The 115,343-nt window shown below is 72.6% G+C and carries 97 protein-coding genes (1 of these 97 running past the window's edge); 59 read left to right on the plus strand and 38 right to left on the minus strand.

Annotation, left to right across the window (positions count from 1 at the left end; genetic code table 11):
* Window positions 1-528: 528 nt before the first annotated feature.
* Window positions 529-810 (minus strand): HPr family phosphocarrier protein, encoded by a 282-nt coding sequence (locus JYK04_RS31100; RefSeq protein WP_030012489.1) that lies wholly within the window; start codon window positions 808-810, stop codon window positions 529-531.
* A 183-nt stretch (window positions 811-993) separates the two neighbouring features.
* Between JYK04_RS31100 and JYK04_RS31105 the strand changes: the two genes are divergently transcribed.
* The 8 genes from JYK04_RS31105 to JYK04_RS31140 all read left to right on the plus strand — a co-directional run bounded on the left by JYK04_RS31105 (window position 994) and on the right by JYK04_RS31140 (window position 9,690).
* Entirely contained in the window at window positions 994-3,783 is a 2,790-nt protein-coding gene (locus tag JYK04_RS31105; protein WP_189738918.1) for a bifunctional acetate--CoA ligase family protein/GNAT family N-acetyltransferase, read from the plus strand.
* Window positions 3,784-3,833: 50 nt separating this feature from the next.
* Window positions 3,834-4,433 carry a DUF5998 family protein gene (locus JYK04_RS31110; RefSeq protein ID WP_069924106.1) on the plus strand — a complete coding sequence of 200 codons (600 nt, stop codon included), beginning with the start codon at window positions 3,834-3,836 and terminating at the stop codon, window positions 4,431-4,433.
* Complete coding sequence (locus JYK04_RS31115) at window positions 4,433-5,635, plus strand: alkaline phosphatase family protein (protein ID WP_189738921.1); 1,203 nt, start codon at window positions 4,433-4,435, stop codon at window positions 5,633-5,635. The genes JYK04_RS31110 and JYK04_RS31115 overlap by 1 nt, the downstream gene beginning before the upstream one ends.
* A 77-nt stretch (window positions 5,636-5,712) precedes the next feature.
* Window positions 5,713-6,363: a thymidine kinase gene (locus tag JYK04_RS31120; RefSeq protein WP_189738924.1), complete on the plus strand. Its 651-nt coding sequence runs from the start codon at window positions 5,713-5,715 to the stop codon at window positions 6,361-6,363.
* An 85-nt stretch (window positions 6,364-6,448) separates the two neighbouring features.
* A complete protein-coding gene (locus JYK04_RS31125) occupies window positions 6,449-6,628 on the plus strand; it encodes a hypothetical protein (protein ID WP_189738927.1) in 180 nt (59 codons plus the stop codon).
* A 130-nt stretch (window positions 6,629-6,758) separates the two neighbouring features.
* A complete protein-coding gene (locus tag JYK04_RS31130; RefSeq protein WP_189738930.1) occupies window positions 6,759-6,911 on the plus strand; it encodes a hypothetical protein in 153 nt (50 codons plus the stop codon).
* A gap of 119 nt (window positions 6,912-7,030) precedes the next feature.
* The gene (locus JYK04_RS31135) at window positions 7,031-8,515 is read left to right on the plus strand and encodes a UDP-N-acetylmuramoyl-L-alanyl-D-glutamate--2,6-diaminopimelate ligase (protein ID WP_189738933.1); all 1,485 of its coding nucleotides are present in this window, start codon (window positions 7,031-7,033) and stop codon (window positions 8,513-8,515) included.
* Between the two features lie 65 nt (window positions 8,516-8,580).
* Complete coding sequence (locus JYK04_RS31140) at window positions 8,581-9,690, plus strand: M20 family metallopeptidase (RefSeq protein ID WP_189738937.1); 1,110 nt, start codon at window positions 8,581-8,583, stop codon at window positions 9,688-9,690.
* Window positions 9,691-9,717: 27 nt separating this feature from the next.
* Here the strand turns inward: JYK04_RS31140 and JYK04_RS31145 are convergent, their stop codons facing one another.
* Both JYK04_RS31145 and JYK04_RS31150 read right to left on the minus strand, forming a co-directional pair.
* Window positions 9,718-9,993: a DUF3817 domain-containing protein gene (locus JYK04_RS31145; protein ID WP_189738941.1), complete on the minus strand. Its 276-nt coding sequence runs from the start codon at window positions 9,991-9,993 to the stop codon at window positions 9,718-9,720.
* A 1-nt stretch (window position 9,994) separates the two neighbouring features.
* Window positions 9,995-10,474, minus strand: a complete 480-nt coding sequence (locus JYK04_RS31150; protein ID WP_189738943.1) for a DUF2269 family protein — start codon at window positions 10,472-10,474, stop codon at window positions 9,995-9,997.
* 243 nt (window positions 10,475-10,717) lie between these two features.
* Here JYK04_RS31150 and JYK04_RS31155 point away from each other — a divergent pair, with 243 nt between their 5' ends.
* Entirely contained in the window at window positions 10,718-11,659 is a 942-nt protein-coding gene (locus JYK04_RS31155) for a GlxA family transcriptional regulator (RefSeq protein WP_189738946.1), read from the plus strand.
* Here JYK04_RS31155 and JYK04_RS31160 read toward each other — a convergent pair.
* The 6 genes from JYK04_RS31160 to JYK04_RS31185 are packed head-to-tail and all read right to left on the minus strand — an operon-like array spanning window position 11,650 to window position 17,417.
* The gene (locus JYK04_RS31160) at window positions 11,650-12,660 is read right to left on the minus strand and encodes a pyridoxal-phosphate dependent enzyme (protein WP_189738948.1); all 1,011 of its coding nucleotides are present in this window, start codon (window positions 12,658-12,660) and stop codon (window positions 11,650-11,652) included. The two genes, JYK04_RS31155 and JYK04_RS31160, sit on opposite strands and share 10 nt — an antisense overlap.
* The gene (locus JYK04_RS31165; protein ID WP_189738951.1) at window positions 12,581-13,606 is read right to left on the minus strand and encodes a GHMP family kinase ATP-binding protein; all 1,026 of its coding nucleotides are present in this window, start codon (window positions 13,604-13,606) and stop codon (window positions 12,581-12,583) included. Before JYK04_RS31165 ends, JYK04_RS31160 begins: the two co-directional genes overlap by 80 nt.
* Entirely contained in the window at window positions 13,603-14,448 is an 846-nt protein-coding gene (locus JYK04_RS31170) for a Rossmann-like domain-containing protein (protein WP_189738955.1), read from the minus strand. The genes JYK04_RS31165 and JYK04_RS31170 overlap by 4 nt, the downstream gene beginning before the upstream one ends.
* A complete protein-coding gene (locus JYK04_RS31175) occupies window positions 14,445-15,281 on the minus strand; it encodes an ABC transporter ATP-binding protein (RefSeq protein WP_189738958.1) in 837 nt (278 codons plus the stop codon). Before JYK04_RS31175 ends, JYK04_RS31170 begins: the two co-directional genes overlap by 4 nt.
* Entirely contained in the window at window positions 15,278-16,399 is a 1,122-nt protein-coding gene (locus tag JYK04_RS31180) for a FecCD family ABC transporter permease (protein ID WP_189738962.1), read from the minus strand. The genes JYK04_RS31175 and JYK04_RS31180 overlap by 4 nt, the downstream gene beginning before the upstream one ends.
* A complete protein-coding gene (locus JYK04_RS31185) occupies window positions 16,389-17,417 on the minus strand; it encodes an ABC transporter substrate-binding protein (protein ID WP_189738965.1) in 1,029 nt (342 codons plus the stop codon). Before JYK04_RS31185 ends, JYK04_RS31180 begins: the two co-directional genes overlap by 11 nt.
* Window positions 17,418-17,588: 171 nt before the next feature.
* Here JYK04_RS31185 and JYK04_RS31190 point away from each other — a divergent pair, with 171 nt between their 5' ends.
* Window positions 17,589-18,848, plus strand: coding sequence for an MFS transporter (locus JYK04_RS31190; RefSeq protein ID WP_189738967.1), 1,260 nt, complete (start codon window positions 17,589-17,591; stop codon window positions 18,846-18,848).
* Between the two features lie 2 nt (window positions 18,849-18,850).
* Here the strand turns inward: JYK04_RS31190 and JYK04_RS31195 are convergent, their stop codons facing one another.
* Window positions 18,851-19,636, minus strand: a complete 786-nt coding sequence (locus tag JYK04_RS31195; RefSeq protein ID WP_189738970.1) for a VOC family protein — start codon at window positions 19,634-19,636, stop codon at window positions 18,851-18,853.
* Between the two features lie 176 nt (window positions 19,637-19,812).
* Here JYK04_RS31195 and JYK04_RS31200 point away from each other — a divergent pair, with 176 nt between their 5' ends.
* Window positions 19,813-20,658: a sulfurtransferase gene (locus JYK04_RS31200; protein ID WP_189738973.1), complete on the plus strand. Its 846-nt coding sequence runs from the start codon at window positions 19,813-19,815 to the stop codon at window positions 20,656-20,658.
* 58 nt (window positions 20,659-20,716) lie between these two features.
* Here JYK04_RS31200 and sepH read toward each other — a convergent pair whose 3' ends face one another.
* Window positions 20,717-21,745 (minus strand): septation protein SepH, encoded by a 1,029-nt coding sequence (sepH, locus tag JYK04_RS31205; RefSeq protein ID WP_229875476.1) that lies wholly within the window; start codon window positions 21,743-21,745, stop codon window positions 20,717-20,719.
* 522 nt (window positions 21,746-22,267) lie between these two features.
* Between sepH and JYK04_RS31210 the strand changes: the two genes are divergently transcribed.
* Window positions 22,268-22,852, plus strand: a complete 585-nt coding sequence (locus tag JYK04_RS31210) for a hypothetical protein (RefSeq protein ID WP_229875477.1) — start codon at window positions 22,268-22,270, stop codon at window positions 22,850-22,852.
* 12 nt (window positions 22,853-22,864) lie between these two features.
* On the opposite strand, the gene JYK04_RS31215 is transcribed toward JYK04_RS31210, so the two are convergent.
* Together JYK04_RS31215 and JYK04_RS31220 are read right to left on the minus strand one after the other, a co-directional pair.
* Window positions 22,865-24,196 (minus strand): D-arabinono-1,4-lactone oxidase, encoded by a 1,332-nt coding sequence (locus JYK04_RS31215; RefSeq protein ID WP_189738979.1) that lies wholly within the window; start codon window positions 24,194-24,196, stop codon window positions 22,865-22,867.
* Entirely contained in the window at window positions 24,144-25,400 is a 1,257-nt protein-coding gene (locus tag JYK04_RS31220; protein WP_189738982.1) for an MFS transporter, read from the minus strand. Before JYK04_RS31220 ends, JYK04_RS31215 begins: the two co-directional genes overlap by 53 nt.
* A 175-nt stretch (window positions 25,401-25,575) precedes the next feature.
* Between JYK04_RS31220 and JYK04_RS31225 the strand changes: the two genes are divergently transcribed.
* Both JYK04_RS31225 and JYK04_RS31230 read left to right on the plus strand, forming a co-directional pair.
* The gene (locus JYK04_RS31225; protein WP_189738985.1) at window positions 25,576-26,730 is read left to right on the plus strand and encodes a ferrochelatase; all 1,155 of its coding nucleotides are present in this window, start codon (window positions 25,576-25,578) and stop codon (window positions 26,728-26,730) included.
* A gap of 11 nt (window positions 26,731-26,741) precedes the next feature.
* Window positions 26,742-27,545 carry an inositol monophosphatase family protein gene (locus JYK04_RS31230; RefSeq protein ID WP_373297447.1) on the plus strand — a complete coding sequence of 268 codons (804 nt, stop codon included), beginning with the start codon at window positions 26,742-26,744 and terminating at the stop codon, window positions 27,543-27,545.
* A gap of 161 nt (window positions 27,546-27,706) precedes the next feature.
* Here the strand turns inward: JYK04_RS31230 and JYK04_RS31235 are convergent, their stop codons facing one another.
* Window positions 27,707-27,886, minus strand: coding sequence for a hypothetical protein (locus tag JYK04_RS31235; RefSeq protein WP_030008766.1), 180 nt, complete (start codon window positions 27,884-27,886; stop codon window positions 27,707-27,709).
* A 245-nt stretch (window positions 27,887-28,131) separates the two neighbouring features.
* Here JYK04_RS31235 and JYK04_RS31240 point away from each other — a divergent pair, with 245 nt between their 5' ends.
* The 4 genes from JYK04_RS31240 to JYK04_RS31255 all read left to right on the plus strand — a co-directional run bounded on the left by JYK04_RS31240 (window position 28,132) and on the right by JYK04_RS31255 (window position 31,661).
* A complete protein-coding gene (locus JYK04_RS31240) occupies window positions 28,132-28,785 on the plus strand; it encodes a response regulator transcription factor (protein ID WP_030036265.1) in 654 nt (217 codons plus the stop codon).
* A 5-nt stretch (window positions 28,786-28,790) separates the two neighbouring features.
* Window positions 28,791-30,038, plus strand: a complete 1,248-nt coding sequence (locus JYK04_RS31245) for a sensor histidine kinase (RefSeq protein ID WP_189738989.1) — start codon at window positions 28,791-28,793, stop codon at window positions 30,036-30,038.
* Between the two features lie 381 nt (window positions 30,039-30,419).
* Window positions 30,420-30,716, plus strand: a complete 297-nt coding sequence (locus JYK04_RS31250; RefSeq protein ID WP_030008769.1) for a DUF4193 domain-containing protein — start codon at window positions 30,420-30,422, stop codon at window positions 30,714-30,716.
* A gap of 12 nt (window positions 30,717-30,728) precedes the next feature.
* Window positions 30,729-31,661 carry a hypothetical protein gene (locus tag JYK04_RS31255; protein WP_189738992.1) on the plus strand — a complete coding sequence of 311 codons (933 nt, stop codon included), beginning with the start codon at window positions 30,729-30,731 and terminating at the stop codon, window positions 31,659-31,661.
* 53 nt (window positions 31,662-31,714) lie between these two features.
* Here JYK04_RS31255 and JYK04_RS31260 read toward each other — a convergent pair whose 3' ends face one another.
* Window positions 31,715-32,179, minus strand: a complete 465-nt coding sequence (locus JYK04_RS31260; RefSeq protein WP_189738994.1) for a DUF3093 domain-containing protein — start codon at window positions 32,177-32,179, stop codon at window positions 31,715-31,717.
* A 58-nt stretch (window positions 32,180-32,237) separates the two neighbouring features.
* Between JYK04_RS31260 and JYK04_RS31265 the strand changes: the two genes are divergently transcribed.
* The 7 genes from JYK04_RS31265 (at window position 32,238) to JYK04_RS31295 (ending at window position 38,870) form a co-directional block, all read left to right on the plus strand.
* A complete protein-coding gene (locus JYK04_RS31265; protein ID WP_189738997.1) occupies window positions 32,238-32,822 on the plus strand; it encodes a PaaI family thioesterase in 585 nt (194 codons plus the stop codon).
* The gene (gene dut, locus JYK04_RS31270; RefSeq protein WP_189739001.1) at window positions 32,822-33,367 is read left to right on the plus strand and encodes a dUTP diphosphatase; all 546 of its coding nucleotides are present in this window, start codon (window positions 32,822-32,824) and stop codon (window positions 33,365-33,367) included. The genes JYK04_RS31265 and dut overlap by 1 nt, the downstream gene beginning before the upstream one ends.
* Window position 33,368: 1 nt before the next feature.
* On the plus strand, window positions 33,369-34,142 hold the full coding sequence (locus tag JYK04_RS31275) for a DUF3710 domain-containing protein (protein ID WP_189739004.1): 774 nt from the start codon (window positions 33,369-33,371) through the stop codon (window positions 34,140-34,142).
* Window positions 34,143-34,347: 205 nt separating this feature from the next.
* Window positions 34,348-36,999: a sensor histidine kinase gene (locus JYK04_RS31280; protein WP_229875489.1), complete on the plus strand. Its 2,652-nt coding sequence runs from the start codon at window positions 34,348-34,350 to the stop codon at window positions 36,997-36,999.
* Window positions 36,996-37,682: a response regulator gene (locus JYK04_RS31285; RefSeq protein WP_189739007.1), complete on the plus strand. Its 687-nt coding sequence runs from the start codon at window positions 36,996-36,998 to the stop codon at window positions 37,680-37,682. Before JYK04_RS31280 ends, JYK04_RS31285 begins: the two co-directional genes overlap by 4 nt.
* A gap of 24 nt (window positions 37,683-37,706) precedes the next feature.
* Window positions 37,707-38,126 carry an OB-fold nucleic acid binding domain-containing protein gene (locus tag JYK04_RS31290; RefSeq protein WP_094744607.1) on the plus strand — a complete coding sequence of 140 codons (420 nt, stop codon included), beginning with the start codon at window positions 37,707-37,709 and terminating at the stop codon, window positions 38,124-38,126.
* A 3-nt stretch (window positions 38,127-38,129) separates the two neighbouring features.
* Entirely contained in the window at window positions 38,130-38,870 is a 741-nt protein-coding gene (locus JYK04_RS31295; RefSeq protein WP_189739011.1) for a DUF3159 domain-containing protein, read from the plus strand.
* Between the two features lie 681 nt (window positions 38,871-39,551).
* Here JYK04_RS31295 and JYK04_RS31300 read toward each other — a convergent pair.
* Window positions 39,552-40,214, minus strand: coding sequence for a potassium channel family protein (locus tag JYK04_RS31300; protein WP_189739014.1), 663 nt, complete (start codon window positions 40,212-40,214; stop codon window positions 39,552-39,554).
* Window positions 40,211-40,879, minus strand: coding sequence for a potassium channel family protein (locus JYK04_RS31305; RefSeq protein ID WP_030016272.1), 669 nt, complete (start codon window positions 40,877-40,879; stop codon window positions 40,211-40,213). Before JYK04_RS31305 ends, JYK04_RS31300 begins: the two co-directional genes overlap by 4 nt.
* A gap of 220 nt (window positions 40,880-41,099) precedes the next feature.
* Here JYK04_RS31305 and JYK04_RS31310 point away from each other — a divergent pair, with 220 nt between their 5' ends.
* The 6 genes from JYK04_RS31310 to JYK04_RS31335 all read left to right on the plus strand — a co-directional run bounded on the left by JYK04_RS31310 (window position 41,100) and on the right by JYK04_RS31335 (window position 52,110).
* Window positions 41,100-43,154: an APC family permease gene (locus JYK04_RS31310; RefSeq protein WP_189739016.1), complete on the plus strand. Its 2,055-nt coding sequence runs from the start codon at window positions 41,100-41,102 to the stop codon at window positions 43,152-43,154.
* A 93-nt stretch (window positions 43,155-43,247) separates the two neighbouring features.
* Entirely contained in the window at window positions 43,248-44,585 is a 1,338-nt protein-coding gene (locus tag JYK04_RS31315; protein WP_189739021.1) for a class I SAM-dependent RNA methyltransferase, read from the plus strand.
* A gap of 421 nt (window positions 44,586-45,006) precedes the next feature.
* Entirely contained in the window at window positions 45,007-46,500 is a 1,494-nt protein-coding gene (locus JYK04_RS31320; protein WP_189739024.1) for a type I restriction-modification system subunit M, read from the plus strand.
* A complete protein-coding gene (locus JYK04_RS31325; RefSeq protein ID WP_189739027.1) occupies window positions 46,497-48,002 on the plus strand; it encodes a type I restriction-modification system subunit M in 1,506 nt (501 codons plus the stop codon). Before JYK04_RS31320 ends, JYK04_RS31325 begins: the two co-directional genes overlap by 4 nt.
* Window positions 47,999-49,174: a restriction endonuclease subunit S gene (locus tag JYK04_RS31330; RefSeq protein WP_189739030.1), complete on the plus strand. Its 1,176-nt coding sequence runs from the start codon at window positions 47,999-48,001 to the stop codon at window positions 49,172-49,174. Before JYK04_RS31325 ends, JYK04_RS31330 begins: the two co-directional genes overlap by 4 nt.
* Window positions 49,171-52,110 carry a type I restriction endonuclease subunit R gene (locus JYK04_RS31335; RefSeq protein WP_189739033.1) on the plus strand — a complete coding sequence of 980 codons (2,940 nt, stop codon included), beginning with the start codon at window positions 49,171-49,173 and terminating at the stop codon, window positions 52,108-52,110. The genes JYK04_RS31330 and JYK04_RS31335 overlap by 4 nt, the downstream gene beginning before the upstream one ends.
* Window positions 52,111-52,548: 438 nt before the next feature.
* Here the strand turns inward: JYK04_RS31335 and JYK04_RS31340 are convergent, their stop codons facing one another.
* The 4 genes from JYK04_RS31340 to JYK04_RS31355 all read right to left on the minus strand — a co-directional run bounded on the left by JYK04_RS31340 (window position 52,549) and on the right by JYK04_RS31355 (window position 56,130).
* The gene (locus JYK04_RS31340; RefSeq protein WP_189739036.1) at window positions 52,549-53,739 is read right to left on the minus strand and encodes a cytochrome P450 family protein; all 1,191 of its coding nucleotides are present in this window, start codon (window positions 53,737-53,739) and stop codon (window positions 52,549-52,551) included.
* Window positions 53,736-54,926 (minus strand): MAB_1171c family putative transporter, encoded by a 1,191-nt coding sequence (locus JYK04_RS31345; protein WP_189739040.1) that lies wholly within the window; start codon window positions 54,924-54,926, stop codon window positions 53,736-53,738. Before JYK04_RS31345 ends, JYK04_RS31340 begins: the two co-directional genes overlap by 4 nt.
* Entirely contained in the window at window positions 54,923-55,450 is a 528-nt protein-coding gene (locus tag JYK04_RS31350) for a M48 family metalloprotease (RefSeq protein WP_189739043.1), read from the minus strand. The genes JYK04_RS31345 and JYK04_RS31350 overlap by 4 nt, the downstream gene beginning before the upstream one ends.
* A 224-nt stretch (window positions 55,451-55,674) precedes the next feature.
* On the minus strand, window positions 55,675-56,130 hold the full coding sequence (locus tag JYK04_RS31355; protein WP_189739046.1) for a helix-turn-helix domain-containing protein: 456 nt from the start codon (window positions 56,128-56,130) through the stop codon (window positions 55,675-55,677).
* A 427-nt stretch (window positions 56,131-56,557) separates the two neighbouring features.
* On the opposite strand from JYK04_RS31355, the gene JYK04_RS31360 reads away from it, so the two are divergent.
* Genes JYK04_RS31360 through JYK04_RS41500 form a run of 4 tightly spaced genes read left to right on the plus strand, consistent with a single transcriptional unit; the run spans window position 56,558 to window position 64,762 of the window.
* Entirely contained in the window at window positions 56,558-58,129 is a 1,572-nt protein-coding gene (locus tag JYK04_RS31360) for a TIGR02677 family protein (RefSeq protein ID WP_229875504.1), read from the plus strand.
* Complete coding sequence (locus tag JYK04_RS31365) at window positions 58,126-59,373, plus strand: TIGR02678 family protein (RefSeq protein ID WP_189739049.1); 1,248 nt, start codon at window positions 58,126-58,128, stop codon at window positions 59,371-59,373. The genes JYK04_RS31360 and JYK04_RS31365 overlap by 4 nt, the downstream gene beginning before the upstream one ends.
* Entirely contained in the window at window positions 59,370-63,533 is a 4,164-nt protein-coding gene (locus JYK04_RS41495; protein ID WP_229875513.1) for a TIGR02680 family protein, read from the plus strand. Before JYK04_RS31365 ends, JYK04_RS41495 begins: the two co-directional genes overlap by 4 nt.
* A complete protein-coding gene (locus JYK04_RS41500) occupies window positions 63,530-64,762 on the plus strand; it encodes a TIGR02679 family protein (protein WP_229875523.1) in 1,233 nt (410 codons plus the stop codon). The genes JYK04_RS41495 and JYK04_RS41500 overlap by 4 nt, the downstream gene beginning before the upstream one ends.
* 72 nt (window positions 64,763-64,834) lie before the next feature.
* On the opposite strand, the gene JYK04_RS31375 is transcribed toward JYK04_RS41500, so the two are convergent.
* From JYK04_RS31375 to JYK04_RS31390, 4 genes are all read right to left on the minus strand, one after another.
* A complete protein-coding gene (locus tag JYK04_RS31375) occupies window positions 64,835-66,643 on the minus strand; it encodes a peptidoglycan recognition protein family protein (protein ID WP_189739051.1) in 1,809 nt (602 codons plus the stop codon).
* Window positions 66,644-66,719: 76 nt separating this feature from the next.
* Window positions 66,720-68,651 (minus strand): PhoX family protein, encoded by a 1,932-nt coding sequence (locus JYK04_RS31380; protein ID WP_189739054.1) that lies wholly within the window; start codon window positions 68,649-68,651, stop codon window positions 66,720-66,722.
* A gap of 272 nt (window positions 68,652-68,923) precedes the next feature.
* Complete coding sequence (locus JYK04_RS31385) at window positions 68,924-70,261, minus strand: peptidoglycan-binding protein (RefSeq protein ID WP_189739056.1); 1,338 nt, start codon at window positions 70,259-70,261, stop codon at window positions 68,924-68,926.
* A 153-nt stretch (window positions 70,262-70,414) separates the two neighbouring features.
* Complete coding sequence (locus tag JYK04_RS31390) at window positions 70,415-71,419, minus strand: helix-turn-helix domain-containing protein (RefSeq protein WP_308431044.1); 1,005 nt, start codon at window positions 71,417-71,419, stop codon at window positions 70,415-70,417.
* 340 nt (window positions 71,420-71,759) lie between these two features.
* Here JYK04_RS31390 and JYK04_RS31395 point away from each other — a divergent pair, with 340 nt between their 5' ends.
* A complete protein-coding gene (locus JYK04_RS31395; protein WP_189739061.1) occupies window positions 71,760-72,155 on the plus strand; it encodes a peptidoglycan-binding domain-containing protein in 396 nt (131 codons plus the stop codon).
* A 348-nt stretch (window positions 72,156-72,503) separates the two neighbouring features.
* Here JYK04_RS31395 and JYK04_RS31400 read toward each other — a convergent pair whose 3' ends face one another.
* The 5 genes from JYK04_RS31400 to JYK04_RS31420 all read right to left on the minus strand — a co-directional run bounded on the left by JYK04_RS31400 (window position 72,504) and on the right by JYK04_RS31420 (window position 78,711).
* Window positions 72,504-72,740, minus strand: coding sequence for an MbtH family protein (locus JYK04_RS31400; protein WP_189739064.1), 237 nt, complete (start codon window positions 72,738-72,740; stop codon window positions 72,504-72,506).
* A 159-nt stretch (window positions 72,741-72,899) separates the two neighbouring features.
* Window positions 72,900-75,080, minus strand: a complete 2,181-nt coding sequence (locus JYK04_RS31405) for a protein kinase domain-containing protein (protein ID WP_189739067.1) — start codon at window positions 75,078-75,080, stop codon at window positions 72,900-72,902.
* Window positions 75,081-75,084: 4 nt separating this feature from the next.
* A complete protein-coding gene (locus JYK04_RS31410; protein ID WP_189739070.1) occupies window positions 75,085-76,020 on the minus strand; it encodes a protein kinase family protein in 936 nt (311 codons plus the stop codon).
* A 106-nt stretch (window positions 76,021-76,126) separates the two neighbouring features.
* Complete coding sequence (locus JYK04_RS31415) at window positions 76,127-78,247, minus strand: protein kinase domain-containing protein (RefSeq protein WP_308431045.1); 2,121 nt, start codon at window positions 78,245-78,247, stop codon at window positions 76,127-76,129.
* 5 nt (window positions 78,248-78,252) lie between these two features.
* Window positions 78,253-78,711: an Lrp/AsnC family transcriptional regulator gene (locus JYK04_RS31420; protein ID WP_189739073.1), complete on the minus strand. Its 459-nt coding sequence runs from the start codon at window positions 78,709-78,711 to the stop codon at window positions 78,253-78,255.
* Window positions 78,712-78,862: 151 nt separating this feature from the next.
* On the opposite strand from JYK04_RS31420, the gene JYK04_RS31425 reads away from it, so the two are divergent.
* Complete coding sequence (locus tag JYK04_RS31425) at window positions 78,863-79,864, plus strand: asparaginase (RefSeq protein WP_189739076.1); 1,002 nt, start codon at window positions 78,863-78,865, stop codon at window positions 79,862-79,864.
* A gap of 65 nt (window positions 79,865-79,929) precedes the next feature.
* Window positions 79,930-83,220, plus strand: coding sequence for an NACHT domain-containing protein (locus JYK04_RS31430; RefSeq protein WP_189739079.1), 3,291 nt, complete (start codon window positions 79,930-79,932; stop codon window positions 83,218-83,220).
* Window positions 83,221-83,252: 32 nt separating this feature from the next.
* Here JYK04_RS31430 and meaB read toward each other — a convergent pair whose 3' ends face one another.
* The 4 genes from meaB to JYK04_RS31450 are packed head-to-tail and all read right to left on the minus strand — an operon-like array spanning window position 83,253 to window position 89,526.
* Window positions 83,253-84,242: a methylmalonyl Co-A mutase-associated GTPase MeaB gene (meaB, locus tag JYK04_RS31435; RefSeq protein WP_189739081.1), complete on the minus strand. Its 990-nt coding sequence runs from the start codon at window positions 84,240-84,242 to the stop codon at window positions 83,253-83,255.
* Window positions 84,243-84,252: 10 nt separating this feature from the next.
* A complete protein-coding gene (gene scpA, locus JYK04_RS31440) occupies window positions 84,253-86,439 on the minus strand; it encodes a methylmalonyl-CoA mutase (RefSeq protein ID WP_189739084.1) in 2,187 nt (728 codons plus the stop codon).
* Window positions 86,436-88,301 (minus strand): methylmalonyl-CoA mutase family protein, encoded by a 1,866-nt coding sequence (locus tag JYK04_RS31445; protein WP_189739087.1) that lies wholly within the window; start codon window positions 88,299-88,301, stop codon window positions 86,436-86,438. Before JYK04_RS31445 ends, scpA begins: the two co-directional genes overlap by 4 nt.
* Entirely contained in the window at window positions 88,285-89,526 is a 1,242-nt protein-coding gene (locus JYK04_RS31450; protein ID WP_189739570.1) for an ROK family protein, read from the minus strand. The genes JYK04_RS31445 and JYK04_RS31450 overlap by 17 nt, the downstream gene beginning before the upstream one ends.
* A gap of 1,145 nt (window positions 89,527-90,671) precedes the next feature.
* Between JYK04_RS31450 and JYK04_RS31455 the strand changes: the two genes are divergently transcribed.
* From JYK04_RS31455 to JYK04_RS31490, 8 genes are read left to right on the plus strand one after another with little or no spacing between them, the layout of a single operon-like run.
* Entirely contained in the window at window positions 90,672-91,643 is a 972-nt protein-coding gene (locus JYK04_RS31455; protein WP_189739090.1) for a TauD/TfdA dioxygenase family protein, read from the plus strand.
* A 20-nt stretch (window positions 91,644-91,663) separates the two neighbouring features.
* Window positions 91,664-92,236: an NADPH-dependent FMN reductase gene (ssuE, locus tag JYK04_RS31460; protein ID WP_189739092.1), complete on the plus strand. Its 573-nt coding sequence runs from the start codon at window positions 91,664-91,666 to the stop codon at window positions 92,234-92,236.
* 41 nt (window positions 92,237-92,277) lie between these two features.
* Window positions 92,278-93,312, plus strand: a complete 1,035-nt coding sequence (locus JYK04_RS31465) for an ABC transporter substrate-binding protein (RefSeq protein WP_189739095.1) — start codon at window positions 92,278-92,280, stop codon at window positions 93,310-93,312.
* Window positions 93,313-93,318: 6 nt separating this feature from the next.
* Entirely contained in the window at window positions 93,319-94,140 is an 822-nt protein-coding gene (locus JYK04_RS31470) for an ABC transporter ATP-binding protein (RefSeq protein WP_189739099.1), read from the plus strand.
* The gene (locus tag JYK04_RS41505) at window positions 94,137-95,534 is read left to right on the plus strand and encodes an ABC transporter permease (RefSeq protein ID WP_229875536.1); all 1,398 of its coding nucleotides are present in this window, start codon (window positions 94,137-94,139) and stop codon (window positions 95,532-95,534) included. Before JYK04_RS31470 ends, JYK04_RS41505 begins: the two co-directional genes overlap by 4 nt.
* Window positions 95,535-95,583: 49 nt before the next feature.
* Entirely contained in the window at window positions 95,584-96,915 is a 1,332-nt protein-coding gene (locus tag JYK04_RS31480) for an LLM class flavin-dependent oxidoreductase (protein WP_189739101.1), read from the plus strand.
* Window positions 96,912-98,495, plus strand: coding sequence for an FAD-dependent oxidoreductase (locus tag JYK04_RS31485; RefSeq protein WP_189739104.1), 1,584 nt, complete (start codon window positions 96,912-96,914; stop codon window positions 98,493-98,495). The genes JYK04_RS31480 and JYK04_RS31485 overlap by 4 nt, the downstream gene beginning before the upstream one ends.
* Entirely contained in the window at window positions 98,492-98,845 is a 354-nt protein-coding gene (locus tag JYK04_RS31490) for a 4Fe-4S dicluster domain-containing protein (protein WP_189739106.1), read from the plus strand. The genes JYK04_RS31485 and JYK04_RS31490 overlap by 4 nt, the downstream gene beginning before the upstream one ends.
* A gap of 104 nt (window positions 98,846-98,949) precedes the next feature.
* Here the strand turns inward: JYK04_RS31490 and JYK04_RS31495 are convergent, their stop codons facing one another.
* Together JYK04_RS31495 and JYK04_RS31500 are read right to left on the minus strand one after the other, a co-directional pair.
* Window positions 98,950-99,870, minus strand: a complete 921-nt coding sequence (locus tag JYK04_RS31495) for an NADP-dependent oxidoreductase (protein WP_189739109.1) — start codon at window positions 99,868-99,870, stop codon at window positions 98,950-98,952.
* Window positions 99,871-99,920: 50 nt separating this feature from the next.
* A complete protein-coding gene (locus tag JYK04_RS31500) occupies window positions 99,921-100,640 on the minus strand; it encodes a DUF2470 domain-containing protein (protein WP_189739112.1) in 720 nt (239 codons plus the stop codon).
* A gap of 155 nt (window positions 100,641-100,795) precedes the next feature.
* Between JYK04_RS31500 and JYK04_RS31505 the strand changes: the two genes are divergently transcribed.
* The 4 genes from JYK04_RS31505 (at window position 100,796) to JYK04_RS31520 (ending at window position 103,534) form a co-directional block, all read left to right on the plus strand.
* Window positions 100,796-101,191, plus strand: a complete 396-nt coding sequence (locus JYK04_RS31505; protein WP_189739116.1) for a cell division protein SepF — start codon at window positions 100,796-100,798, stop codon at window positions 101,189-101,191.
* A gap of 67 nt (window positions 101,192-101,258) precedes the next feature.
* On the plus strand, window positions 101,259-102,509 hold the full coding sequence (locus tag JYK04_RS31510) for an AAA family ATPase (protein ID WP_229875539.1): 1,251 nt from the start codon (window positions 101,259-101,261) through the stop codon (window positions 102,507-102,509).
* A complete protein-coding gene (locus JYK04_RS31515; RefSeq protein ID WP_189739119.1) occupies window positions 102,506-102,925 on the plus strand; it encodes a nucleotide pyrophosphohydrolase in 420 nt (139 codons plus the stop codon). Before JYK04_RS31510 ends, JYK04_RS31515 begins: the two co-directional genes overlap by 4 nt.
* A gap of 123 nt (window positions 102,926-103,048) precedes the next feature.
* A complete protein-coding gene (locus JYK04_RS31520; RefSeq protein ID WP_030009162.1) occupies window positions 103,049-103,534 on the plus strand; it encodes a DUF6099 family protein in 486 nt (161 codons plus the stop codon).
* Window positions 103,535-103,592: 58 nt separating this feature from the next.
* Here the strand turns inward: JYK04_RS31520 and JYK04_RS31525 are convergent, their stop codons facing one another.
* On the minus strand, window positions 103,593-103,847 hold the full coding sequence (locus tag JYK04_RS31525; protein WP_189739619.1) for a hypothetical protein: 255 nt from the start codon (window positions 103,845-103,847) through the stop codon (window positions 103,593-103,595).
* A gap of 200 nt (window positions 103,848-104,047) precedes the next feature.
* On the opposite strand from JYK04_RS31525, the gene JYK04_RS31530 reads away from it, so the two are divergent.
* From JYK04_RS31530 to argF, 7 genes are all read left to right on the plus strand, one after another.
* On the plus strand, window positions 104,048-104,974 hold the full coding sequence (locus tag JYK04_RS31530; RefSeq protein ID WP_189739122.1) for an LLM class F420-dependent oxidoreductase: 927 nt from the start codon (window positions 104,048-104,050) through the stop codon (window positions 104,972-104,974).
* A gap of 12 nt (window positions 104,975-104,986) precedes the next feature.
* A complete protein-coding gene (gene mmuM / locus JYK04_RS31535; RefSeq protein WP_189739126.1) occupies window positions 104,987-105,901 on the plus strand; it encodes a homocysteine S-methyltransferase in 915 nt (304 codons plus the stop codon).
* Window positions 105,902-105,960: 59 nt separating this feature from the next.
* Complete coding sequence (locus JYK04_RS31540) at window positions 105,961-107,481, plus strand: 3' terminal RNA ribose 2'-O-methyltransferase Hen1 (RefSeq protein WP_189739128.1); 1,521 nt, start codon at window positions 105,961-105,963, stop codon at window positions 107,479-107,481.
* Window positions 107,478-110,033 carry a polynucleotide kinase-phosphatase gene (locus JYK04_RS31545; RefSeq protein ID WP_189739131.1) on the plus strand — a complete coding sequence of 852 codons (2,556 nt, stop codon included), beginning with the start codon at window positions 107,478-107,480 and terminating at the stop codon, window positions 110,031-110,033. Before JYK04_RS31540 ends, JYK04_RS31545 begins: the two co-directional genes overlap by 4 nt.
* A 185-nt stretch (window positions 110,034-110,218) precedes the next feature.
* A complete protein-coding gene (locus JYK04_RS31550) occupies window positions 110,219-110,725 on the plus strand; it encodes a hypothetical protein (RefSeq protein ID WP_229875542.1) in 507 nt (168 codons plus the stop codon).
* Between the two features lie 46 nt (window positions 110,726-110,771).
* On the plus strand, window positions 110,772-111,998 hold the full coding sequence (locus tag JYK04_RS31555) for an arginine deiminase (protein ID WP_030009169.1): 1,227 nt from the start codon (window positions 110,772-110,774) through the stop codon (window positions 111,996-111,998).
* Window positions 111,999-112,141: 143 nt separating this feature from the next.
* On the plus strand, window positions 112,142-113,161 hold the full coding sequence (argF, locus tag JYK04_RS31560; protein WP_189739137.1) for an ornithine carbamoyltransferase: 1,020 nt from the start codon (window positions 112,142-112,144) through the stop codon (window positions 113,159-113,161).
* A 12-nt stretch (window positions 113,162-113,173) separates the two neighbouring features.
* Here the strand turns inward: argF and JYK04_RS31565 are convergent, their stop codons facing one another.
* The gene (locus tag JYK04_RS31565; RefSeq protein WP_189739139.1) at window positions 113,174-113,701 is read right to left on the minus strand and encodes an ATP-binding protein; all 528 of its coding nucleotides are present in this window, start codon (window positions 113,699-113,701) and stop codon (window positions 113,174-113,176) included.
* Window positions 113,702-113,779: 78 nt separating this feature from the next.
* Between JYK04_RS31565 and JYK04_RS31570 the strand changes: the two genes are divergently transcribed.
* On the plus strand, window positions 113,780-114,607 hold the full coding sequence (locus JYK04_RS31570; protein WP_189739142.1) for an enoyl-CoA hydratase family protein: 828 nt from the start codon (window positions 113,780-113,782) through the stop codon (window positions 114,605-114,607).
* Window positions 114,608-114,611: 4 nt separating this feature from the next.
* Window positions 114,612-115,343, plus strand: partial view of a bifunctional salicylyl-CoA 5-hydroxylase/oxidoreductase gene (locus JYK04_RS31575; protein ID WP_189739145.1) — the beginning only. The gene runs 1,518 nt beyond the window's last position; only the first 732 of its 2,250 coding nucleotides appear in the window; it begins with the start codon at window positions 114,612-114,614; its stop codon lies off the right edge, out of view.

The following is a 115,343-nucleotide window of genomic DNA, read 5'->3' on the forward strand; positions in this document are numbered from 1 at the left end:
TCCGCGTTGCCCGCGGGGTGAGCACATCGGACGGGCCCGGGTCGCGCCGGAGCCCGGCCCGGCCTCCCGGCTCCCGAGCACGACCCCCGGGCAGGCCACCGGTCCCGAGCCGGAGACCGCCCCCGGGCCGGCCCCAGGCTCCCGAGTCGGCCCTGGCCCCGAGCCGGAGGCCGGCGCCCGACCGGCCCCGGCTCCCGAGCGTGGCCACTGGCCCCCGAGCCGGAGAACGCCCCCGGAGAGGCCCCGGCTCCCGAGCGTGGCCACTGGCCCCCGAGCCGGAGGCCGCCCCCGGGCCGGCCCCGGCTCCCGAGCGTGGTCACTGGCCCCCGAGCCGCAGGCCGGCCACTGAACCGGAGAGCGCGCATGGCCAGCCGCCGGCCCCCGAGTCGGCCGCCGGCCCCCGAGTCGGAGGCCCGGCCCCGGGGCGGAACCTGGTTCCGGGCCCAGGGCCTCGGTCCGGGGAACGACGAAGCCGCGGTCCCCCGGAGCGGGGGCCGCGGCTTCGCGCGTGGAGCCGAACCCGAAGGGTCAGACGGTCTCGGGGAGCTCCTCGAGACCCTCGGCGACCAGCTTCGCGAGGCGGTCGAGCGCGGCGTCCGCACCCTCGGCCTCGGAGGCGAGGACGATCTCCTCGCCGCCTTGGGCGCCCAGGCCCAGGACCGCCAGCATGGAGGCGGCGTTGACGGGGTCGCCGCCGGACTTCGCGATGGTCACCGGGACGCCGGAAGCGGTCGTCGCACGGACGAAGATCGAGGCGGGACGAGCGTGCAGGCCCTCGGCCCAACCAACGTTGACGCGGCGCTCTGCCATGGTGATGCCCTTCAGGTTCTTACGGTTGTCTAGACCAGTCTCTCACGACGCCCGGAATGCTCGGGCCTACCTCCGGCCAGAATTTTCCGCCGTTCGACCCTCCCCAGCTTGCCCTGATACGTCCCGTCCCGCCTCGGCGCCGCGCGAGGGCTCCACGGCCTGATCCGGCCGTAAGGTAGGCCCATGACCATCGAGTCGGACCCCTCGTACCCGGCCCACTGGGAAGCCGATGTCGTCCTGCGCGACGGCGGCACCGCCCGGATCAGGCCCATCACCACCGAGGACGCGGGCCGGCTCGTCAGCTTCTACGAGCAGGTCTCGGACGAGTCGAAGTACTACCGGTTCTTCGCCCCCTACCCCCGGCTCTCCGACCGCGACGTTCACCGCTTCACGCACCACGACTACGTGGACCGGGTCGGGCTCGCCGCGACCATCGGCGGCGAGTTCATCGGCACCGTCCGCTACGACCGCATCAGCGCCGACGGCCGGCCCGCCTCCGCACCCGCCGACGAGGCCGAGGTCGCCTTCCTCGTCCAGGACGCCCACCAGGGCCGCGGGGTCGCCTCCACCCTCCTCGAACACATCGGCGCGGTGGCCCGCGAGCGCGGCATCCGGCGGTTCGCCGCCGAGGTGCTGCCCGCCAACACCAAGATGATCAAAGTCTTCACGGACGCCGGCTACCAGCAGAAGCGCAGCTTCGAGGACGGCTCCGTCCACCTCACCCTCGACCTCGAACCCACCGCCGAGTCCCTCGCCGTGCAGCGCGCCCGCGAGCAGCGCGCCGAGGCCCACTCGGTGCAGCGGCTGCTGGCCCCCGGATCGGTGGCCGTCGTCGGAGTCAGCCGCTCCGGCGCCGGCGTGGGTGCGGCCGCACTGCGCAACCTGCGCGACAGCGGCTTCCGCGGCCACCTCTACGCCGTCAACGAGGCCATCACCCGTGACCTGCTCGACGGCGTACGGGCCTACCCCGCCGTCGGGGCCATCGGCGCCCCGGTCGACCTCGCGGTGATCGCGGTCCCGGCCGACCGGGTCCCCGAAGCGGTGGCCGCCTGCGGCGAGCACGGGGTGCAGGGGCTCGTCGTCCTGTCCGCCGGCTACGGGGAGAGCGGCCCGGCCGGACTCGCCCGCCAGCGCGAACTGGTGCGGCAGGTGCGCTCGTACGGGATGCGGCTGATCGGGCCGAACGCCTACGGCGTGATCAACACCGCGCCCGAGGTGGAACTCAACGCCTCCCTGACCCCCGCGCCGATGCCGACGCGCGGCCGGATCGGCCTGTTCACGCAGTCCGGGGCGATCGGGATCGCCCTGCTCTCGGCCCTGCTCCGGCGCGGCGAGGGCCTGTCCTCCTTCGTCTCCGCCGGCAACCGCGCCGACGTGTCCGGGAACGACATCCTCCAGTACTGGTACGACGACGAGGCGACCGACGTCGCCCTGCTCTACCTCGAAACCCTGGGCAACCCGCGGAAGTTCACCCGGCTCGCCCGCCGGACGGCGGCCGTCAAGCCGGTGGTCGTCGCCAAGGGCGGCCGGCACAGCCCGGCCGGGCACGTCGTCCCCGACACCCGGCTGCCGGAGGCCACCGTCTCCGCCCTGCTGCGCCAGGCCGGTGTCATCCGCGTCGACACGGTCACCGAGCTGGTGGACGTCGGCCTCCTGCTGGCGGCGCAGCCGCTGCCGGCCGGGCCGCGGATCGCGATCCTCGGCAACTCCGAGTCCCTCGGCATCCTCACCTACGACGCGTGCCTCACCCAGGGCCTGCGGCCGCTGCCGCCGCTGGACCTGACGACGGCGGCCGCGCCGGCCGACTTCCGCGCCGCCCTGACCGACGCGCTGCGCTCCGAGGACTGTGACGCGGTGGTGGTCACGGCCATCCCGTGGGTGAGCGAGGACGCTCCGGCGGACGACCTGGCCGGCGCCCTGCGCGCAGCCGTGGCCGAGCACCCGGGCAAGCCGGTCGCCGTGGTCCACGTCGAGCTCGGCGCGCTCGTCGAGGCCCTGTCCGCCGTGCGCGGCGCCCCGCACCCCGCCCCGTCCCGGAGCTGGGGCCCCGTCGCGGACCCGGCGCCGCACGCACCGGCCGGTCCGCTGTCCGCCGCCGGCGACAGCATCCCCAGCTACCCCGCCGCCGAGCGGGCGGTCAAGGCCGTCGCCGAAGCCGTCCGGTACGGGCAGTGGCGCCGGGCCACCGCCGACGACGACGGGCGGGTCCCCGAGTACGAGGACATCGACGAGGCCGGCACCGCGGACCGGCTGGCCGGGCTGCTGGCGGAGGTCGACCCCGGCGCCGTGCTGACCCTCACCGACCAGGACGCCCGCGAGCTGCTCGCCGGCTACGGGATCCGCGTCCTGCCCACGCTGCCCGCGCCGAGCGCCGACGCGGCGGTCCGCGCCGCCGGGGTGTTGGGCTACCCGGTGGCGCTCAAGACCACCGCGCCGCACCTGCGCCACCGCGCGGACCTGGGCGGCGTACGCCTCGACCTCACGAACGAGGCCGAGCTGAGGCGCTCGTACGAGGAGCTCACCGACGCGCTGGGCAAGCCGGCCGAGCTCCAGCCCGTGGTGCAGGCCATGGTGGCGCGCGGGGTCGACACCGTCGTCCGCTCCGTCATCGACCCCGCGGCGGGCGCCGTCCTCTCCTTCGGGCTCGCCGGCGTCGCCTCCGAGCTGCTCGGCGACACCGCGCACCGGCTCGTCCCGGCCACCGACCGGGACGCCGCCGGACTGATCCGGTCCATCCGGACCGCACCCCTCCTGTTCGGCTGGCGCGGCAGCGATCCCGTCGACACCCCCGCCCTGGAAGAGCTGCTCCTGCGGCTGTCCCGCCTCGTGGACGACCACCCCGAGGTGATCGGCGTCTCACTGGAGCCCGTCGTGGTCGCCGCCGAAGGCGTCTCCGTGCTCAGCGCCACCGTCCGCGTCGCCCACCCGCCGGCCCGCGGCGATCTCGGCCCGCGGACCCTCCCCAGTTACTGACCGGGTACGGCGCGGCCTGAGGGCCCCGTACGGGCCTTAGGATGGACCTCATGGCGAAATCCGGTACGACGACCCAGGGGCTGCGCACGGCGATCGAGCGCAGCGGCTACTACCCGGCCCTCGTGGCCGAGGCCGTGGAGGCCGCGGTGGGCGGCGAGCCGATCTCGTCGTACCTGGTCCACCAGGAGACGACCTTCGACTCCAACGAGGTGCGCCGTCACGTCACCGTGCTGGTCCTGACCGGCAACCGCTTCATCGTCAGCCACACCGACGAGCAGGCCGCCGACGCCGGGTCCCCCTCCCCGTACGCGACCACCTCCACCGAGTCCGTCAAGCTGTCCAGCATCTCCTCCGTGGTGCTCAGCCGCGTCGTCGCCAACCCGGAGTCCTACACCCCCGGCACCCTGCCCCGCGAGGTCGTCCTGACCATCGGCTGGGGCGCGGTCTCCCGGATCGACCTGGAGCCGGCCGCCTGCGGCGACCCGAACTGCGACTCCGACCACGGCTACACCGGAAACTCCACCGCCGACGACCTCAGCCTGCGGGTCAGCGAGGCCGGCGACGGGCCGGAGGCGGTGCGCCAGACCCTGGTCTTCGCGCAGGCGCTCAGCGAGGCGACAGCGGCGACTTCCTCCCCCTCCGCCCGCTGATGGCGTACTCCGCGGCACAGGAGTGGCCCGAGCCGGAGCTGCTGGACCTGGCGGGCGCCCCCGTCCCGGAGTACGGCGCCGGGTCGCTCGCCGATCTGCTGCCCACGCTCGTGGCGGGCCAGGGTGTCCCCGGTTTCACCGCCGCCATCACCGAGCTGACCCCGGCCGACCGGAACTGCGTGTTCCTGGTCGACGGCATGGGCTGGGAGCAGATCAAGGCCCACCCGGACGAGGCCCCGTACCTCACCTCCCTGCTCGGCAGCTCGCGCGGCGGCACCGGCCGCCCGATCACCGCGGGCTTCCCGGCGACCACCGCCACCTCGCTCGCCTCCGTGGGAACCGGCCTGCCGCCGGCCCGCCACGGCCTGCCCGGCTACGCCGTCCGCAACCCCGCCACCGGCGAACTCATGAACCAGCTCCGCTGGTACCCGTGGACCGCGCCGAAGCCCTGGCAGCCGTACCCGACCGTCTTCCAGCAGGCCGACAAGGCCGGGGTGGCGACCGCCCAGGTGTCCTCGCCCGCTTTCCAGACCACCCCGCTCACCAAGATCGCGCTGAGCGGCGGCACCTTCCTCGGCCGGATGACCGGCGAGGAGCGGATGGACCTGGCGGCCGAGCGCCTCGCGGCCGGTGACCGCTCGCTCGTCTACACCTACTTCAGCGAGCTCGACGGGGCCGGCCACCGGCACGGTGTGGACTCCGACGCGTGGCGCGGCCAGCTCATGTACGTGGACCGGCTCGTCCAGCGGCTCGCCGAGCAGCTGCCGCCGCGCACCGCCCTGTACGTGACCGCGGACCACGGCATGGTCGACGTCCCCTTCGACGAGGACTCCCGGATCGACTTCGACGAGGACTGGGAGCTGAGCGCCGGCGTCGCCCTGCTGGGTGGCGAGGGCCGGGCCCGGCACGTGTACGCGGTGCCGGGCGCCGAGGCCGACGTCCTGACCGTGTGGCGCGAGGTGCTCGGCGACCGGTTCTGGGTCGCGAGCCGCGAAGAGGCCCTGGAACTGGGCTGGTTCGGCGCGCCGGGGGAGTGCGACGAGCGCGTGCTCGGGCGCATCGGCGACGTGGTGGCGGCCGCCCAGGCCGATGTCGCGATCACCGCCTCGCGCAACGAGCCGAACGAATCCGCCCTCACCGGAATGCACGGCTCCATGACCGCGGCGGAGCAGCTCGTCCCGCTGCTCGAAATCCGCACCTGACCCTCGTCGCCCGGCCGTCCGGCTGCCCGACCCACCGCCCACCACCTGCCCACGACCCGAAAGGTCCCGTACTTCCCATGCCCGAGCTGGTGTTCTTCTCCGGAACGATGGACTGCGGAAAGAGCACTCTGGCGCTCCAGATCGCCCACAACCGTGACGCGCGGGGACTCCAGGGCGTGATCTTCACCCGTGACGACCGGGCGGGTGAGGGCAAGTTGTCCTCCCGCCTCGGGTTGGTGACGGAGGCGGTGGAGGCGCCGGAGGGCATGGACCTGTACGCGTACCTGGTCGCGCAGATCTCCAAGGGCGGCAAGGCGGACTACGTGATCGTGGACGAGGCCCAGTTCCTGGCGCCCGTCCAGATCGACCAGCTGGCGCGCATCGTGGACGACTTGGACATGGACGTCTTCGCGTTCGGCATCACGACGGACTTCCGGACGAAGCTGTTCCCGGGGTCGCAGCGGCTGATCGAGTTGGCGGACCGCCTGGAGCAGCTGCAGGTGGAGGCCCTGTGCTGGTGCGGTGCCCGTGCCACGCACAACGCCCGTACGGTGGGCGGGGAGATGGTGGTCGAGGGCGCCCAGGTCGTGGTCGGCGACGTGAACCGCCCGGCGGGGGAGATCGGCTACGAGGTCCTCTGCCGCCGCCACCACCGCAAGCGGATGACCTCGGCCGCGGCCCACGCCGGCGCCCTCTCCCCGGACGTCCTCCCCGTCAACCACGCCTGACGGGCGGGTCCGTGGCCGCCCCGCCCCCGGGCCGAGGGCCGGCAGCCGCCCGTCCAGCAGATCCGGTGGAGCGGCCACAGCCACGGTGAACGAGGAAGCGTACCGCCGAGAGCTCGAGTATCCGATCCAGTACGCGCACGACGACCGGCTCGGGCTCTTCGCCGTCAGCGGGGCGGTGGGCCGTCTGCTCGGACGCGGCGCCTCGGTCGAGCCGCATTCCCGATTGCCCGACTCCGGTGATGTCTGCTGGTTCGCGGTGCCCTGAGCCGGAGAGGGGTCTCCGGCGGCACGGCACGGATCACCAGGAGCGGATACCGGGTCCGGGTGCGCCGCACCGCGCTCGGCCGCCCTCGTACCCGGCCGGCGGGCCGTCGGGTGGGCCGTACACTCGGCCCATGGGTCGCACACGTTCCTCGAGGCAGTGCCTGCAGCAGGCCGCCTTCGGGATGCGCCCGGCGGCCGGGGTCGCGACCGCCGCCGACCCGGCCGGCGAGGCCCTCGCCGTAGCGCCCAAGACGCGCCGTACGGCCCTGCACGGCCACGGCTAGCGCTTCGCGCCTCCGGCTCCTCCGCTCCACATCACCACAGCAGCTTCCCGGCATGCCGCCGGCGCTGCCGCCTGGCTACGGCCGCACGCCCGGGCCCGAGCCCCCTCGAAGGGATCATTGTGAAGCTGAGCGAATTGCTGGCCGGGCAGGAGCACCACGTCCTCCAGGGTGATCCGGACACGACGCTGATCACCGCGGGAACCACCTTCGACGCCGACCGGGTGATGCCGGGCTCGCTCTTCATCGCCGTACCCGGACACCGGGAGGGCGGCCCCGCCTCCGTCCCGCCGGCGCTGGCCCGGGGCGCCGCCGCCGTACTCGTCGACGGCAGTGAGCCCGCGCTGCCGGCCGCGGTATGGCCCCCGGGCACCTGCGCCGTCCGGGTCCCCGATACGCGGACGGCCGCCGCGGTGGTGACCTCCCGCTACTTCGGCGAGCCCGGCAGGCAGATGGAGATGGTGGCGGTCACCGGCACCAACGGGAAGACCTCCGTCTCGTACATGGTCGAGTCCGTCCTGCGGATCGCCGAGGGCTCCAGGGTGGGGGTGATCGGAACCGCCGGCAGCAGGATCGGCGATGAGCCGATCCCCATGCCGCCCTCGGTGCTGACCACGCCGGAATCCCCCGACCTGCAGTACCTGTTGGGGTACATGCGCGACCGCGGGGCCGCCGGCGTGGTGCTGGAGGCCACCTCGATGGCGCTGCTGACGCACCGCGTGGACCGTACGTTCATCGACGTCGGCGTCTTCACCAACCTCACGCAGGACCATCTGGACGACCACGGGACGATGGCGGACTACCGGGACGCCAAGCTGCGGCTCTTCCAGGGCCTGTGCCGGCGTGCGGTGGTCAACGCCGACGATCCGGTGGGCGCGTCCATCGTGTCGATGATGCCGGGTGGTTCGGTGACCACGTACGCCCTGGACCGCGCGGCCGACTACCGGGCCACCGACCTCGTGGTGAGTGCCTTGGGTACGCGGTTCACCCTCCACCACGCCGGACGCGCCTACCCGGCCTCGATCCCCGTCCCGGGCCGGTTCTCGGTGGCCAACGCGCTGGCCACCGTGGCGGCCTGCCACGTGCTGGGGCACGAGCTGGGCCCCCTGGTCGACGCGCTCGACCGGATGCCGCCGGTCCCGGGCCGGCTGGAACGCTTCCGGACCCCGCTGGGCACCTCCGTGATCGTGGACTACGCCCACTCGCCGGACTCCCTGGAGAAGGTCCTGACCACCATCCGGGGCTTCGCCCGCGGCCGGGTGATCACGGTCTTCGGCTGCGGTGGGGACCGCGACACCACCAAACGGGCCGAGATGGGCCGGATCGCCGGCACCCATTCCGACCTCTGTGTCCTGACCTCGGACAACCCCCGCAACGAGGACCCCGAGGCCATCCTGGACCAGGTCTCCCACGGACTCACTGCGAGTGGCACCCCCTTCCGGCGTTACGCCGACCGCCGCCGGGCGATCGACTTCGCCCTGTCCGAGGCGGGCCCTGACGACACGGTCCTGATCGCCGGCAAGGGCAGCGAACCGCACCAGATCGTCGGCGAGGAGCTGCTCCCCTTCAGCGACATGGCCACCGTGCGCGAACTGGCCACGCCCTAGACCGCGCGCAGCACCGGGCTTCTGCGCCTCCGGGGCCCGCCGGGTGTGCCCCGTATCGTGAGGACATGAGGATGTACCAGAGCACTGCCGTGAGCGTTGACGCGATGCTCGATGACCTGCGCACGCTCGTCGAGGTCGAGTCCCCGTCGCGTGACCTCGATGCCCTGAACGCTTCGGCCCGCGCCGTGGCGGCGGTCGTCGAGAGCCGGCTGGGCGGTCGGGCCGTTCTGGTGGAGAGCGAGGCCGGGCCGCACGTGCACTGGTCGGGCGGGGGTGAGCCCCGGGTGCTGATCCTCGGTCACCACGACACGGTCTTCCCGCTGGGCACCCTGGGGCGCCGCCCCTTCCGGGTCGAGGGCGGGCACGCGACGGGCCCCGGGGTCTTCGACATGCTCGGTGGGCTGGTGCAGGCCGTTCACGGCCTGGCGGCGCTGGACGACCTGTCGGGTGTGGAGGTCCTGGTGACCGCCGATGAGGAGGTCGGTTCCGCTTCCTCCCGGGCCCTGATCGAGGAGCGGGCGCGCGCTTGCGGCGCGGTGCTCGTGTTCGAGGGTGCGGCCGACGGCGGGGGCCTGAAGACGGGGCGCAAGGGGTGCGGCACGTTCGAGGTGCTCGTCAAGGGGCGGGCGGCGCACGCCGGGCTGGAACCGGAGGCCGGGGTGAACGCGCTGGTCGAGGCGGCGCACCAGGTACTGGAGATCGCGGCGCTGAGCAGGCCGGAGATCGGGACGACGGTGACGCCGACCGTGGCCTCGGCGGGAACCTCGGACAACGTCGTTCCGGCGGAGGCGAGGGTGCTGGTCGACGTCCGGGTGGAGTCGGCCCGGGAGAAGGACCGCGTCGAGTCGGCGCTGGCGGCCCTGGCTCCGCGTCTGGACGGGGCGGAGATCGTGGTCCGGGGGGCGGTGGGCCGGCCCCCGATGCCGGAGTCGGCGTCGGCGGAGCTGTTCGAGACGGCGCGCAGGCTGCTGCCGGGCATCGAGGGCAAGGCGGTCGGCGGCGGCAGCGACGGCAACTTCACGGGCGCGTTGGGGGTGCCTACGCTCGACGGCCTGGGAGCGGTCGGCGGCGGCGCCCATGCCGACCACGAGTACCTGGTCGTCGGCGCGATGGCGGAGCGGGCGGATCTGGTCACCGGACTGGTGAACGCGATCCGCGACGGCGCGATCCGCTGATCCTGCCGACGGGTACGAGATGCCCCGTCATCTCCGGCCGGCCGCCGGGCGGGGCGCGCTCAGGCGGCGCCGGGCGAGGAGGCCTCCGATGCCGGGGACGGCCGACAGAGCGACGGCCGACCGGTCCGAGTGCGGCTCGCGGGCGGTGGCGATGATGACGATCAGGTAGGCGCAGCCGTGCAGGGGGCCGACGGCCGAGGAGACCGCTTGCAGGTGGAGCGCGCCGAGGTTGCCCAACAGAACGGCCAGGCTGCCGAGTTCCAGGAGTGCGGCGGCCCGCAGGAGCCGGCTCGGGTGGTGCACGTCAGGCTCCTGTGGTGGATCCGGGGCGGACGATCATCAAGACGGTCACCGTCGCCCACAGCAGGTTGAACAGTCCGGTGTGCATGCCCAGTCGGCCCACCGCCTGCAGGGCGGCATCGGCCTTCCCCGGGGCGGCGGTGCCGTCGAGGACGGCCACCGCCGCGGACTGGCGCGGGAGTACCAGGATGCCGAGCACGGCAGCGGCCGCCGCGGTCAGTGCGATCGACGTGAGGAGCCAGGGGCTGCCCAGCACGTGGAGGCTGTGGGCGGTCGCCAGGCCGAACACCGGTACCACGACCGCGATCACGGCGTAGACCCGGCAGATGCGGTGCAGCGTACGGACCTCGGCGCGGGGCGCCGGGCTCCCGGGCTCGGCCAGGGCGCGGCGGGCCGTCGAGGGGAACATGCTGGCGGCGACGGTGACCGGGCCGATGGTGATGACCGCCGCCAGGACGTGGACGGCGAGCAGGAATTTCGTCACGTGGGTGATCCAGGTGGTCAGGAGCGGGCGGGTGTCGAAAGGCCGCGGGAACGGGGCCGGCGGCGCGCGGACACCGACGCTAGTCGCGGTTCACGGATGCCGGAAGCGGCTGGAATGCCGTCGACCAACGGATTGTGGCCAACCGCGACCCGGGCCGGCCAGACGGCTGTGACCTGGGGGAACCGGCCCTTGTGACGACATCCCGGGGGAGAGGCCGATGCCGCGCCCAGCTATCGTCGGGCCATGCATACCGTGGTCGTGCTCGCCCTGGACGGTGTGATCCCGTTCGACCTGTCCACCCCGATCGAGGTGTTCGCGCGGACCCGGCTTCCCGACGGCCGTCCGGCCTACCGGGTCCGTGTCTGCGCACCCGCCGAGGAGGTCGACGCCGGGGCGTTCGTGCTGCGCGCGCCGTGGCCGCTGACGGAGCTGGCCGAGGCGGACACGATCATCGTGCCGGGTGTGGCCGACCCCGCGGCGCCCGTGCCCGAGGAGGTCCTCGACGCGCTGCGGCAGGCCGCCGCACGGGGAACCAGGCTCGCCTCCATCTGTGTGGGCGCCTTCGTCCTGGCCGCCACCGGACTCCTGGACGGTCTGCGCGTCACCACCCACTGGTCGGCCGCCGGGCTGCTCGCCGAGCTCCACCCCGCCGTCGAGGTGGACCCGGGTGTGCTCTACGTGGACAACGGACAGCTGCTCACCTCGGCCGGCGCCGCCGCCGGGCTGGACCTGTGCCTGCACATGATCCGGCGCGACCTCGGCTCGGCGGTGGCCGCGGACGCCGCCCGGCTGTCCGTCATGCCACTGGAACGCGACGGCGGGCAGGCCCAGTTCATCGTCCACGACCAGCCGCCGGCCCCGCGCGGATCGGTACTGGAGCCGCTCCTGCGCTGGATGGAGGACAACGCCCGGCGCGACCTCACCCTTGATGACATCGCCGCACAGGGCGGCATGAGCGTCCGGACCCTCAACCGGCGCTTTCGCGAACAGACCGGCACCTCGCCGTTGCAGTGGCTGCACCGGGCCCGGATCCGGCAGGCGCAGTATCTGCTGGAAACCACCGCGCACCCCGTCGAACGGATCGCCGCGCAGGTCGGCTTCGGTTCTCCCACCGCGTTCCGGGAGCGCTTCAAGCGCCTCACAGGAACCAGTCCGCACGCCTACCGGCGCACCTTTCAGGCATAGGGCGAGACTTCGCCGAGGGCCCGGTTCCAGTCCATCCGGGACCAGGGGAGCGCGAGTTCGGCCCGGTCCTTAACTTGCCGCGGGGTCAGGGAGTCGACGGCGGCCGCCTCGTGGTGGCGGGCGTACACGCTGTCCACGTACCGGTGGCCGGTGTCGGCGGCGATGAAGAGGACCGTACGCTCCGGGGCCCGGGACCGTTCCCAGCGGGCGGCGAGGTAGCCGGCCCCGGTGGACAGGCCGGCGAAGACCGCGTGCCGCCGCAACAGGTCGACGCTGCCGGCCAGCGCGGCGTCGAAGGAGATCCAGTGGAGCGTGTCGTAGGACGCGTGGCTGACGTTCCCGAAGGGGATGGAGCTGCCGATCCCGGCGATGATGATCTCGGGGTCGGCCACGTGCCCGGCGCCGAAGGTGACACTGCCGAAGGGCTGCACGCCGACGAGTTCGACGTCGGGGGAGTCCTCCCTGAGGTAGCGGGCGAGGGCCCCGGTGGAGGCGCCCGAGCCGACCCCGCCGACCAGGGTCAGGGCCTTCCCGCCCGTCGAGTGCCGGATCCGCTCGGCCACCGCCCGGTAGCCCAGGTAGTGGATGTCGTCGTGGTACTGCCGCATCCAGTGGTATTCGGGGTGCTCCGCGAGGATCTCGTGGATGCGCTCGACCCGCCGCTTCTGGTCCAGTTTCAGGTCCTCGCAGGGCTCCATCCGCTCCAGCGTCGCCCCGAGCACGGCCAGTTGGGTGCACAGGGTGGCGTCGACGGTCGTCGAGCCGACGATGTGACAGCGCATCCCGTGGCGGTGGCAGGCGAGCGCGAGGGCGTACGCGTAGATCCCGCTGGAGCTGTCCAGCAGGGTGTCCCCGCGCCGCACCACCCCCGTGTCGAGCAGGTGGCGGACCGCGGCGAGGGCGGAGACGACCTTCATGGTCTCAAAGCGCAGGCAGACGAGCCGGTCGTCGAGGCGTATCAGGTCGGGCCGGCCGATGGCCTCCGCGATGTGCTGGTCCACTCGGGAACTCCTTGGTCGTCGGGAGGGGCGGGAAGGTCGTGAAGACGCGGGTGGCGGCGATGCCGTTGCTGTCCAGCGCCCGCACGCAGCCGCGGATGCGGTGGCGCAGGCGCGGGGCCGCCGGGTCGAGGAGCAGACCGGCCACCGCACCGCTGTGCGCGATCTGGACCCCCAGGGCCCCGAGCCGCCGGCCGATGCCGGTGAGCGTGTCGAACTCCGGGTGGCGAAGCCGCTGTTGGCCCCGCCGTGCGCTGGCGCTCGCGACCTGGCCCAGCAGGGCCGCGTCGCCCGTGGCCACGGCCCGGCGCAGCAGGGCGCGCAGCCGCTCGAAGGCGCGTACGTCGCTCTCGTCGTACGCAGGGACCGGCAGGGCGAGGGTGTCCACGGGCGCGCCGCCGCCCAGGGCGCAGCCCACGACGACGAGGGGCGGCAGGCGGGGGCCGAGGACCTCCAGGACGCGCCCCTCGCGCTGGGCGAAGAGCGCCGGGCGGGCGTCGAGCATCAGCGGGTCGCAGGCCAGTTCGGCGCGCACCGCCAGCCGGGCGACGGCAGCGGGCGCCAGCCGCACCCCGTAGGAGTCCGCGACCGCGCGCACGACGGCGATGACATCACTGGTGGAGCTGCCCATGCCGAGGCCCACCGGGATGTCGCCGGTGATCCGCAACTCCCCTCCGCAGGGCGGCTCCCGGCGCCGCGGCGCGCATTCCGCGACGGTGAGGGCCGCCGCGCGGGCGGCCTTCGTACGGTCGCCCGGCAGGACGGTGAGCTGCTCCGGCGGGGTACCGGGCAGCCGGGTGAACTCGGCCCGGCTGCCCATCCCGGTCATCGGCAGGGTGACCAGGCCGGCGCACCGGCGCCCGGTGGCGTCGAGGAAGACGCCCTGGAGGAGCTCGCCGTGGTGGCAGGCGGCCTGCCCGGCGCCACGGCGGGCGGTGGGCACGTTCACGGCTGCCCCGCCGTCCGGTAGCGGTACAGGGTCGTCGGGTCGGCGCTGAACTGGGAGAAGGGGAAGGGCTCCGCGGACAGGGCGGTCACCCCGGAGCCGAGGAAGGCCCGGGCCACCGCGCTGCCGCTCTGCGCGTAGACGACCAGCGGGACGCCCCGGGCGCGGCAGCGGTCGAGGACGGTGTCGAAGGAGCCGTTGCCGAGGGTCATGCCGGTGGCGACGACCGCGTCGGCGTGCTCCAGCACCTCGTGCATGTCGGTGGTGACGGGATCGCCCCACTGGGTGGACCTGAGGTTGAAGTCGCACGCCAGCGGCACGCCGCCCCGCTCGCGGATCGCCGCGACCAGCGGGTTCACCACGCCGATGAGGCCGACCCGGGCGCCCGGGCCGATGTCCAGCAGCCCTGCGATGGCCGCGTCGCGGGCCCGGGCGCGCACTTCGGGGGTGCCTGCGGGGAGGGTGACCGGCTCCGCTCCGGCGTCGCGGTGCGGACGCTGCGCGGACAGGTACGCGTCGAGTGCGGCGATCCGCAGCGGGCGCGGAGCCTCGCGCAGCAGGACGTCGAGCGGGGCGCCCGAGGCGTCGCGGCAGACCGACGGGTCGATCTCGCCGGCCTCGAAGGCACAGCCGCCGAAGGAGTCGCCGAGGCGCACCAGGACGTACTGGTTGAGGTAGGTGGTGTCGCCGCCGGCCAGCCGGGTGCCGTGGTGGATCCAGAACACGCTGGTCGCCACGAGTTCGCTGGGCAGTGGGCCGTGTTCACCGGCCAGTACGGCCGCGATGAGGGCGTCGACGGTCGGCGCGGGTGAGGGTGCGGGCGCGGTGGTCGGGTGGCTCGTCATGACGTTCCTTGTCGGAGTACGGGAAGGGGTTCGGGTGCGGGGGCGGGGGCGGAGGGGAGCGCGGTGGCGCGCAGGGGGCCGCGGTAGGACACCGAGAGCCGCCCCAGGGAGTCGGTGGCCAGTTCGGCGTCGACCTCGAAGATCCGGGCGAGATGCTCGGGGGTGAGGACGGCGGCGGGGGTGCCGGAGGCGATCAGGCGGCCCCGGTGCATGAGCAGCAGCCGGTCGCAGTGGCGGGCGGCCAGGGTGAGGTCGTGCAGGGCGACCAGGACCGTCTGCGGGGTGCCGGCGAGCAGTTCCATCAGTTCCAGCTGGTGTCTGACGTCCAGGTGGTTGGTGGGCTCGTCGAGGAGCAGACCGTACGGTTGCTGGGCGAGCGCGCGGGCGATGTGGGCGCGCTGCCGCTCGCCGCCCGACAGGCCCTTCCAGGAGCGCCCGGCGAGCGCGGTGAGGCCGACGCGGTCCAGCGCGGCGGCGACGACCGCCCGGTCGGTGGCGTCCGGTCCGCGCAGGCTGTCGCGGAAGGGGGTCCGGCCCAGCCCCACGACGTCGGCGACCCGCAGGTCGGTGCCGGGTCCGGAGTCCTGTTCCACGAAGGCGATCCGGCGGGCGATCTTGCGGGCGCTCCAGTCGTGTACCGTCCGGCCGTCGTAGCGCACCGTTCCCGCGTCGGGCGCGCGCAGCCCGGCCAGGCAGCGCAGCAGCGAGGACTTGCCGGAGCCGTTGGGGCCGAGCAGTCCGACCGTCTCGCCCGGCGCGACGTCCAGGTCGACCCCGCGGACGACGGGCGTGCCCGAGGCCGCCCAGCTCAGGCCTTCGGCGGTGATCCTCACAGCTCACCCCTCCTGCGCAGGACGAGGAGGAACAGCGGTACGCCGAGCAGCGCGGTGATCACGCCGACCGGTATCTCGCGCGGCGCGAAGGCGACCCGCGCCAGGGCGTCGGTCCACACCAGGAACACCGCGCCCGCGAGCGCCGCGTGGGGGAGCAGCACCCGGTGCAGCGGACCGGCCAGCAGGCGCACCCCGTGCGGGACGATCAGTCCGACGAACCCGATGGCGCCGACGGTGGCCACCGCCACCGAGGTCAGCACGGCCGTCGCCACGAGCAGCAGCATCCGGGTGCGCCGCACGCCGATCCCCAGCGAGGCGGCGGTGTCCGCGCCGAACGCGAGGCCGTCGAGGGCGTTCGCGCACAGCCAGGCGGCCGCGAGCCCCAGCGGGGTGACGATCGCGCAGACCACGACGGCGTTCCAGCGGGCCGGGGCCATCGAGCCCAGCAGCCAGTGGGTGAGGGCGCGCGTGGTGTCGGCGTCGGCCGAGGCCATCAGGACGAGCGAGGTCAGGGCGGTGAAGAGCTGCCCGACGACCACGCCGGTGAGGACGATGCGGACCGAGTCCAGGCCCGTCCGGTGCAGCAGCGCCACCAGCAGGCCGAAGGAGAGCAGGGCGCCGACGAGGGCGCCGCCGGTGATCCCGAGGGTTCCGGCGGCCGGCCCGGACAGGGGCAGGACGGCCACCGCGACGGCCCCGGCCGAGGCCCCCGAGGACACGCCGAGCAGGTACGGGTCGGCCAGCGCGTTGCGGGTGACGGCCTGCAGCACGGTGCCGCAGACCGCCAGCGAGGCGCCGACCAGGGCCGCCATCAGGACCCGCGGCAGCCGCAGGTCCCAGACCAGCGAGTCCAGCAGCGGCGGCAGCGGTTCGGTGGCCAGGCCCAGCCGGGCCCCGAGCGCCCGGCCGAGGTCGGTCCACCCCACGTCGGCGCTGCCGATACGGGTGCTCGCCGCCACCGAGGCGACCAGGACGAGCACGCCGACGAGGAACAGCCCCGCCCGAGCCGGTGCGCCGGACCGCCCGGCCCGCGGCGGCGCGGACGGCGCGCTCACCCGGACCTCGCGGGCGGCCGGAAGCAGCAGGTCCACCACCCCCACCGCCGGGTCAGCGGACATGTCCGAGGTCCTTCATCCCCGCCGCCAGCAGCCCCAGGGCGTGCACGGACCGTACGGAGGGGTCCAGTTCGATCCCCGGCACCTCGATGATCCTGTTCTCGCGGACCGCCGCCAGCTTGGAGACCACCGGGTCCGCGGCCATCGCGGCGCGCTTCTCGGCGGCGCTGTCGCCGGGCCGGCCGCGCTCGCTCAGGTCACCGATCACGATGAAGTCCGGGTCGCGCCGGGCGACTTCCTCCCAGGAGACCTCGGGCCAGTCCTCGGCCACGTCGTCGAAGGCGTTCTTCGCGCCGACGATCCGGCTCATCTCACTGGGCAGACCGGTCCGCCCGGCGACGTACGGCATGCCGTTGAAGACCGAGTAGAGGTAGACGACCGTGGGCTGCTTCCCGTCCCGGGCGGTGGCCCCGGCGGCGCTCTCGCCGGCCTTGGCGACGGCGGCGCGCTGCTCCTGGGCGAGCCGGCCGGCCCGTTCCTCGCCGCCGAAGACCTTGCCGAGCAGCTCGTAGTCGGAGAAGAGCAGTTCGAAGGGGGACTTCCCGGCCTCGTTCTGCTGCGGGCAGTCCACCGCGCTGACGAAGGCGGGGACCCCCAGCGCGGCCAGTTCCTCGCGGGTGCCGGCGCGGTCCTTCGTGTAGAGGTCGGTGGAGCCGGCCACCACGAAGTCGGGTGTGGCCGCGCGCAGTTGCTCACCGGTGGCGATCTTGGGGGCGATGACCGGGACCTTGGCGTAGGCGTCCTGGTACTGCGCGGGGATCTTCGTCTTGAGGTTGGCCGTCCCGGCCATCCGGTCCTGGAGCCCCAGCTCCAGCAGGGTTTCGGTCGAGGCCTGGTCCAGGGCGACGGCGCGCTGCGGGGGCCGGTCGAAGGAGAGCTGCCGCCCGCAACTGCCGAGCACCGCCGTCCGGGCCGCGGGCTCGCCCTTCGGTGCGGGGGCGCCGGTGGTGGCCGAGCAGCCCGTGGTGGCGAGGGCCAGGGCGAGTGCGAGGGGGATGCCGATCCGGGCGCGGTGGCGCATGGGTTCTCCGGTCTGGGAAGAGCGTGGGTGTGGGCGTGGGCGTGGTCGGGCGCCGGGCAGAGGCGCCGCGTTCGAAGGGTACTGTAATGGTTATCGTTTTCATTAACACCCTCGGGTCGCGGTTCGCCGAACCGCGACCGCACCCTGCCGACGAATTGAGGAGCACCCACCGTGGCGACCACACCCGCGCCCGCGACGCCCAGGACCGGCCCGCCGCCCGCGCGTTCCGTCCTGCGCGACACCGCCTTCCTGCGCCTGTGGGCGGGCACCACCGCCTCCGGACTCGCGACCTGGGCGCTGCCCTTCGTCCTGGGTCTCGCCGTCCTGCACCGGGAACTCGGCGCGGCCGGCCTGGGCCTGGTCCTCGCGGCCCGCACCGCCGGCTTCCTCGTCGCCGTCGCCGTCGGCGGGGTGCTGGCCGACCGTCACTCGCGCCGGGCGGTCGTGCTCTGGTCCGCCCTCGCGGCCGCGTCCGCCGCCCCGCTCCTCGCCCTCGGACTCGGCCGGTCGCTGACGGTGATGACCCTGGCCGCCGCCCTCGCGGGCGCGGGCCAGGGAGCCTGCCGCCCCGCCTTCCAGGCCCTCACCGCCGAGGTCGTCGCCGCCGACCGCAGGCAGCAGGCCAACGCCGCCATGACCATGGCGGTACGGACCTCCACGCTCGCGGGCCCGACCCTGACGGCGCTGCTGGCGGCGTTCGTGGACATCGGGGCGCTGCTGCTGGGGATCGGCCTGCTCTGGCTGGTCGCCGCCCTCCTGCCCGGCCGCGGCGCCCCGGCCGCCGGACCGGCCGCACCCGCCCCGCGCGCGTCCCTGCGTGCCGAGTTCGTCGACGGCATACGCGAGGCCCGCCGCCACCCCTGGTTCCTCGCCGGACTCGGCGCCCTGACCGCCGTGATAGCGCTGGGCTACTCCGCCACCGGCGTCGCCCTGCCCCTCATCAGCCGCGACCGCTACGGCACCGGGTGGGTCATGGCCGCGGCCATGACCGCCTACACCGTGGGCGCGCTCGGCGGGGCCCTGGTCACCGCCCGCCGGCGGCCCCGCTGCCAGGGCTGGAGCGCCTTCGCGGGCCTGGCCGTGTACGGCTTCGCGCCGCTGAGCCTGATGCTGCCGGTCCACCCGGCCCTGGTGATCGCGGCCTACGCCGTGGCCGGAATCGGGATCGAGCTGTTCAACGTGCCCTGGTTCACCGCCATCCAGCGCGAGGTCGCCCCGGACAAGCTCGCCCGCGTCTCCTCGCTGGACTTCCTCCTGTCCTACGGCCTCGCTCCGGCGGGCCTCGCCCTCATCGCCCCGGCCATCGCCGCCTTCGGCGTCACCCCGGTCCTCGCCGTGTGCGCCGCGGCCTGCTTCCTCGTACCCGCCGCGGCCGCCCTCGTACCCACCGCCCGGCACTTCGGGCGGGCTCCGGAGTCGGGGGCGCGCTGAGCTCAGTGCCGCGGGCGCACGAGGGCGAAGACCGCACCCTCCGGGTCCGCGACCGTGGCCTGCCGCCCGCGCGGGCCCTCACGGGGCGGGTCGACGACGCGCCCGCCGAGCTCGACGACCCGCGCGGCCGCCACGTCGGTGTCCGCCACCTCGAAGTACGCCATCCAGTGCGGCCCCCGGTCGTGCGGCAGCGAGCGGCCGACGCCGTGCACGGCGGCCACCGGGTGCCCCTCCAGGTGCAGGGTGAGGTAGTCGAAGTCGTCGGAGGCCGTGGCGTGCGTCTGGGCCTCGTGGCCGAAGACGTGCTCGTAGAACTTGCCGACCGTGGAGGTGTCCTGGGTGACCAGCTCGTTCCACACGGGGGTGCCCGGTCCGCGGTACGGCCGGGTGCCCATGCGGCTCTGCGCCTGCCACAGCCCGAAGATGGCGCCCAGCGGGTCGGAGCAGATCGCCACCCGCCCCGCGATACCGGCGTCCAGCGGACCCACCGCGACCGTGCCGCCGCAGGCGCGGACCGACTCGGCGGTCGCGTCCGCGTCGTCCGTGGCGAGGTACGTCGTCCAGGCCACCGGAAGATGCCGGTCCGGCGGCATCTCGCCGATCCCGGCCACCTCGTGGCCGTCCAGCACCGCGCGGACGTACGGGCCGAGCTGCTCGGGCCCCGGCTCGTACTCCCAGCCGAACAGGTCGGCGTAGAAGTCCTCGGTGGTCCCGAGCCCGTGCACCATGAGACTCACCCAGCACGGGGTACCGGGCGTGCGCCGGGTTGCTTCCGCTGCCTCGGTCATGTCAGCCGTCTCCTCCGTCGTGGCGCTTACCGGTGCTGATGCTTCCACTCCCGGCGACTCGGCGCGCCCCGACCGGGCCGCATCGAGGGGGCCCGGCACGGAGTTGACCGGATCGGTGCGGCCCCCCGATGACGGGCCTGTTACGCCGGTGCCGGGTGGGGAGGAAGATGGCCGGCATGACTGCGAAATCTGCGATCCTCGCCGCCGCCGAACTGAGGAACGAGCTGGCCGGCCCCCGCCCGCCGGTGCTGCTGGACGTCCGCTGGCAGCTCGGCGGCCCCGACCAGCGGCCCGCCTACGAGGCAGGACACCTGCCCGGAGCGGTGTACGTCGACCTCGACCGCGAACTGGCAGGTCCGCCCGGGACGGGCGGCCGCCACCCGCTGCCGGACCCGGAGGCCTTCGGGGAAGCCATGCGGCGGGCGGGCGTCCGGGCGGACGGGCCCGTCGTTGTGTACGACGGCGGGCTGGGCTGGGCGGCGGCCCGGGCGTGGTGGTTGCTGCGTTGGACGGGTCACCCGAACGTGCGGGTCCTGGACGGCGGCTTGGCCGCCTGGACGGCCTCCGGGGGTACGGTGACGGCCGACCGGGTGACTCCCGCGGAGGGCGATTTCAAGCCAACCCCGGGGGCGGTCGGAGTGCTGGACGCGGACGCGGCGGCCCGGCGCGCGCGTGCGGGGGTCCTCCTGGACGCCCGCGCGGGGGAGCGCTACCGGGGCGAGGTCGAACCGATCGACCCGGTCGGCGGCCACATCCCGGGCGCGCTGTCGGCCCCGACCACGGAGAACGTGGGTCCGGACGGGCGGTTCCTGCCGGCGGACGCCCTGCGCGCCCGGTTCGAGGGGCTCGGCGCGTCCGAGGGGGCGGCGGTGGGCGTGTACTGCGGCTCGGGCGTCTCCGGAGCGCATGAGGTACTGGCCCTGGAGGTGGCCGGCATCGAGTCCGACCTCTACGCGGGCAGTTGGTCCGAGTGGTCCGGGGACCCGGCCCGCCCGGTGGCCACGGGCCCGGACCCCCAGTAGGCGGACAGCGGTGCCGCCGCCGGGTCCTGCCCGGCGGCGGCGTTCCTGCTGCTGCCTGCTACTCCTGCTTCTTGCGGCGGGTGCCGAAGACGATCTCGTCCCAGCTCGGTACCGCCGCACGGCGCCCGGGGCGGACCCCGTCGGCCTCGGCCTGACGGTCGGTGGTGCCCGTCAGGCGGTCCCGGTGGCCCGCCACCGTGCGCGGCATCAGGACATCGGCGTACGCGGCGCCCGCGCCCGCCGAGGCGGCGGGGGCCGGCGGCTCCTCCGCCTCCGGCTCGGTGTCGTCCGGGGTCTCGGTGCGGTCCGGGACCACCATGTCGCCGCGGAAGCTCGGGACCGCCTCCAGCAGGCTGGTGAGGGTGTCCCGTTCCTCCTCCGGTTCCGGCGCGGGCGCGGGCCTGTTCTCGGCCCGCTCCAGCTGCCGGTCCAGGGCGCGGTCCAGCGGCCGGTCGCGCGGCAGCCGCGCGATCCTCGGGACGAAGGGGAAGCTCGGCTCCGGCGCCGCCGGCAGGTCCTCCGACTCGCCGATCAGGGAACGGGCCTCGTCGTCCACGGCCACGACCAGCCGGCGCGGCGGGTCGTAGGTCCAGCTCGCCGAGTGCGGCTCACCCGCGACCAGGTAGACGAGCAGGACCTCCCAGGTGCCGTCGTCACGGCGCCAGGAGTCCCACTGGACGGATTCCTTCTCGGCCCCGCGCAGGGTCAGCCGCTCCTGCACGGCCTCGCCGAGCTGCGGACCGGTGTTCTCGCCGGGACGGCGTACGGGGGTCTTGCGGGCGCGCTCGGCCATGAACGCGCGCTCGGCGAGCACCGGTCCCTCGAAGCGGCGTACGCGGTCGACGGGGATGCCGGCGAGTTGAGCGACCTCCTCCGCGGAGGCACCGGCCCGTATGCGGGCCTGGATGTCGCGGGGGCGGAGGTGGCTCTCCACCTCGATCTCGATCTGGTTCAGGCGTGCGCGATCGTTGCGGACGGCGGCCCGGAGCCGCTCGTCGATCGGAAGCGTGTACTCCGTGCTGTCCGCAGCCTTGAGCACCAGTCGTGTGCCGTCATTTGAGACGGCCACGACACGCAGTTCGGGCATGGGGACCTCCCGGGTGGTGCCTGCCGACGTCACGTGCGTCGCTGCTTCCGCTAGTCGAGTGTGGCCTGCCCGGGTGCAGCCTGCCACAACCTTGCCGAGTTAAACCGGCGTGTCGGGCATGCGCCCTTGATCGCCGTTATGGCACGGTTACCTGTTGGGCACGCACAGTGACCGAACGGTTACTGTGCGCAGCAGGAGCCCGTGCGATACCGCGGCATCACCGGTCATCGAGTGCCGTGTTCCATCCGTCGGCCCCCTCTCCCGAGTCCGGACATCCGAAAGGAAGGACGGCCCCAGGGCTCGCCACAGTACTCCATTCGGGCCACCTGGGTGGACCGCCGCGCCGCCGAACTTTCCCCGGACGGTGGGAGTTGGCCTGCCCTCGATCGGGTCCGACCTGCACCCGTGGTCCGTTTTCGGGTGTCTTGCTTCACATAATCACCAGAAACGGAACTATCTGCTTCGCTCAGCGGTCGGTAACTCCTGGAAGAGGAGAAGCGCGAGAGGCAGGACACACCGGGGGTGACGATGGGTCGGAAGGCGACACGCGGCGTCGAGGACGAACCGGAGAAGAAGGAGCTCGACCTGAGCGCGGCCCAGGTCGCCGGTTCCTCGCTCGCCACCGTCGCCGCGGCCCTGCTCGCCTCGAAGATGGGCGTGTACGGGACCATCCTCGGGGCCGGTGTGGTCAGCGTGGTCGCCACCGCGGGCGGGCCCGTCATCCAGCACCTCTTCCGGCGCACCGGCGACCGGCTGCGGGGCAGTGCCCGGCCCAGGGCCCGTCAGGCGCCCCCGCCCCGTGCGGAGTCGACGGGCGCGGACCAAGCGGCCACCCCGGCCGCCGAGGAGTTCGGCGCGGCCACCGTGCACGGCACCCGGGTGCGGGGCTGGAAGCGCACCGCGGTCGCCTCCGGAGCGGCCTTCGCCATCGCCGTCGGCGGCCTCGGCACCTACGAGGCGTTGGCCGGCACCTCCGTCAGCAGCGGCGGCGGCACCCTCTTCTCCGGCGGCACCCGCACGGTGGACCGGGACCGACCCGCCCCGGCCCCGGCCCCGGCGCCGAGTGCGGACGCGTCGGCGTCGTCGGCACGGCCGAGCGCGCCCTGAACCCGGACCGGCTCAGTCCCCCAGGACGCGCCGCAGGTAGTCGTTGCCGAACACCCGGTCCGGGTCGAGCCGGTCGCGCAGCGCGGTGAACTCGCCGAACCGCGGGTAGACCTCCGCGAAGTACGCCGCGTCCCGCGTGTGCACCTTGCCCCAGTGCGGACGCCCGCCGTGCGCGGTGAAGATGCGCTCGGCCGCCGTGAAGTAGGCCTGGTACGGGGTGCTCTTGTACATGTGCACCGCGATGTACGCCGTCTCGCGCCCGGAGGCCGTCGACAGCGTGATGTCGTCCGCCGGAGCCGTCCGCACCTCCACGGGGAAGCTGATCCGCAGCCCGGAACGGTCGACCGTCGACCGCAGCTCCCGCAGTGCCTCGACCACCTGCTCGCGCGGGAGGGCGTACTCCATCTCCACGAAGCGCACCCGGCGCGGACTGGTGAACACCTTGTACGGGACGTCCGTGTACGTGCGGGCCGACAGGGCGCGGCTGGCCACGCGGGCGATGGAGGGGATGGTGGCCGGGACCGCGCGGCCCAGTGAGTTGACGGCCTGGAAGAGGCCGTTGGAGAGCAACTCGTCCTCGATCCACGCACTCACCCGTCCGGGTGGCGCGGCGGGGCCCTGGCTGCGGTTGTTCCGCTTGGTGTTGCAGTTGCCGGTGTGCGGGAACCAGTAGAACTCGAAGTGCTCGTTCTCCGCGAAGTGCTCCTCGAACTCCGCCGTCACCCGGTCGAAGCCCATCGGCTCCTCCCGGGCGGTCAGGAAGAAGATCGGCTCCACGGCGAAGGTGATCGCGGTGACGATGCCGAGCGCGCCGATGCCGAGCCGGGCCGCCGCGAAGACCTCGGGATTCTCCTTCTCGGAACAGGTCAGCAGTCGGCCGTCGGCGGTGACCAGTTCCAGGCCGCGGATCTGGGCGGCGATGGAGGCCGAGTCGCGGCCGGTGCCGTGGGTGCCGGTGCTGGTGGCGCCGGAGACCGTCTGCTCCATGATGTCGCCCATATTGGTGAGCGACAGGCCTTCCCGGGCCAGGGCCCGGTTCAGATCCTTCAGGACCGTGCCCGCCGCCACCGTGACGGTGCCGGCGGCCCGGTCGATCGTCCGGATCCCGGCCAGGGCCTGCGGGCGTACGAGCACCCCGTCGGTGGCGGCGGCCGCGGTGAAGGAGTGGCCGGTGCCGACCGCCTTCACCCGCAGCCCGTCCTCGGCGGCCCGGCGGACCGCCTCCTGGAGCTCCCCGACCGAAGCCGGGGTCACCGTGCGGGCCGGTGTGGCGGTGATGTTGCCCGCCCAGTTATGCCACGCGGTCCGTTCCGCGCTGCTCTGCCCTGCTGTCGCCGTCCCCATCGATTGCTGGCACCTCCCCTTGCGCCGGCCTCGTCAGCCGGCGGTATCCCGCGAACGCAACCGCCGCCGCGGCCACTCCCGCCGATACGGAGACGACGTACCCGGTCTGCGCACCGGCTGTGTCGACGACCCAGCCGGTCACGGAGGACCCGAGCGCGATTCCGACCGCGAGGCCGGTGCTGATCCAGGTCATGCCCTCGGTCAGCTTCGCGTGTGGCACGTGCGCCTCGATCAGGGCCATCGTGGTGATCATCGTGGGAGCGATGGCGAGGCCCGAGACGAAGAGCGCCACGGCCAGAAACGGAAGGTTCCCGGCCAGTAGGAGGGGGATCATACTCACGGCCATCGCACTGATGCCCAGGATCCAGCGAGGTTCGGCCTTGCCTTTGAAGTGCAGCAGGCCGAAGACGATGCCGGCGAGGCAGGACCCGAACGCCCAGACCGCCAGGAACACCCCGCCGAGGGACTTGTTGCCGTGCTCCGCGGCGAAGGCGAGGGTGGCCACGTCCACGGAGCCGAAGATCGCGCCGGTCGCGACGAAGGTCGCCACCAGGACCTGAAGGCCGGGGGAGCGCAGCGCCGAGGACCGGTCCGTGTGCTCCTCGTGCGGATGCGGCTCCGGTTCGGTGGCGGTCAGCGCCGTCAGCCACCACACACCCGTCAGCAGGAAGACGAGGGCGACCACCGGGCCGGCCTCGGGGAACCAGCCGGCCGAGAGCGTCGCCGCCAGCGGCGGGCCCACGATGAAGCAGAGCTCGTCGACGATGGACTCGAACGAGTAGGCCGTGTGCAGCTGGGGGGTGTCGCGGAAGAGGGCCGTCCAGCGGGCCCGGACCATCGATCCGACGCTGGGCACGCATCCGGCGACGACGGCGAAGGCGAAGAGCGTCCAGCTCGGCCAGCCGTTCGCCGCCGCGACCAGCAGGCCGGTCACCGCGGCGGCCGCGGTCAGGGTGGCGGGGCGCAGCACCCGCCGCTGTCCGTGCTGGTCGACCAGCCGGGACACCTGGGGGCCCACGGCCGCGGCGGACAGGGCGATGGTGGCGGTGATGCCGCCCGCGAGGGCGTAGCTGCCGCCGAGCTCGGTGATCATCGTGAGGACACCGATGCCCACCATGGACAGCGGCATCCGGCCCAGCAGGCCGGCGGCTGTGAACCCCTTGGTGCCGGGGGCCGCGAATATCGCGCGGTAGGGACTGGGCAAGGTGGTGCCCTCCGTAAGGGACGTGGTTGGCTCACACAGGTTACGTCTGCCGACAAGACACCCGCATGGGGAAAATACCGACAGGAAGTTAGGGTGACCTTACCTGCCGTCCGAGGTGTGGGACGGGCCGGGTCCGTTGCCCGGGCGCGGACGCCGGGGTGGCAGGATTCGAGGCATGTCAGACCAGCTCCGTGCCCCCGACGGCGGCTCCGCCGCCCCTTACGACGCCCTCCTGCTGCTGTCCTTCGGCGGCCCCGAGGGACCCGACGACGTCGTGCCCTTCCTGGAGAACGTCACGCGCGGGCGCGGCATCCCGCGCGAGCGGCTCAAGGAGGTCGGGCAGCACTACTTCGGATTCGGCGGGATCAGCCCCATCAACGGGCAGAACCGCGAGCTGTTGGACGCGCTGCGCAAGGACTTCGCCGGGCACGGCCTGGACCTGCCGGTCTACTGGGGCAACCGGAACTGGGCCCCGTACCTGACCGACGTGATGCGCGAGATGGCCGCCGACGGGCGCCGCCGCATCGCGGTGCTCGCGACCAGCGCGTACGCCTCGTACTCGGGCTGCCGCCAGTACCGCGAGAACCTCGCGGACGCGCTGGCCGCGCTCGCCGAGGAGGGCGTGGAGCTGCCGCGGGTCGACAAGCTGCGCCACTACTTCAACCACCCCGGCTTCGTGGAGCCCATGATCGACGGGGTGGTGGCCTCGCTCGCCGCACTGCCCGAGGAGGTGCGCTCCGGCGCGCACCTCGCCTTCACCACCCACTCCATCCCGACCGCCGCCGCGGACACCTCCGGTCCGGTCGAGGACCACACCGAGGACGGCGGGGGCGGGGCGTACGTCAAGCAGCACCTCGACGTCGCCCGGGTGATCGCGGACGAGGTGGCCGTCCGGACCGGGGTCGCGCACTCCTGGGAGCTCGTCTACCAGTCCCGCAGCGGCGCCCCGCACATCCCGTGGCTGGAGCCGGACATCTGCGACCACCTGGAGGCACTGCACGCCACCGGGGCGCCCGCCGTCGTCATGGTGCCCATCGGCTTCGTCTCCGACCACATGGAGGTCCTCTACGACCTGGACACCGAGGCCACCGCGAAGGCGGCCGAGCTGGGCCTGCCCGTGCGGCGGTCCGCGACCGTCGGCGCCGATCCGCGCTTCGCCGGGGCCGTCCGCGAGCTGGTGCTGGAGCGGGCCGCCAAGGAGCGCGGGGAGCCGGCCGCGGAGTGCTGGGTCGGCACGCTGGGCCAGAGTCATGACCTGTGCGCGGTGGGCTGCTGCCCGGCGCGGGGCCCCCGGCCGGCGGCCGCGGGCGTGGACAGTCCGTACGCGTAGGAAGTGGGACCGTGATCTCTGACGAGCTGAAGGCCGAACTGCTGGAAGTGGGCCTGGAGGCCGCCCGGCGGGCCGGGGCTCTGCTGCGCGACGGCCGCCCGGCCGATCTTGCGGTGGCGGCGACGAAGACCAGCCCGATCGACGTGGTGACCGAGATGGACATCGCGGCGGAGAAGCTGATCACCGGCATCCTCGCCGAGCGGCGGCCCGGGGACGGGCTGCTGGGCGAGGAGGGCGCGGACGCCCCGGGGACGAGCGGGGTGCGCTGGATCGTCGACCCGCTGGACGGCACCGTGAACTACCTCTACGGGCTTCCGAGCTGGGGCGTGTCCATCGCGGCCGAGTACGGCGGCGAGAGCGTGGTGGGCGTCGTGGCGGCCCCGATGCGCGGGGAGACCTACCACGCGGTGCTCGGCGGCGGGGCGTGGCTGGGTACGACGCGCCTCGCCTGCCGGCCGGCGGCGCCGCTGGACCAGGCACTGCTCGGGACCGGCTTCGGGTACGTGCAGACCCGGCGGGCCCACCAGGCCGAGGTCGCGGCGCGGATCATCCCGCTGGTGCGGGACATCCGGCGGGGCGGGTCGGCCGCGCTGGACCTGTGCGACGTGGCCGCCGGGCGGCTGGACGGCTACTACGAGCGGGGGCTGAACCCGTGGGACCTGGCCGCCGGCGACCTGATCGCCCGGGAGGCCGGGGCCGTGACCGGGGGCCGTCCGGGTGAGCCGGCCTCCGGCGAGCTGACGCTGGCCGCCTCGCCGGCCGTGTTCGCCTCGCTGCAGCCGCTGCTGGAGGAGTTCGGAGCCTGGCACGACTGAAAGCACGTGGACCCCGGCCGCCCGCTCGGGCGTCCGGGGTCCACGTCGTGCAGGGGTTGGTGCAGGGATCGTGCAGAGGCCGTACGGAATTCGTGCGGGAGCAGGATGCGTGCAGGGGTCGTGCGGGTCGTGCGGGAAAGGCGGGCCGGCCGATCGGGGGATCAGCAGGCGGGCACGGCGGCCGAGACCGGGACACCGTGTTCGGCGGCCAGGCGCTGGAGATCCTCCAGCTCCGCCAGTTCCACTTCCGCGAGGAAGTCGTCGCCCGTCTCGCGGGCGTGCCTGAGGTCCGACTGCGTGGTCCTGATGCGCTGCAGGAGACCCGCGGTGAATGCGTCCATGATGGGTTCGCCCCCTCTTCGTGGGTCGGCGGCGGAACGTGGCTCTCCGCCGTCAGGGAGTGGATGGGGTGTGATCTCGTCCTCCCCTGCACCCCGGGCCCAGAAACCTCACAAGGCCAGGGAATCCTCACTTCCGTCCCGTCAGCCCCTCCACGAGCCGTCTTACAGCCGGTTTATGGCCGAAACGGGCAGGATGGGCGACGCAATACACGTGTGCCCTTCTGGGCTCGGAGGAAGGAAACGACGTGCGCGTACTCGTCGTCGAGGACGAGCAGCTGCTCGCCGATGCGGTGGCCACCGGACTACGCCGGGAGGCCATGGCCGTGGACGTCGTGTACGACGGCGCCGCCGCCCTGGAGCGGGTCGGCGTGAACGACTACGACGTGGTCGTGCTCGACCGGGACCTCCCGCTCGTGCACGGTGACGACGTGTGCCGGAAGATCGTCGAGCTCGGCATGCCCACCCGCGTGCTGATGCTGACCGCTTCCGGCGACGTCAGCGACCGGGTGGAGGGGCTGGAGCTCGGTGCGGACGACTACCTCCCCAAGCCCTTCGCCTTCACCGAGCTGACCGCCCGCGTACGGGCGCTCGGGCGGCGCACCACGGTCGCGCTGCCGCCCGTACTGGAGCGGGCCGGCATCAAGCTGGACCCGAACCGGAGGGAAGTATTCCGCGAGGGCAGGGAGGTCCAGCTGGCGCCGAAGGAGTTCGCGGTGCTGGAGGTGCTCATGCGCAGCGAGGGGACCGTCGTCTCCGCCGAGCAGCTGCTGGAGAAGGCCTGGGACGAGAACACCGACCCCTTCACCAACGTCGTACGGGTGACCGTGATGACCCTGCGCCGCAAGCTGGGTGAGCCGCCCGTCATCGTGACCGTGCCCGGTTCCGGATACCGGATCTGATGCGCATGGCAACCACCCCGGCGCCACCGGCGGCGCCACCGAAACCGACATGGGACCCCGGCCAGCCCGAGGGTCCCTTCCCGTGGCTGCGGCCGACCATCCGGATACGCCTCACGCTGCTGTACGGCGGGATGTTCCTGATCGCCGGGATCCTGCTGCTGTCGATCATCTACCTGCTGGCGGCGCAGGCCCTGCGGCAGGGCAACGCGATCCCGTTCACGATCGTCCGCGGTCAGAACATCGAGGTCACCAGCACCACCTGCTCCGGTGTGAGCGGCATCAACCAGCCGTTCGAGCAGTTCACCGCGGCGATCAACCAGTGCGTCCTGGAACAGCGCAGGCACGCCCTGGACGACCTGCTGAGCCGGTCGCTGATGGCCCTCCTCGGGCTGAGCATCATCGCCTTCGCCTTCGGCTACGCGATGGCCGGCCGGGTGCTCTCGCCGCTCGGCAAGATCACCCGGACCGCCCGCCGGGTCGTGGGCTCCGACCTGACCCGGCGGATCGAGCTGGACGGGCCGGACGACGAGCTCAAGGAGCTCGCCGACACCTTCGACGACATGCTCGACCGGCTGGAGCGGGCCTTCACGGCCCAGCAGCGGTTCGTCGCGAACGCCTCGCACGAGCTGCGGACCCCGCTCGCCATCAACCGGACCCTGCTGGAGGTGCACCTCTCCGATCCGGGGGCGCCGATCGAGCTCCAGCAGCTCGGCAAGACCCTGCTCGCCACCAACGAACGCAGTGAGCAGCTGGTCGAGGGCCTGCTGCTGCTGGCCCGCAGCGAGAACCAGATCGTCGAGCGCAAACCCGTGGACCTGGCGGAGGTCGCCTCGCGCGCCGTCGACCAGGTGCGCGGCGAGGCCGAGGCGAAGGGCGTGGAGATCCGCGGCGAGCGCGCGCCGGCCGTCGTACAGGGCAACGGGGTGCTGCTGGAGCGGATCGCCCTCAACCTGGTGCAGAACGCCGTCCGGTACAACGTGCCCGAGGACGGCTGGGTGGAGGTGGTCACCGAGGCCCAGCACGATCAGGCGGTCCTCCTGGTATCGAACACGGGTCCCGTTGTTCCCGCGTACGAGGTGGACAACCTCTTCGAGCCCTTCAGGAGGCTGCGTACGGAGCGCACGGGCAGCGACAAGGGTGTCGGACTGGGTCTGTCGATCGCGCGCTCCGTGGCGCGCGCACACGGCGGCAGGATCCAGGCGATGCCCCGGGAAGGCGGTGGCCTCGTGATGCGTGTCACTCTTCCCTTGTGACACCCCGACCCCGTGTTCGCTTTTGGCTGAATACCTGCCCTGTGAAAACAATCGGTCCTGTGTGATCGATCACAGTGGTCGGTGTCTGCCCATGTGCGTTCAGTGACCCCATCGCGGCCGGAAAGCCCGGGAAGTCCGGGTTTCCGGCCCCTCGGATGGCGGGAAATACACGGGGTGGCGTTTGTGCATGACGGCCCTCGGACCGTGTACGGTCCCGCTCGTCATCCCAGCCAATCGTCCTTCGGGCGGGCGGCTGGGTGTCGATTGAGTAACAGACCTTGATGTGAGGCAAAATCTCCGCCTCAGGTCGGGCACAAGTCCGGCCTCTCGTGCGTTACGTGCGCTGAGACACCGCTAACACCCAGAGGGGGAGAGCGAACAATGGCAACGGACTACGACACCCCGCGCAAGACCGACGATGACGTCGACAACGACAGCATCGAAGAGCTGAAGGCCCGGCGCAACGAGAAGTCGACCTCGTCCGCGGACATGGACGAATTCGACTCTGTCGAAAGCATGGAGCTTCCCGGTGCGGACCTCTCCAACGAGGAGCTGGCCGTCCGGGTCCTGCCCAAGCAGGCCGATGAGTTCACCTGCATGAGCTGCTTCCTGGTGCACCACCGCAGCCAGCTGGCACGTGAGAAGAACGGCCAGCCGATCTGTCGCGACTGCGACTGACAGGCGTCGGCCGTGGCTGGCTCCACACCCTTCCGTAAGCGACGCTTCCGGAAATCTGGTGATCCGGCGGAGACGCAGGTGGCATCCATGGATCCGGAAACGGCTCCCGGGGCTTCCGGCGGCTCCGCCAGTGCGGCGATCGCCGTGCCTTCCGACACCGCTCCGGCGGTGCCGTCGGAAACCGATCCCGACGAGGGGTCCCGGCTCCGCTCCGGGGCTCGTCGGATGCAAGCCGTCAAGAACGGCGTGCGCAAGGGCGGCGAAAGTGTCAGGGACGCCGCCCAGTACGTCACCGACAGGATCATCGAGAACGCACCGCGCGTTCCGGTTCGGGACCTCGCGACGCTGCGCGCGCAGTTCCCGGGCCTCGGCCCCGAGCAGCTCGCCGAGAAGCTGGTCTCGGGCGCCTGCGCCGCCACGTCCACCGTGGGCGCGGGAATCGGCGCCGCGGCCATGCTGCCCGTGCCGCCCGCGATGCCGGCGGAACTGGCGGCCGAGATCACCGCGGTCGCGGCCATCGAGCTCAAGCTCATCGCCGAACTCCACGAGGTCTACGGCCGGCGCCCGCACGGCGGCCGGGGGGAGCGCAGCCTCGCGTACCTGACCGCCTGGACGGAGGAGCGCGGGGTCGACCTGACCAAGCCGACCACGCTCAACGCGGCGCTCGGCGGACAGATGAAGCGCGAACTGCGCCAGCAGATCATGAAGCGGATGTTCCGCAGCCTGCCGAACCTGATGCCGTTCATGGTCGGCGCCGCCGTCGGCGCGGTCATGAACCGGCGGGACACCCGCAAACTCGCCGAGAAGGTCCGTGGTGACCTGCGGAGGCGGGCTGTGGACTGGGAGGCCCTGAGCGCGCTGCCGCCCCTGGAGCGGCCCGTCAAGCCCCTTCCCGAGGCCACCAGGATCGCGCTGGAGGCCGCGGATCCCTCCGCGGCCGGCTGAGGTCCTGCGCCGGGGCGGTCCGCCCCGGCCGGCCCACCGGTCCCGCCGGCCGGTCAGGCCGCCTGGGTACGGGCGGCCTGCAGGGCCGCCACGAGGGCCTGCGGCTCGCGGGTGGAGACGTAGACGTACGGGGTCGGGTCGGCCGGATCGGTGACCTCGACGCGGACCGCGGTCGGCACGTAGCTGCGCATCAGCATGAAGGCGCGGGTGTCCGCCTTGTACGTGCGCCAGGCGCGCGACTCCTCGGCGTCCAGGATCTCGGGCTCGCCCAGCGCCGTCACCGGGATCCGCGCATCACCGGCCGCCAGCGCACCGCCCACCACGCGCACGCGCGCGGAACCGTACGAGCTCACCACCAGCCCGGCCAGCGCGGTGCCCCCGACCAGACCGGCCAGCAGCGGCATCGTGCCCAGCGGCAGCAGCATCAGCGCGCACGCGAGGCCGACCAGGACGGCGATGCCCCACCAGGATCGGGGGGCGGTCAGACGTTCGTCGTGGTGCGCGGTGGAGAGCTGCATGCGGACAAGCCTGCCACGAGGCGACCGGTGGGTAGCCGCGCGGGTAAGGTTCGCGGCTGTGAGTGGACGAAACACAGCGCTGACACCCCCTGCCGATGCAGCCGCGCCGGTCAGGCACCCCGACGCGCCCGCACCCGGTGAGCTCCTCGGTGCGCACTACGAGCACTGTTTCGGCTGTGGCGACGGCCAGCCCCACGGACTCCACCTGGAGGCCCGGGCGGGCGAGGGCGTCCGCGTCACCGCCGAGTTCACCGTCAGGCCCGCGCACCAGGGGGCACCCGGTCTCGCCCACGGCGGGGTGCTCGCCACCGCGCTCGACGAGACGCTGGGTTCTCTGAACTGGCTGCTGCGCGTCATCGCGGTGACGGGGCGGCTGGAGACCGACTTCGTGCGGCCCGTGCCGGTGGACACCGTGCTGTACCTGGAGGCCGAGGTCACCGCCGTCGCCGGACGGAAGATCTACTGCACGGCCGTCGGCCGGATAGGCGGACCGCAGGGCCCGGTCGCCGTACGCGCCGACGCCCTCTTCATCGAGGTGAAGGTCGACCACTTCATCGACAACGGACGGCCCGAGGAGATCCAGGCGGCGATGGCCGACCCGGACCAGGTCAGGCGCGCACGCGCCTTTGAGGTGAACCCCTGATGTCCCAGATCAACCACGATTCCCGCCGGCCGGTCGACGTACTGATCCGCCGCGTCGACCCGGAGGTGCCGATTCCGGCATACGGGCACCCCGGCGACGCCGGCTGCGACCTCGTCACCACCGAGGCCGCCGTGCTGGAGCCCGGCGAGCGCACCGTACTGCCCACCGGCGTCTCGATCGCGCTGCCCGACGGGTACGCGGCGTTCGTGCACCCGCGGTCCGGCCTGGCCGCACGCTGCGGGCTCGCGCTCGTGAATGCCCCGGGGACGGTGGATGCCGGGTACCGTGGGGAGATCAAGGTGATCGTGGTCAATCTCGACCCTCGCGAGAGCGTCCGGTTCGAGCGTTTCGACCGCATCGCCCAGCTGGTTGTCCAGCGGGTCGAGAAGGTGCGCTTCCACGAGGTGGCGGAACTTCCCGGCTCGGCCCGGGCCGAGGGGGGCTTCGGCTCCACCGGCGGGCATGCGGCCGTGGCCGGATCCGGGGCTGGTCAGCAGGGTGGGAATGGCTACGCTTCGGTCGTAACCGACCGGGAAGGACAGTGACGTGTTCGGACGTCGCAAGAAGAACGACTCCGCCCATGACGGCGGCGCGGCCGAGCAGGTCGTAGACGGCGTCGCCGAGCAGGACGACGCGGGCGAGCAGGACACTGCCCCGCGCCGGGTGAACCTGCCGCCGGCCCCGCGGCCCGACGGCCCCTGGGACGTCTCCGAGGTGCTCGGGAACCCGGCCGACGGCCGGGTCGACCTGGGCGGCATCCTCGTACCCGGCGTCGAGGGCATGGAGCTGCGCGTCGAGGTCGCCGGTGACGCGATCGTGGCCGCGACCGTGGTCCTGGGCGACAGTGCCGTGCAGCTGCAGGCCTTCGCCGCGCCCAAGAAGGAGGGCATCTGGGGCGAGGTCCGCGAGGAGATCGCCGCGGGTATCACCCAGCAGGGCGGCATCATCGACGAGGCCCAGGGCTCGCTGGGCTGGGAGCTGCGCGCCCAGGTGCCCGTACCGCTCCCGGACGGGCAGACCGGCGCCCAGCTGGTCCGCTTCGTCGGCGTCGACGGCCCGCGCTGGTTCCTGCGCGGTGTCATCTCCGGCCAGGGCGCCGTGCGCCCCGAGTCGGCGGGTGTGCTGGAGCAGATCTTCCGGGACACCGTCGTCGTCCGCGGTGACGGCCCGATGGCTCCCCGCGACCCGATCGTCCTCAAGCTGCCGAACGACGCCCAGATGGTGCCGGACGGCGTGCAGACGGACGACCAGGAAGGCTCCCGCTTCGGCGGCGGCATGGGGCAGCTCGAACGCGGCCCGGAGATCACCGAGGTCCGCTGACCTCGGACGACCTCGGACGGCCCCCGCGCACAGGGGGGCTCGTCATGTATTTCGGCCGGTGGGCCCCACTCCTTCGGGGGTGGGGCCCACCGGCTTCTCCGCTGCCGGCGGGTCTCCCGCACCCCGCGTCAGGGATCCGTCAGGGATCGGAGCCGGGGCGCGGATCGGTGCGTGCGCGGCGTGGACGTCCCGGAGAATGGGGCGCATGGGACGCGGCAAGCTCAGGATCTACCTCGGCGCGGCACCCGGTGTGGGCAAGACCTACGCGATGCTCTCCGAGGGGCACCGCCGGGTGGAGCGGGGCGCGGACTGCGTCGTCGGCTTCGTCGAGCACCACGGCCGGCCGCGCACCGAGGTCATGCTCCACGGCCTCGAACAGGTCGAGCGCAAGCCCCTGGTGTACCGGGGCGCCGCCTTCACCGAGATGGACGTGGACGCCCTCCTCGCCCGCAGGCCCGCCATAGCGCTGGTGGACGAGCTCGCGCACACCAACGTGCCCGGCTCGCGCAACGCCAAGCGCTGGCAGGACGTGGAGGAGCTGCTGCGGGCCGGCATCGACGTCGTGTCCACCGTGAACATCCAGCACCTGGAGTCGCTCGGGGACGTGGTCGAGTCGATCACCGGGGTGCGGCAGCGGGAGACCGTGCCGGACGAGGTGGTCCGCCGGGCCGACCAGGTCGAGCTGGTCGACATGTCCCCGCAGGCACTGCGCCGGCGGATGGCCCACGGGAACATATACAAGCCCGAGAAGGTCGACGCGGCCCTGTCGAACTACTTCCGGCCGGGCAACCTCACCGCCCTGCGCGAGCTGGCGCTGCTGTGGGTGGCCGACCGGGCGGACGAGTACCTCCAGCAGTACCGGGGCGAGCACGACATCCGCTCGACCTGGCAGGCGCGGGAGCGGATCGTCGTCGGGCTCACCGGCGGCCCGGAGGGGCGCACGCTCATCCGGCGCGCCTCGCGGATGGCCGCCAAGGGCTCGGGCAGCGAGATCCTTGCCGTCTACATCGCCCGCAGCGACGGGCTGACCGCCGCCTCGCCGAAGGAGCTCGCGGTCCAGCGGACCCTGGTCGAGGACCTGGGCGGAACGTTTCACCATGTGATCGGCGACAACATCCCCGACGCCCTGCTCGCCTTCGCACGCGGGGTCAACGCCACCCAGATCGTGCTCGGCTCCAGCCGCCGCCGCTCCTGGCAGTACGTCCTCGGCCCCGGGGTCGGCGCGAGCGTCGCCCGCGACTCCGGGCCCGACCTCGACGTGCACATCGTCACGCACGAGCACGTCGCCAAGGGGCGCGGCCTGCCCGTGGTGCCCTCGGCGGCCCGGCTCGGGCGGCCCCGGATCGTCGCCGGCTGGGTGGTGGGGACGGTGCTGCCCGTACTGCTGTGCCTGCTGCTCACGCACGTCGACGCGGACCTCGGCCTCGCCAACGACATGCTGCTCTTCCTGTCGCTGACGGTGGCGGCCGCGCTGCTCGGCGGCCTCTGGCCGGCCCTGGCCTCCGCCGCCCTCGGCTCGCTGCTGCTGAACTACTTCTTCGCGCCGCCGCTGCACCGCTTCACGGTCTCCGACCCCAAGAACATCGTCGCCATCGCCGTCTTCTTCGGGGTCGCCGTCTCCGTGGCCTCGGTCGTGGACCTGGCCGCCCGCCGCACCCACCAGGCGGCCCGGCTGCGCGCCGAGTCCGAGATCCTCTCCTTCCTGGCCGGCAGCGTGCTGCGCGGCGAGACCACCCTGGACGCCCTGCTGGAGCGGGTGCGCGAGACCTTCGCCATGGAGTCCGTGGCCCTGCTGGAGCGGGCGGACGACCTGGAGCCCTGGAAACCGGCCGGCAGCGTCGGCCCCGGACCCGTCGCACGGCCCGAGGACGCCGACGTGGACATGCCCATCGGGGACCACATGGCGCTGGCCCTGTCCGGCCGGGTGCTGCCCGCCGAGGACCGCCGGGTGCTCGGCGCCTTCGCGGCGCAGGCGGCCGTGGTCCTGGACCGACAGCGGCTGGTCGGCGAGGCCGAGGAGGCCCGCCGGCTGGCCGAGGGCAACCGGATCCGCACGGCGCTGCTGGCCGCCGTCAGCCATGACCTCCGTACGCCGCTGGCCTCCATCAAGGCCTCCGTGAGCTCCCTGCGCTCCGCCGACGTGGAGTGGAGCGAGGAGGACCGGGCCGAGCTCCTGGAAGGCATCGAGGACGGCGCCGACCGACTCGACCACCTGGTGGGCAACCTGCTCGACATGTCCCGGCTGCAGACCGGCACCGTCACCCCGCTGATCCGTGAGATCGACCTCGACGAGGTGGTCCCGATGGCGCTGGGCGGCGTACCGGAGGACAGCGTGCTGCTGGACGTGCCCGAGGCGCTGCCGATGGTGGCGGTGGACCCGGGGCTGCTGGAGCGGACCGTGGCCAACGTCGTGGAGAACGCCGTCAAGTACAGCCCGCCGGGGGAGCCCGTCCTGGTGGCGGCGAGCTGCCTCGGCGACCGGGTCGAGGTCCGCGTCGTGGACCGCGGGCGGGGCGTTCCCGACGAGGCCAAGGACCGGATCTTCGCCCCCTTCCAGCGGTACGGGGACGCACCGCGCGGGGCCGGCGTGGGCCTCGGGCTCGCCGTCGCCCGCGGGTTCGCCGAGGCCATGGACGGCACCCTGACGGCCGAGGACACCCCCGGGGGCGGGCTGACGATGGTGCTCACATTGCGCGCGGTACGCGGCGACCGGGCACCGGAGCGTGCCACGGTGGGTGCGGGTGCGGGTGCGGGTGCGGGTGCGGGTGGGACGGCGGAACCGGCGGAACCGGTGGAACCGGTGGAACTTGATCACGACCGTGATCGGATGACGCGACAGAAGGCAGGACCTCAATGACCCGGGTGCTCGTGGTGGAAGACGAGCCGCAGATCGTCCGAGCGCTTGTGATCAACCTGAAGGCGCGCAGATACGAGGTCGACGCCGCGGCCGACGGGGCGAGCGCACTGGAGCTCGCGGCCGCCCGCCACCCCGACGTGGTCGTGCTCGACCTCGGACTGCCCGACATGGACGGGGTCGAGGTGATCAAGGGCCTGCGCGGCTGGACCCGGGTACCGATCCTGGTCCTCTCCGCCCGGCACAGCTCCGACGAGAAGGTCGAGGCCCTGGACGCGGGCGCCGACGACTACGTCACCAAGCCCTTCGGCATGGACGAGCTGCTGGCCCGGCTGCGCGCCGCCGTCCGCCGGGCCGAGCCGGCCGCGGGCTCCGGCGAGGACGAGGTGGTCGTGGAGACGGACGGCTTCACGGTGGACCTGGCCGCCAAGAAGGCCGTGCGCGAGGGCCGCGACGTACGGCTGACGCCCACCGAGTGGCACCTGCTGGAGGTCCTGGTCCGCAACGGCGGCAAGCTGGTCAGCCAGAAGCAGTTGCTCCAGGAGGTATGGGGGCCCTCGTACGGCACCGAGACGAACTACCTGCGGGTCTACATGGCCCAACTGCGGCGCAAACTGGAGGCCGACCCCTCGCATCCGCGGCACTTCATCACCGAGCCGGGCATGGGATACCGCTTCGAGCGGTAGTGGGCACGCCGGTACGCTTCCTGTATGAGTGCTGAACCGCGTCCCGAGAAGTCCGCGAAGCCGGCCAGGCCTGCGGGCCGGTTCCGCCGGATGATTGAGCGGCTGTCCACCTCCCAGGAGGAGCTGCATTCGGCGGAGCTGCAGGAGGACGCAGAAGCCGCGGGGTGTACGCGGATCTGCGACTGCCACGACCGCCAGATAGTCAAGGTGACCGGAACCCTGCGTACCGTCACCCTGCGGCCGCGCGCGGGCGTTCCCGCCCTGGAGGCCGAGCTCTTCGACGGCTCGGCCGCGCTGGACGTGGTCTGGCTCGGGCGTCGCTCGATCGTGGGAATCGAGCCCGGCCGACGCATGATTGCATCGGGGCGCATCTCCATGACCCACGGCCGTCGGGTGCTCTTCAACCCGAAGTACGAACTCCGCCCGCTCGGACAGGAGCACTGACCGGTGACGTCACTCGACAAACCGACCACCCCGGATTCGACCGGGCCGCGCCACGCCGCCGGCCCGTCCGCCGACCAGAAGGCAGTGACCCAGGCGGCGCTCTTCGATGCCTTCGGCGGTATCCGGGGCACCGTGGAGACGATGCTGCCCGGGCTGCTCTTCGTCATGATCTACACGATCAACAAGGACGTGAAGTGGTCCGCCATCGCGGCGGGCGCGGTCGCGGTCCTGCTGGTGATCGTGCGGCTGCTGCGCAAGGACACGGTCAAGCACGCCTTCAGCGGGGTCTTCGGCGTGGGTGTGGGTGTGGCCTTCGCCCTGTTCACGGGCAGCGCGAAGGGCTTCTACCTGCCCGGCATGATCTACGGCGTCGGCCTCGGCGTGGCCTTCACGCTCTCGGCGCTGGTGGGCTTCCCGCTGCTCGGCGTGATCCTGGGCCCGGTGTTCAAGGAGAACCTCTCCTGGCGCACCCGCAACCCCGGGCGCAAGAAGGCGTACGTCAAGGCCAGCCTGGCCTGGGGCCTGATCTTCCTCGCCAAGTACGCGATCCTCTTCCCGCTGTACTGGTGGGGTGACGCCACGCAGCTGGGCTGGGTGCTGATCGCGCTGAAGCTCCCGCCGATGGTGCTCGCGGTGTACTTCACCTGGGTCTTCCTGGCGAAGGCGCCGCCGCCGATCGACGTGATCGCGGAGTGGGAGGCCAAGGAGGCGGCGGAGGCCGCCGCCAAGGGGCCGAAGGCCTGACGGCCCGTGGACGACGAAGGGGGCGGGACCGGCCCAGGAGGCCGGTCCCGCCCCCTTCGCGTTGCCGGTCGCTGTGGCGCGGGGCCCTGCGGGAACACGCCGCGATCCGGTGGCGGAGCGCGTCCGCGGGCGCCGAGGCGAGCCCGTGAGCCCTGCGGCCCGGGCCGGGCCACTGTCCGGCGGCTCCGGGTCCGGACAGGCGCGGGAGCGTCGTACCAGCGCCTGCCGGGCCGGCAGCTGCGCCGGACCGAGGCCCCCACGCCCGATGACTCGCGGTGTGTTCCCGGCAGGGCCCCCGGGCATCACGGCCTCGGCCCTGCGGGCACCGGGGTGGCCCGCAGGGCCGACGGCCCGGGCGGCTGGTGGGTCCGGTGATCCCGGCGGCTGGGGCGCGTCCGCGGGCGCCGGGATCGCGGCAGGGCCGACGGCGCCCGCCGTGCGCTGTGGGCGGGCGTGTCCCGGGCCCCGGACGGCCGGAGGAGCGCCCGCATGGCCGCCCGCCGGGTCGGCCGCTGTACGGGTCGGGGTCCTGTGGCCGGAGGCCGTGGCGGGCTGCCTCCGGCCTCCGGCCTCCGGCCTTCCGGGCCGTCCGGCCGAGGCGGCGGCCCCGGCGGCGAGGAAGCCCGAAGGGGGCGCGCCCGGCAGGGCGCGCCCCCTTCGTCGTCCAGCGGGCCCGCAGGGCTAGCGGCGGGCCTGGAGGAGGTCCTCCAGCTGTTCCTCGCGGGCCTGGGCGGCCACGAAGAGCAGCTCGTCGCCCGGCTCCAGGGTCTCCTCCCCGTGCGGGGTGAGGACCCGGTTGCCCCGGATGATCGTGACCAGCGAGGTGTCCTCGGGCCAGGTGATGTCGCCGATCTGGGTGCCCGCGACCGAGGAGTCGGCCGGCAGGGTCAGCTCGACGAGGTTGGCGTCGCCGTGGCTGAAGCGCAGCAGCCGTACCAGGTCGCCGACGCTCACGGCCTCCTCGACCAGGGCCGACATCAGGCGCGGCGTGGAGACGGCGACGTCGACGCCCCAGGACTCGTTGAAGAGCCACTCGTTCTTCGGGTTGTTGACGCGGGCCACCACGCGCGGGACCCCGTACTCGGTCTTGGCGAGCAGCGAGACGACGAGGTTGACCTTGTCGTCACCGGTGGCCGCGATGACCACGTTGCAGCGCTGCAGCGCCGCCTCGTCCAGCGAGGTGATCTCGCAGGCGTCGGCCAGCAGCCACTCGGCCTGCGGCACCCGCTCGACCGAGATGGCGGTCGGGGCCTTGTCGACCAGGAGCACCTCGTGGCCGTTCTCCAGCAGTTCACCCGCGATGGACCGGCCCACCGCGCCCGCACCGGCGATCGCGACCCTCATGCGTGTGCCTCCTCAGGCCCCTCGGCGAACGCCGCCTCGACCTTGTCGATCTCGTCCGTGCGCATCATCACGTGGACGAGGTCGCCCTCCTGCAGGACCGTCGCCGACGTGGGCAGCATCGCTTCGCCCAGGCGGGTGAGGAACGCCACGCGGACGCCCGTCTCGTCCTGGAGCTTGCTGACCTTGTGGCCGATCCAGGCGGCGGAGGTGTGCACCTCGGCGAGCTGCACTCCGCCGCTCGGGTCGCGCCACAGCGGCTCGGCCCCCGAGGGCAGCAGCCGGCGCAGCATCTGGTCGGCGGTCCACCGCACGGTGGCGACGGTGGGGATGCCGAGGCGCTGGTAGACCTCGGCGCGCTTGGGGTCGTAGATGCGGGCGGCGACGTTCTCCACGCCGAACATCTCACGGGCCACGCGGGCAGCGATGATGTTGGAATTGTCACCACTGCTGACGGCGGCGAAGGCGCCCGCGTCCTCGATTCCCGCCTCCCTCAGGGTGTCCTGGTCGAAGCCGACCCCGGTGACGCGGCGGCCGCCGAATCCGGCGCCGAGCCGGCGGAATGCGGTGGGGTCCTGGTCGACGACGGCGACCGTATGCCCCTGCTGTTCCAGGGTTTGCGCGAGGGCGGAGCCCACTCTTCCGCAACCCATGATGACGATGTGCACGGCCGTCCTTCCGGCTGTCAGCGACTCGCTGGTTCCCAGCCTCATTGCATGCTCTGGTTTAACAGGGTCTCAGACCATGGCCCAAGCTACACACGGGCGGTCACCGATGGGGCCTCTTGCGTCGCAGTCGTGCTGCGGGTGGGGAGGAATTGCGGCGGGATTGCGGTATGAGGGGGTGGGGGGTTCGTCAGTCTGATTTCGAACGCTTACGATCCTCTGCGTGTCCAAACTGACCGACGTGCCCAAACGGATCCTGATCGGCCGGGCGCTACGCAGCGACCGCCTCGGAGAAACACTCCTTCCCAAGCGGATCGCCCTTCCCGTCTTCGCCTCCGACCCGCTGTCCTCCGTGGCATATGCCCCCGGCGAGGTCCTGCTGGTCCTGTCGATCGCGGGCGTGTCGGCGTACCAGTACAGCCCCTGGATCGCGCTCGCGGTCGTCGTGCTGATGTTCACCGTCGTGGCGTCCTACCGCCAGAACGTCCACGCCTACCCGAGCGGCGGCGGCGACTACGAGGTCGCCAACACGAACCTCGGACCCAGGGCCGGCCTCACCGTGGCGAGCGCCCTGCTCGTCGATTACGTCCTGACCGTCGCCGTGTCGATCTCCTCCGGAGTCGAGAATCTCGGCTCCGCGGTGGATTTCGTGATCGAGCACAAGGTGCTCTCGGCGATGGTCATGATCCTTCTCCTCACACTGATGAACCTGCGCGGTGTGAAGGAATCCGGGAAGCTCTTCGCGATCCCGACCTATGTCTTCGTCGCCGCCGTATTCGTCATGATCGGCTGGGGTGCCTGGAAGGGCCTCGTCCTCGACGACACCATGACCGCCCCCACCGCGCATCTCGAGATCAAGCCCGAGGAGCAGGGCCTGGCCGGCTTCGCGATGGTGTTCCTGCTGCTGCGGGCCTTCTCCTCCGGCTGTGCCGCCCTGACCGGCGTCGAGGCCATCAGCAACGGCGTCCCCGCCTTCCGCAAGCCCAAGAGCAAGAACGCGGCCAGCACCCTCGCCCTCATGGGCGCCCTGGCCGTCACCATGTTCTGCGGGATCATCGGCCTGGCCATGGCCACCGACGTGCGGATGGCGGAGAACCCCGCGACCGACCTGCTCGACAACGGCGTCCCCGTCGGTCCCGAATTCGTCCAGCACCCGGTCATCTCCCAGGTCGCCGAGGCCGTCTTCGGCAACGGCAGCTTCCTGTTCATCCTGCTGGCCGCGGCCACCGCGCTGGTGCTGTTCCTGGCCGCGAACACCGCGTACAACGGCTTCCCGCTGCTCGGCTCGATCCTCGCCCAGGACCGCTACCTGCCGCGCCAGCTGCACACCCGCGGCGACCGGCTCGCCTTCTCCAACGGCATCGTGCTCCTCGCGGGCGCGGCCATGCTGCTCGTGTGGATCTACGACGCCGACTCGACCAAGCTGATCCAGCTCTACATCGTCGGTGTCTTCGTCTCCTTCACCCTGAGCCAGATCGGCATGGTCCGGCACTGGAACCGGCACCTGAAGACCGAGCACGACGTCGCGGCCCGCCGCCGGATGCACCGCAGCCGGGCCATCAACACCTTCGGCGCCTTCTTCACCGGCATGGTGCTGGTCGTCGTCCTCGCCACCAAGTTCACCCACGGCGCCTGGGTCGCCCTGCTCGGCATGGTGATCTTCTACGGCACCATGAGCGCGATCCGCAAGCACTACGACCGCGTCTCCGCGGAGATCGCCGCCGCCGAGGGCCCCAGCGAGGACAGCGTGCGGCCCTCCCGGGTCCACTCGATCGTCCTGGTCTCCAAGGTCCACAAGCCCACGCTGCGCGCCCTGGCGTTCGCCAAGCTGACCCGCTCGGACACCCTGGAGGCGCTCAGCATCAGCGTCGACGCGGCCGAGACCAAGGCCCTGCGCGAGGAATGGGACCGGCGCGGGATCAACGTCCCGCTCAAGATCCTCGACTCGCCGTACCGGGAGATCACCCGCCCGGTGGTCGAGTACGTCAAGGGCCTGCGCAGCGAGAACCCGCGCGACGCGGTCAGCGTCTACATCCCCGAGTACGTCGTCGGCCGCTGGTACGAACACCTCCTGCACAACCAGAGCGCGCTGCGCCTCAAGGGCCGGCTGCTCTTCACCCCCGGTGTGATGGTCACCTCTGTGCCCTACCAGCTGGAGTCCTCGGAGCTCGCCAAGCGGCGGGCGAAGAAGCGCCAGGACTGGAACGCCCCGGGTGCGGTGCGCCGGGGCCCGGTGGACACCCCGCGACCGCCGAAGGAGCCCTCCTCCAAGGGCTAGGCGGGTGGTGAACGGCCGGACGAGATCCACGTAAACTGGTGGGTCGGTCGTCCGGCCGTTTTCCGTTGTTTCAGTTTTTGGAGTCTCCCCACCATGACGAGCGCCGAGCAGAACGAGAAGCAGTCACTGGTCGGGGAGGAGTACGAGGTCGAGGTCGGCCCCGTGGCGCACGGCGGGCACTGCATCGCCCGGACCGAGGACGGCCGCGTGCTGTTCGTCCGTCACACCCTGCCCGGTGAGAAGGTGATCGCCAAGGTCACCGAGGGCGACGTGGACTCCCGCTACCTGCGCGCCGACGCCATCACCGTGCTCGACGCCTCCAAGGACCGCGTGGAGGCCCCCTGCCCGTACGCCGGCCCCGGCAAGTGCGGCGGCTGCGACTGGCAGCACGCCAAGCCCGGCGCCCAGCGCCGCCTCAAGGGCGAGGTCGTCGCCGAGCAGCTGAAGCGGCTCGCGGGGCTCACCCCGGAGGAAGCCGGCTGGGACGGCACCGTGATGCCGGCCGAGGGCGACAAGCTGCCGGCCGGGCAGGTGCCGCAGTGGCGCACCCGCGTGCAGTTCGCCATCGACGAGGACGGCAACGCGGGCCTGCGCAAGCACCGCTCGCACGACATCGAACTGATCGACCACTGCATGATCGCGGCGCCGGGCGTCAGCGAACTGGGCATCGAGAAGCAGGACTGGCCGCAGATGGCCACGGTCGAGGCGATCGCGGCGACCGGCTCCCAGGACCGCCAGGTCGTCCTGACCCCCCGCCCCGGCGGCCGCCTCCCCCTGGTGGAGCTGGACAAGCCGGTCTCCGTCCTGCGCGTGGAGGAGAAGGACGGCGGGGTCCACCGCGTCCACGGCCGCCCCTTCGTACGGGAACGCGCGGACGGCCGTACGTACCGCGTGGGCATGGGCGGCTTCTGGCAGGTCCACCCGCAGGCCGCGGACACCCTGATCAAGGCCGTCATGCAGGGCCTGATGCCGCGCAAGGGCGAGATGGCCCTCGACCTCTACTGCGGCGTCGGCATCTTCGCGGGAGCCCTCGCGGAACGCCTCGGCGAGACCGGCGCCGTCCTCGGCATCGAGTCGACGAAGCGCGCGGTGGAGGACGCCCGCCACAACCTGGCGGACTTCCCGCGGGTCCGCATCGAGCAGGGCAAGGTCGAGCAGATCCTCCCGAAGACCGGGATCACGGAATGCGACCTGGTCGTCCTGGACCCGCCGCGCGCGGGCGCGGGCAAGCAGACGGTCCGCCACGTGGCCGGCCTCTCGGCCCGCCGCATCGCCTACGTGGCCTGCGACCCGGCGGCCCTGGCCCGCGACCTCGGCTACTTCAAGGAACACGGCTACAAGCCCCGCACCCTCCGCGTCTTCGACCTCTTCCCGATGACCCACCACGTGGAGTGCGTGGCGATCCTGGAGCCGATCGCGAAGGGCGCCTGACCCACGATTTCTCGGTTTGGGTAGCTCGCTCCACCTATTCTCGAACAAACAACAGGTGGAAGCCGGTGGTCCAATCCATGGCTCTCTGGCCTGCGGTCTTGCGCGACCGAGCGGGAGGGGCGACGGCAGAGCCACCGGATCGCTCAGCGCCTTGACGCTCGAATGACGCTCATCCCGCTTCGTTTCTGATGAGCCGTCATGAAGGATGGTCGCCTCCTGGGCCGCGCTATATAGCGGTCTGGGGGCGACCTGAGAGGTTTAAGCCTTGACAGGTGCTTGGTACAGGCTTGGCGGATCCCGCTAGGCTCCGGTACGTGCTCGCGGGGACGGCGGGCCAGGCAAGCCGAACAAGCTGAGTGTGGAAACGAGCAGTGATCGAGTGGGGTCGAGTGCGGTCGGTGTGGGGGAGCAGGAGCTTCCGATGCCGTTGACGCTGGGGGAGCTGGAGTCGTACCTGGCGAAGGCGGCTGATCTACTGCGGGGCAGCATTGATCAGGCGGACTTCAAGGCGTACATCTTCCCGCTGATGTTCTTCAAGCGGATCAGCGATGTGTACGACGAGGAGTACGCTCGCGCGCTGGACGAGTCCGGTGGCGACCACACGTATGCGGCGTTCGAGGAGAACCACCGGTTCACCATCCCCGACGGCTGCCACTGGGTAGACGTACGCGAGCGTACTGAGAACGTCGGTGAGGCGCTCAAGACCGCCTTCCGCGGAATCGAGAAGGCCAACCAAGGCACGCTGTACGGCATCTTCGGCGGCGCGACCTGGACCAACAAGGACAAGCTGCCGGACAGCAAGCTGATTGACCTGATCGAGCACTTTTCGACCAAGACTCTTTCGATCTCCCAAGCTGCCCCCGACGTGCTGGGGCAGGCTTATGAGTACTTGATCAAGCGATTCGCAGACCAGTCCAATAAGAAGGCAGGCGAGTACTACACCCCACGCGAGGTGGTCGCACTACTGGTCAACATCCTCGACCCACAGGAGGGCGAGACGGTGTACGACCCGGCTTGTGGCACCGGCGGCATGCTGATCGAGGTCATTCAGCACATCAAGGCCAGTGGCGGTGACCCGAAGACCGTGCTCGGAAAGCTGTACGGCCAGGAGAAGGTGCTCACCACCTCCGCGATCGCCCGGATGAACCTGCTGCTGCACGGCATGGAGGACTTCCACGTCGAGCGCGCAGACACGCTGCGCGACCCGGCCTACTTCGACCACGGTCGGTTGGCGCGGTTCGACTGCGTGATCGCCAACCCGCCGTTCTCGTTGAAGAACTGGGGCCACGAGCAATGGGCCTCCGATCCGTGGGGCCGTAATGAGTTGGGCGGCGTGCCGCCGAAGGGGTACGCCGACTGGGCCTGGGCCCAGCACATGCTCACCTCCGCTGTACCCACCGGAGGAAGGGTCGCGGTCGTCCTCCCGCAGGGCGCCCTGTTCCGCCAGGGCGCCGAGGGTCGCGTTCGCGAGCACATCCTCAAGGCCGGCTTCGTGGAGGCCGTTATAGGCCTGGCCCCCAACCTGTTCTACGGCACCGGCCTGGCTGCCTGCGTGCTGATCCTGCGTCGCCAACGCCCCGATGAGCAGCAGGGCAACGTGCTCTTCGTCAACGGAGAGTCACTCTTCAAGCGCGGCCGTAACCAGAACACTCTCGAGCCTGAGCACACCGAGGCCCTCCTGAAGGCGTATCAGGAGTACGCCGACCAGCCTGGCCTGGCTGCGGTCGCGACCTTGGACGACATCAACGCCAACGACTGGAACCTGAACATCCCGCTGTATGTCGAGCCGGCCGAGGTCGGCGAGCAGATCACCCTGGAGCAGGCCTCGGTCGACCTGGAGACCGCGCACGGGAAGGCTCGCGAGACCCGCGCAGCGTTGGAGGCCGAGCTGGCGAAGTGGGGGCTGGACACATGACCGCGACGAGCCCGAAGCGGATCACCCAGCTTGAACTGGAGTCCTATCTGTGGGGCGCCGCAGTGCTGCTGAGGGGGCTGATCGACGCTGGCGACTACAAGCAGTACATCTTCCCGCTGGTCTTCCTCAAGCGCCTCTCCGATGTCTACGACGAGGAGCACGCCGCCGCCCTGGAGGTATACGGCGACGAGGAGCTCGCCGACCTCCCTGAGAACCACCGCTTCGCCATCCCTGACGGCGCCCACTGGTCCGACCTGCGTAAGGCCACCAGCAATGTCGGCACCACGCTCAAGGCAGCGATGCGGGCCATCGAGTCCGCCAACCCCGACACCCTCCCCGGCGTTTTCGGCGACGGCGAGTGGACCAATAAGGACCTGCTTCCCGACGCGACCCTCTCGGACCTGATCGAGCACTTCTCGACCAAGACGTTGTCGGTGGCGAACCTGCCCGAGGACGAGCTCGGGCAGGGCTATGAGTACCTGATCAAAAAGTTCGCCGACGACTCCGGCCACACCGCTCAGGAGTTCTACACCAACCGCACCCTGGTGCACCTGATGACGCTCATGCTCGAGCCCCAGCCCGGCGAGTCCGTATACGACCCGACCTGCGGCACCGGCGGCATGCTCATCTCCACCGCAGCCGAGGTCAAGCGTCAGGGCAAGGAATGGCGAAACCTGCGCCTGTACGGCCAGGAGCTCAACTACGGCACCTCTGCCATCGCCCGTATGAACCTGTTCCTGCACGGCGTCACTGACAGCCGCATCGCCCATGGCGACACCCTTAGCAAGCCTGCCTTCCTCAACGCCCAAGGCGGCCCGCAGACCTTCGACGTAGTCCTGGCCAATCCTCCCTACTCCATCAAGGCATGGAACCGCGAGGTGTTTGCCAAGGATCCCTACGGGCGCAACATGTGGGGCCTACCGCCCCAAGGACGTGCCGACTACGCCTTCTTCCAGCACATCGCCAAGAGTCTGGACCCCGTCACCGGGCGTTCCGCGATCCTGTTCCCCCACGGGGTCCTGTTCCGCCGTGACGAGGCCGCCATGCGCGAGCGGCTGGTCAAATCCGACCTGGTCGAGTGTGTGCTCGGCCTCGGCGAGGGGCTGTTCTACAACTCCCCGATGCCGGCCGTCGTCGTCATTCTGCGGACGCAGAAGCCCGTCGAGCGCCAGGGCAAGGTCCTCTTCATCAACGCCCTCAATGAGGTCTCCCGCGAACAAGGGCAGGCATTCCTACGCGAGACTCACCAGCAGAAGATCCTCGATGCTTACCGCGGCTTCACCGACCTCAAGCAGTTCGCGACGGTCGCCACGCTCGATGAGGTTGCGGCCAAGGGCTTCAGCCTGGCCATCCCGACGTACGTCGGAGGTGTCATGGACAGCAGTGAGGGAGAACAGATCGATATCGGCGAGGCCCTCGCTTCCTGGCGTACTGCTGCGCAGAACTCTGATGTTGCCGTAGTCGATGTCCTGTCCCTGATGCGAAGGGAGGCCTCGGCATGAGCCTGAACCTCGACAAGACCGCTTGGAAGCGTGTCACCCTTAGAGATGTGGTCCGGCACGTCACCGACCGGGTCGACGCCGAGACCTCCGGCCTGGAGCGGTTCCTCGCCGGCGAGCACATTCCCAGCGGTAATCTCTCGATCAGCGCCTGGGGCGTCATCGGGCGCGACCCGATAGGGCCGATGTTCTACAAGCGGTTCAGGCCCGGCCACGTCCTCTACGTCTCCAGGCGAACGTATCTTCGCAAGGTCGCCGTCCCGGAATTCGAGGGGATTACAGGCGAGAAGACCTTCGTCCTGGAGACCCTCGACGAGAAGGTGCTGCTGCAGGAGTTCCTTCCGTTCGTTCTCTCGGCCGAGAGGTTCCACGCGTATGCGATCGCCCACTCACGCGGCTCGGTCAACCCTTACCTGAATTGGGGCGAGCTGGCCGCATACGAGTTCGACCTACCTCCCCTCGATGAACAGCAGAGCCTCGCCAACCTACTCTGGGCCATCGAGCGCCACCGATTGGCGGCAGTCAAGTCGGATTCTGCGGAAGCGGCGGCGCAAGCAGTCTGGACGCGCGAGGCTCTTGAGAAGTGCGACTGGGACCTCCGATTGCAAGACGTGGTACGAGCCGACAGGCCGCTCTGCTACGGCGTAGTCCAGCCAGGAGTCAACGTCGAAGAGGGCGTTGGGCTGGTGCGTGTCATGGACCTAGAGTCTGGGTCACCGACGCTCAGTCAACTCAAGAGCATCACCGTGGAGGTCGATCGGCAGTACCGGCGCTCTCGGATCGCAGCCGGTGATGTCTTGGTTTCCATCGTGGGGACGATCGGACGGACGTGGCTTGTGACCGCTGACTTCGAGGGATGCAACATCGCGCGCGCCCTTGCACGGGTCAGCCCCGACCCGGAAATCATGAGCGCAGAGTTCCTCTCTTGGGTACTTGCATCCGAGCGAGTATCGGTGGCATTGGAGACTGCAGCCTTCGAAAGCGCCCGCAAGACGCTCAATCTCTCGGTGCTTGCTGGGATTTCTCTACCAAGTGCGTCCGCCGATTTTCAGGCGTCGACGCTTGAGCGTCGAGCGACCTTCACAGCAGCCCGCGAGCACGCTCGCAACGAGATCGAGGCGCTACTCAGTCTACGGGCAGGTTTGCTCGCTGAGATCTTCGGAGGTGCTGAGTGACGTTCAATGAGGCAAACACGGTGCGCGACTTCGTCAGGGATCTGGTTGATTCGGTAGACGTCCGGTTCGTACCGGGGAGTCGTCTGCCGCGGCGAACCGATGAGGTGTTGCTGGAGCAACAGGTGCGGGAGGCGTTAATCCGCCTCAACCCGACCGTCGAGGCGGATCCGCGTCTGGCAGATGAGGTGATTTACAGGCTGCGCGCGATCTTGCTCTCCGCGCGCAACACACCGAATCCGGTGGTGGCGAACGAGGAGTTCGCGGCATGGCTCACTGGGCAGAAGTCGATGCCGTTCGGGCCCGACGGCGAGCATGTGACCGTGAAACTGATCGACTTCGATCACCCCAGCGAGCACAGTGCGAACAACTGGATCATCTCCACCGAGGTGACCTACGGGGTCGGGCGGCTGGAGCGGCGCTTCGACCTGGTGATCTGGTGCAACGGCTTCCCGTTGGCCGTAGGGGAGGCGAAGTCGCCGGTGCGGCCGGCGTACTCCTGGATCGACGCTGCCGCGCAGATCAAGGAGGACTACGAGGTCAACGTGCCGGCGTTCTTCGTGCCGAACGTGCTCAACTTCGCGACCGAAGGCAAGGACTTCCGCTACGGCTCGGTCGGGATGCCGGTGGAGTTGTGGGGGCCGTGGCGAGCGGATGAATCCGGTGACGACCACACGCCGATGAAGGTACGCCTCTCGGCGGTCAAGGAGGCGGTCGAGGGCGTTCTGGCTCCGGACGCGATCTTGGAATTCCTGCGGTTTTTCACGCTGTTCGCGACCGACAAGAAGCACCGCAAGATCAAGGTGATCGCGAGGTACCAGCAGCTCCAGGCGACCAACCTGATCGTGGAGCGGGTGCTGTACGGGCAGATCAAGCAAGGGCTGATCTGGCACTTCCAGGGGTCGGGGAAGTCGCTGCTGATGGTGTTCACTGCGCAGAAGTTGCGCGCAACGGCAGGGCTGACCTCGCCAACGGTGATCATTGTGGTCGACCGGATTGACCTGGACACCCAGATCACCGCGACGTTCAATGCTTCGGACGTACCGAACCTTGTCTCAACGGAGTCCCGCAAGGAGCTGCAGGAGCTCCTGGCTGCGGGCGCGCGGAAGATCATCATCACCACGATCCACAAGTTCGGCGAAGCTCCCGGTGTGTTGGATGCTCGCGACAACATCATCGTGATGGTCGACGAGGCCCACCGCTCCCAGGAGGGTGACTACGGCCGCAAGATGCGCGAGGCCCTGCCCAACGCGTTCCTGTTCGGGTTGACCGGGACGCCGATTAATAGGCGTGACCGCAACACGTTCATGTGGTTCGGAGCCGAGGCCGACGAGCACGGGTATATCTCGCGCTACTCCTTCTCCGACTCCATCCGCGACGGCGCCACCCTGCCGCTGCACTTCGAGCCGCGCCTCTCGGAGATCCACCTGGATGAGGAGTCGATCGACGCGGCCTTCGCCGAGCTCGCCGACCGCCACGGGCTCACTGAGGAAGACCGCACCATCCTGTCGAAGAAGGCCGCCTCCCTGGAGGTGCTAATCAAGGCCCCCGGCCGGGTCCGCAAGATTGCCGCTGACATCGCCGAGCACTTCACCACAAAGGTCGAGCCGCAGGGCTTCAAGGCGCAAGTCGTGGTCTACGACAAGGCCACTTGCGTGGCCTATAAGGAAGAGCTTGACCGCCTGCTCGGCCCGGACGTGTCCACGATCGTGATGTCCACCGGCCGCGGTGACAAACCGACGTGGAAGCAGTGGACCCCGGGTCGGGAGGAGCTGGAGCGGATCACCGCCCGCTTCAACGACCCGGCGGATCCGTTGAAGATCATCATTGTAACCGCGAAGCTGCTCACCGGCTTCGACGCCCCGATCCTCTATGCCCAGTACGTTGACAAGCCCCTGCGCGAGCACACCCTGCTCCAAGCGATCTGCCGCACGAATCGGGTCTACCCGCCCGCGAAGACCCACGGCCTGATAGTGGACTACCTCGGCATTTTTGACGACGTTGCCAAGGCCTTCGAGTTCGACGACAAATCCGTCCAGCAGGTCATCTCCAACATCGCTGTACTCCGCGAGCAGCTTGGCCCCGCGATCGAGGCTGCTCTGGCGTTCTTCCCGGGCGTAGACCGCACGGTCGGCGGCTATGAGGGCCTGATCCAGGCGCAGACCGCGATCGACTCCGACGAGTCCCGTGACGCCTTCGGAGCTGCGTACAGCATCGTCGCTCAGCTGTGGGAGACCCTGTCCCCAGACCCGATCCTGTCCGAGCATGAGTCGGATTACCGCTGGCTGACCGACGTCTACCAGTCCGTGCAACCCACCGACGTCACCGGCCGACTGGTCTGGCACACACTGGGCGCCAAGACCCTTGAGCTCATAAACGAGCACGTCACCGTTGAGGTCCCCCGCACAGACCTGGAGACCATCGTCCTCGATGCGCAGGTGATCGAGGACCTGATGACCGGCAACCGCAAGGACATCGACCCCGTCGAGGTCGAGAAATGGATCACTGCCCGCATCGCCAAGCACGTCGGCAACCCGGCCTTCATCGAGCTTGGCCAGCGGTTGAATGCTCTGCGCGAGAAGTACACCCACTCTCAGCAGGCTTCGTTGGAGTTCCTCAAGGAGCTCTTCGCGCTGGCGCGTGACACGGTCGCAGCGGAGAGGGACGCTGCTGAGGTACCCCGCGAGGAGCGCGGAAAGGCCGCCTTGACCGACCTCTTCGAGTCGCTCAAGGGCGAGGCGACCCCGATCATCGCCGAGAAGGTCGTCGACGAGGTCGACTCCGTCGTCCGTACCGTCCGTTTTGACGGCTGGCAGGACACCAACGAAGGTGACCGCCTAGTTCAACAGGCGCTCCGCAAGGCGCTCTACATCAAGTTCAGGATCCGAGACCAGGATGTCTTCGGGAAGGCTCTGGGATACATCCGGGAGTACTACTAGCCTCCCCCTGCCCTGGTCAGGGGGAGGGTTCCCCCATCGCTACTTCGCGAGTGTCCGACTCGTGCCGCTGGCCTCGGGGCTCGCCTCGGAGCGGCAGGCAGCGCCGGAGTCGCAGCGTCGTTTGTGACGCTTCTTCTCTCAAACTCAGCCGTGCTGTTGTACGCGTCTGCTACTGACCCGGTTTCATCAACGGAGCTCAGGCCAAGCCTCGGCTGTGACCGCAAAGCGCCCGAGGGGCTCCCCAATGGAGCTGAAAGTGCCGTTGACCTGCGGCTACGTAGGGTTCTCCCCCTTTGGCGCCGTATCGATGACGCGCCACGTGGAGTGCGTGGCCATGCTGGAGCCGGTGGCCAAGGGCGCCTGACCCGCGTTGCTTCCGTGCCCGCCGCGGATTGCCTGATACGGGAGTCCGCGGCGGGCCTTTGGTTTTCCGGTGGGTCAGGCCAGGGTGAGGGGGAGGGTGGTCAGGCCGCGGGTGAGGCGGGTTCGGCGCCAGGGCAGGGATGTTGCGGGGGCGGCCAGGCGGGTGGCCGGGAAGCGGGTCAACAGGGTGCGGAGGGCGATTTCGGCCTCGGCCCGGGCCAGGGGGGCGCCCGGGCAGCGGTGGATGCCGTGGCCGAAGGAGAGGTGGGCGCCGGCGTCGCGGTCGAGGTCCAGGTGGTTGGGGTCGGGGAAGGCGGACGGGTCGCGGTTCGCGGCTCCGGGGGCGATCAGCACCGGGAAGCCCGCCGGGATGTCGAACCCGCCGACGCGCAGGTCCTCCGTGCTGTGGCGGAAGGTGGCCACGCTCACCGGGGAGTCGAAGCGGAGCAGTTCGTCGAGGGCGCCGGGGATCAGGTCCGGGTCCCGGCGCAGGCGGTCGAACGCCTCCGGGTGCCGGAGCAGGGCCAGGACGGCGTTGCCGATGAAGTGGGTCGTGGTCTCGTGCCCGGCGACCAGGAGGAGGGCGGCCAGGGAGACGGTCTCGTCCCGGTCGAGGCCGCCCGCGTCGCAGTCGCGCAGGAGGGAGTGGAGCGGGCCGTCGCCGGGGGTGGCGCGGGCCGTGTCGACGAGGTGGGTCAGGTAGTCGCCGATGTGGTGCGACGCGGCGTCGACCCGGTCGGTGTCGGTCGCGTCGAACAGGTCGTGGGATCGGGCGGCGAGGGTGGCGCGGTCGGGTTTCGGGACGCCCAGCAGTTCGCAGACGACGGTGACCGGCAGGGGGACCGCCAGGTCCGCCACCAGGTCGATGTCCGTGCCCGGTCGCCACGTGGCCGTGAGGTCGTCGACGACCCGGTTGATGAACGGGCGCAGTTCCCGGACCCGGCCGGTCGTGAACAGCCGGGTCGCCACCCGCCGGTGGCGGGTGTGCACGGGCGGGTCGCTCGCCAGCATGTTGCGGGAGATCGCCGGGTGCAGGTCGCGGTTCGAGGGCCGGTCGGCGAAGAAGCGGGCCGTGTCCTTGGACAGGCGGGGGTCGGTGAACGCCTCGCGGGCCTCGGCGTGACCGGTGATCAGGTACGCGTGGTGGCCGCCGGAGCCGGTGGGGACGCGGCGGACCGGGCAGCCTTCGCGCAGCCGGTCGTAGGTGGGGTAGGGGTCGGCGAAGAAGCGCGGGTCGCGCAGGGGGTCCTGCCGCGGTGCGGTCACGAGGCCGCGCCCGCGTGCTCGGGTGCCGGGTGCCGCCCGTAGGCGCCCGCCACGAGCAGCAGCCACGCGGTCTCCGCCGGGAGGTCGCCCTTGCGGGAGCGGGTGCCGGCGGCGGGCGGGGCCTCGTCGCCGTCGAGGGGGAGTCCGGCGCGCTTCGCGGCGACGGCCGCGGCGATGACCGCCGCCTCCACCTCGGCTTCGCCCTCGGGGGTGCCGGCCGTGCCCCGGCGGGCGACCTCGGCGGCCGCGGCGTCCCGGACCGACGTCCGACGGTACCGGCGCAGGGCCAGGACGCAGTCGTTGATCTCGATGACCCGGCGGTGGAGGTGGAAGTCGAGGTCGTGGGTGTCGGCGTCGGCGGTGCCCGGGTCGAGCACGACCTCGGGGACCGCCGAGGTGACCTCCCGCCACAGGGGTTCCAGTGCGGTGAACGAGTTCCGCTCCCAGCGGCGGCGGCGCAGCCGACTGAGCGGCCACAGCAGGGCGGGGAGGGTGAGTCCGACGGTGATGAGGAGCACGGCGACGGCGGGCGCGCTCACGCTGAACGCGCAGCGGAAGGGGGTCAGCGGAGTCGAGCAGCGGGCGTGGTCGGGCACGAGCCCCAGACCGAGGCCGATGGAGACCGGGGCGAAGAGCTTGTACGCGGCGTAGACGAGGGCGAAGCCGCAGCCCACCGAGGTCGTGCGCAGGCCCCAGCGCTGGCTGCGGCGGGTCGAGCGCTTGGACTGGGCCCAGGTCTGCAGCAGGAAGTCCTTGGCCGTGGACCCGAGGAAGGAGATGTATATGAGGACGTAGCACGCGTACAACGCCGGGTTGCGGCCGGTGAGTTGTTCGGCGGTGAAGAAGGCGGCCATCCCGGCGACGGAGAGCGCGAGGGCCATGACGCGCAGCCGGATCTGCCTCTGCGCCCGCTCGCGGTCCAGGTTGAGCTGGAAGAGGAAGGCGAGGACCGAGGTGGCCGCGGTCAGGGTGAAGGTGTTGCTGAGGAGCCGGGCGACGTGGGGGACCGCCGATTCGACCGCGCGCTCCACGGCGGGGGCGTAGGAGGCGAAGGCGAGGGCGAACGAGGTCAGCAGCGCCGCCATCGCCCAGGTGCCCGTGGGGCGGTGGCCGCCGCGGCCCCGCACCCAGTAGGCGGCGCAGCACAGCAGCACGACGGCCGTGCCCGTGAAGAGGATGTCGATCATTTCCGGTGGCGATTCTTCCTGTGTGGCTCGGCGAACAGCGCGTCCCAGCTCTCGGCGCCGCTGGCGGGCCGGCTCGACGGGCTTTCGCGTCCCCGGTACATGAGTTGGCGGATCACGCTGGCCATCACCTCGGCCTCGCGTTCGTCCTCGCTGGTGTAACCGGTCCGGCCGGACATGCGCTGCACGAGGGTGGGGTCGAACCCGATCGCGCGCAGGGTGTCCCGGTCCAGTTCCAGACTGCCGGGGTGGTCGCAGATGATGTGGCTGATCTCGTGGGCGAGGATGTGGTTCTGGTGGAGGGGCGAGGTGGCCTCCTCGTAGAACAACAGGTCGGCGTCCGGGGTCTCCAGGCGGATGCCGCACGGAGCGTCCATGGCGCCCAGGGTGCTCAGGGGGCGCAGGATGATGGGGCGTCCGCGTTGGTCGGCCACGGCGTCGCGGAGGTCGCGGGTGCTGAAGCGGTGCGGGAGCCGAAGCGCCTCGACGCGTGCCTCGCACGCGGCGCGAAGCTGCTCAAGGTCCATGTCCTCACTCCGGTGTCGCCGGTCGGGGGTGGCCGGCCGTGGCGAACCTCCCCCTGGAAGCCCGGTACGCGCGTCCCAATTTTGGCATGTCCGCGACGCTGTTCCGAGGGCGGGGTGCGGCCGCGGAGGGGCCGTGCGGATCGGGATGCCGGGCTCGTGCCGGGAAACGCCTGGTGCCCCCCTGGCGATGAGCGGCCACAGGGGGGGTGTCCGGAAGAGGCGGCCTAGTCGTCCAGGTTCAGGTCCTGCGCGGGGTCGTCGGTGGTGAGCCCTTCGAGCTTGCGGGCCTGTTCGATGACGGTGGACAGCATCCTCAGGCTGTCGACGCTCAGGCCGTTGGCGCGCAGGGCCACCTTGCGGACGTCCTGGTCGCGCATGGCGGCGAGGAGGTGTATCTCCGCCTTGGTGCGTTCGGCCGCCGCGCTGTCGACGAAGTAGCCCGCCGGTACGCCGAAGAAGTCGGCCAGGGCCTTGATGGTGTGTCGCGTCGGGTTCCGCTTGGCGCCGGTGCGCAGTTGCTGGATGGCGCTCGCCGTCACGCCGCGCCCCTCTCCGGTCGCGGCCTTGCGGATCCCCTCGGCCACCTCCGCGTAGGTGTAGGGCCCCCGGGACGGGGGGTGCACCTCGCGGAAGAGGTGGTCCAGGAGCTGGGCGAAGGTGGGCGACTGGTCAGCCTCCATGTAAACGACCTCCTAGACGTGATGCCGAGCCTTTGCCCACCACAGTGTTTCTCGAAGCCCCTCGGGCCGGCACCGGCAACACTTTGGTTGACGCCGGACAGTCACTCTGGTGTACGTTACCAATGCTGCACCGACACTGAAGTGTCGAGGGCGAGCGCGGGCCGGGTCGGGGTCGAGCTTCACGGGGGTGGGCTCGGCCGGCGGCCCGCATCGCCGTGGCCGCGCCGGACGGGTTCTGCCCGGCCGGCGCGCGGCCGCGAGATCGCCCGGCGACGCGGGAGTGCGGGGAGTGCGGGGAGTGCGGGAGGCGCGGGGGGCGCGAGGGAGGCGCGGGCCCGGCGGTTGGTGTGGTCAAGATCGATGCGATTTCGGTCAACTCCTTTCGTCCCCGCCGATCACGGGCGCGGGCCCGGGAGAATGACCGGCGATGGACATGAATGCTCCCCGGCCGGAGGGCGTGACCGACGGATACGGGCCGTTCGCTCACCTCACCGCCCCGAACGTGCTGCTCTACCGCTCCGTGATGCGGGCCTTCCTGGCCGCCAAGGAGCGGTTCGCCGTGCATCTGCGGCCCGAGGACGTCCACGCCGCCCTGCCCGCCGGAACGCGCCCCGGAGGGGTCGACGCGGTGGCGAAGGCACTCGACGCCCTGGTCGCCTGGGGGAACCTGCGGGCGGATCCGGACACGGGGCGGGTCACCGCCGTCGAGGACTTCTACCGCAAGCGCTTCATCTACCAGCTCACGCGCGAGGGCGAGGCGGCCGAGAAGGCCTTGGCCGCCTACGACGAGGCCCTCGGGATGCGCGGGGCCCTCCAGGCGGTCGCGCTGCACGACATCGTCACCCAGCTGCGCGCCCTCCTGGTGCTGGCGGCCGAGGAGGAGCCCGATCCGGCCAAAACGCATCTGGCGCTCGACGGCCTCGCCAGCCGCTTCGCCGCGCTCGCCGACAACGCGCGGGCCTTCATGGGCTCCCTGCAGCGGACCATCGACCTCCACGACGTGGCGGAGGACGTCTTCCTCGCCTACAAGGACCAGCTCATCCAGTACCTGGAGCGGTTCATCCAGGACCTGATCACCCTCGGCGGACGCATCGCCCGCCTGATCCTGGAGCTGGAGGACGGGCGCCGGATCCAGCCCCTGCTGAGGTCCGCCGCGGCCCGCGAGGCAGCCGATGCGACCCCGCAGGAAGCGGCGCACGCCGAGCAGGCCGCCTACGAGCGCTGGGCCGGCCGCTGGGCCGGGCTGACGGCGTGGTTCCTCAGCCGCGACGGCCGCGAGTCGCAGTCCCGGCTGCTGCGCGGACGCGCACTCGGGGCGATCCCGCAGCTGCTCGCGGTCGTACGGTCGTTGAACGAGCGCCGGGCCGGCCGCTCCGACCGCTCCGCCGACTTCCGCACCCTGGCCCTCTGGTTCGCCGAGGCCCCCGACGACGACGCCCGCCACCAGCTGTGGCGTACCGCCTTCGGGCTGTACCCCGCACGGCACCTCACCCTCGACGCCGAGACGCACGCCGCACGGCTCGCCCGCCCCGAGCCGGCGGCCACGCCCTGGGCGGGAGCCGAGCCGCTGCGCATCAGCCCGCAGCTGCGCCGCACCGGCAGCTACGAGCGGCGCGGCAAGCCCCGCAAGGTCGAGGACCGGCAGGAGGCACGCCGGCTGCTCGCGCAGACCGCGGCCAAGCAGGCCGCCGAGACCGCGGCCGCACGCGCCAGGCTGGTCACCGGAGGCATCACCAGGCTGTCCGGGCTCGGTGAACTGGATCCGGCCAGTTTCCGGTTCTTCCTCCAGCTCCTCGGGGACGCGCTGGCCACCTGGCGGCCCGGCATGAAGCACACCACGGCCACGAGCAACGACGGAGCCATGGAGATCCGGCTCACGGCCCTGCCGGACGGGTCGACGACCGAGGTGCGCACCCCGGAGGGGATCTTCCGCGGCCCCGACCACGCCATCGAGATCGTCGACCTCACCGCTGGAACGGAAGGGGGCGACGGACGATGACCACCACCTCGCTCGCCGAAGTGCTGGACGGGCAACACGCCTCCGACCTGCGCAAAGCGGCCAGAGCCCTGCTGAAGCAGCCCCTGCTGCTCGCCCACGGGCCCTCGGCGGACGAGTTCCGCCTCGTCCGGCGGCACGCCTCCGACCTGAGGGAGTGGTTCGACCGCAACACGGGCTGGCCCCTCCAGGTCGACGCCGAGTCGGCCAGGCTCGGCAAGATCCCGGCCCGCCTCGCCGACGCCACCCATCCCGCTCGCGAGGCGACGCGCAGCGCCGCCCCCTTCACCCGCCGCCGCTACGTCCTGCTCTGCCTCGCCCTCGCGGCCCTCGAACGCGGCGAGGCGCAGATCGCCCTCGGCCGGCTCGCCGAACAGGTCGTGCTGGACGCGTCCGACCCCCAGCTCACCGCCACCGGCATCCGGTTCACCCTGGACCGCCGCGACGAACGCCTCGACCTCGCCGCCGTCGTACGGCTCCTGCTCGGCCTCGGGGTGCTGCGCCGGGTCGCCGGTGACGAGGACGCCTACGTCAGCGGAGCCGGCGACGTCCTGTACGACGTCGAACGGCGCGTGCTGGCCGGTCTGCTCGCCACCCGGCGCGGCCCTTCCACCGTGCGGGCCGCGTCGCCCCTCGAGCGACTCGCCGAGCTCACCGCCGAAACGGCCCTCGACAGCGACGAACTGCGCTTCCGGGCCATGCGCCGCTCTCTGACCCGGCGACTGCTCGACGACCCCGTCCTCTACTACGACGAGCTGACCGACGCCGAACTGGGCTACCTCACCCGCCAGCGCGGCTTCCTCACCGCACGCATCACCGAACTCACCGGGCTCGTCGCCGAGATCCGGGCCGAGGGCATCGCCATGGTCGACCCCGAGGACGACCTCACCGATGTCCGCATGCCCGAATCGGGCACCCACGGCCACGTCACCCTGCTGCTCGCCGAACACCTCACAGCAGCCCAAGGCCCGGTCAGAACCGCCGATCTGATGCGCAAGGTCGCCGAACTGGCCGCCGAACACGGCGGGTTCTGGTCGAAGTCGGCGCGCGAGGCGGGCGCCGAAGGAGAACTGGTGGAGCAGGCCGTCACCCGGCTCGCCGCCCTCGGGCTCGTCTCCCGTACGGGCGACGCAGTCGTGCCCCGCCCCGCCCTGGCCCGGTACGCGGTCGGCGAGACCGTCGTACTCGCACCCCGCACAGCCGGTACCACCGAGGTGCCCGCCCAGCGAAAGGCGTACCCGCTTTGATTCCCCCCACCGCGCTCCCGGCCCCCGCGCGATCACGCTGGCAGCCCCTGCGGATGGGCCTGGTCGACCTCTTCCACTACGACGTGGAGGAGTTCCACTTCCGCGACGGCAGGCTGCTGCTCCGGGGGAACAACGGGACCGGCAAGTCCAAGGTGCTGGCCCTGACCCTGCCCTTCCTCCTCGACGGGGACCTCAGCGCCCGCCGGGTCGAGCCGGACGGGGACGCCGGCAAGCGGATGGAGTGGAACCTCCTGCTCGGCGGCGAGCACCCGCACTCGGAACGCCTCGGCTACACCTGGGTGGAGTTCGGCCGCCGCGACGGGACGAGCGGCGAGGAACACTTCCGCACGCTCGTCTGCGGGCTCAAGGCCGTCAGCGGGCGCGGGATCGCCCGCCACTGGTGGGCGGTGACCGGGCAGCGGATCGACCACGCACCGGCCGCGGCACCTTCGGAGGGCACCCTCAGCCTGCTGGACGGCACGGGCACGGTGCTGTCCCGGGACCGGCTCATCGAGGCGGTCGCCGGACACGGGATGGTCTACGACCAGGCCAAGACCTACCGCCGGGCCGTGGACGAAGCGCTCTTCGGGCTGGGCGAGCAGCGCTACGGAGCCCTCGTCGACCTGCTCATCCAGCTGCGCCAGCCCCAGCTGTCCAAGCGGCCCAACGAGGTCGCGCTCTCCCGCGCCCTCACCGAAGCCCTGCCGCCGATGGACCAGGCCCTCATCGCCGACGTGGCAGAGGCCTTCCGCTCCCTGGACGAGGAGAAGGAGGAGCTGCGTTCCGCCCGATCGGCCGAACGCGCGGCCTCCGTGTTCCTCGACCACTACCAGCGCTATGCCCGCATCGCCTCCCGCCGTCGCGCGCGCCTCCCGCGTACCGAGCACTCGAAGTACGAGCACCTGCAGCGCGACCTGGCCGGCGCACAGGAGGAGAAGGCCGCCGCCCAGGAGCAGCGGGCGGCGGCCGCCGAGCGGATCGCGGCGCTCACCGGGGACCAGGCGCGACTGGAGGCCACTGAGGCCGCCCTGCGCGAAGGCCCCGAGATGCGCAGCGCCCATGAGCTGGACCGGGCCGCCAGGGCGGTGGAGCGGTCGCAGGACGACAGCACCCGGGCCGACTCCGACCGGGAGGAGGCCCGGCTCCTGCACACCCGCGTACGGGGGCGTCTCGGAGCCGCGGAGAACCGGCTCCGGAGCGCCCGTGAACACGCCGAGGACACGCTCCGCCGGGCGGGGGAGGCCGCCGAGGAGGCCCGGCTGGAGCTGCCCGCGGCCGAAGGACTGCCGACCGCGGAGCTGCGGGCGGCGGTCACCGAGGCGATCGACCGCCGCCACCGGACCCTCGCCCATGTGGCCGACCTCGCGTCCCTGGCCGAGGACACGGCGGCCGAGCGCCGCACCGCCGCGCTGCGGCTCGACGAGGCGGAGACCGATCTGGCGCGGGCGACCGAAGCCCAGGAGGCGGCCGACGCGAGCGTCACGGACGCGGGCCGGGCGCTGATCGACGCGGTACGCGAACACGTGGGCCGGTGCGCGGAGTTGGTGTACGCCGACCCGACCGGACTGCTGGACGAACTCCAGGAGTGGACCGTGCGCCAGGACGGGCCCTGCCCCGCACGGCGGCACGCCGCCCGGGCCCACGGTGCCACGGCGGCGGAACTCGCCGACCGGACCGCGCAGGCGGCCCAGCGCCGGGCCGCCCTCGAAGCCCGCGTCCTGGAGGCACAGGAGGAGCTCGCCGCACTGGAAGCCGGCGGCCGGTCCGGGCCACGGGCCCCGCACACCCGCACGCCGGGCTCGCGCGACCGGATGCCGGGGGCTCCGTTCTGGCGCCTGGTCGACTTCCGGGACCACGTCGGGGACCGGGACCGCGCCGGGCTGGAAGCGGCCCTCGAAGCGGCCGGGCTGCTGGACGCATGGGTGCGCTCCGACGGCTCGGCCCTGTCCGCCGACGACCACGACGTACTGCTGGCCCCGCGATCGGCACCGCCGGCGGGTCCTTCCCTCGCCGACGTGCTGTGCGCGGCGGTGGACCGCGGCGACGCCCGGGCGGCCGCCGTGGACGAGGAGGCGGTGACCCGGCTGCTCGCGGCGGTCGGCCTCGGCGCACCGCTCGGGGACACGCCGACCGCAGGTCCGCGCACACCGGACGACGGGGCGGCCGACCCAGGGCCCGCCGGGGACACCTGGGTCGCGGCGGACGGCCGCTACCGGGTCGGTGTCCTGACCGGCCGGTGGGGCAAACCCGCGGCCGAATACGTCGGCGAAGGCGCGCGGGAAGCCGCCCGGCGCATGCGGATCGCCGGCCTTCGCGACGAACTCGGCCGGCTTCAGCAGCAGTGGACCGACCTCGACGCGCAGGCCCGGACCCTGGCCTCCCGCCGCCTGGTCCTCGACGCCGAGCTGGCCGCCGTACCCGACGAGGACCCGCTGACCCGGGCGCAGGCCCGCGCCGCCGCGACGGCCGACACGGTGCGCCACGTCAGGAACCGCCGTGCGGACCGGGCCGACGCCCTGCAGGCCTCCGCGGAGCGGGCCGAGCGGGCGAGCACCGAACTCCACGAGACGGCGGCCGATCTGGGACTTCCCCCGGACCGGCCGGCCCTGGCCCGCGTGCGGGAGGCCCTCGCCGAGCTCGCCACCGTCCTGGCCGAGCTCTGGCCCGCACTGCGCGAACGCACCGAAGCGTTCCGGCAGACGGCGGAGGAGCGGGAGGAGACGCAGCGGGCGGGCGAACGGACCGCCGAACTGGGCCTGCGCGCCGACGAGGCGGCCCGTCAGGCGGCCGCCGCGGCCGAGCGACTGGCGACCCTGCGCTCGACCGTGGGCGCGGCCGTCGCCGAACTGCAGCGGCGGCTGGCCGATACGGCGAAGGCGCTGCGCGCGTGCACGGCGGAGCAGAAGCTCCTCCAGGAACGCCACGGCGAGGCGGACCGCCGGGCCAGCCGGGCCGAAGGCCGCATCGAACAGTTGGAGCAGGACGTCGCGAGCGCCGCCGCGGCGCGCTCCGAGGCCATTGCCGCGCTCCGGCGCTTCAGCGCCACCGGGCTGATCGCGGTCGCCCTTCCCGATCTCGCCGTGCCGGCCCCGGGCGGGGGGACCTGGACGGCGACGTCCGCGATCGCGCTCGCCCGTTCCCTCGACGCCGAGCTGGCCGCGACCGACGATTCCGACGGTGCGTGGGAGCGGGTGCAGCGGCGGCTGAGCGAAGAGCTCAAGACCCTTCAGGACGCACTGTCCCGGCACGGGCACAGGGCATCGGCCCGCATGGTCGAGGAGGGCATGGTCGTCGACATCGTCTACCAGGGCCGCGAGCGTGCCGTACCGGAACTCGTGGAGGCCCTCGCCGTCGAAGTGGGGGAACTCAACCGCATCCTGTCCGCGCACGAGCGCGAGATCCTCGAGACCCACCTCATCACCGAGGTCGCGGGCACGCTCCAGGAGCTCATCGGGGCCGCCGAGCGCAAGGTGGTGGCCATGAACGCCGAGCTGGAGGAACGCCCGACCTCCACGGGGATGACCCTGCGTCTGGTGTGGCGGGCTTCGCGCAAGGCCCCCGCGGGACTGGCCCAGGCACGGGGCCGCCTCCTCCAGACCGCCGACGCCTGGACCCCCGAGGACCGGGCGGCGGTCGGGGAGTTCCTGCAGACGCAGATCGCCCGCCAGCAGACCGAGGACGTGGCCGGCAGTTGGCTGGAGCATCTCACCGCGGCCCTCGACTACCGCTCCTGGCACGAGTTCGCCGTCGAGAGGCAGCAGCACGGCCGCTGGGTACCGGCCACCGGACCGGCCTCGGGCGGCGAACGCGTGCTGGCCGTTTCCGTACCGCTGTTCGCCGCGGCTTCCTCGCACTACGCGAGTGCGGGCAGCCCGTACGCGCCGCGGCTCGTCACCCTGGACGAGGCGTTCGCCGGGGTGGACGACGACTCGCGCGCCAAGTGCCTCGGCCTGCTGCACGCCTTCGACCTGGACGTCGTCATGACCAGCGAGCGGGAGTGGGCCTGCTATCCGCAGGTACCGGGCATCGCGATCGCCCAGCTCTCCCGCGTCGACGAGGTCGCCGCCGTCCTGGTCACCCGCTGGGAGTGGGACGGTACGGCCCGTACCCGCCGTGCGGACCCGGTGCGTCCGGCCGAGCCGGAGGCGCTGTGGGCGTGAACCGCCCGGCGGTCGACGAAGCCCGCCTGCGCCGGCTCCTCGGCGGGGCGGATCTCGCCTGGCTGCTCGACCGGGTCCGCCGCCGGCTGGAGCGGGGACGGCCCCTGTCCGGTGCGGTGTCCCTGGCCGCCCCCACTCCCGCCCAACGGGCGGCGGCGGAGCGGCTGCTGGGACGGGCACCCGGCGGGGGCGCGTCGCTCACCGTACGGCTCGACGCGGTGGACGCCGTACTGCGCCGGTCGGGCATCAGCCCCGAAGGCCTGGCGGCGGCCGCCGCCACGCTCACCGGTCCGGTCGTCCCTCTCGAAGAGGCGCGCCGGACCGAGGAGCGGGCCTGGGCGCAGGCCTGCACCCCGCTCACCCTGCTGGCCCGGGACGAACCGCTGCTCGCGGACTGGGCGGCCCGATCGCGCGACAACGGCCTGGTACGACGCATCGCCGGCACGCCCGAGGAAGCTCATGCGCTCCTCGGCCAGGCAAGCCGCGTGCTGCGGGCACTGCCCGCCGAGCCGGCCCGCTCCCTGTCCGTGTTCGCCGCGGACACGCTCGGCAGTGCCCACGCACTCGACGACGGCACCCCCTTGGCCACGATCGCCCTGTCCGGAATCCGTGCCCTCACCGGCCATCCGGACGGCTCGGGCGCCGCCTGGCGACGGGCCGCATGGGCCTCGGCCGGCCTGCTGCGCGACGACGTCTCCTCCACGGTCCTCACCCTGAACCTGCGCGGTACCCCGGCCCTGGACTGGATGGCCGACGGGGGCGAGCCGTGCGTCCTCACCCTCCGCCAGCTCGCCCACCGCCCCCCGGAAACCGCGCCGGCGGTGGTCCACATCTGCGAGAATCCCGCGGTCCTCGCGGCCGCGGCGGACCGGCACGGCGCCGATTCGCTCCCGCTGGTGTGTCTCCAGGGCCAGCCGTCGGCCGCCGCCCTCACGCTCCTCACCCGGCTCCGCGGACTCGGTGCCTCCTTCCGCTACCACGGCGACTTCGACTGGGGCGGCCTGCGCATCGCCACGACGCTGCTCCGGCACGTTCCGTGGCGCCCGTGGCGCTACACCGCCGACGACTACCGTGCGGCCGTGGCCGCCGCCGACCGTGTTCCCCCGCCCCTGGCCGGGAAGCCGGCCCCGTCCCCGTGGGACCCGGATCTGTCGTCCGCCCTCGCCGAACACGGCATCCGCATCGAGGAGGAAGCCGTCCTGGACGTGCTGCTGGCAGACCTCCGATGACCGGACCCGGAGGACCCGGTCCCGGAGCACCCGGTCCCGGCCCCGGGCGCGTACGCCTGCGCCGGCTTCCCGTCAGAACTGTCCGCGGTTCAGCGCCGTCTGCAGTGCCTTCACCGTGGCGGGGCCCCAGAGGCCGTCCACCGTCAGGCCCGCGCCGGTCATCTTGTTGAGGTGCGCCTGCAGGGCCTTGTACGTCCCGGGCCCCGCGGCGCCGTCGACGACCAGGCCGGCGCCGCCCCACGTGTTGAGGTGCCGCTGGAGTCCCCGGACGGAGTCCGGCCCCCACTGGCCGTCGACCGTGACGCCGATCGCGCGCTGGGTGGCCTTGATCGTCGCCGGGCCGAAGGATCCGTCGACGGTGAGGCCCGCGCCGTTGTCCACGCCGCCGTTGTACGCGGCTTCGGTGGCGGGTCCCCACAGGCCGTCCGCGCCGACGCCGAGCTTGGCCTGGAGCCAGCGGACGCCCGCGTCCGTGTTCGGGCCCCAGATGCCGTCCACGGTGAGTGCCGGGTTGTAGCCGAGTCCGTTGACGGCCTGCTGCTGGGAGGCGACGGGGCGCACCGAGGTCATCCCGCCCCCACCGGCGGGGCGCGAGGTGTACGCGGCTTCGGTGGCGGGTCCCCACAGGCCGTCCGCGCCGACGCCGAGCTTGGCCTGGAGCCAGCGGACGCCCGCGTCCGTGTTCGGGCCCCAGATGCCGTCCACGGTGAGTGCCGGGCTGTAGCCGTGACCGTTGACGGCCTCCTGCTGGGAGGCGACGGAGCGCACCGAGGTCATCCCGCCCCCACCGCCCGTACCGCCGTTCGAGCCGCCGATTCCGCCCGTGCCTTCCCGTACCGGGATGCCGGTCGCCTGCATCCCGCCCTGCACCCAGGCCCGCAGACCGGGTCCCGGGCACTGGGTGGACTGCCCCGGGAGGCCGCCGTGCCAGGTCGGGGTCAGCGTCCGGCCGGTGTTGGCGTTGGCCGCGTCGTACAGGGCGCGCAGCGCGGAGAGGGCGCGCGGGGTCGCGTCCCCGTCGTAGCCGATGAAGCAGGCCCCGATGTGGGTGGTGTTGTGGCCCGTGGCGTGCGCGCCGACGACGTCCCAGCCCCGGCCCTCGTAGATGCGGCCGTCCCGGTCGACGAGGAAGTTGTAGCCGATGTCCGACCAGCCCTGGCCGTCCATGTGGTAGTTCTGGATCGCCCGGACCGTCTGGGAGGTGGGGCCGTCCGAGTAGTGCACGGTGAAGCCGGTCCGGTCCGCCAGGGCGACCCGCGTGACCTCCTTCGGCGGGCGGGCCCCCCACTGGCTGCGGGAGTAGTAGAACAGCGGCTGGGCGGGCTTCGGCGGCTTCGGGTCGTCACCGCCGCCGGTGGGGGGATGGAACGCGCCGCTCGTGATGTACGGGTAGAGCTTTCCCGGGCATTCGGTGTTGAAGACGTCCCGGTGGCCCTTGACCGAGGGACCGGCCTGGGCGTTGGAGCGCAGCCAGCCGACCAGCTCGCGGATGGTGTCCACCATCTCTCCGTGGACCTCGTCCTCCAGCGCCATCATCCCGCAGACGGCGAAGTAGTTCTGGTTGGCACCGGGGGTCTGCCTCCCGTTGGCGGCCGAGCGCACATCGGATCCCCGGCCCTCGAAGACGATGCCGTGGTTGCAGACGAGGTAGCTGTAGGCGATGTCGTCGTACGGGTCGTCGTCCGACCAGAAGGGCGGGTCCATCTGCCTGCGCTGGATGTCGCGTACGTGCGCGGCGCAGTCGTCGTGGCGGCTCTGCGCCTCCTTGCCGGGACCGAGGTGGTGGACGACGACGCCTCCCTCCCAGGGCGTGAAGGAGAGCGTCTCGGGCTTCTTGCGGGGGCGGGCGCCCCATTCCGCGCGGGTGACGAAGGTGAGCATCGGGTGGGTTCTCCGTACGGGTTCGCCAGGATGGGCTGAGCTGGTGGGGGAGGGGGTGCGGGCCGGGCTGCGGTGCTCAGGCGGCGCCGATCACGCCCCCGTCGAGGCGGCGGACGGCGATCGTGGCCGAACGGGGCCGGCCGGCCGGATCGCGGTCCGGCCAGTCGCTGACCGCCCGCGGGTTCTCGGCCGTGGGAGCCCCCCACGCCGCCGTCGACGAGCCCGGGTGTTGGATGTTGACGAACAAGGTGCGTCCGTCAGGGGTGGCGGTCACCCCGGTGACCTCGGCGCCCCGCGGTGCGGTGAGGAAGCGGCGGACCGTGCCGGTGCGCGGGTCGGCGACGAGCAGCGCGTTGTTGCCGAGGTTCTCGTGGTTGCGCTCCTCCTGGTGGAGCGAGTGGGCCGAGACGCCGGTGCTGATCCACAGCTGTCCGGTGATGTCGAAGGCCAGCCCCTTGGGGGAACCGAACGCGCCCGCCTCGTCCAGCCCGACCGCCTGGTCGTGCACGGGGTCGCCGGCCAGCAGGAAGACGTCCCAGCGGAACCCGGCCGCCGTATCGGCCCCCTCCTGCCAGCGGATGACGTGGCCGTACGGGTTCGCGTCCCGGGGCCCCGCTCCGCGTACGTGACCGCCCGCGCCGTTGGCGAGCGCGCAGTAGACGTCGCCGTTGCGCGGGCTGACGGCGATCTGCTGGGGGCGGTCCAGGCGGGTGGCGCCGAGGGCGTCCGCCGCCTCGCGCGCCCGCAGCAGGACATCGGCCTGGTCCTTCCAGCCGTGGGCGGCGGTGAGCACGGACCGGCCGTGGGCGAGCGGCAGCCACTCGCCCCGGCCGTCCTCGTGGAAGCGCGCGACATGGAGGACACCGTGGTCCAGGGGGCTGCGGCCCTTGGCGTGCGCGGACTTCCAGGGGGCTTCGCCGACGAACTTGTAGAGGTAGCCGCCGTCCTCGTCGTCGCCGCTGTACACGACGACGTGCCCGTCCCGGGTCTCGCCGACCGCCGCCGAGGAGTGGTTGAAACGGCCGAGGGCGGTCCGCTTCACCGGGGTGCTTCCGGCCGGGTCCAGCGGGTCGATCTCGACGATCCAGCCGAACCGGTTCGGCTCGTTGGCGGTGCGGGCGAGGTCGAAGCGGGGCACGGCGGCATGCCAGTGCTGCCCGTGGCCGAGCGCGCTCAGGCCGTAGCGGCGCTGCGTGGCCGTGGGCCGCCATGCCGGGTCGTCCGTACCGAACCAGCCGTTGGCGTTCTCCTCGCACGCGAGGTACGAGCCCCAGGGCGTGACGCCGTGTCCGCTGTTGCTCAGGGTGCCGACCGGGGCGTCACCGGTCTGTAGGGCGGGGTGCCCCGTGGCCAGCGGGCCGGAGAACGTCACGGGCGTGGTGCCGGTGATCCGGGCACCGCGCGCCGAACCGGTCGACCGCCAGGTGCCGTCGGCCCGCAGCTGTACCTCGACGGCGGTGATCCCCTGTGCGGCCAGGCCCTTCGCCACCTTCTCGGCGGTCACCGCCTGCGCCCCGGAGCCCTGGCCGGTGTACAGCAGGGTGGGGTCCACCGACTCGTGGTTGATCAGCAGCATGCCGCGCCGGCTGCCTTCGGCGCCGCGGCCCAGCGGGAAGAAGTGCGTCCCGCTGTGGTGGGACCCGATCTGGCGGGCCTGTTCGGCGGCGGTGTTGCCGCCGTCCTGCCGCCAGGCGGGACCGGCGGGGGAAAGGGGCGCCCCCCAGGGGGCGAGGGTCCGGACGGTGTAGCCCGCGGGAACGGTGATCCGGTCGGCCGTGTCGACCGGGACGGCGTCGAAGCCCTTGCCGTGCGGCTGGGCCCCGGTCTTCACCGGAGCCGACGGAGCCGCCGAAGCCGCCGGTGGCGGCGCGAGCGCGAACTGGGCGGCGACGAGGGCACCGCCCACCAACAGGTTCCGGCGGCTCAGCAGCCGGACGGCCACCAGGTCCTGGAAGTCCCGGCCACCGGCGCCGGCGGCCGGCGCGGCCGGCCGAATGTCGTCCGACATGTGTCTCCTTGTCGCTGCACTGCCGCACCGCCGGGCCGCCGCACGGCTGCCGGACGGCATGCCGCAGCGCCGCCACGTGCGATGGGTTGGGGGCGGCGCGCCCCGGTGAAGTCGTCACGGGGCGCGCGGAACCGAATCTAGCGAGGCGGCGGGCCAATGCGGTCCGCGGACCGTCCCAGGGACGGTCCGCCGCGTCCCAACCACCTGTGGGACATGCCGATCAGGGGCCCGTGCCACGAGGCACGGGCCCCTGACCTGCAGCGGGAGGTCGCTCAGCCGCCCGAGGGCGAGACGATCGCGTACGCGGGCCAGCCGCCGACGAGACGGCGGGTGACGCGCTCCACCCGGTCGTTGTGGTTGCCCTCGATGGTGGTGACGGTCCCGTCACCGTTGTCCTTCTCGATCACGCCGACGTGGACGCTCGTGGAGGTGTTCGAGGGGCCGGAGCCGAAGAGGATCACATCGCCCGGCTTGGGCGCGGCGTTCCGCAGGTCCGTACGGAGCGTTCCGTGGTCGCGCCCGTAGTAGTAGAAGTCCCCGCTGAAGGCCGTGTGGTAGTTGATCCCGGCCTGCTGCCAGGTCCAGCTGGCGAAGTGCGCGCACCAGGCCTCACAACGGCCGTACGGGTTGCAGTTGTTGCCCCACTCCTCCTGGCCGAGCTGGGAACGCGCCGCCTGGATGATCTTGTCGCGGACGCTGCCCGACAGCGGGGGTACGGGGACGGTCGGGCTGCCGCCGCTGGGCCCGCCGCCGGGGCCGGTGCTGCCGATCTCGCGGGCGATGCCCATGGCCGCCATCGTCCGCGGGCCGGCTATGCCGTCCACCTCCAGCCCGTGCCCCGACTGGTAGGTCCGCACGGCGCTCAGGGTGTTGGGGCCGTAGTCGCCGTCGGCCTGCGTGCCGGCCGCGCTCTGCACCCGCTGCACCTTCGCCGTCAGGGCGCCCTTGGTCTGGGGGCCGGCGATGCCGTCGACCTCCAGGTCGTTGTCGCTCTGGAAGGACAGCACGGCGTTCTTGGTGCGGGGGCCGTAGGCGCCGTCCACACCGCTCAGCGGCAGGTAGCCCAGACCGGCGAGATTCCGCTGGAGGAGCTTGGTCTCGGAGTCGGTCCCGGTGCCCGGTCCGCTGGAGACGATCCGGTCGATGTTCATCTCGCCCATGGTCTGGGGGCCGGCGATGCCGTCGACCTCCAGGCCGTGGCGGCTCTGGTACGACCTCACGGCGTCGAGGGTGTTCGCGCCGTAGTCGCCGTCGGCCTGCGTGCCGGCCGCGGACTGCACCTGCTTGACCTTGGCCAGCAGGGCGGCCGTGGTCTTCGGCCCGGCGTCGCCGTCCACGTCGAGGCCGTTGTCCCGCTGGAAGTGCCGTACGGAGTCCTGAGTCTGCGGCCCGTACGCGCCGTCGACACCGCTGCGCGGGAGGTAGCTGAGGCCCGACAGGCCCCGCTGGAGCAGACCCGTGTCGACGGCGTGCGCGGTCGGCACCGGTCCGGTCAGCAGCGCCGTCAGGGCAGCGGCGACGGTCAGGAGGGCGGCCATCAGCCTGCGGGCCGACACCGCCGCCCGGTCCGGGGGCCGGGTGGAGAGGGATGGGGAAGACAGTGAAGACATGAGCGGAATGGGCCTTTCGGCTGCGTGGTGACGGTCGGTCACCACGCAGCTTCAAGGGCCGCGCCGCGTCCCCTCCAGTACCTCAGCGTCTCTGGGACGAGCCCGGGATGTCCCTGGGCCAAGGCCCTCTTCCACCCGTCGCCGCGCCGGCCGTCAGGGCTGCTGGACAGCCCCTTCGGGCGCACACTGCATCTGCTTCTCCGCCGGGATCGCCCCGCACACGCTCATCGCTTCGAGGGGAGCCTCGGCGGAGACCGCGAGCATCTTGGTGTACGAGTCGTGCTCGAAGCGGATCAGGGCTTCCAGCTCGGTCCCCCTGGCATCCCTGATGATCACCTTGTCGCCGACGGCCCCGCCTTCGATGCGTCCCCATACCGATTGGCAGGCCGCGCTGTAGCGGAGCTGGATGTGCATGCCGCGCAGGAAGGTGCTCTTGGCCGTCGTCGCGTCCCAATGGCATTCCATGGCCTGGGGATCGTGGCGCAGGCAGGTGTCGGACTTGCACTTGACCTGGATGTCACCGGCTCGCGGGACGAGGGTCGCGGTCTCCTCGCCGCCGCTCTTCTTGCTGTCGGCCGGCTTTCCCGCCGCATCCGGAGAGCGGCCTCCCGCCGTGGTGGAGGAGAAGGCGAGGCCGGTGGCGACCGAGCCCAGCAGGGCTCCCGCGGTGATGTATCCGATCACGCCGAATCTTCGTCTCCACTCGGACCGGGGTCTCTCGCGCGGCGACGGGGCCTCTGCCTGCGGGGCGTCCGGCACGCCGGCGTCCGGCGGTGCCTCGTGTGCGGCCTCCGGCCCGGGCCGCTCGGGCTCGGCCGTCGCCGTCGCCGTCGGTACGGGTGCGGCCGTGGCCGGGGCGCCGCTCGCCGGGGCGGAGACGGCCCGCGCCAGCAGGTCGAGCAGCGGCTCCGGGTCCGTGCCCGCCACGGCCGCGAGTTGCTCGACGGCCACGGTGGTCGGCAGCTGCTTCCCGTTGAGGAATCGCTCCCATGACGAGCGGCTGTAGTGCGTCCGGTCGGCAAGCCGGCCGAAGCTGAGTTGCGAGGACTCCTTGATCCTGCGCATCTCCGTACTCAACTGGGCACGCGCCGACTCCGTGCCACCTGTCACCTTTGTCCGGTCAGACATCAAAGGCCCCCCAACTCGCTTATGCGCCATACAGCTTCCCCGAGACGGTGTGGCGCGAGGGACAGGATATGCGGCGCCGCTGACAGTCCCGGACTCGGCGCCGGGCACCGGAATCCCTAGGGACGGCCGCCATCGGGCGTCCCTGGGCCGGAAGGGCCGCGACGTGGGACGTCCCAGGGAAGCGACCCCCTGTGGGCAGATCGCACAACGGTTTCCGGCCTCGGGCGTGTCCCTGGGACATGCGGCCGCCCGCTGGGACGGCGGGCCCGCGGCCATGATGATGCGGCGCCGGGGCGTCCCCGTCCGGCGATCCCCACCGCCCCCCCCACACACACAGAACACGTCACCAGCAGAAGGAAGTTGCCGCGTCATGCCTCAGATCTCCCCGCGCAGGACCCTCACGGCTCTCGCCCTGGCGGCCGCAGCCGTCGGCTCCCTGCTCGTCACGGCTCCCGCCGCCCAGGCCAACGACTACCTCGGCGCATGCCTGGACAGCGTCGGCTACCGCAAGTCGCCCAACGGCTGGAACGTTCCGGCGCGGAACTTCTCCCAGGGTTCCTCGGGCGTGTGCGTCAAGGAGCTGCAGCTCGACCTCGCCTCGACCATCGGCATCGATGAAGAGGACTGGGCCGGCTTCGTCGACGGCCGCTTCGGCCCGAAGACGGACAAGTACGTGCGGCGCTTCCAGCAGTCCAGCCACCTCGAGGTGGACGGCATCGTCGGCCCCCGGACGTGGGAGAGCCTCATCTCCCGCACCACGGATTGAGAGGGAGCCGCACGCCGCCGCGACCGGGCCGGCGCCACGCCTGCTCCCGCCACGCCGCGGGGAAGGGGTTGGGATCCCCGTTCCAGGAGGCCCGCAGGGCCCCGCGCGAGCGGGTGCAGGCGACGAAGGGCAGGCTCGACTCGCCGAGCCTGCCCTCCCGGTGGTGCTCTTCCAGTACCTCAAGCGGCGCCCGCCGTTCGACGACGAGCCGCTGCGCCGCGCCCTGACGCAGCGGTTCAACGCCATCGACGGCATCGACCTGGCGCTCCCCTGACCCGAGCGGCGCCGCCGGACGGCACGACGCCAACGGCGTCGGCCGTCCGGCCGGTCCGCGGGACGCCGGTCACCTCATGCGGCGCCGGCGGAAGCCGGGTCCGCGGCCATCGTGTCGCGCAGGCTCTTCGGGCGCAGGTCGGTCCAGTTCGCCTCGACGTGCTCCAGGCACCGCCGACGGGATTCCGCGCCGAATATGATGCGCCAGCCGGCGGGAATCTCGGCGAACGACGGCCACAGCGAGTGCTGTTCCTCGTCGTTCACCAGGACGTAGAACCGGCCGTCGGCGTCGTCGAACGGGTTGCTGCTCATGGAACCACTCCAATTCAAGCCGTTCACGGTCCGACTCCCGGCCGGGAATCGGACCGTCATCCGTTGGTGGGGATGGAGTTGGCGGGACCGCCGTTCCCGATCATGACATGGGCGCCACCGGCGCGGCCCGTGTTCTCTCCACCTCGCGCGCGAGGCCGCCTACGGGAGCGGGAGGGCGATCAGCTTCTTCTCCTCGCGGAGGTAGAGCCGCTTGCCGTCCGGATCCGGCGTCACGGCGTAGGCACTCGTCCTGTAGTGCCAGACCGGGGCCTGGGTGCGGATGCGGACGGCTCGCAGGCCCGTCGCGTCCATGCTGTAGACGTGGCTCGGGGTGACCACGGGGGCGATGTCGCGATTCGGTTTCGCGCCCTCCGGCAGGATGTCCGTCCATTGCAAGGTGCCGACGAGGGTGCTGATGGCGACGATGCCGCGGGTGCCCTCCACGGCGTAGACGACCCCGTCGCGGACGGTCGTCATGCCGTACCGGCGCTGGGCGCCCACCTCACCCGCGTCGCGGTTCGCGCCGAAGGACCAGACCTTTTCGCCGTCGGTGAGCCGCAGCGCGTGCACCTTCTTGGCGCCGATGTACACGCAGTCGTCATCCGTGGCCGGCCGGCCCGGCGTGGCGCCGGGTGCTTCGACCGACACGTTCCAGCGCTCGGCGCCGCTGCCGGCGTCGTGCACGGACATCCGCAGGGCGCCGCTCGTCTCAGCGTGCTGCCACAGCAGTAGGCCGCCGCGTACGGCCTTGACGCCGATGGGGGTCGGGCGTCCCAACTGCACCTGCTCCTCGGTGGGGGCCGCCGCCGGCTGCCGCCACAGTTCCCTGCCGGTCTTCAGGCTCGCGGCCACCACGGACCACTGGCCGCTCCCGGCCGCCCCGGCGTAGAGGAACACGGTGTCGCCGGCCACCCCGAGGATCTGGTTGAGCGCGTTCGTACCGTCGTACGCGGGAAGCCGGACGAGCGGCGCCTGCTCCGTGCCGTTCTCCAGGGACAGGGGTACCACCGCGAGGGCCTTGTCCGCGGCGTCCGGCTTCCTCACCGCGTACAGGACCTTGCCGTCGGTGGCGACGCGCCAGACCTGTGTGAACCCCTGGACGTCCCTCAGGTGCCTGCCGTCCTGTTGGAAGATCCCGCTGGTCGTGGTTCCGGTGGCCATGACGAGCAGGTCGTTCACCGGCAGCGGGGCGCTGCCCACCAGGGGCTGCGCCAGGTCGGCCTTCCACAGCGCGTCGGGCGGCGGTTGCAGGGCGGGCTGCCCGGCGTCCGCGCCCCCGGCCCCGTCGTCGCCGCGGCTGCCGAGCCAGGCCCACAGCCCGCCCCCCGCCGCGAGCGCGACCGCGCCGGCCGCGGCCCCGGAGACCGCGAACAGCCTGCGGCGTGACATGCCGGGGTCGTCGGCGACGACGGTGTCCGGCGCCCCGCGGGGGGCCGGCAGCCGCAGCGGCGGCTCCTGCCACACGGCTGCTGCGCGCCGGGCGATGTCCGCGAGCACCGGCTGCGGCAGCCCGTCCGCGAACGGGCCGCCGCCGGGTGCGAGCAGGTCCGCCAGCTCGGCCGTCGTGGGGCGCTGCGCCGGGTCCTTGGACAGGCAGCGGGCGAGCAGCGGCGCCAGTGCCGCCGGTACGCCGCTCAGGTCGGGTTCCGCGTACCGCACCCGGTAGAGCAGGTCCGCGGCCTGCCCGCCGCCGAAGGGACCGTGCCCGCAGGCCGCGAAGACCAGGACGCCGGCCAGCGCGAACACATCGCCGGCCGGGGTGTGTTCGAGGCCGCCGGCCTGCTCCGGCGACATGAAGGCGGGCGTGCCGGCCGCTGCCCCGGTGCGGGTCAGCCGTTCGTCGCCGAGGGCGCGCGCGATACCGAAGTCGATGACCTTGGGCCCGGCGGCCGTGACCATGACGTTGGAGGGCTTGAGGTCGCGGTGCACCACGTCCGAGCCGTGCAACTGGCCCAGCGCCCGGGCGAGGTCCGCGCCCAGCGCGCGCACGCACGGCTCGGGCAGCGGGCCGGCCAGCCCGACCGCCCCGTCCAGCTGCGGCCCGATGACGTATTCGGTGGCCAGCCACGGTGTCGCGGCCAGGGCGTCCGCGGCGAAGACCCGGGCCCCGTAGCGGTCGCCGATGACCCGGGCCGCGTCCGCCTCCAGCCGGAACCGGGTACGGAAGGTGGCGTCGGCGGCGATCTTGGCGTGCGCGGTCTTCAGCGCGACCGTCCGCCCGGCCGCCGAACGGGCCAGGTAGACCGTGCCCATGCCGCCGCTGCCGAGCCGGGCGAGCAGCCGGAAGTCGCCGAGGTGCTGCGGATCGTCGTGCGTGAGCGGGGCGAGCGGGGCGGACATCGGGTCAGTGCACCTTCTGGGCCGTGGCGAACGGCTGTTGCAGGGACGGGAGTTCCGCGGCGAGCAGCGCGGCGGACTGATCGGCGAGCGCGGCGACGACCCGGCCCGGCAGCGGTACGGCTCCGTGGTCGAGGACCGTTCCGGCCTGCGCGTACGGGGCCTCGGCCGGGGCGGGGCCCGCGCCGGGGGACACGAGTGCGCCCAGTACCTCCTGCGCGGACCGCGGCCGGGCCGCCGGGTCGGACGACAGGCAGGATCCGACCAGCGTCCGCAGCCCCGGCGGCAGTTCGCCCTGCTCGGGCACGGTGTGGCCGGTCGAGGCGTAGGCCAGGACGGCGCCCAGGGCGAAGACGTCCCCGAGCGGCTGCGGGCGGCCCCCCGACGCCTGCTCCACGGCCAGGCAGCCCGGATCGAGACCGGGCAGCCCCGTCCGCCGCGTCCCGTCGGGAGCCGCGGCCCGCACGGCCCCGAAGCAGGCCAGCAGCGGTCCGCCCGCGGTGACCAGGACGGCGGCCGGTGACAGCCCCGCATGCGTCACCCCCTGGGCGTGCGCGGCGGTCAGCCCCTCCGCGAGTGCGGCGCCGAGCCTGCGGACGGTGTCCTCGGGCAGCGGCCCCCCGTACGCGGCGAGCACGGCCGGCAGCGGCAGCGCGGGCGTGTACGGGGCCGCGTACCAGGGGAAGCCGGCCGTGCCGCCCACCTCCGCGACGTGCAGGAACCGGGGTACGGACAGCCGCCGGGCGCCTTCGGCCTCGATCGCCCACCGGGACGGGTCGGCGCCGGCCAGGGGCACGCCGACGAGCACCGTGCGCTGCCCGTCGGCGGTGCGCCCGAGGTAGCGGCGTTCGGGAACGGCGTGCCCGGCGGAGTCGGAGTCGAGCCGGGCCAGGATCACGTACGGCCCGACGTGCGACGGGTCGTCGTGACGAAGGCGTTCCATGTGCGCTCTCCCGGGTCGGTTGATCGGCCCCGAGCCTAAGCTGTGCCCGCCGGGGCGGCTGAACCGGGCGGGAGCGGTGTGCGGGGGAACGGGCCGGGCGCGCGCCTCACTCGAGGGTGGGCATGGCCGTGAGCTTCCCGTCGTTGACGAGGAAGATGCGGTTCCCGGCGCCGGACATGCCCCAGGGGCCGCGCGATTCGGGCGACCAGGTCCAGAACCGGCGGCCGGCGACGACGGAGTGGGCCGAGACGCCCTGCCCGTCCCCCTGGACGACCCAGACCGTACCGGCCTGCACGACCGGGGGAGTGTGCGGCACCGGGCCCCGCGCGGTGCGGTCCCTCGGGAACGGCCCGCCGAGCTTCATGTTCACCTCGGTCAGCTCCGTACCGTTCATGGCGAACACACTGGCGTTCTTGACGACCGCCGGGCCCCAGCCGCCGGCCCCCCGCTGCGGGGCCTCGGTGGCCTTGATCTCCTCCCAGATCTGCTTCCCCGTCCTGATGTCCAGGGCCGAGAGGCTGCGTCCACCGAGGTAGACGACGTCGTTCACGACGAGGGGCTGCACCGCGGACTTCGCCTGGCCGCCGAGCCGCCAGACCGTGGTCCCGGAAGCGGTGTCGACGGCGATGACGTCCCCGTCGGCACCGAAGAACACCAGCCGGTCCGTGCCGGCCGCGGCCCGCGGCCCCGGGGCCGCCACGGCGGCCTGCGGAAGCGGGACCGTCCAGCGGACCTTGCGCCCGGCGGTGTCCACGGCCCGCAACTGCCCGCCGCGCGTCACCAGGTAGACCGCCGACGCGTCCGCGGCCAGGATGCGGCCGGTGTCGGCGCCCGCCACCGACCACTCCTGCCTGCTGGTGGAGGCTTCGAAGCAGAGCAGCGCCCCGCCGGAGCCCGCGGTCACGAACCGGTGGCCGGGCAGCTCCACGAGTCCGGCGGCCGGCCGGACGCCGGGCAGCCGCCACTTCTCCGTGCCGAAGGTCGTCAGACGCGCCGCGAGGCCGCCGCCCGCGGCCGCGAAGACGACCACGTCGAGGATCGGCAGCGGGGTGGTGACCTGGCCGTCGACCGGTCCCGCCGCCACGGGCAGCGGACCCCACAGCTCGCCCGGAGGCGTTCCGTGCTGCCCGACGGTGATCGACAGCGGCTCGGTGTCCCTGGCCTGGCCGGCCGCGGGGATCTTGCGCGGTTCCTCGCGCTGCAGCCACCAGGCGCCCGCCGCCCCGCCGGAAGCGGCCAGTACTCCACCCGCCGCCAGCGCGGTGCGCAGCAGCCGCCTGCGGGAGGGGCCGCCCCCGGGCTCCTGCCCGACGACCGTGGCCTGCCGGTCGGCTTCGGCCCCCCGGCGCTCGATGTCCTCGGCCAGGGCTCCGGTGCGCCAGATCCGGTCCGTTCCCGGCGGCGGGGCGAAGGCGCCCGCTATTTCCCCGGGGGACGGGCGGTGTGCGGGGTCCTTGGCGAGGCAGGGCGCGATCAGCTGCCGCAACTCGGGCGGTACGGAGTCCAGTCGCGGCTCGCCGTGCACGACCTCGTACTGCACGGCGGCCACGTGGGTCCCGTCGAAGGTGCGCTGCCCGGTGGCCGCGTACGCCAGGACCGCGCCCAGGGAGAAGACGTCCGCGGCCGGGCCGACGCGCCGGCCGAGCACCTGCTCGGGGGCGCCGTACCCGGGGGTGACCGGTACCTGGCCCGTGGTGGTGAGCGTCAGCCCGTGCTCGGGGCGCGCGATACCGAAGTCGATGACGCGCGGTCCCGCGGAGGTGAGCACGATGTTGGCCGGCTTCAGGTCGCGGTGGACCAGCCCGGCCGCGTGGATGTCCCGCAGGGTGGCGGCGAGCGGGGCGGCGAGCGCGCGCACGCCGTCGGCGCCGAACGGCCCGTACCGGCGCACGGCGTCCTCGAGGGTGGGTCCGGACAGGAACTCGGTGGCGATCCAGGGCCGGCCGTCGTGGTCGTCGATCCGCGCGTTCAGGACGCGGGCGACGCCGCCGCTGGTGACGGCCTGGGCGGTGTGGGCCTCGCGCAGGAAGCGCTGGACGAGGTGCGGGTCGTGCGCGAGTTCGGGCAGCAGCACCTTGACGGCCGCGGTGCGGCCGCCGTCCTCCCGGCCGAAGTACACCTTGCCCATGCCGCCTTCGCCGAGGACGCCGAGCACGCGGTACGGACCGAGCCGGATCGGATCACCGGCGCCGAGGGGTTTCATGTGGTGCTGCTTCCTGTCGTTCACGGGCGTCAGCGGAAGTCGACGGGCAGGCCGTTCGGTTCCTTGATGCGCTTCATGATGATCTGCGAGTTGACCTCGGTGATACCGGTGAGGGCCGTCAGCTTCTCGATCCACAGGCGCTCGTAGGCCCGCAGGTCGGCGACGGCGATCCGCAGCAGGCAGCCGGGGCTGCCGAAGAGACGGTAGGCCTCGATGACGTCCGGGATGTCCTGGAGGGCCGCCTCGAAGGCCTCGACCGCCTCGCGGTCGCGCCGCACCTCGACCGAGACGAGCACCTCGAAGCCGCGGTCCACGGCCTCGGGGGAGATCACGGCGCGGTAGCCCTGGATCACCCCGTCCTGTTCCAGCTGGCGAACCCGGCGCATGCAGGGGGAGGGGGTCAATCCCACGCGCTGGGCGAGTTCCTGGTTGCTCAGGCGGCCATCGGCCTGGAGCTCGCGCAAGATATCTCGGTCAATGGCGTCCATGACGCAATTATCACCCAGCGTTTGTGAACGGGCCTGGGGGAATACGCAATCACATTGCGCGTAGATCGCTCTATCATTGCTGCTTTGAGTACATATGTACGAGTGACGTACTAGTGACACGAGTGACACGAGTGAAGGGCGGCCACGGCCGATGGGACGGATCGTCGTGATCAGCACCGGCGGGACGATAGCCAGCCGCTGGCAGGGTTCCGGCTTCGCAGCGGACGCCGACGGGAACGAGGTGATCGCCACCGCACCACTCCCCGAGGGCATCACCGTCGAACTGGTCGACCTGTTCAGCGTGAACAGCCCGCGACTCACCACCGCACACCAGCTCACCCTGCTCCGCACGGTGCACGAGGTGCTCGCCGACCCCGGCGTGGACGGCATCGTCGTCACGCACGGCACCGACACCCTGGAGGAGTCGGCGTTCCTCCTCGACCTCCACCACCACGACCCGCGCTCCGTGGTCTTCACCGGTTCGCAGCGCCCCATGGGCACCGCCGACGGGGACGGCCCGGGGAACCTCTACGACGCCCTGCTCACCGCCGCGAACACGCGCGGGCTCGGCGTGCTGATCGCCTTCGCCGGGCGGGTGCACGCCGCCCGCGGCACCGTGAAGACCCAGGCCGTGGAGCTGGACGCGTTCGCCGACCCCTCGAAGGAACTCTTCGGGAAGATCGGCTTCGGCAAGGTCACCATCCTGCGCGCCCCGCAGCGCCCGGCGCCGCTCCCGCTGCCCGCGATGCCGGAGCTCCCGCCGCGCGTGGACGTGGTGGTGCACCACGCCAACGGCGACGCGGTCCTGCTGAACGCCGCCGTCGAGGCCGGTGCGCGCGGCATCGTCCTCGTCGGGACCGGCGCGGGCAACGCGACTCCGGAGATCGTGGATGCCGTCCGGGCCGCCGTCGGCCGCGGGGTCCTGGTCGCGCTGACCACCCGCGTCATGGCCGGACCGGTCACCGAGATCTACACCCACGGCGGCGCGGTGGACCTCGTGGCCGCCGGAGCCGTCCCGACCGGCACCCTGCGCGCCGGACAGGCCCGCATCGCGGTCCTGGCCGCGCTGCTGGCCACGGACAACAAGGTCGAGCAGGCCCGCATCCTGCGCGAGGCGCTGGGCGCGCCCGGCTCGGTGCTCGTCGGGGCGTAACCCTCCGGAGCAGCGTGTGCGGCCGCTACGATCCGGGTAACGGTCGCTACGCTGCGGGGGGTTGCATGGAGCCCGGGACGATCGGGATCCGGCTGGCCTCGGCGGCCATGGCGCCCCTCGTCAGGAGGCTGTTCGTCACCGAGGGCGGCGGGGCCGGCCTCGTCGACCGACCGATCCGCATCTCGGGCCACGTGTCCTTCACGGGCGAGAAACGCTCGCTCACGGAAGCAGACCTCCAGACGCTGGCCGCCAAGCTGGTGGCACAGGCCCTGCGCACCGGCGAGCGCCCGATCGCCGCGGACGAGCAGCAGGCGGTCACCGACGCCCTCGCGCAGACCCTGCGGGGCCTCGGCGAGCTGACGATGACCGACCTGGACGCCGTACGCCTCGGCTCCGCGGCGTTCGCCCGGGAACTGCGCGCCGTCGGCGGCCGCCCCGAGCGGGAACTCACCACCGACGCCACGTACTTCTACGAGCGGCTGGTCGACGCGGCCTGCCTGCACATCCTGCAGTTCTTCACGCAGCGCTCGACGTTCGTGGCCCACGCCCTGGTGGAGCAGACCCGCGGGATCGCCGAACTGACGGCCAAGGTCGACGAACTGATCCGCCGCGACCCGCTGCCGGGCGCCGAGGACGCCGCGTTCGAGCAGCTGTACCTCCCGTACGTGGAGAAGAAGCACGGCAAGCTGACCATCTACGGGATCGACCTCAGCAGCTCGCCCACGCGGTGGCCGCTGGACGCGGCGTACCTGAGCCTGGAGGCGACGCCGGTGACGTGGCGCCGGTGGCTGAACGAGCGCAGCCCGGCCGCCGCTCACCTGCCCGCCGATCAGGCCCTGGCGGGCGGCTCCCGCGTCCTGCTGCGCGGCGGCGCCCGCTCCGGACGGACCGCACTCCTGCAGTGGCTCGCCGCAGACCCCCGGCACGCCCTGCCCGCGGATCAGGCCCTGGCCGGCAGCCACCGCGTCCTCCTGCGCGGGGAAGCCGGTACCGGCAAGACCACCCTGGTGCAGTGGCTGGCCGTCACCGCCGCCTGCCGGAACCTCTCCCCGCAGATGGAGTACCTCTACGACCGCATCCCCTTCGTCCTGCCGCTGCGCACCCTGACCCGCCACGGCGAGCGGCTGCCCGCCCCCCGCGACTTCCTGACCGCCGTGGGCTGTCCGCTCGGGTCCTCCCAGCCCGACGGCTGGGCCCACCGCGTCCTCATGGCGGGTCGCGGTCTCGTCCTCGTCGACGGCATCGACGAGATCCCCGACGCGGAACGGGAGCGCACCCGCGGCTGGCTGCGGGATCTGATGGACACCTACGACGGCGACAACCGGTGGCTCGTGACCTCGCGCCCCTCCGCCGTGGGGGCGCAGTGGCTCGCGGAGGAGGACTTCACCGAACTGACGCTGTCCACCATGACTCCTTCGGACATCGCCACCTTCATCCAGCGGTGGTACGCCGCGGCGCGCGACGGCGGCGAGGAGGACGCGGACCTCCGTACGTACGAGTCCCAGCTGCTCGATGCGGTGCGGACCAGACCGGACCTCGGCCGCCTGGCCACCACCCCCCTGATGTGCGGACTGCTCTGCGCCCTGCACAGGGACCGGCGCGGCTACCTCCCGCACGGTCGCAAGGACCTCTACGAGGCGGCGCTCTCCATGCTGCTGGGCCGCCGCGACCGGGAGCGGGACCTGAAGGGCCCGGATCTGCCGGAGGAGCCCCAACTCGACCTGTTGCAAAGGATCGCGTACTGGCTCGCCAAGAACGGCCGGACCGCTGTGGACCGTTCCCGTGCCGAGGACGTCGTCGCCAGGGCGCTGCCCTCGGTCCCGGAGGCGGCCGCCCTGGGCGGAGCTCCCGAGGTCTTCGCGTACCTCCTCCGGCGCAGCGGACTCCTGCGGCAACCGGCGCCCGGCACGGTGGACTTCATCCACCGCACCTTCCAGGACTTCCTCGCCGCGCGGGCCGCGGCGGAGGAGGGCGACTTCGGCATGCTCATCTCCCACGCCGACGACGACCAGTGGGAGGACGTCATCCGGATGGCGGTCGCCCTCGCCCGTCCCGCCGAGCGCGTCACACTGCTGCGCGACCTCCTCGAGCGGGGAGACGCCTCCACCGACAAGCGCGCCCGGGCCCGGCTCCACCTGCTCGCCGCCGCCTGTCTGGAGGACACCAGCAGCATCGACCCCGGCACCCGCGCGGCCGTGGAGGAACGCACCGCCGCCCTCGTCCCGCCTTCGGACTGGACCCAGGCATGCGCCCTCGCGGAGGTCGGCCGGCTGGTGCTTGGCCTTCTACCGGGTCCCGAGGGGCTCGACCACGAGAGCGCGTACCAGGTGGTGGTCGCGGCCTCGCACGTGAAATCGGACGCCGCGATGCCCTTCCTCGCGCGGTTCGCCACGCACCCCCGGCTCCGGGTCCGTTCAGCGCTCCTGTCGGCCTGGTCGCGCTTCGAATGCGGGACCTATGCCGAGGAGGTGATCGCACACCTGGATCCGACCGGTCTCCTCTACATCGTCAGCTCCGATGCCCAACTGCGCGAGCTGGCCCGGCTGGACTCCCCGCCGCACCGCTTGGACGTCAGGCACCGTGTGTCCCTCGACGCACTGTCCCACTACGTGCGGCGGCACGGTCTGACGGACCTCGCGATCACGCACGACCGGGTGTCGGATCTGGACTTCCTGCGAGGACAGTCCGCCCTGGAGTCCGTCGAGATCAAAGGCTGCCCGGAGCTGACGGACATCTCCGGGCTCGGCGGCCTGCCGGTCAGGAGACTGGACATCGAGAGTGCCGGGCCGGACCTCGACCTGAGTCCGGTGGCACAGCTCGGGCAACTGACATCCTTCAGCATCCACGGGGAAAACAGCACGAGCTGGTCCGCACAGGTCCTGCCCGCCCGTGCCCCCCTGCGCGAGCTGGTCGTGTGCTGCGAGATGAATTCCCCCCACGGGCTCGAAGGCCTCGGCGGGTTCCCCGGGCTGACGACTCTCGTACTCACAGGGGCGTCCACTCCTGCCTCGGCAGCCGACTGGCAGGAGGTCCGAGCACTGAACGCCCTCGCCCACCTCAAGGTGTCCACCAGCTCGTTCGCGACCCTTCCGGCGGACGCGAGGCTGACCTGCGTCACCGGTCTGACCCTTCTCGGAGATGAGGAGGAGGCCATGCAGTCGGCGATCCACCGACTGCCCGTAGCGTTTCCCCGGCTGCAGAAGCTGATCCTCTTCGACATGACCTCGAAGCGCGATCTCGACATCGCGCCGCTCGCGGAACTGCCCGAACTCCAGGCGGTCCGCATCTTCGCCGGTACCGGCACCCTCAGCGGCGCCGAGCTGCTGCCGCCGTCGGTGTGGCTGCGATACGACTGACCGGGCGGCGCCCGCCGGGCGCCGCCCCGCCGTCAGATCCCCGGGTTCCCGAAGGCCGCCAGGATGCGGTCCGCCGCGGAGGTCGGGGTGACGGAGCCCGCCCGGACCGAGGCCTCCAGCTCCGGTGCGAGCTCCCGCACGACGGGATCCGCCCGCAGGCGTTCCAGCAGTGCGTCGCGGACCATCGACCAGGTCCACTCCACCTGCTGCGCCGCCCGCTTCGCCGCCAGCCGCCCCCCCGCGTCCAGCAGGGTCCGGTGCTGCTCCAGCCGGCTCCACACCTCGTCCAGCCCGGTCGACTCCCGCGCGCTGCACGTCAGGACCGGCGGCGTCCAGGCCGCGTCCACCGGGTGCATCAGCCGCAGCGCGCCCGACAGTTCCCGCGCCGCGGCCTTCGCGTCCCGCTCGTGCGGGCCGTCCGCCTTGTTCACCGCCAGGACGTCCGCCAGCTCCAGGACACCCTTCTTGATGCCCTGCAGCTGGTCGCCCGTACGGGCCAGGGACAGGAGGAGGAAGGAGTCGACCATCCCCGCCACCGTGGTCTCCGACTGGCCCACGCCGACCGTCTCGACGAGGACCACGTCGTAGCCCGCCGCCTCCATCACGATCATCGACTCGCGGGTGGCCTTGGCGACCCCGCCCAGCGTGCCCGCCGACGGGGACGGGCGGACGAACGCCGCCGGATCCACCGACAGCCGCTCCATCCGGGTCTTGTCACCCAGGATGGAGCCGCCCGTGCGCGTCGACGAGGGGTCCACCGCGAGCACCGCCACCCGGTGGCCCAGCCCCGTCAGCATCGTGCCGAACGCGTCGATGAAGGTGGACTTGCCCACCCCCGGCACACCGCTGATGCCGATCCGGCGGGCCCGGCCCGCGTGCGGCAGCAGCTCCGTCAACAGGCCCTGCGCCAGCACCCGGTGAGCCGGCAGGGTGGACTCGACGAGGGTGATCGCACGCGCGACGAACGCGCGCTTCCCGTCGAGCACCCCCTTCGCGTAGGCCTCGATGTCGATCTTCGGCACCGGCGGCCGCCTACAGCTCGTGGCCCAGGTCCGCGGCCAGCCGCGTCACCAGGTCGTGGGCCGCCTCCGGGATCACCGTGCCCGGCGGGAAGACCGCCGTCGCGCCCATCTCCAGCAGCGTCGGGACATCGGCCGGCGGGATCACCCCGCCCACGACGATCATGATGTCCTCGCGGCCCTCCTCCGCCAGCTGCTCGCGCAGCGCCGGTACGAGGGTCAGGTGGCCGGCCGCCAGCGACGACACGCCCACCACATGGACGTCCGCCTCGACGGCCTGGCGGGCCACCTCCGCCGGGGTCTGGAACAGCGGGCCGACGTCCACGTCGAAGCCCAGGTCGGCGAAGGCGGTCGCGATCACCTTCTGGCCGCGGTCGTGCCCGTCCTGGCCCATCTTGGCGACCAGGATGCGCGGACGGCGGCCCTCCGCCTCCTCGAACCGGTCGACGAGCGCACGGGTGCGCTCCACGGACGGGGACTCGCCTGCCTCGGTGCGGTACACACCCGAGATCGTACGGATCTGGCTCGCGTGCCGCCCGTACACCTTCTCCAGTGCGTCCGAGATCTCACCGACGGTGGCCTTGGCGCGCGCCGCGTCGACCGCCAGGGCCAGCAGGTTGCCGTCGCCGCGCTCGGCCGCGTTCGTCAGCGCCCGCAGGGTGTCCTGCGTGACCGCCTCGTCGCGCTCCTCGCGCAGCCGCCGCAGCTTGGCGATCTGCTGCGAGCGCACGGAGGAGTTGTCGACCTTGAGGACGTCGATCGCCTCGTCGTTCTCCACGCGGTACTTGTTGACGCCGATCACCGGCTGCCGGCCCGAGTCGATCCGCGCCTGCGTGCGCGCCGCGGCCTCCTCCACGCGCAGCTTCGGGATGCCCGCGTCGATGGCCTGCGCCATGCCGCCGGCCGCCTCGACCTCCTCGATGTGCTGCCAGGCACGGCGGGCCAGGTCGTACGTCAGCTTCTCGACGTACGCGCTGCCGCCCCACGGGTCGATCGACCGGCAGGTCCCCGACTCCTGCTGCAGCAGCAGCTGGGTGTTGCGGGCGATGCGCGCCGAGAAGTCCGTCGGCAGCGCGAGGGCCTCGTCCAGCGCGTTGGTGTGCAGCGACTGGGTGTGGCCCTGGGTCGCCGCCATCGCCTCGATGCAGGTGCGCGTCACGTTGTTGAAGACGTCCTGCGCGGTCAGCGACCAGCCCGAGGTCTGCGAATGCGTGCGCAGCGACAGCGACTTGGCGTTCTTCGGGTCGAACTGCTTGACCAGGCGCGCCCACAGCAGCCGGGCCGCGCGCAGCTTCGCGACCTCCATGAAGAAGTTCATGCCGATCGCCCAGAAGAACGACAGGCGCGGCGCGAACGCGTCCACGTCCAGCCCGACGGCCTGCCCAGCCCGCAGGTACTCCACGCCGTCGGCGAGGGTGTACGCCAGCTCCAGGTCGGCCGTGGCGCCGGCCTCCTGGATGTGGTAGCCGGAGATGGAGATCGAGTTGTACCGCGGCATCTTCTGCGAGGTGAACGCGAAGATGTCGGAGATGATCCGCATCGAGGGCTTGGGCGGGTAGATGTAGGTGTTGCGGACCATGAACTCCTTGAGGATGTCGTTCTGGATGGTCCCGGCGAGCTTGTCGGGGGAGACGCCCTGCTCCTCCGCCGCCACGATGTAGAGCGCGAGGACCGGCAGCACCGCGCCGTTCATCGTCATCGACACCGACATCTTGTCCAGCGGGATCCCGTCGAACAGCTGGCGCATGTCGTAGATCGAGTCGATCGCCACGCCCGCCATGCCGACGTCGCCGGTCACGCGCGGGTGGTCGCTGTCGTAGCCGCGGTGCGTCGGCAGGTCGAAGGCCACCGACAGGCCCTTCTGGCCGGACGCCAGATTGCGCCGGTAGAAGGCGTTCGACTCCTCGGCCGTGGAGAAGCCGGCGTACTGCCGGATCGTCCAGGGCTGGTTCACGTACATCGTCGGGTACGGGCCGCGCAGGTACGGGGCCACGCCCGGGTACGTCCGCAGGAAGTCCAGGCCCTCCAGGTCCCGCCCGGTGTACAGCGGCTTGACGCCGATGCCCTCGGGCGTCTCCCACAGCAGGTCGGCGGCCGCGGTGCCGGTGGACTCCTTCACCGCGGAGCGCCACTGCTCCTCGGAGACCCCGGAGGCGGCGGTGGGGTCGAGCGCCAGCTCGGAGAAATCGGGGATGCTCATGCGGGCACTCCCATCCGGTCGAGTACGGAGGACAGCACGGCGACGGCGTCACAGCCGGCGAAGACGTACTCGTCCACGGAAGCCTCAGCGGTGCCCGGCTTGCCGGCGAGGAAGACGGTCGTGGCGCCCGCCGCGCGCAGCGCCTCGGACACCGCCGCGGCCTGCTCCTCGTACAGCGCGTCGCTGGAGCAGAGCACGGCCATGCCGTCGGCGCCGCTCGCGGCGTAGGCCTCGGCGGCCGTCGCCGGATCCACCGACACCGGATCGTGCACCGGTTCGATGCCGCCCGCCTGGAACAGGTTCGAGGCGAAGGTGGCGCGCGCCGTGTGCGCGGCCGCGGGGCCCAGTGCGGCGAGGAAGATCCTCGGCCGGGCGCCCGTCGCCGCCAGGTGCGCGTCGCTGCGGGCGCGCAGGGCCTCGTACGCCTCGTCGCGCCGTACGCGCGGCAGCCCGCCCGTGGGGGCCGCGGGCGCGGGCTCGCGGACGACCGGCTTCTCCGAGAGCAGCGGGAACTCGCTGACGCCGGTGATCGGCTCGCGGCGCCTGGCCAGCTTCTTGGAGCGCGCGGCCCAGGTGGCGGCGAGCCGCTCGGCGACCAGCCCGGAGCGCAGGGCGGCGGCCTGGCCGCCGGCCTTCTCCACGGTCTGGAAGAACTCCCAGGCGGCGTGGGCGAGTTCGTCGGTGAGGCGCTCCACGTAGTACGAGCCGCCGGCCGGGTCGATCACCCGGGCCAGGTGCGACTCCTCCAGCAGGATGGTGGAGGTGTTGCGGGAGATCCGGCGCGCGAAGGCGTCCGGCAGGCCGAGCTCGTTGTCGAAGGGGAGCACGGTCACGGCGTCCGCGCCGCCCACACCCGCGGCCATGCAGGCCACGGTGGTGCGCAGCATGTTCACCCAGGGGTCGCGGCGGGTCATCATCACCGGCGAGGTCACCGCGTGCTGGAGCTGGGCACCCGCCTCCGGGGCCCCCGAGGCCTCGGCGATACGGGCCCACAGCCGGCGCGCGGCGCGCAGCTTGGCGATGGTCAGGAACTGGTCCGCGGTGGCGGCGTAGCGGAACTCCAGCTGTCCGAGCGCCGCTTCGGTGCTCAGCCCGGCCTCGGTGAGGGCGCGCAGGTAGGCGACACCGGTGGCCAGGGACAGGCCCAGCTCCTCGGCGGCGCTGCCGCCGGCCTCGTGGTACGGCAGCGCGTCCACGGTCAGGGCGCGCACCCCGGGCCAGCCGGCGGCGGCCTCCCGGGCCAGCAGGGCGGCGTCGGCCACGTCCAGGGCCTCACCCGTGCGGGCCTCGTGGCCCAGGGGGTCGGCGCCCAGCGAGGCCCGAGCGGCCTCGGGGGCCACCGCGCTCTCGGTGAACAGACGCAGCAACGCGCGCGCGGCCTCGGCGTATTGGGCTCCGGCGTCCAGGGTGACGGGGGCGAGGTCCAGGTAGACCCCGTCCAGCGCCCGGGCGAGGCCCTCGACGGGGAGACCGCCCCGGCCCACGGTGAGCCAGAGGGAGGTGACCCCGTTCTCCAGATCGGCCAGGGCCGCCTCGTTCACGCGTACCGGATCGGTGCCCGCGAGGCGCTGGCGCACGTCCCAGCCGTTCGCGGTGGTGCCTTCCGGCCTGCCCCCGCGGACGAACGGGGCGAAGCCGGGGAAACCGGTGTCGGGAGCCGCCCCGTCGGGCGGCGCGGTGTACAGCGGGCGCGTGGTGAGCCCGTCCTCGATTGGGGTGGACAACGCGTCTTCTGCGGCCTCGCCGGAGACTTCCTTGCCCGACTTGCGCAGTACGCCTTCTACAAGGCGCTGCCACTGCTCATGCGTCGCGTCAGGGAACTCGGCGGCCAGGGAGAGCCCGTCGTCAGGCAGGACCGTCATGGCTCGAATGTAGGGGAGCGCGCTCAGGTGGCACCATACCGATGGGTGTGATCTCGCCCTCTCGGGCCCTGCCGAAGGGGTCCTGGAACACCCGGCTGAGCAGCACGGTTGCCGCGGCCTCCGGAAGTACGGCGGGACCCGCGTGCGGCACCACGATCCGCTCGGGATCGTCGCAGACGTGCGAGAGCTCCATCGCGGCGACCCGGATCTCCTGCAGATATCCCTCGTCGAGGACGCTCGCCAGCTCGGTCACGACCATGACCGCCGGATTGAAGACATCCAACAGAAGAGCCGCCGCGCGGCCCACCGCGCGGGCGCGCTCGCGCAGCAGCCGGTCGGCGCGCGGATCGCCGGCGGCGGCCGCGTCCACCAGCAGGTTCACCGAAGGGTCCGGCACGATGCCCCGCCGCACGGCCTCGGCGCCGAGCGCGGTGTCGGACGCGGTCGCCTCCAGGCAGCCGGTACGCCCGCACGTGCACGGGACCTGCGAGCGCGGCACCGGCAGATGCGCCACGTCCCCGGCCGCCGCGCCCGGACCCTGGTGCACGGTCCCCTCGATCCCGAAGGCGGCGTCGACGACCCGGCCGATGAACAGGTGCACCAGGCTCCGGCGGGCCTCGGGCCGGCCGAAGAGGATCTCGGCCCGCGCGACGGCCCGGGCGTGGTTGTCGACCCACACCGGCAGCCCGAGCGCGGCCGACAGCTCGGCGGCGAGCGGCTTGCGGCTCCAGCCCAGCGCGGGGTGCCGTACGACGGTCCCCTCGTCCGGGCCGATCCATCCGCCCAGGGCCGCGCCGACACCGAGGAGCGGCCGCCCGGAGTCGTACGCGTCGAGGAAGCGGCCGAGCTCGGAGGCGATCGCGGCGGACAGCCCGTCCGTCGGGAGCCCCTCGTGGGAGAAGGACCGCCGGGCGAGCAGCTGCCCCCGGAGGTCGACGAGGCTGAAGGTCGAATGCGGCACCCCGATGTGCAGCCCGGCGGCGACCGGCCCGCCGACGGCCCCGGTGTGCAGGTCCAGCGGGATCCGCGGGCGTCCCACCCCGCCGCCGGGCCCGGGCAGCTCGCGCAGCAGCCCGCCGCGGAGCAGCCCGGTGGTCTGCCGGGACACGGCGGCGGGACTCAGCCCGCACAGCGGGGCGATCGCGCTGCGCGCGACCGGGCCGTGGTCGAGCACCGTCCGCAGCACGGTGGCGGCATTGGCGGCGGCCCGGCTGTCACCGGCCATACGCGTCACGCGGTCTCCTCGGGGGGTGGGGGGTGAGGGGGTGTTCTGGGGTGTGTCCCCCCGATCATGCCGGGTCCCCTGCGTGGGGCCCGGCGGGGCGACTCGGCTCCTGGGGCGTGCCCGCGAAGCCCGGCCGTCCCTTCCGGGGCCGGACGGGGCCGGGTGGCGCCGGGCTCCGGCCTGATCGGCGAGACGAGTGATGGGACGTCGGGGCGGAGCCGCGGTACGGGACGGGGCGGCGAGCGTGCGCGCCTGCCGGACCCCGCCGGCGGTCGAGGCCTCGGACATGCCCCGGCGGGTGCGGGCCTGCGCCGGCGGTCGCCGAAGTCGGCGCGCCGCAGGCGCAGGACGCTCCACACGTCGCGGCCGCGGCCGAGGCCGCGGCCGAGGCCGAGCCGGCCCCGCCCGGCGGCCGGGACCTTCGGGCACGCGCCGGTCCAGGCCCCCTGGGCGGAGAGCGGGCGCGGATCCCGGCGAACGCGTGGCGGCCGCATTGCGGGGCCATGAAATCCGGCCACGCTTTTCGGCCGCCGGGGCGGGGCGGTGCGCGGGTCGAGGCGCGGGGGAAAACGCAGGTCGCAGGGGGTTTGCGGGGCAGGAAAGGGGACCGCCGAGGGGGGCGTTCGGCGGCCGCGGACGGGGGTTGACCCCGGCCGGGGCCGCTGACACGCTCCGAGGCATGTCCGCGAACGCACTCCTCGCCCCGCGGCTCCACACCACCGGCCTCTGTACCGAGCCGGGCGCGTGTCCGGGCCGCTGTCCGGCCCCCGGCCGCGCCTGACGCCGCCGAGCCGGCGCCCCGCCTGACCGGCCCACCCGGTCCCGGCCCGCGTCGGCGCCCCCTGTGGGGTCGCCTCGCAGGGTCCCTCCGGGCCACGCCCGCCCGACCCCGCTCCCGTCCGGTGGTGCACCTCCAGGGGTGGTGCACCACCGGGACGCCCCGTGCGAGGGCCGGGGCCGCCCGGGGGACCTCCGCGGCCCCGGGCGGCCGGCTCCGCACCACCTCGCACCCGCACCACAGTGCACCCGTACGCGTCACCGCACCCGCACCCGCACCGCTCGGCGCAGCGCAGCGCCCGGCGCACCCGCAACGCTATTTCTTCCGCTGCGGAAATAACCCCCGCGGCCCACACCAGGGAGTCCTCATGGCCACTGCCACCACTGCCACCACCGCCACCACCGTCACCAGGATCGGCGGCCGCATCGGTGCCGAGATCGGCGGCGTGAAGCTCGGCGGCGACCTGCCCGACGGCACCGTCGCCGAGATCCGGGCCGCCCTCCTCGCCCACAAGGTCGTCTTCTTCCGCGGCCAGGACCACCTCGACGAGGCCGGTCACGAGGCCTTCGCCCAGCTGCTCGGCGCACCCGTCGCGCACCCCACCGTCCCCTCCGCGGACGGCCGTTACGCCCTCGGCATCGACTCCCACCACGGCGCCCGCGCCAACCAGTGGCACACCGACGTCACCTTCGTCCCCGCCTACCCCGCCTTCTCCATCCTCCGCGCCGTCACCATCCCCCCGTACGGCGGGAACACCCTCTGGGCCAACACGGCCACCGCCTACAGCAACCTCCCCGAGCCGCTGCGCGCTCTCGCCGACAGCCTGCGCGCCGTCCACTCCAACGAGTACGACTACGCCGCCCTCAAGCCCGACGCCCTGCCCGAGGCCCTGGCCCAGTACCGCGAGGTGTTCACCTCCACCAAGTTCCTCACCGAGCACCCGGTGGTCCGCGTCCACCCCGAGACCGGCGAACGCGCCCTGCTCCTCGGCAACTTCGTCCAGCGGATCAACGGCCTCACCGGCCGTGACTCCCGCGTCCTCCAGGACCTCTTCCAGGCGCACATCGAGAGCCCCGAGAACACCGTCCGCTGGCAGTGGCGGGCCGGCGACGTCGCCATCTGGGACAACCGCGCCACCCAGCACTACGGCGTGGACGACTCCGACGACCACGAGCGCACCCTGCGCCGCGTCACCGTCGACGGCGACGTCCCGGTCGGCCCCGACGGCGAGCCCTCCCGCCTGATCAGCCCGGAGGCCGTCCCCGACCCCTCCTTCGGCATCGCCTCGGGCGCCTCCACCGCAGACTCCGCCCCCACCGCAGCCGCCACCTCCGCCTGACGACACCAAGGAGCGCCCCCGTGCCCCACCTGCTCGCCATCACCGGCAGCCCCTCCGCCCACTCCCGTACCGCCGTCGTCGCCGACCACGTCCTGCGCCGCCTGTCCCACTCCGGCTTCGAGACCGCGCACCTGTCCGTGCGCGAGCTCCCCGCCGCCGACCTCCTCGCCGCCCGCCGCGGCGAGCCCGAGATCCGCCGGGCGCTCGAAGCCGTCGCCGAGGCGGACGGCCTGGTCATCGCGACCCCGGTCTACAAGGCCTCGTACACCGGACTGCTCAAGGCCTTCCTCGACCTGCTCCCGCAGGACGGCCTCGACGGCAAGACGGTCCTGCCGCTGGCCACCGGCGGCAGCCTCGCCCACGTCCTGACCATCGACTACGCCCTGCGCCCCGTGCTCGCCGCCCTCGGCGCCCGGCACGTCACCGCCGGCCGGTTCGTCCTGGACTCCTCCGTCGAGCGCGGAGCGGGCCCCGACCGGTTGCGGCCCGAGGCCGAACTGGACCTCTACCAGGCCGTCGACGAGTTCGCCGCGGCGCTTCGCTCCGCGCCCGCCGCCGCCGTCACCGCCGCCGCCCTCACGACCACCCCGTAACACCGCCGCCACCACGCGACCCGCACCGACAAGGAACCGTCATGCCCGCAGCCTTCACCTCGACCACCACCTCCCGACGCCAGTTCCTCGCCCTGCTCGGCATCTCGGCGGCCGCGGTGAGCTGCGGCACGGCCACCGCGCGCAGCGGCGGTTCCGGCGCCCAGGTCAAGACCCTGAAGTACCAGGGCTCGGTCGGCGCCGTCACGCTCCCCGAACTCGCCGCCGACCTCGGATACCTGGGCGACCTCACGCTGGAGTGGGTCGGCAACACCATCAGCGGCCCGCAGGACATCCAGTCCGCCGCCACCGGCCAGACCCACTTCGGCGGCGCCTTCAACGGCGCGATCGTCAAGCTCGCCTCCAGCAAGGCCCCGATCAAGGCCGTCATCTCCTACTACGGCGTCGACGAGTACTCCTACAGCGGCTACTACGTCCTGGAGGACAGCCCGATCCGCTCCGCCCGCGACCTCCTCGGCAAGAAGGTCGGCATGAACACCCTGGGCGCCCACTCCCAGGCCGTCCTCGACATCTACCTGAGCCGCAACGGCCTTGCCAAGGCCGACTCGTCCAAGGTCGAGTCCCTCGTCGTGCCGCCCGTCAACACCGACCAGGTGCTGCGCCAGAAGCAGATCGACGTGGGCGTGCTGGGCGGGATCCTGCGCGACAAGGCCGTGGCCGGCGGCGGGATCAGACCGCTGTTCAGCGACTTCGACCTGCTCGGCAAGTTCAGCGCAGGCTCCTACATCATGACCGAGCGGTTCATCAAGGAGAACCCGGACACCGTACGGACCTTCGTGACGGGCGTGGCCAAGGCCATCGAGTGGGCCCGTACCACCCCGCGCGAGGAGGTCATCGCCCGGCAGACCGAGATCGTAAAGAAGCGCGGCCGCAACGAGGACACCGCCACCCTCCAGTACTGGCGCTCGTACGGCGTCGCCGAGACGGGCGGCCGGATCGAGGACAAGGAGTTCCAGCTCTGGCTCGACTGGCTCGGCGAGCGCGGCGAGATCAAGCAGGGGCAGCTCAAGGCCGCCGACCTCTACACGAACGAGTTCAACGGCTTCGGGAAGGGCTGACCCGGCATGGCGAAGATCGTGTTCGAGGACGTGACCAAGACCTTCCCGGCCAAGGGAAAGAAGAACAAGGAGCGGTTCACCGCGCTCGACGGCATCGACCTGGAGATCGAGGCGGGGGAGTTCGTGGTGGTCGTGGGCCCCAGCGGCTGCGGCAAGTCCACCCTCCTGGACCTGCTCGGCGGGCTGACCCGGCCGTCGTCCGGGCGGATCCTGCTCGACGGGAAGCCGATCACCGGGCCGGGCCTGGACCGGGGGATCGTCTTCCAGCAGTACGCCCTGCTGCCCTGGCGGACGGCGCTCGGCAACGTCGAGTTCGGCCTGGAGGCGACCGGCGTCCCGCGCCGTGAACGCGAGGCGAGGGCACGGGAGTTCCTGGACCTCGTCGGCCTCACCGGCTTCGAGGACCGGCACCCGCACGAACTCTCCGGCGGTATGCGCCAGCGCGTCGCCATCGCCCGCTCGCTGGCGTACGACCCGGACGTGCTGCTGATGGACGAGCCGTTCGCCGCCCTCGACGCGCAGACCCGCGAGTCCCTCCAGGACGAGCTGCGGCGCATCTGGCAGCGCACCGGCAAGACCGTCGTCTTCATCACCCACGGCATCGAGGAGGCGGTCTACCTCGGTCAGAAGGTGGCCGTCATGACCTCGCGCCCGGGTCGCGTCAAGGAGATCGTCCCGGTCACCTTCGGCACCCGCGGCGCCGGTTTCCAGGGGGAGGACCTGCGTTCCAGCCCCGAGTTCGCCCGCTATCGCCACGAGATCTGGACCCTGCTCCACGACGAGGTGGCCCGCGCCCAGCAACTGGAGAAGGAGGAGGCCACCGTATGACCACCGACATCACCACGCCCGCCGATGCACCGGCCGGGCAGGAGGCGCTACGGGAGGACCCGGCGCCCGCGGCCCCCGCACCCGCCGACCCGAAGCCCCGCGGGACCCGCCCCGGTGTCCCGTCCCTGCTGGCGCGCCGGCTGCGCCGCGCCGGCCGAGCCACTGCGACCCCCACGGCTACCGCGGCCCCGGCGGCGTCAGCCGCTCCTACGGCTCCTGCGGCTTCCGCGACCCTGGCGGCCCTCGCCGCCCCGGAGGCCCCGGCGGCTTCCGTCGTTCCGGCGGAGCCTGGGGCGGCTCCTGCGGCCCTGGCGGCTTCCGCCACTCCTGGCGCCCCCGACGCTCCTGTGGCTCCGGAGGCTTCCGCCGCCCCGGCGGCCCCGGATGCTCCTGCGGCCCCCGTGTCTTTCGCGGTTCCTGGCGCCTCGGACGCCCTCGTGGCTCCTGCCGCCCCGGATGCTCCCGCGGTCCTGGCGGGTTCCGCAGCCGTGGACGCCCCTGAGGCTCCGGCGGATTCCGCGGTCCCGGCGGACCCCGCCGCCCCTGTGGTTCCCGTCACCGGACCGGATACCTCGGCGGCGCCGAAGGGCACCGGCCGTGTCCCGTCCTCCGTCCGCAAGGCCGCCGGCGCGCTCGGCCGCCTGCTGCGCGCCGCCGCCCTGCGGTCGGCGGCCCTCGTCGCCCTGCTCGCCCTCTGGGAGACGGCCCCCCGCCTCGGCCTCGTCGACGCCACCTTCCTGCCGCCGGTCAGCGAGGTCGCCACGGCCTGGTGGGACCTCCTGGGCAACGGCCAGCTCGGCCAGCACACCCGGGCCAGCCTCGCCCGCTCCTTCGGCGGCTTCGGCATCGCCGTCGTCATCGCGGTCCCGCTCGGCCTGCTCATCGGCTGGTACCGGCCGGTCGCCGCGCTGCTCGGCCCGCTGCTGGAGGTGTTCCGCAACACCGCCGCACTCGCCCTGCTGCCGGTCTTCGTCCTGCTCCTCGGCATCGGCGAGACCTCGAAGGTCTCGATCGTCGTCTACGCCTGCCTCTGGCCGGTCCTGCTGAACACCATCAGCGCGGTGGGCAACGCCGACCCCACCCTGGTCAGACTGGCCCGCTCGATGGACCTGTCCACCCCGAGGCTCTTCCAGAAGGTGATCCTGCCGTCCTCCGTACCGGCCATCTTCACCGGCATCCGGCTGGCCGGCGCGGTCTCCATCCTCGTCCTGGTGGCGGCCGAGATGATCGGCGCCAAGGCGGGCCTCGGCTATCTGATCAACGCCTCGCAGTACAACTTCGCGATCCCGCAGATGTACGCGGGCATCATCACCATCTCCGCCGTCGGCGTGGCCTTCAACCAGCTGCTGGTCACGATCGAACGCCGCCTGAGCACCTGGCGCGTCCCCGCCTGACCCGCGCGCGGCGTCCCCACCGCACCACCCCCGATCCCGAGGAACAGCCATGACCGCGAACCGCACCCTCCACCTCAACGCCTTCCTGATGAACGCCGGTCACCACGACGCCGCCTGGCGCCACCCCGACAGCCGGCCCGAGCTGATCACCGACCTGAGGTACTTCCAGGACCTGGCCCGCACCGCCGAACGCGGGCTGCTCGACTCCATCTTCTTCGCCGACGGGGTCGCCCTGTGGGGCAAGGCCCGCCACAACGCCCTCGGCGGATTCGAGCCGCTCACCCTGCTCTCCGCCATCGCCGCCGTCACCGAGCACATCGGGCTCATCGCCACCGTCTCCACCACGTTCAACGAGCCCTACAACCTGGCCCGCAAGTTCGCCTCCCTCGACCACATCAGCGGCGGCCGGGCCGGCTGGAACATCGTCACCTCCGGCACCGTCGACGAGGCCCGCAACTTCAACCGCGACGAGCACCTGGAGCACCACCTCCGCTACGAGCGCGCCCGCGAGTTCCTCGACGTCGCCACCAAGCTCTGGGACAGCTGGGAGGACGACGCGATCGTCCTCGACAAGGAGCGCGGCATCTACGCCGACACCGACAAGCTGCACCCCGCCGCCCACCGCGGCGAGTACTTCGGCGTCGCCGGACCGCTCAACGTCCCGCGCTCCCCCCAGGGCCACCCGCTGCTCGTGCAGGCCGGTTCCTCCGAGGACGGCAAGGAGTTCGCGGCCCGGTACGCCGAGGCCGTCTTCACCGCCCAGCAGACCCTCGCCGACGGCCAGACCTTCTACAAGGACCTCAAGTCCCGCCTCGCCAAGTACGGCCGCGCCGAGAGCGACCTCCTCGTCCTGCCCGGCATCGCCCCCGTCATCGGATCCACCGAGGCCGAGGCGAAGGCCCTGGAGCAGCAGCTCACCGACCTCCAGGTGCCGGAGTACGGCCTCGCCCAGCTCTCCGGGATGCTGAACGTGGACCTCACCGGCCTGCCGCTGGACGGTCCGCTCCCGGACCTGCCCGAGGAGCGGGACGTCAACGGCAACAAGAGCCGCTTCACCCTCGTCGCCGAGCTCGCCCGGCGCGACGGCCTGACCCTGCGCGAGCTGATCGCCCGCCTCGGCGCCGGCCGCGGCCACCGCGTCTTCGCCGGTACCCCCGAGCAGATCGCCGACCAGCTCCAGGAGTGGTTCACGCAAGGCGCCGCCGACGGCTTCAACATCATGGCGCCGGTCCTGCCCACGGGCCTGACCGCCTTCGTCGACCACGTCGTACCGATCCTCCAGCGCCGCGGGCTCTTCCGCACCGAGTACACCGGCGCCACCCTCCGCGAGAACTACGGCCTGGCCCGCCCCGTCAACCGGTACGCGCGGGAGCGTTCATGACCGACCACGCCACCGACGTCCTCGTCGTCGGCGGCGGACCGGCCGCCACCTGGGCCGCCCTCAAGGCCGCCGAGGCGGGGGCCCGGGTCGTCCTCGCCGACAAGGGCTACTGCGGAACGAGCGGCGCCACGGCCGCGGGCGGCACCGGCGTCTGGTACGTCCCGCCCGAACCCGCCGCCCGGGAGGCCGCCATGGCCTCCCGGGAGGGCCTCGGCGGGTACCTGGCCGACCGCCGCTGGATGGCCCGGGTCCTCGACGAGACCTACGACCGGATGAACGAGCTGGCCACGCACGGCCGTTACCCGTTCCCCACCGGCCCCGACGGGCAGCCCCTGCGCGGCGGCCTGCAGGGCCCCGAGTACATGCGGCGGATGCGCATCCGGATCCGCCGGGCCGGGGTCCGCGTCCTCGACCACAGCCCCGTCACCGAGCTGCTCACCGACGCCGACGGGGCCGTCGCGGGCGCCGCCGGGTACCGCCGTCAGCTCCGCGAGTCCTACCGGGTCCGGGCCGGCGCCGTGGTCCTCGCCACCGGCGGCTGCGCCTTCCTCAGCGGAGCCCTCGGCACCAACACCAACACCGGCGACGGCGCGCTCTTCGCCGCCGAGGCCGGGGCGGAGCTCTCCGGGATGGAGTTCTCCAACGCCTACGGGATCGCCCCCGAGGGCACCTCCGTCACCAAGACCGCCTTCTACTCCTTCGCCACCTTCTACCGCGAGGACGGCGACGTCCTGGAGGGCGCGGCGAGCCAGGGCGGCCGCTCGGTGATCGCCCGCGAACTCCTCACCGGCGCCAGGGTGTACGCGCGCATCGACCGCGCCGACGAAGGAGCCCGGGCCGCGATGCGCCTCGCGCAGCCCAACTTCTTCCTCACCTTCGACCGGCTCGGCATCGACCCGTTCGCCGACCGGTTCGCCGTCACCCTGCTCGCCGAGGGCACGGTCCGCGGCACCGGCGGCATCCGGATCACCGGCGACGACTGCGCCACCGGCGTCCCCGGGCTGTACGCCGCCGGTGACGCGGCCACCCGCGAGGAGATCTGCGGAGGCTTCACCGGAGGCGGCAGCCACAACGCCGCCTGGGCCATCTCCTCGGGCAGCTGGGCGGGCCGGGGCGCCGCCGGACACGCCCTGTCCCCACGCTCCGGCCGGGCCGCGGACCGCCCCGTCACCGGCGCCGGCGGTGCGGGCCTGCGCCCGACGGGGAGAGCGGCCGCCGGACCGGAACACCGCGAGGCCGTGGCACTCGTACAGCGGGAGGCGCTCCCCTACGACAAGAACTACCTCCGCCGCGGCGACGTCCTGGCGGCTTCCCTGCGCACCCTCGACACGGCGTGGTCGCAGCTGCGCGCGGGCCTGCACGGCGAGGGGGCCGACCTGGTCAGGGCCCGGCAGGCGGCGGCGATGACGGCGCACGCGCGCTGGATGTACGCGGCCGCCCTCGCCCGGTCCGAGACCCGGGGGATGGCCAAGCGCCTCGACCACCCGGAGCAGGACCCGGCTCAGCACCACCGGATCCTGGTCGGAGGCCTGGACCGGGTGTGGACCAGGCCCGCGGCGAGGACGGGGGTGGCGGCGTGATCGAACTCGTCTCGGCGGGGCGCTGCATAGCCTGCGACAAGTGTGTGGAGGTGTGCCCGACGGATGTCTTCGAACGGGGGCCCGAGGGGATTCCGCTGCTCGCGCGGCAGGAGGACTGCCAGACCTGCTTCCTGTGCGAGGCGAACTGCCCGGTGGACGCGCTGTTCGTGGCCCCGCTGACCCGCCCCCTTCCGGATGATCCGGCCGTACGGGACGAAGCGGGACTGGTGAGCCGGGGGCTGCTCGGCAGCTACCGGCGCCACATCGGCTGGGGCGAGGGGCGCACACCCGGATCGCTGCGGGCGATCGGGCCGCCGCTGGGCCGGGCCGCCCCGCCGATCACGTCCTGAGCGGGTGCGCACCGCCGGACCCCCCGTGCTCCGGCGGCGCGCACGCGTGCCGCCGGAGCCGGTCGGCCGGTTCGGCCGGTTCAGACGGTCAGACGGTCAGACGGTCAGACGGTCAGGACGATCTTGCCGCGGGTGCGGCCCGCGGCGCTCAGCTCCCAGGCCCTGGCGGCCTCGGCGAGCGGCAGCGCGTGCTCCACGTTGACCGTGAGCTTCCCCGCGTCGGCCAGTTCCGCCAGGAAGGTCAGGTCGGCGGTGTCCGGGCGCACCCACAGCTGGTGGGCGCCCTTGGCGGCCGCGTCGTAGTCGGCGATGGAGACCACCCGGTGGCGTTCCCTGACCAGGGACTGGAGGGTCTCGATGACGTCGTCGCCGTAGAAGTCGAGGCCCGCGTCGACGCCGTCGGGCGCGAGCTCGCGGATCCGGTCCGCCAGCCCCTCCCCGTACAGCACGGGCTCCGCGCCGAGGGAGCGCAGGTAGTCGTGGTTGTGCGCGCCCGCCGTGCCGATGACCCGCAGGCCGAGCGCGACGGCGATCTGCACGCCGAAGGATCCGGTGCCGCCGGCCGCGGAGTGGATGACGACGGTCTCCCCGGCCTTGAGGCCGGCGCGGGTGAGCGACTGGTAGGCGGTGAGGCCGGCCAGCGGGATGCCCGCGGCCTGCTCGAAGCTCAGCTCGCGGGGCTTGCGGGCGAGGGTGCGGACGGGGGCGGACACCAGCTCGGCGTACGTGCCGAGTTCGACCCACTCCTTGCGGACGTAGCCGTAGACCTCGTCGCCGACGGCGTAGTCGAAGGTGTCCTCGCCGACCGCTTCGACGACTCCGGCCACGTCCCAGCCGGGTATGACCGGGTAGCGGACTTCGAGGATCGGGTCGAGGTATCCGGCGGCGAGCTTCCAGTCCACCGGGTTGACCCCGGCGGCCCTGACGCGCACGAGCACCTCGCCCGGGCCCACCTTGGGCCGCGGTAGGTCAACGAGCTCGAGTGTGGCGGGAGTTCCGTATGCGCTGTATGCGATGGCTTTCATGATCGCCCCCAACGCGGGTCCGCGGCCGGGTATTCCGGAATTCCGGCCCGTCAGGCCGGCAGGGTGTTGCGGTGCGAGCTGCGCCGGGCCGCGCTGAAGAGCGCCTGGATCTGCGTACCGGCCTGCTCGACGTCGTCGAGGGGCGAGGGGAAGGGCAGCCGCACGTCGCGGTGGCCGCGCCGCTCCTCCAGCCGCAGGGTGATCCCGTACCGGTCCATGGCGACCGGCAGCGCGCGGAGCACGGCGGCGGTGGGCAGCGGCCGGACCAGCCGCAGCAGCAGGGTGACCAGGTCGTGGTGGTCGTCGAGGAGGTGCGTGAGCATGCCCGCCTCGTACGGGGACAGCGGGTCGGGGCAGGCCGCGTCCAGCTCTTCCAGGCCTACGTGCGAGCGGCCCTCCGGGGTCTCCAGGACGGCCCGGTCGAACTCCATGCAGGCGGAGTCGGCGCCCGAGCCTTCCGCCAGGTCGGAGTAGGGGGTGAGCAGGCGGCCCAGCACGGTGACGCGGGCGCGCACCCGGTCCCGTACGGGGGTGGGGGCGATGTCGGTGAACTCCAGCCGGATCGAGGGCCGGTACTCCGACTCGCCGCCGGGCTCGGCGGGGTGCAGGTGCAGCCGCCCCATCGGGTCGCCGCCGTCGAGGTGGCGGACTTCGGAGCGCAGCCCGTCGGTGACCACGGTCATGGAGTGGGCGGCGGTCAGGATCGACCGGATGCGCTCGGCATCGGTGGGCCGGTCGGCCGGGGTGGCGGGGGCACCGAACAGGCGCATGCGGATCTCTCCTCGTCCGAGTGACTTAGGTATGCCTAACCTAACCCATCCGGCTCTCCGAGAGTACCCGGCGTGCTCGTGTCGTTGTTGGGCTGAACGGGTGAAACACGAGAGGATGGGGGGATGCACATGAAGCGCACGGCCGAGGCGGCCCGGTGAGCAGGTACGACGTCACCGACGAACAGTGGGAGGGGCTCGCGCAGGTGGTCCCCCTGCGCAGTCGCAACGAATGGCCCTCCCGGGTGGACCACCGCACGATTCCGAAGGCGCCCGGCGCGTCGGCGGCGGAGCAGCGGCGCTTCGTGGTGATCAGAGTCCAGATCTTCGCGGACGCGCGGGAGGTGGCGGAGTACCTCATCGCGCAGATCCCGGTACTGCTCGACCTCACCGGGGCGGACAGCGAAGTGGCCAAGCGGATCCTGGACTTCAGCAGCGGCGTGGTCTTCGGCCTGGGCAGCGGGATGCACCGGGTGGACCGGAACGTCTTCCTGCTCGCGCCGGTGGGGACCGAGGTCGAGGGGATCGCGGCCGCGGCCGTCCCCCGATCGTAGGAAGGTCCCCGAGAGGGAACGGTTCGCCGGAGCCGCGGGGGGTCCGGCGGGCCGTACCGTCCCGCGCATGGACGCCACCCTGGACGCGACGGCGGGGCGCACCTCCGCCGCCGTCGTCGCGTTAGCCGACACCCCCACCGATTCCCCCGAGGCCGGACCGGCCGGCGAGCGGCCCGCCGCGGAGCCCGTGCAGCGCCAGCCCCGGCCCGTGGTCACCGAGCTGCGGCTCTCCGCCTTCGGGCCGCACCGCTCGGCGGTCTTCCCGCTCGGCCCCCTCACCCTCTTCGCCGGGCCGAGCGGCAGTGGCAAGTCCCAGGCCCTGGCCGCCTACGAGGCCCTGGCCGGGCTGGGTTCCGGGGCCGTGCTGGAGGAGGCCTTCCCGGATCCGCGCGCCCGCATCCCCGACCGGGCCGTCCCCGACGCGCAGCGCCGGCGCGGGTTCCGCCTCGGCTGCACCGTGGACGGACCCGTCGGCCCGGTCCGGCTCGACCTCGCCGTCCAGGCCGAGCCCACGCTGCGGATCGTCGGCGAACGGCTCTCGCAGGACGGGCAGATCCTGCTCGCCACCGCCTTGCGCGACCCCGGCCGGCGCTCGGTCCAGGCCGCGTGGCTGACCGGCGGCGCCATCGGCGTCACCAGGGCCCCGCTGCCCGACGACCGGCTCGGCACGGCACTGCTCCCGCTGCGCGTCGCGGGTTCCACCGCGGGCCAGCGCCAGGTCCTGGACGCCGCCGAACAGGTGGTCGTGGCCCTGCGGGCGGTGTTCCCGTGCGATCCCCGCCCGGACCGGATGCGCGCCGCCGTCCCGCCGGGCGAGGGACGGCTGCGGGGGGACTGCGCGAACCTGGCCGACGTACTGCGCCGGACCCGCAGCGAATGCGGCACCCGCCACGCGCTGCTGGCGGAGGCGGCCCGCACCGGCTGCGCGGGGCCCGTCGCGGGGCTGGGCGTACGGGCTCCCGCGGGCGGCCCCGTCGCGGCGGTACTGGACCGGGGGTCCGGCCGGCCCGCCACGGAGCTGGCCCGGCTGGGCGCGGGTGAACTCCGCTTCCTCGCGCTGGCGCTGGTCCTGCTGACCGGGCCGGGGGTGCTGGCCGTGGACCCGGCGGCCGAACTGCTCTCCGCGCGGCAGGCGCTGACGGTGCTGGCCGACGGCTTCGACCGGGGCCTCGACCGGCGCCAGAGCGCCGAGCTGCTGCGCCTGGCCCTGCTGTCCTGCGGCCGCGGCCACATCCGGCTGGTGGCGGCGGTGGGGGAGGGGACCGCGGCTACCGCCCGCGACCTGGCGGGCGTCGCGATGGTAGACCTGGGGGCATGAACGAGACGCAGCAGCCGCCGCAGCCGCCCGAGCGACGCCCCGGGCAGCGGCCCGACCAGCGCCCCGAGGAGCGGCTGGACCGACTGCAGCGCCGGCTCGCGCAGTTCGCGGCGGCGCGCGGCTGGGAGCCGTACCACACGCCCAAGAACCTGGCCGTGGCGCTCAGTGTGGAGGCGTCCGAACTGGTCGAGATCTTCCAGTGGCTGACGCCCGAGCAGTCGGCGAAGATCATGGAGAAGCCGGAGTCGGCCCACCGCGTGGCCGACGAGGTGGCCGACGTGCTCGCGTATCTCCTGCAGTTCTGTGAGGTTCTCGGGGTGGATGTGCTGGATGCGCTCGCCGCGAAGATCGAGAGGAACGAACTCCGCTTTCCTGTGCGAGGTACATCGACGCCGAATAGTCACTCTTCGGAGTGATGGACTCATCCACAATCACGTTTGTGTCCACATTTTCCGAATACCCCTGGCTTTACTGGCTCATTGCCCTCACTCTGGGTAGTGGTGAGGACGGCGGGATGTCGTGCGGACGGGGGACGGCATATGGATGCGGTACGGCTCATCGCGGCCGGCCGGCACGCGCTGGCACAGAGTGGGGCCGCGTGGGACATCGTGGGCGAGGCCTGGCAGGCCCAGGCGCTCGCGCAGGGCATAGGGAGCTATCTGGCGGTCACCGGGCCGCCGGAGCTGAGATCGGAGGCACGGGGACTGGGGGAAGCGGGAGGCAGAGGCTGCGGGGTGCTCGACCGGGCGGCCCTGCGCGGAGAGGGCAGTGCGCCCGAATATCCGCCGCGGGCCGCGCAGTTGAGCGAGGTGTCGGATGTCCGGCAGGCACTTCTCGGACTCCAGGCGCTGCTGGGCGAAGTGGGGATAGCCCTGGTCGGGGTGGCCTGCGGCACGGACGACGAGGCCCTGTACTGGCAGTGCATAGAGTCGATCGACGCGGCCGACGAGTCGAGCGACCGGGTACGGGCGATCCTGCGCCGCATGGTGGTCCGTGAGCGGGGGTCGGCCTCGGGCGTGGCCTGAGGGCGACCGACAGGACACCCCCGGAGGGGTCCCGCCGTGCGCGGCGGGACCCGCGCGGTCAGGACGACCGGTGGGACGGCCGCTCGCCCTCGGGGGTGCGGTCCGTGGAGGCCTGGAGATCGGCGTCGAGACGTGACAGGTCGGCGTTCAGCGCGGCCATCAGGTCTTCCATCTGCTGCAGCAGGCCCTTCGGCGCGCCGCCGTCCTGGGCGGGTGCCGCGGGGTCCTGACCTGCGTCGTCGTGTGCTGTCCGCGCTGCCCGTCCGGTCGGTCCGGTGTGTCGGCGGGTCTCCGGCACGGCCTCGTGGGACATGACGGCCTCCTCGGCCCTGGCCCTTCCGGGGCGGAAGGGGGCGGTGGACGCACCGGCGGGACGCCGGCGCGCGGGCCGGGCGGTCCGGCTCCGACCGAGCCAACGATCCCCGTCCACCGCCGGTCACTGGCGGGCCCGGGGGTGGACCGTCCGGTTGACGAAGATTCACCCTGCCGGGGCGGGAAGTGCAGGATGGGGGTATGGATCTGCGCATTTTCACGGAGCCCCAGCAGGGCGCCAGCTACGACACCCTCCTGACCGTCGCCAAGGCCACCGAGGACCTGGGCTTCGACGCGTTCTTCCGCTCCGACCATTTCGTGAGCATGGGATCCGCCGACGGCCTGCCCGGCCCCACCGACGCCTGGATCACCCTCGCGGGCCTGGCCCGGGAGACCAAGCGGATCCGCCTCGGCACGCTGATGACGGCGGGAACCTTCCGGTTGCCCGGAGTCCTCGCCATCCAGGTGGCCCAGGTCGACCAGATGTCCGGCGGCCGCATCGAACTGGGCCTCGGTGCGGGCTGGTTCGAGCAGGAGCACAAGGCGTACGGGATCCCCTTCCCGGCGGACCGGATGTCCCGGCTGGAGGAGCAGCTGGCCATCGTCACCGGCCTGTGGGCCACCGAGGTCGGTGCCTCCTTCGACTACGCGGGCAAGCACTACCGGGTGGAGAACTCACCCGCGCTCCCCAAGCCCGCCCAGACCAAGGTCCCCGTCCTCATCGGCGGCCACGGAGCCAAGCGCACCCCGCGGCTCGCCGCCCGGTACGCGGACGAGTTCAACATGCCGTTCGCGTCGATCGCCGACAGCGAGCGGCAGTTCGCCCGGGTCCGGGATGCCGCCGAGGAGGCCGGCCGCAAGGCCGACGACCTCCGCTACTCCAACGCCCTCGTCGTCTGCGTGGGCAAGGACGACGCCGAGGTGGCCCGCCGGGCCGCCGCCATCGGCCGCGACGTCGACGAGCTCAAGGCCAACGGCCTCGCCGGCTCCCCGGCCGAGGTCGTGGAGAAGATCGGCGCCTACGGCGCCGCCGGCTCCTCCCGCGTCTACCTGCAGCTGCTCGACCTCGACGACCTGGACCACCTGGAGCTGATCTCCGCCCAGGTGCTCTCCCAGCTCCGCCGGTAAGGCGGCGAACCGATGCCTCGCGCGTCCGGCCCGCTCGCCGAAGCCCTGGCCCGCGGAGCCGTACTCCTGGACGGCGGGCTCAGCAACCAGCTCGCCGCCCAGGGCTGCGACCTGTCCGGCGACCTCTGGTCGGGCCGGGTGCTCGCCGAGGACCCGGACCAGGTGGCGGCCGCCCACACGGCGTACGCCCGGGCCGGCGCCGAAGTCCTGATCACCGCCAGCTACCAGGTCGGCTACGAGGCCTTCGCCGCCCACGGCCACGACCGCGCCGAGACCACCGCCCTGCTGCGGCGCAGCGTGCGCCTGGCCGCCCGGGCGGCCGAGGCCGCCGACCACGAGGTGTGGGTGGCCGCCTCCGTGGGCCCGTACGGAGCGGTGCTCGCGGACGGCTCCGAGTACCGCGGCCGGTACGGGCTGGGCGTGCGCGAGCTCGCCGCCTTCCACCGCCCCCGCATCGAGGCCCTGCTCGCCGCCGGCCCCGACGTCCTGGCCGTGGAGACCGTCCCGGACAGCGACGAGGCCGAGGCGCTGCTCACCGTCCTCGCCGAGACCGGCGCGCCCGCCTGGCTCTCGTACACGGTGGCCGACGGCCGCACACGGGCCGGCCAGCCCCTCCGCGAGGCCTTCGCCCTCGCCGCCGAGGCCCCGGAGGTCATCGCGGTCGGCGTCAACTGCTGCGACCCGGCCGAGGTCCTGCCCGCCCTCGAAGCCGCGGCCGCCGTCACCGGCGTACCGCTGCTGGCCTACCCGAACGACGGCTCGGTCTGGAACGCCGCCACCCGCACCTGGCACACCCCCGAGACCCCCGTCCCCTGGCCCACGGGGGCCTGGTACGCCACCGGCGCCCGACTCGTCGGCGGCTGCTGCCGGATCGGCCCGGACCGGATCGCCGCCCTCGGAGCGCTGCTGCCGGACCGGCCGCGATGAGCCGGGAGCACCGAAAAACCAGGGGCAGACAGAGCAGGTGACCAGCGATAATCGGCCGCGTGTTCCTGACGATCTCCACCACCGGCTCCCCCGAACGACCCGCTGACGACCTGGGCTACCTGCTGCACAAGCATCCCGGCAAGACGCAGGCGTTCTCCACCTCCCACGGCACCGCCCACGTGTTCTATCCCGAGGCCTCGGCCGAGCGGTGCACGGCGGCCCTGCTGCTGGAGGTGGACCCCGTCGCGCTCGTGCGCAGCGGCCGGGGCAAGGGCCGGGGCGGGTCGCCGGACGCCGCGCTCGCGCAGTACGTGAACGACCGGCCGTACGCCGCGTCCTCCCTGCTCGCCGTCGCACTCGGCGCAGTGTTCCGCACCGCGCTCAAGGGGCAGTGCGCCGCCCGCCCCGAACTCCCTGAGCAGGCCCGGCCGCTGCGCGTCGAGATACCGGTGCTGCCCGCCCGCGGCGGCGCCGCGCTCGTGCACCGACTGTTCGGCCCGCTCGGCTGGGACCTCGTCCAGGCCGAGGCCGTACCGCTCGACGAGCAGTTCCCGGAGTGGGGGGACTCGCGCTACGTACGGCTCGTCCTGGAGGGCGAACTGCGCCTGGCCGACGCCCTGCGGCAGCTCTACGTGCTGCTGCCGGTCCTCGACGACGCCAAGCACTACTGGATCTCGCCGGACGAGGTCGACAAGCTGCTGCGCGCCGGAGACGGCTGGCTCGCCACCCACCCCGAGAACGGGCTGATCACCTCCCGCTACCTGGCCCGCCACAAGCGGCTGACCCAGGACGCCAACGAGCGCCTGGAACTGGTCCGCCTCGCCGAGGCCGACGGCAGCGAGGTCGAGGAGATCGACAACGCGGTGGACGAGACCCGCGACACCGAGGAGCGGCCCGTGCCGCTCGCCGTGCACCGGCGCGAGGCGATCCTCGCCGCCCTGCGGCTCGCCGGCGCCCAGCGCGTGCTGGACCTCGGCTGCGGCCAGGGGCAGTTGCTCCAGGCACTGCTCGGGGACCCGGCGTACTCCGAGATCGTCGGCATGGACGTGTCCGTGCGGGCCCTGCAGATCGCGGCCCGGCGGCTGCGGCTGGACCGGATGGGCGAGCGGCAGAGCTCGCGCCTGAAACTCCTCCAGGGCTCGCTCGCGTACACCGACAAGCGGCTGGCCGGCTACGACGCGGCCGTGCTCAGCGAGGTCATCGAGCACCTGGACCCGGAGCGGCTGCCCGCGCTGGAGTACGCGGTCTTCGGCTCGGCCCGCCCCCGCACGGTCCTCGTCACCACCCCGAACGTCGAGTACAACGTGCGCTGGGAGACCCTGCCCGCCGGGCACGTCCGCCACGGCGACCACCGCTTCGAATGGAACCGCGAGGAGTTCCGCGCCTGGGCCGAGCAGGTCGCGCGGCGCCACGGCTACGGGGTCCGGTACGTGCCCGTCGGCGACGACGACCCGGAGGTCGGGCCGCCGACCCAGATGGCCGTCTTCACCCAGCACGACGGCAACGACACCACCGGCGCGACCGATGCCACCGACACGATCCGCACCACCGACACCCCGAAGGAGGGCGAGGCAGCATGACCGGCACCGAGACCGCCCGTACGCGCACACTTCCCGTCACCGACCTGTCCCTCGTCGTCCTGATCGGCGCCACCGGATCGGGCAAGTCCACCTTCGCCCGAAAGCACTTCAAGGCCACCGAGGTCATCTCCTCCGACTACTGCCGGGGCCTGGTCTGCGACGACGAGAACGACCAGAGCGCCAGCCGCGACGCCTTCGACGTCCTGCACTACATCGCGGGCAAGCGCCTGGCCGCGGGCCGCCTCACCGTCGTCGACGCCACCAGCGTGCAGGCCGACGCCCGCCGCACCCTGGTCCAGCTCGCCCGCGAGCACGACGTCCTGCCGATCGCCATCGTCCTCGACATGCCCGAGCAGGTCTGCGCCGAGCGCAACGCCGCCCGCCCCGACCGGGCCGGCCTGCCCCGCGCGGTCATCCAGCGGCACCGCCGCGACCTGCGGCGCTCGCTGCGCGGTCTGGAGCGCGAGGGCTTCCGCAAGGTCCACGTACTGCGCTCCGTCGAGGAGGCCGAGACCGCCGAGGTGGTCCTGGAGAAGCGGTTCAACGACCTCACCCACCTCACCGGCCCCTTCGACATCGTCGGTGACATCCACGGCTGTTCCTCCGAGCTGGAGACCCTGCTCACCAAGCTCGGCTACGAGGACGGGGTCCACCCCGAGGGCCGCACCGCCGTCTTCGTCGGCGACCTCGTCGACCGCGGCCCCGACAGCCCCGGCGTCCTGCGCCGCGTCATGGGCATGGTGAAGTCCGGCAACGCCCTGTGCGTGCCCGGGAACCACGAGAACAAGCTCGGCCGTTACCTGAAGGGGTCCAAGGTCCAGCGGACCCACGGCCTCGCCGAGACCATCGAGCAGCTGGAGGCGGAGCCGGAGGAGTTCGTCCAGGAGGTGAGGGAGTTCATCCGCGGCCTCGTCAGCCACTACGTCCTCGACGGCGGCAAGCTGGTGGTCTGCCACGCCGGACTGCCCGAGAAGTACCACGGCCGCACCTCCGGCCGGGTCCGCTCGCACGCCCTCTACGGGGAGACCACCGGCGAGACCGACGAGTTCGGCCTGCCCGTGCGCTACCCGTGGGCCGAGGACTACCGGGGCAAGGCCGTCGTCGTCTACGGCCACACCCCGGTCCCCGACACCACCTGGATCAACAACACCATCTGCCTCGACACCGGCGCCGTCTTCGGCGGCCGGATGACCGCCCTGCGCTGGCCCGAGCGCGAACTGGTCGACGTACCGGCCGAGAAGGTCTGGTACGAGCCGGTCAAGCCGCTCGTCGCCGAGGCGCCGGGCGGACACGACGGCCGCCCGCTCGACCTGGCGGACGTACACGGCCGCCGCGTCGTGGAGACCCGGCACCTGGGCAACGTCAACGTGCGCGAGGAGAACGCGGCCGCCGCCCTGGAGGTCATGAGCCGCTTCGCCGTCGACCCCCGGCTCGTCCCGTACCTGCCGCCGACCATGGCGCCCACGGCCACCTCCCGCGAGGAGGGCTACCTGGAGCACCCGGCCGAGGCCTTCGCCCAGTACCGCATGGACGGCATCGCCCAAGTGGTGTGCGAGGAGAAGCACATGGGCTCCCGCGCCACCGTCCTGGTCTGCAAGGACGGCGACGCGGCCCGGACCCGCTTCGGGGTCGACGGCCCGACGGGCTCCGTCTACACCCGCACCGGGCGGCCCTTCTTCAAGGATCCGGAGGTCACCGAGGAGGTCCTCACCCGGCTGCGCTCGGCGGTCACCGACGCCGGCCTCTGGGAGGAACTCGACACCGACTGGCTGCTGCTCGACGGGGAACTCCTGCCCTGGTCCCTGAAGTCCACCGGCCTGCTGCGCAACCAGTACGCCGCCGTCGGCGCGGCCTCCGGCGCCGTCTTCCCGGGCGCGCTCGCCGCCCTGGAGGCGGCCACCGCCCGGGGCGTCGACACCGGCGAGCTGCTGGAGCGCCAGCGCGGCCGGGCCGCCGACGCGGCCGCCTTCACCGACTCCTACCGGCGCTACTGCTGGACCACCGACGGCCTGGACGGCGTACGGTTCGCGCCGTTCCAGCTGCTGGCGGTGGCCGGGCGGTCGCTGGCCGCGGTGCCCCACGACGAGCAGCTGTTCTGGCTGGACCGGCTGGTCGCCGCCGACGAGGCGACCGGCACCGGACTGCTCCGGCGCACCGGCCGGATCCTGGTGGACACCGCGGACGAGGACTCCGTACGGGCCGGCACCGACTGGTGGCTGGAGCTGACGGCCGCCGGCGGCGAGGGCATGGTCGTCAAGCCGCTCCAGGCGTACGCCGAGGACGGCAGGGGCCGGCTGGTCCAGCCCGGGGTCAAGGTGCGCGGGCGCGAGTACCTGCGGATCATCTACGGTCCGGAGTACACCCGTCCCGGCCAACTGGAGAGGCTGCGCGAGCGGTTCCTCGGCCACAAGCGCTCGCTCGCCCTGCGCGAGTACGCGCTCGGGCTGGAGGCGCTGGACCGGCTGGCGGCCGACGAGCCGCTGTGGCGGGTGCACGAGGCGGTCTTCGCGGTGCTCGCGCTGGAGTCGGAGCCGGTCGACCCGCGCCTGTGAGCCGGCACCGCGGCGGGAGGGGGCCGCGTCAGCACGGCCCGTAAAGGGGTGGCCCCCGTACGGCCTCGAATTAGGTCGTATGGGGGAACTTTCGCGGAGAACTCCGGGAAAACCACCGGCGGGATCGTTCATCCAGGGCAGCGGAATGTCCGCGACCCTGGAAGGACGGAACGTCACCTATGAAGATGACCGCGCGCGGAAGCATTGCGGCGCTCATGACCTGTATGGCTGCGGCCGGTGCGGCCACCCCGGCCATGGCCCAGTCGGTGCCGGTCGGTGTCCCGCTGGACGCCGTGAAGACCACGCTGGGCGTGGACACCCCGCGCGTGGGCACCGGCGTGCCGGTGCCGGTCGTGGGAGCGCCCGAGTCGCCGCGCTTCCACAAGGGGAACATGCTTCCGACCCCACTGCTCCCGTCGGTGCCGGTCGGCACCGAACTCGGCAGCACCCTGGTCACCTCCCCGGTGCCGAACCTGCTGGGCAAGCCCGAGACGGACGGCGAGGGTTCCGTCGAGGCGCCGGCCACCGACCTGCTCGCCCGGACCCCCGGCCTGGTCGCCGGTGGTCTGCTGACGATGCCGGACTCCTCCAACTCCGGGGTGCCGAACCTGACCGCGCCCGAACTGGGCCTGACCACCCCGGAGCTCACCGGCGCCCCTTCGGCGCTTCTCGGCCTCGCCACCCCTCGCTGAGCGGACGCCACGTCAAAAAGCCGTTCGGTCTGGGAATGTGTACGGCATGGGATTCCATGTCGACTCCGAGACCGGGCGGCTTCGCCGCGTCATCCTCCACCGGCCCGACCTGGAGCTGAAGCGGCTCACACCGAGCAACAAGGACGCACTCCTCTTCGACGACGTGCTGTGGGTGCGCCGGGCCCGCCAGGAGCACGACGGCTTCGCGGACGTGCTGCGGGACCGGGGCGTGGAGGTCCACCTCTTCGGTGACCTCCTGTGCGAGGCCCTCGACATCCCGGAGGCGAGACACCTCGTACTGGACCGGGTCTTCGACGAGAAGGAGTACGGGCCGCTCGCCACCGACCACCTGCGGTCGGTCTTCGACGGGCTGACCTCGGCCGAGCTGGCGGAGGCCCTGGTCGGCGGGATGACCAAGCGGGAGTTCCTGGAGCGGCACGCCGAGCCGGTGTCGGTGCGCTTCCACGCCCTGGACCTGGACGGCTTCCTGCTGGGCCCGCTGCCCAACCACCTCTTCACCCGGGACACCTCCGCCTGGATCTACGACGGGGTCTCCATCAACGCGATGCGCTGGCCCGCCCGGCAGCGCGAGACGGTCCACTTCGAGGCGATCTACAAGCACCACCCGCTCTTCACCACCTCCGGGGCCTTCCACTACTGGTCGCAGGGGCAGGCGGACTACCCCTCGACGATCGAGGGCGGGGACGTCCTGGTCATCGGCAACGGGGCGGTGCTGATCGGGATGAGCGAGCGGACCACCCCGCAGGCGGTGGAGATGCTGGCACGCGGCCTGTTCGCGGCCGGTTCGGCGACGTCCATCGTGGCGCTCGACATGCCCAAGTCGCGGGCCTTCATGCACCTGGACACGGTGATGACGATGGTCGACGGAGATACGTTCACCCAGTACGCCGGGCTCGGGATGCTCCCCTCCTACACGATCGAGCCCGGCGGCGGGCCGCACGAGCTCAAGGTGACCGACCACCCGGAGGACCACATGCACCGGGCCATCGCGGGGGCGCTCGGCCTGGACTCGATCCGGGTGCTGACCGCGACGCAGGACGTGCACTCGGCCGAGCGCGAGCAGTGGGACGACGGGTGCAACGTGCTCGCCGTGGAGCCGGGGGTGGTGGTCGCCTACGAGCGGAACGTGACGACCAACACGCACCTGCGCAAGATGGGCATCGAGGTGATCGAGATCCCGGGCAGCGAGCTGGGGCGGGGCCGGGGCGGGCCGCGCTGTATGAGCTGTCCCGTCGAGCGGGACGCGGTCTGAGGCGGGCCGGGCCCGGGGGAGGGGTACGGGCCCGGGGAAGGGGTGCGGGCCCGGGGAAAGACCCCGGGCCCGGTCTGTATATCAATACAGAGGATCGTATAGACTTCCAGCATCCCCTGTCACCGTGACGCTGGAGCGACCCCATGGCCACCGACCTCGCCGGCCGCAGTTTTCTCAAGGAGCTGGACTTCACGGCCGCCGAGTTCCGCGGCCTGATCGAGCTCGCCGCCGACCTGAAGGCGGCCAAGAAGGCCGGGGTCGAGCAGCGCCTGCTCCAGGGCAGGAACATCGCGCTGATCTTCGAGAAGACCTCCACCCGGACCCGCTGCGCCTTCGAGGTCGCCGCCGCGGACCAGGGCGCGCACACCACCTACCTCGACCCCGCGGGCTCCCAGATGGGCCACAAGGAGTCGGTCAAGGACACCGCCCGGGTGCTGGGCCGGATGTTCGACGGGATCGAGTACCGGGGTGACAGCCAGCAGGCGGTCGAGGAGCTCGCCGCCCACTCGGGCGTCCCCGTCTTCAACGGACTCACCGACGACTGGCACCCGACCCAGATGCTGGCCGACCTGCTCACCATGACCGAGCACACCACCAAGCCGCTGGACCGGATCTCCTTCGCCTACCTCGGGGACGCCCGCTTCAACATGGGCAACTCCTACCTCGTGACCGGTGCGCTGCTGGGCATGGACGTGCGGATCGTCGCGCCCCGGGCCTACTGGCCCGCCGAGTCGGTGGTGGCCGCGGCGCGGGAGCTCGCCGCGGAGAGCGGAGCCCGGCTCACCCTGACCGAGGAGGTCGCCGAGGGGGTCGCCGGGGCGGACTTCGTCGTGACCGACATCTGGGTGTCCATGGGGGAGCCCAAGGAGGTCTGGGACGAGCGGATCGCGGTCCTGTCCCCGTACGCGGTGACCATGGACGTGCTGCGCGCCACCGGGAACCCGGACGTGAAGTTCATGCACTGCCTGCCGGCCTTCCACGACCTCGGCACCAAGGTGGCCCGGGAGATCCACGAGCGGCACGGGCTCGACTCCCTGGAGGTGACGGACGAGGTGTTCGAGTCGGAGCACTCCATCGTCTTCGACGAGGCCGAGAACCGGCTGCACACCATCAAGGCCGTGCTCGTCGCCACCCTCGGCCGGCCCGGCCGGAGTGACGCATAGTCATACGCCGCGTCATGCGCCGGCGGGGCCGGTCCGCCGTGCGGGCAGCGTGAACCACACGGCCTTGCCGCGCGGGGTGGGGCGGTGGCCGCAGTCGGAGCTCAGGCTGCGGATCAGCAGTAGGCCGCGGCCGTGCTCCTGCCAGGGGTCGGGCCGGCCGGCGTCCGGACGGGCCGACAGGTCGCCGGGCGGGCGCGGATCCCCGTCGTGGACCTCGACCTGGCAGCCGTGCGCGAGCAGTTCCACGACCAGCTCGATCGGGGCGCCGGAGCTGGTGTGCTCCACGGCGTTGGCGACGAGTTCCGCCGTCAGGAGTTCCGCGGTGTCCCGGTCGGCGGGCGCGTCGGTGTCGGCCAGCGCGGTGCGGACGAGGGCGCGGGCCATGGGCACGGCGGCCGCCGTGTGGGGCAGGGCGATCCGCCAGGCGGAGGCGTCGGGCAAGGAAGGGCCATCCGTTCCGGGGTCTGGGGGCGGTGGGGGTCGGGGTCGGGCGGGGAGCGGCGAACTCCCGGTTTCAACGATACGAAGTCGAATTCTCATTCCGGCAGGCACCCCGATCGACGCGAACATGTCGCGCTTCTGTGACGGCAGTCAGGATCTGGTGATACCTTCGATGGTGTGAGCCCCTTCACCGGTTCCACACCAGCGACCGAACGGTGGCACCACCTCCGGGTCACCCGGCAGGACGGCGTCGCCACCGTCACCTTCGACCGCCCCGAGAAGCTGAACGCGCTCACCTTCGGCGCCTACGCCGACCTGCGCGATCTGCTCGGCGAACTGTCCCGTGAGCGCTCCGTACGGGCCCTCGTGCTCGGCGGCGAGGGGCGCGGCTTCTGCTCCGGCGGGGACGTCGACGAGATCATCGGCGCCACCCTCGCCATGGACACCGCCCAACTGCTCGACTTCAACCGGATGACCGGCCAGGTGGTGCGCGCCCTGCGCGAATGCCCCTTCCCGGTGATCGCCGCCGTGCACGGGGTCGCGGCCGGAGCCGGAGCCGTCCTCGCGCTCGCCGCCGACTTCCGGATCGCCGACCCCACCGCCCGCTTCGCCTTCCTCTTCACCCGCGTCGGCCTCTCCGGCGGGGACATGGGCGCGGCCTACCTGCTGCCCCGGGTCGTCGGCCTCGGCCACGCCACCCGCCTGCTGATGCTCGGAGAGCCCGTCCACGCGGCCGAGGCCGAGCGGATCGGCCTGCTCAGCGAGCTCACCGAGGAGGGCAAGGCCCACGTCCGGGCCGCCGAACTCGCCGCGCGCCTGGCCGCGGGCCCCGCCCTCGCCCACGCGCAGACCAAGGCGCTGCTCACCGCCGAGCTCGACATGCCGCTGGCCGCGTCCGTGGAACTGGACGCCAACACGCAGGCCCTGCTGATGCACGGCCAGGACTACGCGGAGTTCCACGCGGCCTTCACCGGGAAGCGGCCGCCGGAGTGGAAGGGCAGGTAGCCACATGACTCCTGGTGCCATGCGGGTCGCCGTCGTCGGCGGGGGACCGGGAGGGCTGTACGCCGCCGCGCTGCTGGCCCGCCAGGGCCACACGGTGGAGGTCTGGGAGCGCAACGCCCCCGACGACACCTTCGGCTTCGGCGTGGTGCTCTCCGACGAGACCCTCGGCGGCATCGAGCGGGCCGACACCGTCGTCCACACCGCCCTGAGCGCGGAGTTCGTGCGCTGGGACGACGTGGACGTCGTGCACCGCGGCCGGCTGCTGACCTCCGGCGGCCACGGCTTCGCGGCCATCGGGCGGCGCCGGCTGCTGGAGATCCTGCACGAGCGCTGCGCGGGCCTCGGCGTCCGCCTCCGCTTCCGCTCCCCGGCCCCGGCCGCGGCCGAGCTCGCCGCCTCGTACGACCTGGTGGTCGCGGCCGACGGGGTGCACAGCGCGATCCGGGAGGCGGGCGCCGAACACTACGGGCCGACGCTGACCGGCGGACGCTGCCGCTACATCTGGCTCGCCGCCGACTTCGCCTTCGACGCCTTCCGCTTCGAGATCGCGGAGACCGGACACGGGGTCATGCAGCTGCACGCCTACCCGTACGCGGCCGACGCCTCCACGGTGATCGTGGAGATGCGCGACGAGGTGTGGCGGGCGGCCGGCTTCGACCTGTGCGACGAGGACGAGTCCGCGGCGCGCTGCGCCAAGATCTTCAGCGAGGCCCTGCGCGGACGCCCGCTGCACGGC

This window comes from Streptomyces nojiriensis, assembly GCF_017639205.1.
GTDB lineage: Bacteria > Actinomycetota > Actinomycetes > Streptomycetales > Streptomycetaceae > Streptomyces > Streptomyces nojiriensis.

Bases quoted from the DNA above. Each gene is read 5' to 3' on its own strand.
- JYK04_RS31100 (WP_030012489.1), bottom strand. From the start codon at position 810: ATGGCAGAGCGCCGCGTCAACGTTGGTTGGGCCGAGGGCCTGCACGCT.
- JYK04_RS31105 (WP_189738918.1), top strand. From the start codon at position 994: ATGACCATCGAGTCGGACCCCTCGTACCCGGCCCACTGGGAAGCCGAT.
- JYK04_RS31110 (WP_069924106.1), top strand. From the start codon at position 3,834: ATGGCGAAATCCGGTACGACGACCCAGGGGCTGCGCACGGCGATCGAG.
- JYK04_RS31115 (WP_189738921.1), top strand. From the start codon at position 4,433: ATGGCGTACTCCGCGGCACAGGAGTGGCCCGAGCCGGAGCTGCTGGAC.
- JYK04_RS31120 (WP_189738924.1), top strand. From the start codon at position 5,713: ATGCCCGAGCTGGTGTTCTTCTCCGGAACGATGGACTGCGGAAAGAGC.
- JYK04_RS31130 (WP_189738930.1), top strand. From the start codon at position 6,759: ATGGGTCGCACACGTTCCTCGAGGCAGTGCCTGCAGCAGGCCGCCTTC.
- JYK04_RS31140 (WP_189738937.1), top strand. From the start codon at position 8,581: ATGAGGATGTACCAGAGCACTGCCGTGAGCGTTGACGCGATGCTCGAT.
- JYK04_RS31155 (WP_189738946.1), top strand. From the start codon at position 10,718: ATGCATACCGTGGTCGTGCTCGCCCTGGACGGTGTGATCCCGTTCGAC.
- JYK04_RS31170 (WP_189738955.1), bottom strand. From the start codon at position 14,448: ATGACGAGCCACCCGACCACCGCGCCCGCACCCTCACCCGCGCCGACC.
- JYK04_RS31180 (WP_189738962.1), bottom strand. From the start codon at position 16,399: ATGTCCGCTGACCCGGCGGTGGGGGTGGTGGACCTGCTGCTTCCGGCC.
- JYK04_RS31185 (WP_189738965.1), bottom strand. From the start codon at position 17,417: ATGCGCCACCGCGCCCGGATCGGCATCCCCCTCGCACTCGCCCTGGCC.
- JYK04_RS31195 (WP_189738970.1), bottom strand. From the start codon at position 19,636: ATGACCGAGGCAGCGGAAGCAACCCGGCGCACGCCCGGTACCCCGTGC.
- JYK04_RS31200 (WP_189738973.1), top strand. From the start codon at position 19,813: ATGACTGCGAAATCTGCGATCCTCGCCGCCGCCGAACTGAGGAACGAG.
- sepH (WP_229875476.1), bottom strand. From the start codon at position 21,745: ATGCCCGAACTGCGTGTCGTGGCCGTCTCAAATGACGGCACACGACTG.
- JYK04_RS31215 (WP_189738979.1), bottom strand. From the start codon at position 24,196: ATGGGGACGGCGACAGCAGGGCAGAGCAGCGCGGAACGGACCGCGTGG.
- JYK04_RS31225 (WP_189738985.1), top strand. From the start codon at position 25,576: ATGTCAGACCAGCTCCGTGCCCCCGACGGCGGCTCCGCCGCCCCTTAC.
- JYK04_RS31235 (WP_030008766.1), bottom strand. From the start codon at position 27,886: ATGGACGCATTCACCGCGGGTCTCCTGCAGCGCATCAGGACCACGCAG.
- JYK04_RS31245 (WP_189738989.1), top strand. From the start codon at position 28,791: ATGGCAACCACCCCGGCGCCACCGGCGGCGCCACCGAAACCGACATGG.
- JYK04_RS31250 (WP_030008769.1), top strand. From the start codon at position 30,420: ATGGCAACGGACTACGACACCCCGCGCAAGACCGACGATGACGTCGAC.
- JYK04_RS31260 (WP_189738994.1), bottom strand. From the start codon at position 32,179: ATGCAGCTCTCCACCGCGCACCACGACGAACGTCTGACCGCCCCCCGA.
- dut (WP_189739001.1), top strand. From the start codon at position 32,822: ATGTCCCAGATCAACCACGATTCCCGCCGGCCGGTCGACGTACTGATC.
- JYK04_RS31280 (WP_229875489.1), top strand. From the start codon at position 34,348: ATGGGACGCGGCAAGCTCAGGATCTACCTCGGCGCGGCACCCGGTGTG.
- JYK04_RS31285 (WP_189739007.1), top strand. From the start codon at position 36,996: ATGACCCGGGTGCTCGTGGTGGAAGACGAGCCGCAGATCGTCCGAGCG.
- JYK04_RS31290 (WP_094744607.1), top strand. From the start codon at position 37,707: ATGAGTGCTGAACCGCGTCCCGAGAAGTCCGCGAAGCCGGCCAGGCCT.
- JYK04_RS31300 (WP_189739014.1), bottom strand. From the start codon at position 40,214: ATGAGGGTCGCGATCGCCGGTGCGGGCGCGGTGGGCCGGTCCATCGCG.
- JYK04_RS31315 (WP_189739021.1), top strand. From the start codon at position 43,248: ATGACGAGCGCCGAGCAGAACGAGAAGCAGTCACTGGTCGGGGAGGAG.
- JYK04_RS31320 (WP_189739024.1), top strand. From the start codon at position 45,007: ATGCCGTTGACGCTGGGGGAGCTGGAGTCGTACCTGGCGAAGGCGGCT.
- JYK04_RS31325 (WP_189739027.1), top strand. From the start codon at position 46,497: ATGACCGCGACGAGCCCGAAGCGGATCACCCAGCTTGAACTGGAGTCC.
- JYK04_RS31330 (WP_189739030.1), top strand. From the start codon at position 47,999: ATGAGCCTGAACCTCGACAAGACCGCTTGGAAGCGTGTCACCCTTAGA.
- JYK04_RS31345 (WP_189739040.1), bottom strand. From the start codon at position 54,926: ATGATCGACATCCTCTTCACGGGCACGGCCGTCGTGCTGCTGTGCTGC.
- JYK04_RS31350 (WP_189739043.1), bottom strand. From the start codon at position 55,450: ATGGACCTTGAGCAGCTTCGCGCCGCGTGCGAGGCACGCGTCGAGGCG.
- JYK04_RS31355 (WP_189739046.1), bottom strand. From the start codon at position 56,130: ATGGAGGCTGACCAGTCGCCCACCTTCGCCCAGCTCCTGGACCACCTC.
- JYK04_RS31360 (WP_229875504.1), top strand. From the start codon at position 56,558: ATGGACATGAATGCTCCCCGGCCGGAGGGCGTGACCGACGGATACGGG.
- JYK04_RS31365 (WP_189739049.1), top strand. From the start codon at position 58,126: ATGACCACCACCTCGCTCGCCGAAGTGCTGGACGGGCAACACGCCTCC.
- JYK04_RS31375 (WP_189739051.1), bottom strand. From the start codon at position 66,643: ATGCTCACCTTCGTCACCCGCGCGGAATGGGGCGCCCGCCCCCGCAAG.
- JYK04_RS31380 (WP_189739054.1), bottom strand. From the start codon at position 68,651: ATGTCGGACGACATTCGGCCGGCCGCGCCGGCCGCCGGCGCCGGTGGC.
- JYK04_RS31385 (WP_189739056.1), bottom strand. From the start codon at position 70,261: ATGTCTTCACTGTCTTCCCCATCCCTCTCCACCCGGCCCCCGGACCGG.
- JYK04_RS31390 (WP_308431044.1), bottom strand. From the start codon at position 71,419: ATGGCGCATAAGCGAGTTGGGGGGCCTTTGATGTCTGACCGGACAAAG.
- JYK04_RS31395 (WP_189739061.1), top strand. From the start codon at position 71,760: ATGCCTCAGATCTCCCCGCGCAGGACCCTCACGGCTCTCGCCCTGGCG.
- JYK04_RS31400 (WP_189739064.1), bottom strand. From the start codon at position 72,740: ATGAGCAGCAACCCGTTCGACGACGCCGACGGCCGGTTCTACGTCCTG.
- JYK04_RS31405 (WP_189739067.1), bottom strand. From the start codon at position 75,080: ATGTCCGCCCCGCTCGCCCCGCTCACGCACGACGATCCGCAGCACCTC.
- JYK04_RS31410 (WP_189739070.1), bottom strand. From the start codon at position 76,020: ATGGAACGCCTTCGTCACGACGACCCGTCGCACGTCGGGCCGTACGTG.
- JYK04_RS31420 (WP_189739073.1), bottom strand. From the start codon at position 78,711: ATGGACGCCATTGACCGAGATATCTTGCGCGAGCTCCAGGCCGATGGC.
- JYK04_RS31425 (WP_189739076.1), top strand. From the start codon at position 78,863: ATGGGACGGATCGTCGTGATCAGCACCGGCGGGACGATAGCCAGCCGC.
- JYK04_RS31430 (WP_189739079.1), top strand. From the start codon at position 79,930: ATGGAGCCCGGGACGATCGGGATCCGGCTGGCCTCGGCGGCCATGGCG.
- scpA (WP_189739084.1), bottom strand. From the start codon at position 86,439: ATGAGCATCCCCGATTTCTCCGAGCTGGCGCTCGACCCCACCGCCGCC.
- JYK04_RS31445 (WP_189739087.1), bottom strand. From the start codon at position 88,301: ATGACGGTCCTGCCTGACGACGGGCTCTCCCTGGCCGCCGAGTTCCCT.
- JYK04_RS31450 (WP_189739570.1), bottom strand. From the start codon at position 89,526: ATGGCCGGTGACAGCCGGGCCGCCGCCAATGCCGCCACCGTGCTGCGG.
- JYK04_RS31455 (WP_189739090.1), top strand. From the start codon at position 90,672: ATGGCCACTGCCACCACTGCCACCACCGCCACCACCGTCACCAGGATC.
- JYK04_RS31465 (WP_189739095.1), top strand. From the start codon at position 92,278: ATGCCCGCAGCCTTCACCTCGACCACCACCTCCCGACGCCAGTTCCTC.
- JYK04_RS31470 (WP_189739099.1), top strand. From the start codon at position 93,319: ATGGCGAAGATCGTGTTCGAGGACGTGACCAAGACCTTCCCGGCCAAG.
- JYK04_RS41505 (WP_229875536.1), top strand. From the start codon at position 94,137: ATGACCACCGACATCACCACGCCCGCCGATGCACCGGCCGGGCAGGAG.
- JYK04_RS31480 (WP_189739101.1), top strand. From the start codon at position 95,584: ATGACCGCGAACCGCACCCTCCACCTCAACGCCTTCCTGATGAACGCC.
- JYK04_RS31485 (WP_189739104.1), top strand. From the start codon at position 96,912: ATGACCGACCACGCCACCGACGTCCTCGTCGTCGGCGGCGGACCGGCC.
- JYK04_RS31495 (WP_189739109.1), bottom strand. From the start codon at position 99,870: ATGAAAGCCATCGCATACAGCGCATACGGAACTCCCGCCACACTCGAG.
- JYK04_RS31500 (WP_189739112.1), bottom strand. From the start codon at position 100,640: ATGCGCCTGTTCGGTGCCCCCGCCACCCCGGCCGACCGGCCCACCGAT.
- JYK04_RS31510 (WP_229875539.1), top strand. From the start codon at position 101,259: ATGGACGCCACCCTGGACGCGACGGCGGGGCGCACCTCCGCCGCCGTC.
- JYK04_RS31515 (WP_189739119.1), top strand. From the start codon at position 102,506: ATGAACGAGACGCAGCAGCCGCCGCAGCCGCCCGAGCGACGCCCCGGG.
- JYK04_RS31520 (WP_030009162.1), top strand. From the start codon at position 103,049: ATGGATGCGGTACGGCTCATCGCGGCCGGCCGGCACGCGCTGGCACAG.
- JYK04_RS31525 (WP_189739619.1), bottom strand. From the start codon at position 103,847: ATGTCCCACGAGGCCGTGCCGGAGACCCGCCGACACACCGGACCGACC.
- JYK04_RS31530 (WP_189739122.1), top strand. From the start codon at position 104,048: ATGGATCTGCGCATTTTCACGGAGCCCCAGCAGGGCGCCAGCTACGAC.
- mmuM (WP_189739126.1), top strand. From the start codon at position 104,987: ATGCCTCGCGCGTCCGGCCCGCTCGCCGAAGCCCTGGCCCGCGGAGCC.
- JYK04_RS31545 (WP_189739131.1), top strand. From the start codon at position 107,478: ATGACCGGCACCGAGACCGCCCGTACGCGCACACTTCCCGTCACCGAC.
- JYK04_RS31550 (WP_229875542.1), top strand. From the start codon at position 110,219: ATGACCGCGCGCGGAAGCATTGCGGCGCTCATGACCTGTATGGCTGCG.
- JYK04_RS31555 (WP_030009169.1), top strand. From the start codon at position 110,772: ATGGGATTCCATGTCGACTCCGAGACCGGGCGGCTTCGCCGCGTCATC.
- argF (WP_189739137.1), top strand. From the start codon at position 112,142: ATGGCCACCGACCTCGCCGGCCGCAGTTTTCTCAAGGAGCTGGACTTC.
- JYK04_RS31565 (WP_189739139.1), bottom strand. From the start codon at position 113,701: ATGAGAATTCGACTTCGTATCGTTGAAACCGGGAGTTCGCCGCTCCCC.